Origin of the sequence: Bacillus sp. FSL K6-0994, assembly GCF_038630815.1 — a bacterium.
Lineage (GTDB): Bacteria > Bacillota > Bacilli > Bacillales > Bacillaceae > Bacillus > Bacillus safensis.
Window position 1 is genome coordinate 285,951 of sequence record NZ_CP152043.1, and the last position, 115,343, is coordinate 401,293.

General features: G+C 43.7%; 82 protein-coding genes and 1 riboswitch (2 of these 83 cut by a window edge). Of the genes, 64 read left to right on the top strand and 18 right to left on the bottom strand.

Going from position 1 to position 115,343, the window contains the following annotated elements; translation table 11 throughout:
* On the bottom strand, positions 1-410 hold the start of the coding sequence (locus MHB69_RS01600) for a GHKL domain-containing protein (protein ID WP_098677391.1). 556 nt of this gene lie to the left of the window's left edge; only the first 410 of its 966 coding nucleotides appear in the window; it begins with the start codon at positions 408-410; its stop codon lies off the left edge, out of view.
* 11 nt (positions 411-421) lie between these two features.
* Positions 422-1,123 (bottom strand): LytTR family DNA-binding domain-containing protein, encoded by a 702-nt coding sequence (locus MHB69_RS01605; protein ID WP_095407650.1) that lies wholly within the window; start codon positions 1,121-1,123, stop codon positions 422-424.
* A 161-nt stretch (positions 1,124-1,284) separates the two neighbouring features.
* On the opposite strand from MHB69_RS01605, the gene MHB69_RS01610 reads away from it, so the two are divergent.
* The 3 genes from MHB69_RS01610 to MHB69_RS01620 all read left to right on the top strand — a co-directional run bounded on the left by MHB69_RS01610 (position 1,285) and on the right by MHB69_RS01620 (position 3,669).
* Complete coding sequence (locus tag MHB69_RS01610; protein WP_098677392.1) at positions 1,285-2,025, top strand: ATP-binding cassette domain-containing protein; 741 nt, start codon at positions 1,285-1,287, stop codon at positions 2,023-2,025.
* Entirely contained in the window at positions 2,025-3,200 is a 1,176-nt protein-coding gene (locus MHB69_RS01615; RefSeq protein WP_098677393.1) for an ABC transporter permease, read from the top strand. The genes MHB69_RS01610 and MHB69_RS01615 overlap by 1 nt, the downstream gene beginning before the upstream one ends.
* 157 nt (positions 3,201-3,357) lie before the next feature.
* Complete coding sequence (locus tag MHB69_RS01620) at positions 3,358-3,669, top strand: hypothetical protein (RefSeq protein ID WP_098677394.1); 312 nt, start codon at positions 3,358-3,360, stop codon at positions 3,667-3,669.
* Positions 3,670-3,849: 180 nt separating this feature from the next.
* Here the strand turns inward: MHB69_RS01620 and MHB69_RS01625 are convergent, their stop codons facing one another.
* A complete protein-coding gene (locus MHB69_RS01625) occupies positions 3,850-4,911 on the bottom strand; it encodes a DUF4352 domain-containing protein (RefSeq protein ID WP_034283205.1) in 1,062 nt (353 codons plus the stop codon).
* A 527-nt stretch (positions 4,912-5,438) separates the two neighbouring features.
* On the opposite strand from MHB69_RS01625, the gene MHB69_RS01630 reads away from it, so the two are divergent.
* The gene (locus MHB69_RS01630; protein WP_024424361.1) at positions 5,439-5,867 is read left to right on the top strand and encodes a cell wall hydrolase; all 429 of its coding nucleotides are present in this window, start codon (positions 5,439-5,441) and stop codon (positions 5,865-5,867) included.
* A gap of 119 nt (positions 5,868-5,986) precedes the next feature.
* On the top strand, positions 5,987-6,766 hold the full coding sequence (locus tag MHB69_RS01635) for a glucose 1-dehydrogenase (RefSeq protein WP_342495927.1): 780 nt from the start codon (positions 5,987-5,989) through the stop codon (positions 6,764-6,766).
* 20 nt (positions 6,767-6,786) lie between these two features.
* On the opposite strand, the gene MHB69_RS01640 is transcribed toward MHB69_RS01635, so the two are convergent.
* The gene (locus tag MHB69_RS01640; protein ID WP_034283208.1) at positions 6,787-7,827 is read right to left on the bottom strand and encodes an acyltransferase family protein; all 1,041 of its coding nucleotides are present in this window, start codon (positions 7,825-7,827) and stop codon (positions 6,787-6,789) included.
* 210 nt (positions 7,828-8,037) lie between these two features.
* Positions 8,038-9,030 carry an LLM class flavin-dependent oxidoreductase gene (locus MHB69_RS01645; protein WP_041116544.1) on the bottom strand — a complete coding sequence of 331 codons (993 nt, stop codon included), beginning with the start codon at positions 9,028-9,030 and terminating at the stop codon, positions 8,038-8,040.
* Between the two features lie 414 nt (positions 9,031-9,444).
* Between MHB69_RS01645 and MHB69_RS01650 the strand changes: the two genes are divergently transcribed.
* The 15 genes from MHB69_RS01650 to MHB69_RS01720 all read left to right on the top strand — a co-directional run bounded on the left by MHB69_RS01650 (position 9,445) and on the right by MHB69_RS01720 (position 24,602).
* Positions 9,445-10,047 (top strand): TerD family protein, encoded by a 603-nt coding sequence (locus MHB69_RS01650; protein ID WP_034283211.1) that lies wholly within the window; start codon positions 9,445-9,447, stop codon positions 10,045-10,047.
* A gap of 20 nt (positions 10,048-10,067) precedes the next feature.
* Positions 10,068-10,649: a TerD family protein gene (locus tag MHB69_RS01655; RefSeq protein WP_039176267.1), complete on the top strand. Its 582-nt coding sequence runs from the start codon at positions 10,068-10,070 to the stop codon at positions 10,647-10,649.
* Between the two features lie 39 nt (positions 10,650-10,688).
* Entirely contained in the window at positions 10,689-11,267 is a 579-nt protein-coding gene (locus tag MHB69_RS01660) for a TerD family protein (RefSeq protein WP_007498343.1), read from the top strand.
* A gap of 139 nt (positions 11,268-11,406) precedes the next feature.
* A complete protein-coding gene (locus MHB69_RS01665) occupies positions 11,407-12,186 on the top strand; it encodes a TerC family protein (RefSeq protein ID WP_034283214.1) in 780 nt (259 codons plus the stop codon).
* A gap of 99 nt (positions 12,187-12,285) precedes the next feature.
* The gene (locus tag MHB69_RS01670; RefSeq protein ID WP_342495928.1) at positions 12,286-13,473 is read left to right on the top strand and encodes an HpcH/HpaI aldolase/citrate lyase family protein; all 1,188 of its coding nucleotides are present in this window, start codon (positions 12,286-12,288) and stop codon (positions 13,471-13,473) included.
* Complete coding sequence (locus MHB69_RS01675) at positions 13,463-14,794, top strand: phosphoribosyltransferase family protein (RefSeq protein WP_342496223.1); 1,332 nt, start codon at positions 13,463-13,465, stop codon at positions 14,792-14,794. The genes MHB69_RS01670 and MHB69_RS01675 overlap by 11 nt, the downstream gene beginning before the upstream one ends.
* Positions 14,787-15,896 (top strand): cysteine protease StiP family protein, encoded by a 1,110-nt coding sequence (locus tag MHB69_RS01680; protein ID WP_046313744.1) that lies wholly within the window; start codon positions 14,787-14,789, stop codon positions 15,894-15,896. The genes MHB69_RS01675 and MHB69_RS01680 overlap by 8 nt, the downstream gene beginning before the upstream one ends.
* Positions 15,893-16,708 (top strand): HAD family hydrolase, encoded by an 816-nt coding sequence (locus tag MHB69_RS01685; RefSeq protein WP_120208450.1) that lies wholly within the window; start codon positions 15,893-15,895, stop codon positions 16,706-16,708. Before MHB69_RS01680 ends, MHB69_RS01685 begins: the two co-directional genes overlap by 4 nt.
* Positions 16,709-16,778: 70 nt before the next feature.
* Positions 16,779-18,395 carry a YceG family protein gene (locus MHB69_RS01690; RefSeq protein WP_041116552.1) on the top strand — a complete coding sequence of 539 codons (1,617 nt, stop codon included), beginning with the start codon at positions 16,779-16,781 and terminating at the stop codon, positions 18,393-18,395.
* Positions 18,396-18,409: 14 nt separating this feature from the next.
* Entirely contained in the window at positions 18,410-19,504 is a 1,095-nt protein-coding gene (locus tag MHB69_RS01695) for a toxic anion resistance protein (protein WP_034283225.1), read from the top strand.
* 399 nt (positions 19,505-19,903) lie between these two features.
* Positions 19,904-21,172 carry a glycine/proline betaine ABC transporter ATP-binding protein OpuAA gene (gene opuAA, locus MHB69_RS01700; protein ID WP_034283228.1) on the top strand — a complete coding sequence of 423 codons (1,269 nt, stop codon included), beginning with the start codon at positions 19,904-19,906 and terminating at the stop codon, positions 21,170-21,172.
* Between the two features lie 10 nt (positions 21,173-21,182).
* A complete protein-coding gene (gene opuAB, locus MHB69_RS01705) occupies positions 21,183-22,028 on the top strand; it encodes a glycine/proline betaine ABC transporter permease subunit OpuAB (RefSeq protein ID WP_034283343.1) in 846 nt (281 codons plus the stop codon).
* A complete protein-coding gene (locus MHB69_RS01710) occupies positions 22,028-22,909 on the top strand; it encodes a glycine betaine ABC transporter substrate-binding protein (protein ID WP_034283229.1) in 882 nt (293 codons plus the stop codon). Before opuAB ends, MHB69_RS01710 begins: the two co-directional genes overlap by 1 nt.
* 107 nt (positions 22,910-23,016) lie before the next feature.
* Entirely contained in the window at positions 23,017-23,769 is a 753-nt protein-coding gene (locus MHB69_RS01715; RefSeq protein WP_065215364.1) for an alpha/beta hydrolase, read from the top strand.
* Between the two features lie 110 nt (positions 23,770-23,879).
* The gene (locus MHB69_RS01720; protein WP_251232531.1) at positions 23,880-24,602 is read left to right on the top strand and encodes an SDR family oxidoreductase; all 723 of its coding nucleotides are present in this window, start codon (positions 23,880-23,882) and stop codon (positions 24,600-24,602) included.
* 48 nt (positions 24,603-24,650) lie between these two features.
* Here the strand turns inward: MHB69_RS01720 and MHB69_RS01725 are convergent, their stop codons facing one another.
* Positions 24,651-25,778: a M20 peptidase aminoacylase family protein gene (locus tag MHB69_RS01725; RefSeq protein WP_342495929.1), complete on the bottom strand. Its 1,128-nt coding sequence runs from the start codon at positions 25,776-25,778 to the stop codon at positions 24,651-24,653.
* 153 nt (positions 25,779-25,931) lie between these two features.
* On the opposite strand from MHB69_RS01725, the gene MHB69_RS01730 reads away from it, so the two are divergent.
* From MHB69_RS01730 to MHB69_RS01740, 3 genes are all read left to right on the top strand, one after another.
* A complete protein-coding gene (locus MHB69_RS01730) occupies positions 25,932-27,362 on the top strand; it encodes a YfcC family protein (RefSeq protein ID WP_034283233.1) in 1,431 nt (476 codons plus the stop codon).
* Positions 27,363-27,579: 217 nt separating this feature from the next.
* Positions 27,580-28,527: an L-lactate dehydrogenase gene (locus tag MHB69_RS01735; RefSeq protein WP_065215362.1), complete on the top strand. Its 948-nt coding sequence runs from the start codon at positions 27,580-27,582 to the stop codon at positions 28,525-28,527.
* 43 nt (positions 28,528-28,570) lie between these two features.
* Entirely contained in the window at positions 28,571-30,193 is a 1,623-nt protein-coding gene (locus MHB69_RS01740) for an L-lactate permease (protein ID WP_342495930.1), read from the top strand.
* A 44-nt stretch (positions 30,194-30,237) separates the two neighbouring features.
* Here the strand turns inward: MHB69_RS01740 and MHB69_RS01745 are convergent, their stop codons facing one another.
* A complete protein-coding gene (locus MHB69_RS01745) occupies positions 30,238-31,227 on the bottom strand; it encodes a LacI family DNA-binding transcriptional regulator (protein WP_034283236.1) in 990 nt (329 codons plus the stop codon).
* A 109-nt stretch (positions 31,228-31,336) separates the two neighbouring features.
* Between MHB69_RS01745 and MHB69_RS01750 the strand changes: the two genes are divergently transcribed.
* The 7 genes from MHB69_RS01750 (at position 31,337) to MHB69_RS01780 (ending at position 38,154) form a co-directional block, all read left to right on the top strand.
* Positions 31,337-32,662 carry a DegT/DnrJ/EryC1/StrS family aminotransferase gene (locus MHB69_RS01750; RefSeq protein ID WP_342495931.1) on the top strand — a complete coding sequence of 442 codons (1,326 nt, stop codon included), beginning with the start codon at positions 31,337-31,339 and terminating at the stop codon, positions 32,660-32,662.
* Entirely contained in the window at positions 32,637-33,503 is an 867-nt protein-coding gene (locus MHB69_RS01755) for an HAD-IIB family hydrolase (RefSeq protein WP_342495932.1), read from the top strand. The genes MHB69_RS01750 and MHB69_RS01755 overlap by 26 nt, the downstream gene beginning before the upstream one ends.
* Positions 33,500-34,546, top strand: a complete 1,047-nt coding sequence (locus MHB69_RS01760; protein ID WP_024424339.1) for a Gfo/Idh/MocA family oxidoreductase — start codon at positions 33,500-33,502, stop codon at positions 34,544-34,546. Before MHB69_RS01755 ends, MHB69_RS01760 begins: the two co-directional genes overlap by 4 nt.
* A 54-nt stretch (positions 34,547-34,600) precedes the next feature.
* On the top strand, positions 34,601-35,791 hold the full coding sequence (locus tag MHB69_RS01765; RefSeq protein ID WP_034283239.1) for an MFS transporter: 1,191 nt from the start codon (positions 34,601-34,603) through the stop codon (positions 35,789-35,791).
* Between the two features lie 92 nt (positions 35,792-35,883).
* On the top strand, positions 35,884-36,513 hold the full coding sequence (locus MHB69_RS01770) for a LysE family translocator (protein ID WP_024424337.1): 630 nt from the start codon (positions 35,884-35,886) through the stop codon (positions 36,511-36,513).
* 307 nt (positions 36,514-36,820) lie between these two features.
* A complete protein-coding gene (locus tag MHB69_RS01775) occupies positions 36,821-37,204 on the top strand; it encodes a UPF0715 family protein (RefSeq protein ID WP_252050056.1) in 384 nt (127 codons plus the stop codon).
* Between the two features lie 191 nt (positions 37,205-37,395).
* Positions 37,396-38,154, top strand: a complete 759-nt coding sequence (locus MHB69_RS01780; RefSeq protein WP_342495933.1) for a YqcI/YcgG family protein — start codon at positions 37,396-37,398, stop codon at positions 38,152-38,154.
* On the opposite strand, the gene MHB69_RS01785 is transcribed toward MHB69_RS01780, so the two are convergent.
* Positions 38,149-39,465, bottom strand: coding sequence for an amino acid permease (locus MHB69_RS01785; RefSeq protein ID WP_034283246.1), 1,317 nt, complete (start codon positions 39,463-39,465; stop codon positions 38,149-38,151). The genes MHB69_RS01780 and MHB69_RS01785 overlap by 6 nt on opposite strands.
* 112 nt (positions 39,466-39,577) lie before the next feature.
* Here MHB69_RS01785 and MHB69_RS01790 point away from each other — a divergent pair, with 112 nt between their 5' ends.
* The 9 genes from MHB69_RS01790 (at position 39,578) to MHB69_RS01830 (ending at position 49,472) form a co-directional block, all read left to right on the top strand.
* Positions 39,578-40,174 (top strand): urea carboxylase-associated family protein, encoded by a 597-nt coding sequence (locus MHB69_RS01790; RefSeq protein WP_034283248.1) that lies wholly within the window; start codon positions 39,578-39,580, stop codon positions 40,172-40,174.
* A 198-nt stretch (positions 40,175-40,372) separates the two neighbouring features.
* Positions 40,373-41,194 carry an ammonia-dependent NAD(+) synthetase gene (gene nadE / locus MHB69_RS01795; RefSeq protein ID WP_342489781.1) on the top strand — a complete coding sequence of 274 codons (822 nt, stop codon included), beginning with the start codon at positions 40,373-40,375 and terminating at the stop codon, positions 41,192-41,194.
* Positions 41,195-41,511: 317 nt separating this feature from the next.
* Positions 41,512-42,369 carry a citryl-CoA lyase gene (locus tag MHB69_RS01800; RefSeq protein WP_080769807.1) on the top strand — a complete coding sequence of 286 codons (858 nt, stop codon included), beginning with the start codon at positions 41,512-41,514 and terminating at the stop codon, positions 42,367-42,369.
* The gene (locus MHB69_RS01805) at positions 42,366-43,799 is read left to right on the top strand and encodes an aldehyde dehydrogenase family protein (RefSeq protein WP_342495934.1); all 1,434 of its coding nucleotides are present in this window, start codon (positions 42,366-42,368) and stop codon (positions 43,797-43,799) included. Before MHB69_RS01800 ends, MHB69_RS01805 begins: the two co-directional genes overlap by 4 nt.
* 9 nt (positions 43,800-43,808) lie before the next feature.
* Entirely contained in the window at positions 43,809-44,582 is a 774-nt protein-coding gene (aroD, locus tag MHB69_RS01810) for a type I 3-dehydroquinate dehydratase (protein ID WP_034283254.1), read from the top strand.
* A gap of 38 nt (positions 44,583-44,620) precedes the next feature.
* Entirely contained in the window at positions 44,621-46,381 is a 1,761-nt protein-coding gene (locus MHB69_RS01815; RefSeq protein WP_217008873.1) for a thiamine pyrophosphate-binding protein, read from the top strand.
* 23 nt (positions 46,382-46,404) lie between these two features.
* A complete protein-coding gene (locus MHB69_RS01820; protein ID WP_041116575.1) occupies positions 46,405-46,785 on the top strand; it encodes a cupin domain-containing protein in 381 nt (126 codons plus the stop codon).
* 125 nt (positions 46,786-46,910) lie between these two features.
* On the top strand, positions 46,911-48,113 hold the full coding sequence (locus MHB69_RS01825; protein WP_080701232.1) for a CoA transferase: 1,203 nt from the start codon (positions 46,911-46,913) through the stop codon (positions 48,111-48,113).
* Positions 48,114-48,158: 45 nt separating this feature from the next.
* On the top strand, positions 48,159-49,472 hold the full coding sequence (locus MHB69_RS01830) for an MFS transporter (RefSeq protein WP_342495935.1): 1,314 nt from the start codon (positions 48,159-48,161) through the stop codon (positions 49,470-49,472).
* 39 nt (positions 49,473-49,511) lie between these two features.
* Here the strand turns inward: MHB69_RS01830 and MHB69_RS01835 are convergent, their stop codons facing one another.
* Positions 49,512-50,870 (bottom strand): hypothetical protein, encoded by a 1,359-nt coding sequence (locus tag MHB69_RS01835; RefSeq protein WP_268414309.1) that lies wholly within the window; start codon positions 50,868-50,870, stop codon positions 49,512-49,514.
* Positions 50,871-51,018: 148 nt separating this feature from the next.
* Between MHB69_RS01835 and MHB69_RS01840 the strand changes: the two genes are divergently transcribed.
* The 5 genes from MHB69_RS01840 (at position 51,019) to MHB69_RS01860 (ending at position 56,309) form a co-directional block, all read left to right on the top strand.
* The gene (locus tag MHB69_RS01840; protein WP_034283265.1) at positions 51,019-51,792 is read left to right on the top strand and encodes an IclR family transcriptional regulator; all 774 of its coding nucleotides are present in this window, start codon (positions 51,019-51,021) and stop codon (positions 51,790-51,792) included.
* 85 nt (positions 51,793-51,877) lie between these two features.
* Positions 51,878-52,435: a shikimate kinase gene (locus MHB69_RS01845; RefSeq protein WP_003214270.1), complete on the top strand. Its 558-nt coding sequence runs from the start codon at positions 51,878-51,880 to the stop codon at positions 52,433-52,435.
* Positions 52,436-52,779: 344 nt separating this feature from the next.
* Positions 52,780-53,727 (top strand): dihydrodipicolinate synthase family protein, encoded by a 948-nt coding sequence (locus tag MHB69_RS01850; RefSeq protein WP_176967347.1) that lies wholly within the window; start codon positions 52,780-52,782, stop codon positions 53,725-53,727.
* Between the two features lie 77 nt (positions 53,728-53,804).
* Complete coding sequence (locus MHB69_RS01855; RefSeq protein WP_254001555.1) at positions 53,805-54,812, top strand: LacI family DNA-binding transcriptional regulator; 1,008 nt, start codon at positions 53,805-53,807, stop codon at positions 54,810-54,812.
* Between the two features lie 120 nt (positions 54,813-54,932).
* On the top strand, positions 54,933-56,309 hold the full coding sequence (locus MHB69_RS01860) for an MFS transporter (RefSeq protein ID WP_342495936.1): 1,377 nt from the start codon (positions 54,933-54,935) through the stop codon (positions 56,307-56,309).
* Between the two features lie 222 nt (positions 56,310-56,531).
* On the opposite strand, the gene MHB69_RS01865 is transcribed toward MHB69_RS01860, so the two are convergent.
* The gene (locus MHB69_RS01865) at positions 56,532-57,305 is read right to left on the bottom strand and encodes a class I SAM-dependent methyltransferase (protein ID WP_176967346.1); all 774 of its coding nucleotides are present in this window, start codon (positions 57,303-57,305) and stop codon (positions 56,532-56,534) included.
* Positions 57,306-57,421: 116 nt separating this feature from the next.
* Here MHB69_RS01865 and MHB69_RS01870 point away from each other — a divergent pair, with 116 nt between their 5' ends.
* Positions 57,422-58,339: a LysR substrate-binding domain-containing protein gene (locus tag MHB69_RS01870; RefSeq protein ID WP_176967345.1), complete on the top strand. Its 918-nt coding sequence runs from the start codon at positions 57,422-57,424 to the stop codon at positions 58,337-58,339.
* 243 nt (positions 58,340-58,582) lie between these two features.
* Here the strand turns inward: MHB69_RS01870 and MHB69_RS01875 are convergent, their stop codons facing one another.
* A complete protein-coding gene (locus tag MHB69_RS01875; protein ID WP_327827471.1) occupies positions 58,583-59,368 on the bottom strand; it encodes a carbon-nitrogen family hydrolase in 786 nt (261 codons plus the stop codon).
* Between the two features lie 211 nt (positions 59,369-59,579).
* Here MHB69_RS01875 and MHB69_RS01880 point away from each other — a divergent pair, with 211 nt between their 5' ends.
* A complete protein-coding gene (locus MHB69_RS01880; RefSeq protein WP_342474642.1) occupies positions 59,580-60,536 on the top strand; it encodes an acetylxylan esterase in 957 nt (318 codons plus the stop codon).
* Positions 60,537-60,571: 35 nt separating this feature from the next.
* Here MHB69_RS01880 and MHB69_RS01885 read toward each other — a convergent pair whose 3' ends face one another.
* Complete coding sequence (locus tag MHB69_RS01885) at positions 60,572-60,886, bottom strand: hypothetical protein (RefSeq protein WP_024424319.1); 315 nt, start codon at positions 60,884-60,886, stop codon at positions 60,572-60,574.
* A gap of 92 nt (positions 60,887-60,978) precedes the next feature.
* On the opposite strand from MHB69_RS01885, the gene MHB69_RS01890 reads away from it, so the two are divergent.
* The 5 genes from MHB69_RS01890 (at position 60,979) to MHB69_RS01910 (ending at position 67,189) form a co-directional block, all read left to right on the top strand.
* Positions 60,979-61,749 (top strand): nucleotidyltransferase domain-containing protein, encoded by a 771-nt coding sequence (locus tag MHB69_RS01890; protein ID WP_101677115.1) that lies wholly within the window; start codon positions 60,979-60,981, stop codon positions 61,747-61,749.
* Positions 61,750-61,910: 161 nt separating this feature from the next.
* A complete protein-coding gene (locus tag MHB69_RS01895; RefSeq protein WP_101677031.1) occupies positions 61,911-62,828 on the top strand; it encodes a proline dehydrogenase in 918 nt (305 codons plus the stop codon).
* A 23-nt stretch (positions 62,829-62,851) separates the two neighbouring features.
* The gene (gene pruA / locus MHB69_RS01900; RefSeq protein WP_081123963.1) at positions 62,852-64,399 is read left to right on the top strand and encodes an L-glutamate gamma-semialdehyde dehydrogenase; all 1,548 of its coding nucleotides are present in this window, start codon (positions 62,852-62,854) and stop codon (positions 64,397-64,399) included.
* Between the two features lie 126 nt (positions 64,400-64,525).
* On the top strand, positions 64,526-65,758 hold the full coding sequence (locus MHB69_RS01905; RefSeq protein WP_217008881.1) for a helix-turn-helix domain-containing protein: 1,233 nt from the start codon (positions 64,526-64,528) through the stop codon (positions 65,756-65,758).
* A gap of 132 nt (positions 65,759-65,890) precedes the next feature.
* Positions 65,891-67,189, top strand: coding sequence for an arsenic transporter (locus MHB69_RS01910; protein WP_034283290.1), 1,299 nt, complete (start codon positions 65,891-65,893; stop codon positions 67,187-67,189).
* 41 nt (positions 67,190-67,230) lie between these two features.
* On the opposite strand, the gene MHB69_RS01915 is transcribed toward MHB69_RS01910, so the two are convergent.
* Positions 67,231-67,908: an amino acid ABC transporter permease gene (locus tag MHB69_RS01915; protein ID WP_034283291.1), complete on the bottom strand. Its 678-nt coding sequence runs from the start codon at positions 67,906-67,908 to the stop codon at positions 67,231-67,233.
* A gap of 12 nt (positions 67,909-67,920) precedes the next feature.
* Complete coding sequence (locus MHB69_RS01920) at positions 67,921-68,793, bottom strand: transporter substrate-binding domain-containing protein (RefSeq protein WP_041116601.1); 873 nt, start codon at positions 68,791-68,793, stop codon at positions 67,921-67,923.
* A gap of 181 nt (positions 68,794-68,974) precedes the next feature.
* Here MHB69_RS01920 and MHB69_RS01925 point away from each other — a divergent pair, with 181 nt between their 5' ends.
* The gene (locus MHB69_RS01925; RefSeq protein WP_342496224.1) at positions 68,975-69,304 is read left to right on the top strand and encodes a YckD family protein; all 330 of its coding nucleotides are present in this window, start codon (positions 68,975-68,977) and stop codon (positions 69,302-69,304) included.
* A gap of 43 nt (positions 69,305-69,347) precedes the next feature.
* On the opposite strand, the gene MHB69_RS01930 is transcribed toward MHB69_RS01925, so the two are convergent.
* Positions 69,348-70,112, bottom strand: a complete 765-nt coding sequence (locus MHB69_RS01930) for an MBL fold metallo-hydrolase (RefSeq protein ID WP_034283296.1) — start codon at positions 70,110-70,112, stop codon at positions 69,348-69,350.
* A gap of 115 nt (positions 70,113-70,227) precedes the next feature.
* Between MHB69_RS01930 and MHB69_RS01935 the strand changes: the two genes are divergently transcribed.
* Positions 70,228-70,644 carry an Lrp/AsnC family transcriptional regulator gene (locus MHB69_RS01935; protein WP_342495937.1) on the top strand — a complete coding sequence of 139 codons (417 nt, stop codon included), beginning with the start codon at positions 70,228-70,230 and terminating at the stop codon, positions 70,642-70,644.
* Between the two features lie 28 nt (positions 70,645-70,672).
* Positions 70,673-71,479: an AAC(3) family N-acetyltransferase gene (locus MHB69_RS01940; protein WP_101677032.1), complete on the top strand. Its 807-nt coding sequence runs from the start codon at positions 70,673-70,675 to the stop codon at positions 71,477-71,479.
* Position 71,480: 1 nt separating this feature from the next.
* Here MHB69_RS01940 and MHB69_RS01945 read toward each other — a convergent pair whose 3' ends face one another.
* From MHB69_RS01945 to MHB69_RS01955, 3 genes are all read right to left on the bottom strand, one after another.
* Positions 71,481-71,867, bottom strand: coding sequence for a competence protein ComJ (locus MHB69_RS01945; RefSeq protein WP_342495938.1), 387 nt, complete (start codon positions 71,865-71,867; stop codon positions 71,481-71,483).
* Between the two features lie 120 nt (positions 71,868-71,987).
* Entirely contained in the window at positions 71,988-73,685 is a 1,698-nt protein-coding gene (locus MHB69_RS01950) for a methyl-accepting chemotaxis protein (protein WP_046313811.1), read from the bottom strand.
* Between the two features lie 127 nt (positions 73,686-73,812).
* Positions 73,813-74,241 carry a NucA/NucB deoxyribonuclease domain-containing protein gene (locus tag MHB69_RS01955; RefSeq protein WP_024424305.1) on the bottom strand — a complete coding sequence of 143 codons (429 nt, stop codon included), beginning with the start codon at positions 74,239-74,241 and terminating at the stop codon, positions 73,813-73,815.
* 367 nt (positions 74,242-74,608) lie between these two features.
* On the opposite strand from MHB69_RS01955, the gene MHB69_RS01960 reads away from it, so the two are divergent.
* The 10 genes from MHB69_RS01960 to MHB69_RS02005 all read left to right on the top strand — a co-directional run.
* The gene (locus MHB69_RS01960; protein WP_342495939.1) at positions 74,609-76,678 is read left to right on the top strand and encodes a hydantoinase/oxoprolinase family protein; all 2,070 of its coding nucleotides are present in this window, start codon (positions 74,609-74,611) and stop codon (positions 76,676-76,678) included.
* Positions 76,668-78,656 (top strand): hydantoinase B/oxoprolinase family protein, encoded by a 1,989-nt coding sequence (locus MHB69_RS01965; RefSeq protein WP_342495940.1) that lies wholly within the window; start codon positions 76,668-76,670, stop codon positions 78,654-78,656. The genes MHB69_RS01960 and MHB69_RS01965 overlap by 11 nt, the downstream gene beginning before the upstream one ends.
* Positions 78,653-79,738 carry an extracellular solute-binding protein gene (locus MHB69_RS01970; RefSeq protein ID WP_342495941.1) on the top strand — a complete coding sequence of 362 codons (1,086 nt, stop codon included), beginning with the start codon at positions 78,653-78,655 and terminating at the stop codon, positions 79,736-79,738. Before MHB69_RS01965 ends, MHB69_RS01970 begins: the two co-directional genes overlap by 4 nt.
* A gap of 8 nt (positions 79,739-79,746) precedes the next feature.
* Positions 79,747-80,838 (top strand): ABC transporter ATP-binding protein, encoded by a 1,092-nt coding sequence (locus MHB69_RS01975; RefSeq protein ID WP_326483584.1) that lies wholly within the window; start codon positions 79,747-79,749, stop codon positions 80,836-80,838.
* Complete coding sequence (locus MHB69_RS01980; RefSeq protein WP_046313825.1) at positions 80,838-81,707, top strand: ABC transporter permease; 870 nt, start codon at positions 80,838-80,840, stop codon at positions 81,705-81,707. The genes MHB69_RS01975 and MHB69_RS01980 overlap by 1 nt, the downstream gene beginning before the upstream one ends.
* Positions 81,700-82,503: an ABC transporter permease gene (locus MHB69_RS01985; protein WP_024424298.1), complete on the top strand. Its 804-nt coding sequence runs from the start codon at positions 81,700-81,702 to the stop codon at positions 82,501-82,503. The genes MHB69_RS01980 and MHB69_RS01985 overlap by 8 nt, the downstream gene beginning before the upstream one ends.
* 367 nt (positions 82,504-82,870) lie before the next feature.
* A riboswitch (cyclic di-GMP riboswitch) is annotated at positions 82,871-82,964 on the top strand.
* Positions 82,965-83,109: 145 nt separating this feature from the next.
* Entirely contained in the window at positions 83,110-93,822 is a 10,713-nt protein-coding gene (locus MHB69_RS01990; RefSeq protein ID WP_342495942.1) for an amino acid adenylation domain-containing protein, read from the top strand.
* Positions 93,823-93,844: 22 nt separating this feature from the next.
* Positions 93,845-104,545 carry an amino acid adenylation domain-containing protein gene (locus MHB69_RS01995; RefSeq protein WP_342495943.1) on the top strand — a complete coding sequence of 3,567 codons (10,701 nt, stop codon included), beginning with the start codon at positions 93,845-93,847 and terminating at the stop codon, positions 104,543-104,545.
* Between the two features lie 43 nt (positions 104,546-104,588).
* The gene (locus tag MHB69_RS02000; RefSeq protein WP_342495944.1) at positions 104,589-108,425 is read left to right on the top strand and encodes an amino acid adenylation domain-containing protein; all 3,837 of its coding nucleotides are present in this window, start codon (positions 104,589-104,591) and stop codon (positions 108,423-108,425) included.
* Positions 108,426-108,488: 63 nt separating this feature from the next.
* Positions 108,489-115,343: the 5' portion of an amino acid adenylation domain-containing protein gene (locus MHB69_RS02005; RefSeq protein WP_342495945.1), read on the top strand. The gene runs 3,282 nt beyond the window's last position; 6,855 of the gene's 10,137 nt are visible here — the first part of the coding sequence; its start codon is at positions 108,489-108,491; the stop codon falls past the right edge of the window.

Genomic DNA, 115,343 nt, shown 5'->3' on the forward strand with positions numbered 1-115,343 from the left:
TGATGTTTACTGCGCATCTCAAGAAGTAATTCGTTGGTTCTTGATTCTGCTTTTATGAGCTCTTGAAGCCGTCCATTTAACTGTTTTTCTGTCTGCATCACCTTCAATGAGAGGATATCAACTGTCACCATCATGATGAGCGCCAAAAGATAGGTCAGCCCATTCGGTTGCGTTACAAACAGCAAAAGACCTGCGCAGGTGATGAGTAGAAAAGCGCCTAATATCACATCACCACTCGTATGAGGCAAAAATCTTTTGTACATGAAAAATGTATAAACACACATCGTGCAAAAGGTAAGAAGCCACAACACAATGGATGGTAACGGCAGAAAGGCTTCAGCAGCTGCATGAAACGCAAGACCTAACCATATGAGGGCATAAATGCGAAATCCAAGATAGAAAGCGTTCACGTTCGTTCTCCTTAAAAATAGTATTTCTTAAAGAATTCTAATTGCTGCTTGGTCATCATGGCTTTTTTATCTGTACCTTCAAAAGACACGATATACGAATTTTTAGCATACGCCGAGAAATTCTTAATGTAATGAATATTGATGATAAACGATCGGTGGGAGCGGATAAAATCCTTTTCAGCCAGATCGCCCTTTAACTCGTTTAATGTCTGATAGGTCTGAATATCTCCTGTCGTTGTCACGATAGTTGTTGAGCGGCCCGTTCGTTCAACAAAAATGACATCCTTTTTCTGCAGCACATGAATATCTGACTGCTGTTTAATGAGAAGCCGTCCATGAATGCTTTTCTCCTGCTTGGTGGACATATAACGCTCTAAGCATTTGGCAATTCGATCAGCTTGGTAGGGCTTCATAATATAATCATGTACATTCAAATCAAACGCATGGACCGCATATCCACTGTTTCCTGTCACAAAGACCACATCGACATTCAGTGCGTGAGAGTGAATGAGGTCCGCTAATTCATAGCCGGACATTCCAGGCATTTCAATGTCAGCGAACAATAAATCAATGTCTCCTTGTTTGACCTTCTCATATGCATCCTCTGCTGACTGCGTGACAAAGACAATGTCCACAGCCTCCATCCTGCCTACAATGGCGTGCAGCTTTTCTAAATCTACTCGGTAATCGTCGACGAGACCTACTTTTATCATAAAAATCACCTATGACTATTCTTATTATTTGTCTATTTTACCATTTGTTTTTTTGAAATAGATCATTTCAAGACAGAAAAAGGACGTTTCGCGACATTTTTATATCAGGCAAGCGTTATTTTTTCTATCATAGACTTAGAAAGTTGAAAGGGGCGAACCAAATGATTACTCTCGGCGATTGCAGCTGCTGGTTTAAAGATAAGAAAAAAGTCGTGAAAGCGATGAAACATATGACGTTCTCCGTGAAGGAAGGGGAAGTCGTTGGCATCTTAGGAGAAAATGGTGCAGGAAAAACGACATTATTGCGCGCCGTAGCCACATTATTAGAGCCTACACACGGAACAGTCACTGTTGCAGGCTTTGATACAGTGAAAGAAGCAACAGAAGTGAAAAAACGAATTGGTGTCTTGTTTGGCGGAGAGACGGGGCTTTACGACCGTTTGACGGCAAGAGAAAACCTTGAATACTTTGGCAAATTATATGGCTTAGATCAGCATGAAATCAAAGCAAGAATAGAGGATTTGGCAAAGCGTTTTGGAATGAGACAATATATGGATCGCAAGGTGAAAGGATTCTCAAGAGGGATGAAACAAAAGGTGGCGATTGCCAGAACGTTAATTCATGATCCTGACATTATCTTATTTGATGAGCCGACAACAGGCTTAGATATCACGTCGAGTAATATTTTCAGAGATTTTATCCATCAGCTCAAGCAGCAAAATAAAACGATCCTCTTTTCAAGCCACATCATGGAAGAAGTCAGCCAGCTTTGCGACAGTGTGATGATGATTCATCAAGGAGAGCTTGTGTACAAAGGGACACTTCCAGAATTATATGCACAGGAACAAAGTGAAGACTTGAACTATATCTTTATGTCGAAGCTCGCTAGGGGGATTTCATAATGTGGAAAACCGTCTTTTTGAAAGAAATGACAGATGCGCTAAGGGACAGAAAAACGTTACTCTTAACCGTGCTGATTCCTCTTTTGACGATGCTTGGGCTGGTGTTCTTTTATGAAAGCATGATTGCAGATCCAGGGGATAAAGCCTATACAGTCGCCATCAATGAACAGCTTCCAGCCGAAATGAACCAAATGATCAAAGAGGTCAAAAACCTAAACCTTGAAACATTTGATGATCCGCAGCAAGCCGTCAAGGATGGGGAGGCAAATGCTTACCTGGAAATGCCGAAAGAAGCAGGTGATATGCTCAAGCATCAAAAGCCATTCGCCATTAAAATTCATGGATATACGACAGATGATGATTCAGTGATCACCGTTCAAATGCTGCAATCATTGCTGGAGCAGTATCAAAACCAGGTGGTCGAGAAGCGCTTAGCAGCGGATCAAATCGATACGTCCGTTATACATCCGTTTGAAGTGCAGTCCGTTGATGTAGAAGCAGGTGATGAAGGGGAAAATGGAGTGACCGCTATGCTGTTGTCGATTCTCCTTCCAATGATTTTGGTGACCTCCGTGATCTCAGGAGCTTTGCCGGCAGCGCTTGATATTGTAGCAGGTGAAAAAGACCGAAAATCAATTGAAGCCTTATTCCTGACACCGGCCAGCAGACTCCAGATTCTCATCGGAAAATGGCTCGCTGTCTCTATGTTCGGTATTTTAAGTGGGATTGTGGCGATCGGGATGCTGCTTCTATCCACTTTGCTCTTTACAGAAAAGCTGAAGCAAGCTCTGAACTTTGGTGATCAAATGTGGAGCATTATCGGCGTCATGTTTGCGGCGCTTATCATCTTCTCCTTCATGGTATCCATGATTGAATTGCTGCTCAGTGTGATGTCGGGCTCAGTCAAAGAAGCGCAGTCGTACATGTCCATGATCATTACACTAGGTGTGCTCCCAATGTTCTTTACCATGAGAGCGGGTGCTACGCAGCTAGATACGTATTACTTTGCCATCCCATTCCTCAATATTCATGCGCTGTGTAAGCAATTGATGTTTGGTATCATCGATCCAATGTCCATCGCCCTGACACTCGGCTCCTCAGCCTTGGCAGTCGTCATCCTGTTTGTCATCGTCAGAAGCTTGTTTATGAAAGAGAAATGGATGCTTGCGAAATAAAGAAAAACTTGCAGATATGTTCTGCAAGTTTTTTTATATTCAGAGATTCATATAAAAGAGGCTCGCGATAGCATGATGGAAGAGGAAATGATATAATTATCCTAATTTTGCCAAATAAAGAAGTTCGGGTAGGTCTTATCAAACAGATGACGATGATGTGTTAGGACTATGTAATATATATGCTCAGCAAACACACCATTTTGAAGCCTTTATTTTGGGAAACAGGGTAGGTTTATTAGAATTAAGAAATGCAATAGACAAGGCTTTAGAAACCGGTAGTTCTACTGCAACGTTATTCCCTTCTGATTATGAGGGATATGATGTCTATATTGCTTTAATAGACGATGAGCAAAGGTTTGAAAAATTAACAACTCCTTATGTAGAGGAATACGTACAAGAGGAAGATGCGGTTGATCCAATTGAGATCATTAAAGAATATGAAGCTGAAAAGAGGAATTCATCTTTATAAAATATTCGCGATATGAAAAAAGCCCGATCTCACTATATTAGCAGCCATTACTATATTTATGGTGGATATTCAGTGGGTGTGGCTGGCGATTTTCTTGCTTTCTTCTCTGTATTTCGGAATCAAATATAGGAAACAACCGAAATAAATTAAGAAAAAACCCCCGGGATCGGGGGTTTTCCTTTAGTTCTTGATGAATTTCTCAACTAATGAGCTTGTTTTGTAATCGTTCAAATCAAGTTTCCATTGGTCGATATCATTTTTCTTCATGTTGACTTCTACTGTTTCTTCAGAAGATGATGGTCCTAATTTTTTAAACTCATCTGGGTAAATCGATAGTAAGTATTTTTGCGCTTCATCATAAGAAGCTGAACGGTTTTTGCTGTAGAACTCAGTTGCTTTCTCTTTCAAACGATCGACAAGCGGACTTGCATCGATTGGTGTCAGAGTCACAGTCACGACAGCTTTATCACCACTGATCGCTTTTGTTTTTGTTGATACTTTTGATTTTTCAGCTAATGTTTCTTTCACTGCTTTTAAAAGCTTATCGAGGTTTTCGTCCTTCGCTGAGCTAGAAGAAATACCAGAAGAAGTGATATAGCCTTGCTTGAATGATTTATCAAATTCGTTCACAACAGTTGATTTGTTATCACCTGTTAGTTTTTCAAAATCGTCGTTTTTCTTACCAAAAATCATCACATCAATATAAGAAGAAAGAGCTTTTGCAGATGCTTGAAGTGTATCTGCTTTTTTCATTAAGTCTTTACCTTTAATATCGAACTCTAGTGTTTTGTCATCTTTTTTAGAACCACTGCCTGGCTCTGTGTACACAAGCTGATAGTCTTTTTCTTTATCAACAACAAAGAAAAGACCGCCTTTTGTGACTTTGTCTGCATTTAAAGAGCTTGAAGATAATACTTCGTTGTAGTCATCTGGAGAGATCGTAGATACCTGTGCGTCATCTTGGTAAAGCGTGAAGTTGCTTTTATCAACATTGAGAGGCTCTTTGCTGATATTTTTTACAGATACATTCACTTTTAGTACATACTGATCATCCTGTACAGATGTATCGTATTGAGGTGGTAATGTGTACTCAGCACTTTCTACCTTTACCTCTGCTGCATCAAGAGATTTTTTGGTATCGTTTTCTTTCGCAGCTGTTTTGTCTTTTCCACCACTACAAGCAGCAGCGACAACAGTTACACACAAGATCAGAAGAAACAGGGATAATTTCTTTTTAAACATGGCGTGTTTTCCTCCTCGGGTTTATGGTGAATTTCATTGAAAAGCTGTAGTTCATATCATTCTTTTTGCACAAAAAGAAAAATACTGTATGTTTTTTACTGTAGAATGAAGCGAAAGTACTGTCAATACCTCAGTGCGTTTCTGAGGTTGATTGGCTTCAAGTAGTAAAAATGACACTAAGTTGAGAGGAGAAACTTGTAATTTATTATTTGATATCTCCTGTAGAAACTCAACATTTTATATTTTAAGGTTTTGAGTCGGATTATTGAATAGGTTCAAATGACTGTTTTTGAAGATGATGTCGCAATTAGAAGGATTTTTATGACTTGTAAATGAGTATATAGTAATGAATATTTCTTCCTGTTATGTATATGGTCACTTGGTTTGAGTGTTGTTGGCAGCGAGACACATGTCCAGCAAATTTAGACAGGCTGCCGACACTGAACATGCTTTTTCATGTAAAAATGGCAGTCATCTACACAGAAACACTACATAAAATAAAAGAGAAACGAACTGGAGGTGGATATATGGCAGTGGTAAGAGCGACAAGCTCTGATATTGATTTAATGGCCAGACTGCTGAGAGCAGAGGCAGAAGGTGAAGGGAGGCGAGGGATGCTGCTCGTAGGAAACGTGGGCATCAATCGTTTGCGTGCCAACTGCTCTGACTTTAAAGGGCTGCGTACGATTCCACAAATGATTTATCAGGAGCATGCATTCGAAGCGGTCACGCATGGTTACTTTTATCAACGAGCACGAGAAACGGAAAAAACACTTGCGCGGAGAAATATTAACGGAGAACGTTTTTGGCCGGCAAAATTCAGCCTTTGGTATTTTAAACCGCCTGGCGATTGTCCGGCGACTTGGTACAATCAGCCGTTTGTGGCAAGGTATAAGTCGCATTGCTTTTATCAGCCAACCGCCGAAACGTGTGAAAATGTCTATAACACCTTTTAGCTTGATGAAACGCACAATCCTCTTAGAGTACGAATACAGAGGGTTGTGTTTTTGTTTTTTCCAAAATGGGTAACCATTGTGTATCAACAAGATGAAGCACGTGAATGGAGGAAATAAAGATGTATCAAGATTTAAAAGGGAAAACAGCCATTGTCACAGGCTCTTCAAAAGGAATTGGACAAGCGATCGCATTGCGGTTTGGACAAGAGGAAATGAATGTGGTTGTGAACTATAAAGGCGATGAAGATGGAGCTGAAGAGACCGTACAAGCCATTCAGAAGCACGGAGGTGTGGCGGTGAAAGTACACGCAGATGTCTCCAAAGAGGAAGGCATCCAAGCCATCATGGATACAGCACTGGAGCATTTCGGTACAGTAGATGTATTCGTCAATAATTCAGGCTTCAACGGCGAAGAAGCGCTGCCGCATGAGATGACGCTGGAGCAATGGCAAAACGTCATCGATGTGAATATCACAGGTGCATTTTTAGGCGCAAAGGCTGCGCTCGCCTATATGATGGAGCATGACATCAAAGGGTCCATTTTAAACATTTCCAGTGTCCATCAGGAAATTCCGCGCCCGTTCAATGTTCATTATTCCACTTCAAAGGGCGGAATGAATATGATGACGAAGACGCTGGCTCTTGATTATGCCGAAGCAGGTATTCGAATCAACGCGATTGCGCCGGGTACCATGGCAACCGAATCGAATGATGATTTACAGGATGAATTGAAAAAACAAAAGCAGCTTGAGAAAATTCCGATGAGAACCTTTGGTGAACCGAAGGAGATTGGGTCCGCTGCTGCATTCCTCGTTTCTAAGGAAGCGGCATATATCACAGGCACCACCTTATTTGTGGATGGCGGAATGACACTTTATCCTTCTCAAATTAATGATTAATCTAAAAAACATCCGCCTGTTCATCCGGCGGATGTTTTTTGTTCGTAGCGTTGTGCCGCTTTGGCTGTTTTGCCGAGCAGCATCGGATACTTGCTCAGGAAGGAGATACATGGCACCATGAGCAGCAATGTGCCGATCGTATAAAAAAGTGTCCAAGAGAGCTGCGCTGTATCAGCAATATTGATACCAAGTCCATAAAAAACAAATGCTTTCATGATATCGATGCCGGCAAACTGCAAGACAAGAATGACAATAGAATTTCGCCCTAGATACGTCAAAATAGGGGAAGTTTTCAATTTAAAGCTTAAATAAATCACGGCAGCTGAACCGAGTAGAGCACATGCATAGAAAATAAAGAGATCACCGTAGTCGTTGACGCGCATATCGATCCGTGAATTAAAGCTCTGCATGTACGCCGTCAGCACAAGCAGACCTGTACATAACAGAAGGGTTGGATCTGTTTTTAATTCCACAAACCATTGCTTTGCTAAAAATCCAATTGAATAAAACACAACAGCCGTCAAGGCGACATTGGCGTTCCAAGGAAGACTTTGATCTAAAAGCAAGGTAGAGGCATATCCAGCACCTCCGCAAAGAACAGTCAGCAAGATCACGGCAGCGGGTTTTCCTTTTGTCAGACGATGCATAAAGAAAAATAAAATTTCCACTAAAAAGAGCGTCGTTAAAAACCAAATCGCAGGGTTATGTGTGAGTCTTGCTTCATCTGCATTGGATATGAAAATACCTGTAAACGGAACGAAAGGGTCAATATCCGTTTGTCCCTTGAATGCGAAGAAGCGGGTAACGGAGAACCAAAATACATACGTAATGATGGAGAAATAGAGATAGGGCAAGAGTAAGCTTTTGGCTTTTTTCTGAATAAATGACAGAGCAGGGGATGAGGATGATCGAAACATCATGCCTGATAGTAAAAAGAAAAGCGGCATATGAAAAGAGTAAATGAATTGCTTGAGCGAATCTGGAATGGGCACATGCGCCATGACCACGAGCAGAATGCCAATTCCTTTAGCTGCATCTACCCAATCGAGTCTCTTTTTCATGTCTGTCATCTCCTTCTTTCTCAGCGGCGTAAACCGGTCATTGAATATGTACCTCTACTATATAAAAGGTACACCTCTTATGCGTTTACAGTTCGCTAACGATTAGAAGACACATTTGCGATCAGATGACAGACGGAAGGATTTTGACATCTTGATGTTACATTTCCCATTTTTTATGACAATGTAAAAAAGAAGCCTGGAAAGCTGGCTTCAAAATAATTCTGCTATTCTCTTGAAGGAACGTTGTTTTTCAATCGGATCAAAGGAATTGTTCAGAATCATGATGTCATCCGTTTGATAGCGGTCCATCAAGATCTGTAATTGCTCTTTCACCGTTTCCTTCGAGCCGACAATCATCCGCTGGCGGTTTTGCAGCACTTTTTTCTTTTCCTGTGTGGTGTAGTGATAGGCATTTGCTTCTTCTATAGAAGGAACGCGGCTGTCCAGTCCTTTTTCAACACGCAGCAGCCATAAATCTGTACTGCTGGCGATCCTGTCTGCTTCTTCATCGGTTTCACCGCAGATGACAAAGATGGCAAACATAGATTGTGGCTGGCTGGAAAAGACGGATGGAGAAAATTGTGATCGATACGTCTCAAATGCTTGTGTGCCGCGTGCAGGATGGATAAAGTGGCCAAAAATATAGTTGATTCCAAGCTCCGCCGCCTGCATGGCACTATTTTCTCCCAGCCCAAGCAGCCAAACCGGTGGATGAGCATCAACAAGCGGAGCAGCTTTCACGCCTGCATGCGGATGGCCAGAAGGCAGGCTGTCTGATAAGTAAAAAAGAAGGTCCTTCAGCTGGCGGTCAAACTGAGACAGGTCTTTATGCACGCCGTCCGTCAAAGCGAGTCTCGTCCTTTCAATCCCGCCCGGAGATTTGCCGACTCCGATCTCAATCCGTCCAGGATAAAGGGCTTCAAGCTGCCGCGTGACCTCTGCTACTTTAAAAGGACTGTACTGAGGAAGTAAAATGCCGCCAGATCCGGTACGCAAGGTTGATGTATGAGCCGCAATATGAGCCATTAATATTTCAGGCGCTGTACTAGCGAGCCCTCTTGTGCTGTGGTGTTCAGCAAACCAATAGCGCTCATATCCAAGCGTTTCAGCCAGCTGAGCCAGCTGCGTTGTGTGAATCAATGTCTCCTGCGCTGTCTGACCTTTAGGAATGGCGACTTGATCTAATATATGAAGTGATGGCATCATCAACATCCTTTCATCAACATGCTGAATATAAGTATAAAGAAATCCATAGATGGAAGGAAACGAAAGGGTTTATCCTTTGATCCTTTGCTTTTATCTTTTCTATATCAACATATGAAACCACATCAATACACTCCTTATCAGCAAGAGCTGTTCAACGGGAACTTTCGACAATGTTTCACATGAAACACTTCATTAACGACATGAACCATTTCCAATGTGCATCTTTCGTTAAAAAAATATAAAGTGTTTGAAACCTATCTTGAACATAGATCGTATATACTAGTAAATAGAAAAAAGAGTAAGAGGCTCCAATGTCATTTCATGAATTTTGTCGAATTTTCATGTATGATGATTTTAATAGGGTCCATCGCTTAATAAATAGATTTTTATTATGCTGGAGGAGTGATTGATTTGGCGATTACATTAGAAAAAGGTCAACGTATTGATTTAACAAAAGGGAAAACAGGGCTAACGAATATTCTTGTTGGACTTGGCTGGGACCCTGTATCAAAAGGCGGCGGATTTTTAGGGAAGCTGTTTGGCGGCGGAGGCGGCGCTGATGTTGATTGTGATGCTTCAGTGCTCATGCTGAAAAATGATAAGTTTACGGAAAATAAAGATTTGATTTATTTTGGCAACCTAAAAAGCAAATGCGGCAGTGTGGAGCATACAGGTGACAACCTGACTGGTGAAGGAGACGGAGATGATGAACAAGTCCTCGTCAACTTGAGCAAGGTGCCGGGTAATGTGAATAAATTGGTGTTTGTCGTCAACATTTATGATGCCCTTAGAAGAAACCAACACTTTGGTATGATTCAAAATGCTTACATTCGCATCGTTGATCGTTCAAACAATCAAGAATTAGTGAAATATAATTTAAAAGATGACTATGCAGGAAAAACTTCGTTAATCGTCGGAGAACTTTATCGCCACGAGAATGAGTGGAAGTTTGCGGCGCTTGGAAATGGTACAAATGATGCGAAGCTTGCCGATATTACGAGAAACTATATTTAAACAGAAGGGAGAGGTTCCTAGTGGGAATTTCTTTAGCGAAAGGCCAAAAAATTGATTTAACAAAAACGAATCCGGGTTTAACAAAAGTAGTCGTCGGTCTTGGCTGGGACGTCAATAAGTATGACGGCGGACATGACTTTGATCTAGACGCAAGTGTATTCCTTTTAGATGCGGCAGGTAAAGCAAGCTCTCCATCTGACTTTGTCTTTTACAACCAAACAACTGGCGGAGGCGGAAGTGTCGTACATACAGGCGATAACCGCACTGGCGAAGGGGACGGAGATGACGAGCAGGTCAATGTTGACCTTGCAGCTGTACCAGCAAGTATTGAGAAGATTTCATTTGTCATTACGATTCATGATGCAGAAGCACGCAGTCAAAATTTCGGACAAGTGTCTAACGCATATGTACGTATTTTAAATGCAGCATCGAATGAAGAACTCATTCGCTACGATTTGGCAGAGGATTTCTCAATTGAGACAGCCATTATTGTAGGTGAATTATACCGTCATGGCGGGGAATGGAAATTCTCAGCTGTCGGATCAGGCTATCAAGGCGGTCTTGCCCGCATTGCAACGGACTTTGGCTTAGATATCGGATAACGATAACTTCCTATTTTCAAAGACAGGAGAGATACGAATATGGCGATTCAGCTTTCAAAAGGACAACGTGTCGATTTAACCAAAACCAACCCAGGGCTGACGAAAGTGATGATCGGTCTTGGCTGGGATACGAATAAATATTCTGGCGGAGCCGAATTTGATTTGGACGCTTCGGCTTTCTTGGTGGATGCAAATAATCGTTGTCAGCAAGATACAGATTTTGTGTTCTATAATAACCTTCAGCATCCGAGCGGCAGTGTCACTCATACAGGTGATAACCGTACAGGTGAGGGAGATGGAGACGACGAGCAAATTCTCGTTGATTTCTCGAAAATTCCTGCTAACATTGATCGTATCGGAATTACAGTTACGATCCATGATGCAGAGGCGCGCAGCCAAAATTTTGGACAAGTCTCTAATGCATTTGTTCGTGTTGTAAATGAAGAGGGCGGGGAAGAATTGATTCGCTTCGATTTAGGCGAAGACTTCTCAATTGAAACAGCTGTTGTGGTATGTGAATTGTACCGACACGGAAGTGATTGGAAGTTTAACGCGATCGGAAGCGGATTCTCTGGCGGACTTGCAGCTCTTTGTCAAAATTATGGGTTAGAAGTGTAAATAAGAGAAACAAATCAATTCAAGAGTTGCTGTCAAAAGCTCATATGAGGGCCTTTCCTAAGTGAGAAAGAAACAGCGATCAAGAATAGCAGCAGGCGAAAGCCTGCTGATGCTTCTACACTTATAGGAGGAAAACCAGTTGGACATTTTGAAACATATGTTGGATACATATGCCTCGTTTTTTGATTGGCATATGTGGGCAGAGGTATTAACAGACCCTGTCTCTTGGGGGCTTATTGGGACGCTTGTCGTGCTTGAAGGATTGTTATCTGCAGATAACGCACTTGTATTAGCTGTAATGGTGAAACATTTACCAGAAAAGCAGCGTAAAAAGGCATTAACCTACGGATTAATTGGCGCTTATTTCTTCCGTTTTCTATTCATTGGCGTAGGGATGCTGCTTATTAAGTTCTGGTGGATTAAGGTCCTCGGAGCTGCTTACTTAGCATGGCTTGTTATTAAGCACTTCTGGTTAGGTGACGGCGATGATGAAGCGAAGGAACTGAAAAAAGAAGGCTGGATGGTTCGTGTCTTTGGTGTGTTCTGGGCAACCGTTATTTCTGTTGAAATTATGGACCTTGCCTTCTCGGTTGATAGTATTCTTGCAGCATTCGCTGTATCTGAGGAAGTATGGATTCTACTATTAGGCGGAATGCTTGGAATTCTCATGATGCGTACAGTCGCGCAGTTATTCCTTGTTCTCATTGACCGTATTCCAGAGCTCGAGAATACAGCGTTTATTCTCATCGGGATCATTGCGATCAAAATGGGCTTGAGTGCTGCTCACATTGAAATCCCGCATCTTGTATTCTTTGCGATTATTATCCTAGCATTTATCGGAACGTTTATTGTTCATAAAATCAATAAGAAGAAACATCAAGAAGTGACAAACGAAGCTGCGGCTTCAAAAGAAGAATAGGACGATCAAAAAGGAATGGAGTTGATTAGCGGCTCCATCCTTTTTTGAATCATCAAGTCATTTGTTCGATTTTCTCTCAACAACAGGAGGTGGCACAGCATGCGGTATTTTCAGTTTTTATCAGAGGCGAGGCAGCACGATATTTTTTTCAAACGGCCGGGGGCGATGCATTTGATGACGCCAAGGCACGTACTTGCGCATGCATTAGGTGCTACTTTGTATATGCCTGCGACAAGACAGGATATAGCAGACATGCTGCTGTCGCAGAAATATGAAGCGCTTTGCTCTGTTGTATTTTGTTTAGAGGATGCCATCGGTGATCAAGAAGTGGAAATGGCTGAACAGAATCTAGTGGTACAACTCGCCAAACTGTCGGACAAATTAACACATACACCTGAAATGGCTGAACAAATGCCGCTTTTATTTATTCGGGTTCGTTCGCCGAAGCAGCTGCTCAAAATGGCAGCTTTGCTTGGTTCATCTCTTCGTTTATTGACGGGTTTTGTATTTCCAAAGTGTTCTATTCATAATGCGAAGGATTATTTGGACAGCTTGAAACAGGCGTCCGCACAAACGAAGACAACGCTGTACGGTATGCCCATTTTGGAAACACCCGATTTATTAGAAAAAGAAACAAGATATACGGTGCTGTCTGAGTTAAAGCAGATCATGCTGAATGATGAAGAATATATTTTGAATATTCGTATTGGGGCAACGGATCTTTGCGGCCTATATGGCATTCGCCGTGATCGCGACACCACCATTTATGAAATCAGATTGATTGCTGATTTGATCACAGATATTATCAATTATTTTGGCCGTTCCTTTGTTGTATCAGGTGCTGTATGGGAGCATTTTGGCTCTGCGCGAAAGGAACAAAAACCATTCATCCGTGCGCTTTCTAAGGGCGGTGAGCTGTCATTATCTGAATTCGATGACGTACAAGGTTTACTCAAAGAGACAAGACTCGATGTAGCCAACGGCATACATGGAAAGACAGTGATCCATCCAACACATCTCAAGCCAGTGCAAAGCATGTACGTTGTGACAAAGGAAGAGTACTTGGATGCATTAAGCATTCTGGAACATGCTGACGGTACAGTTGGCGTGATGAAGAGTGCCTTTTCTAATAAGATGAATGAAACGAAGCCCCATTACAGGTGGGCAGAGCACATATTAATTAAGTCAGACATTTACGGGGTGTTTCATGAAAATAGAAGCTATATCGACATACTCACAGAATCAGAAGCGGCATACGCTGAACATCTTGGAACATATGGAGGTTGAGATTGACCTCAAAGAAGGTGCGCTTCAGCTGGAAAAAGAGCATCTTTTTGAGATGGCGGCAAGGGTGAACAAAAAAAGAGCCTTTTTATTCGTTAGTAAGGTGCTTGGAAAGCATATTCCTGTTCATCCAGTAAAACCGCTCCTTGTCTCGGGTCTTTTAGCGATGGCATATGCCAAAGAGCAAACGGGAAAGACGCCCCCGCACCAAGATCTTATCGTCGAGGCACTCAAGACGGATGATCACAAGGTGTTAACGGCAGCCTATGAAACACTCAAAAAAGAAAAGCTTTCAGCTGGCAATGAGCCTGTCGTCATCGGCTTTGCGGAAACGGCAACAGCCCTTGGACATGGTGTGTATGATGTGATAGAAGGCGCATCATACATTCATACGACACGTGAACAGCTGCTGGGTCTTGACCCGTCATTGGTATTTGAAGAAGAACATTCGCATGCAACAGATCAGCTTTGTTATGCAGACGAAGCATTACTTCGCACAGACCGCCCCATCGTGTTAGTAGATGATGAAGTCACGACAGGCCGTACAAATATCAACATCATTCGTGACCTTCATGCAAAGTATCCAAGGCATTCTTATACCATTCTTTCCATTTTGGACTGGCGGACGGAGGAGCATGAGAAAGCCATGAGCCAGCTTGAAGAGGAGCTTGGAATTCACATCACATCATTGTCTTTATTAAAAGGGCAGATGATTTTTCGAGGCAAAACGCTCGATGAGCCAGCTTATTCGTATGAGATTGCGGAGCAAGAGAATCAGCCAAGTCTCTCTTTTCACTCTCTTCAATCTTTCTTTAAGCAAGTGCCGTATTCATTTTCTCATGCAGCGAATTCGGCGGGTCATTCGCCATATATACATGAAACGGGCCGTTTTGGTTTAAAGGCAGCAGATACGGAAGCGCTCGACCAAGCAGCTGCTGAAGCGGGATTGAGGCTGCGGCAGGAACGCAAAGGAAAACAAACACTCTGCTTAGGGACAGGTGAGCTGATGTATGTGCCGATGAGACTGTCTGCACACATGGGGCAAGGTGTTCTCTTTCATTCAACAACGAGAAGTCCTATTCACCCAGTCGAAAAGGATGGATACGCTGTCCAAAATGGGTTTACCTTTATGAATCCAGAGGATGCCCGAATTCAGCACTACGTGTACAACATTCCAAAAGGTGAATATGATGATGTATTTCTCTTTTTTGAGAAAAAGGTCTCTCAGGAGGCATTGCTTCCGCTTGTTCACTTATTTGCTGAGCGGCATGTGAAGCACGTGCATATTGTGACATTATCAGACGAGGTGAAGGTGAATGGCTAATGTGTATACAAAGATGGGGAGCTATCCAGAGCAGGATGTAACCTTCTTACTCAAAGATTTATCCTCTATTGAGATGGAGAAAAGTACAGAAGAGCGGGAGCGTTCGATTCAGAGCGGTGCGCATTATTCAGAAATGCTGCCAATTGAGTACAAACCAACGGCATCTTATATGACTTTATTCTATCAATCTCTTGAAGAAAGTAAGGAAAAGGTAGCAGAAGCAGTAGCTGTTGTAGCAGAACAGATTGTGAAGAAGCGAGGCTTCCAAACCGTGCTTTGCAGTTTGGCGCGTGCGGGGACACCGATCGGGGTGCTGATCAAACGATATATTCGAAAGACGTATGGTGTCGATCTGCCTCATTACAGCATCTCTATTATTCGCGACCGCGGAATAGACGAGAATGCACTGCATTATATGCTGAAAGAACATCCAGGTTTTGAAATTGCTTTTATCGATGGATGGACTGGAAAAGGTGCGATTTCGAAAGAGCTCCAAAAAGCTGTTTTTGATTTTGAAAAAAAGTATGGTGTACGTCTCTCGAGTGAGCTGGCTGTGCTGGCAGACCCCGGCTATTGTACACATGTATACGGAACGAGAGAGGACTTTCTCATTCCAAGTGCCTGCCTGAATTCGACGGTGTCTGGACTTGTCAGTCGTACGGTACTAAACAACCGCTGGATCAATGCCGATGATTTCCATGGGGCAAAGTATTATAAAGAGCTGCTCGATGAGGATGTGTCCAATCTGTATGTGGATACGATTGAAGAAGCATTTTCCAGCCTTGAACCAAATGTACAAGAGAAAGCAGAAACCATCCTTACGCAGGGGACGCCGGCAGATTGGCGGGGAATGGCATCCATTGAAGCAATCGGTCAGGAGTTTCAAATTGAAAATACCCATTTGATTAAGCCGGGTGTTGGTGAGACGACCCGCGTGCTGCTTAGAAGAATCCCGTGGAAAATCTTAATTCAGCCTGGATCTCAGGAGAAGCTGAAGCATATTTTGCTTTTGGCTGAGGACAGAGGTGTTCCTGTCATTGAATATGCCAATATGTCCTACACGTGCTGTGGATTAATTCGTCCGCTGGAGCAAACGTCATGAAGACATATGCATTTGCCAGTGATTTAGACCGGACGCTGATTTACTCACATCGAGTGCTTGAGCAGTATGCGTATGAAGGAGAGTACGATTTAGTTGAGGTGCTGGACGAAAGGCCGCTTTCCTATATGTCTGTTGAAACGAAAAAATCTTTGCATACGATTCATCAATCAGGCTGGTTCATTCCAGTGACGACAAGAACAACTGCACAGTATGAACGAATCACCTTCTTTGAGCAAGAGCTTAAACCTGAGTATGCTGTCACAACAAACGGGGGCTGTATTCTTCATCATGGCAAGCCGCTTGAGGATTGGCAGGCCATTGTTGATGAGAGACTTAGGGAGTGTATGCCAGTCAGAGAGATGCTGAGGGCGATCTCCGAGCTTCCAGTTGCGGCATGGGTGAAGCGTACCCGTACAGCAGAGGGAAGATTCCTTTATTTGATTATGAAAGAGGAGTATCTATCTCACATTCCGCTTGCTGAATTGAAGCTGTGGGGTGAGGAGAGAGGATGGCAGGTTTCTCTTCAGGGACGGAAGCTTTATTTTATTCCCCAGCCGCTTAATAAGTGGGATGCTGTTGCTTTTCTAAAGGACAGGCTGCAGCTAGAATACGTCTATGGTGCGGGTGATTCCCTGTTAGATGCGGGGCTCATTCGTCAGTCAGATATGGGCTTTGCCCCAAGACATGGAGAAGTTCTAGGCTTTGATCCAGAACTTGAGCCGACAGCAGCATCTGGCATGGCCGCAGCAGATGAAATCACCGCTTGTGTCATCGAGCAGATGATGAACGCAAAAAAGCCTTCGATTCGATAGCAGAAGTAGAAGGCTGAATGATATGATAGTAGTAGCTTTCGAGAAAATATAGGAGAAAGGAAGGAGCGGCGTGAGTTATAAAGAAATCAATGTCACCCATACACGGGCGGAGCAGGAAGCCTGGAAAAACGTGCTGAAAAAGCCGCTCCCTGAAAGAGACGGTTATGTAAAGGACGAGCATACGCTGTCCTTGCCGCGTCTCGCCGCCCGGGTCCTTGGAACTCCGCATGATGCAACCGATTATTTTATTTATTTACATGAATTATACGAAACAGACGGCATGCATATTTTAAGTGAAACACTCAATCGCCATATTGAGCCGGAGCATTTTCAAGCACTGCAGCGTATTCATTTGATTAACCAAGAAGAAAAGGGATTGTCCGTAAATCGCTTTGTGGCTTTTTTAGATGGTGAACAGCTGATTGTACGCCATCCAAACCCTGTGATGAACCGGCATATCCGTCTTTCATTGATCAAGGTGTTTGAGCATTTCAAGCAGCTGCACGAGGGTGGATTTCAGCATCCTGATTTCCGCCGGGTCCTGCTGGATGTCGTGAAGTTTTCAAATAATCATCTAGGTCCATGGCTGAAGGAAGTCAATATCGAAGAAAAAATGCCGGCTGTTATTTGGTATGGAGAGGCGAATAAAAGTCAGCTTTATTTTCTTTACTATGTCATGCTGATTGGCTGTGATGTTGTCCTATTTCATCCAGAAGGCAAGGATTCGTTCCGCGAATTAGATCCAGAAGAAAAGCTGACTTTTATTGATCAGTACCCGGGAACTTCAAAGCTTGAGCCGTTCCCTGCTGAAAAGCCTGAGAGGAAATCAACGGTGGCGTACCGCTCGACAAGAGAGCTTGAAGAGGTGCTTCACACGGAAGATTCAATGCTCTATAAGCCGTGGCAATTCAGAGATCATACTCCTCATTCCATTACACTCAAGACAACGTATGATGAGCTGTTTTTAATTGCAAAGGAACGATCCTTTATCCGCCCGAATTTCAAAGCAGACCGAGACACGATACAGATTCCAAACCTCTTTGCGAAAATGATGGGTGTCACACGAGACAAGCGTGAATACTGGGATCGCATTCACACGTTAATGGAAGGGAAAGAGACGAAGACCATTCGCCATTTTCCTTTTACGAAAGAAGTGACATCGAATTATCAATTTCATTATCAGCATGCACTTTCTTCTGCTGGAGAGATTGATCCTGACTTATTAATGAAAAGCAATGTGTGGCAGTTTTCTCATCTATATGAGGGTACGCAGCGTGCGATTGCAGAGGCGATATCTCGAATCTGTCAGCATCCGAAGCTATTAAAAGAAGGCAATGAAACCGAATTAGATGTCCGTATTTATTTATTCAAGCAGGTTCTGCATTTAAGCCAGGATCTCATTGAACTGATTCAAACCTTTGATTACGCACAAACCGTACCGAAAGTGATTTTATACCATACAGAATATAATGGTGAGCTGACTCGCTCTGATGCGGCCGCCCTGATTTTCCTAAATGAAATGGGTGTGGATCTCTTCGTATATCATCCGGCGGGATATCAGTGTATCGAACGGTATATCGATGACCAATTATTTGATACCCATTGGCTTGATGAGATGGTCATGAACCAGGAGTTTAAAGAGCCGTCCATCGTTAGAAAGTTATTTCAATCCATTAAAAACCGATAAGGAGATCAAAGCTTATGACAAATACAAACGGAAATGACATCATTTCAATTGATAAAGAGGAAATCACGATTGAGAAAGCAGACGATATTCGCGTTCAGCTTCGAAATGAACCAGAAGTGCAAAATATTGCGAGACAGATCGATGCGAAAAATCAGCTTGAACTTCTTGAATACGGAAAACAGCCGGCCGTTGAAATCTCTAAGTTCTCTGATCGTATCCTTTCAATGATGCGTTCAACAAGTGTCACTGACTCAGGAACAATGCTGACGCAGCTTGGCAAGATTATGGATCGCTTTGATAAAAATGATTTTGACGAACCGAAGGGTGGTTTGTTGTCAAAAATCTTTAAGCGCGGCGGCAGCATGATTGAAAAGATTTTTAGTAAATATCAAACCCTCGGTGCAGAGATTGAAAAAATTAATGTAGAAATTAGTAAATATAAAGATGAAATGACCAAATCGACTGTGACGCTTGAAGAAATGTATGAGCATAACATTCAATACTATATGGAGCTTGAAAAGTATGTCGTAGCCGGTCAAATGAAAATCGAAGAATTAAAGCAATTGGTTCCTTCATATGAAGAAAAAGCAGCTAGTGGAAACCAGCTGGCGCAGATGGAGCTTGATACGCTTCGTAATGGCATTCAAGCGCTTGAAGAGCGTGTGTATGACCTTGATATGGCAAGAATGGTGGCGCTTCAAACAGCACCGCAAATCCGTTTGCTTCAGCGCGGGAATACGAAATTAATCGGGAAGATCAACTCTGCCTTCATCATCACGATTCCAATTTTCAAAAATGGGATCATTCAAGCTGTTACAGCGAAGAGACAAAAGCTTGTGGCTGATTCTATGAGTGAGCTGGATAGAAGAACAAATGAAATGCTGAAACGAAATGCTGAAAACATTTCAAGTCAAAGTGTGGAGATTGCCAAATTATCTGGCCGTCCAAGCATCGACATTGAAACGATCGAATCTTCCTTTAATACAATTGTACAAGGGATGAAAGAGACGAAACAGATCGAAGAAGAGAACAAGCGATTACGCGAAGATGGAACAAAACGTATGCTTGAGCTTCAAGATAATATTAAGCGGGCTGCCCTGGAGTCCTAAAAAAACAAGCTGTCTGTAACTAAAGTTGCAGGCAGTTTTTTTATGAATTTAAATAAAATTTGAGAAAAAAGGTTTTTATGTGACCATTTTCGGGTAAATCCTGTTCAGGGGAATGGTTCGCCCATGATTCAAAAAAACGCTATAACGAGGATTCGACTTATTTTTTAGTACAATTAGGAATTTCCAGTAAAATATTGTCTGATGAGAGGAAATACCCCGTAAAATATGTAGTTTATGAAGCATTCTATAGGATTTACGAGTAATACGGCGTATAAACTCTAATGACCAGACCTCTATATGGAATTCATACATATTGTGGGGAAATAAGCGAATTCTAAAGATTGTTCGCATCATAACGCTTATGTTACGGTTATAAAGATGCTAATTTGGAGGGAAAATATGAATTCTGAAGAGAGAAATATCAAAATCAAGATAAATAATGTATCTAAAATTTTCGGTAAAAATGCTAAAAAAGCATCTCAAATGCTTGAAAAAGGGAAAACAAAAAGAGAAATCCTAAAAGAGACCGGCGCAACTGTTGGTGTCAATCGAGCAAATTTTGATGTTTATGACGGCGAGATATTTGTCATCATGGGGCTATCAGGGAGCGGAAAGTCCACACTTGTGCGGATGCTAAACAGGTTAATCGAACCAACCTCCGGTGAAATATATATTGATGGGGATATGATAACAAATATGTCAAAGGATCAATTGCGTGAAGTCAGACGGAAAAAGATCAGCATGGTTTTCCAAAACTTCGCATTGTTCCCGCACCGTACAATTCTTGAGAACACAGAGTATGGTCTTGAATTGCAAGGTGTAGATAAAGAAGAGCGCAGATCAAAAGCGCTTGAATCTTTAAAGCTTGTTGGACTTGAAGGTTTTGAAGAGCAATACCCAAATCAATTAAGTGGTGGTATGCAGCAGCGTGTTGGATTGGCACGTGCTTTAGCAAATGACCCTGACATTTTATTAATGGATGAAGCATTCAGCGCACTAGATCCATTAATTCGGAAAGATATGCAGGATGAATTGCTTGAGCTTCATACATCTGTAGGAAAAACGATCATTTTCATTACCCATGATTTAGATGAGGCGCTTCGTATTGGTGACCGCATTGTACTCATGAAGGACGGAAATATCGTTCAAATCGGAACACCAGAAGAAATTCTGATGAACCCATCGAATGAATATGTTGAACGCTTCGTTGAAGATGTTGACCTTTCTAAAGTATTAACCGCTGGTCATATTATGAAACGTGCAGAAACAGTTCAGATCGATAAAGGAGCCCGTGTTGCGCTTACGCTCATGAAAAACCTTGGGATTTCGTCTATCTATGCAGTAGATAAGAAAAAGCATTTATTAGGTGTTATTTCTGCACAAGCAGCGAAAAAAGCAGCAGAAACGGGAGCGTCGCTTGAAACTGTTCTTGATAAAGAATTTACCACAGTATTGGAATCAACGTATTTAACAGAAATCTTTGATGCAGTGTCTGATGCGGCAAACATTCCAATTGCAGTTGTAGATGAGAAAAACAGAATGAAGGGCATTGTGGTCAGAGGTGCATTGATTGGTGCATTATCAGGTAATGATGAATATATCAACATGTCTTCTAACAAGCTAGAGGAAATTAAGACACAAGAGCCTTCTGCACAGGAGGTAGAATAAGATGTTTAGTATGAGTGATTTACCTAGAATTCCGTTCGCGGATTATATCGATCGATTTGTTGACTGGTTAACATTAACGTTTGGTGGTTTCTTTGATGGCATCACAAATGGATTAGCTGGAACAGTAAATGGAATTGTAGCTGCACTTGGCGTCATTCCATCCATTATTTTAACCCTTATCTTTGCCGGCATTGCTTGGTGGATCAGTACAAGAGGAGTTGCTCTTTTCACACTTATTGGATTTTTACTGATCGACTATTTAGGCTACTGGCATCCAATGCTTCAAACACTTGCGCTCGTTCTGACCGCTGTGGTCATTTCTATCGTGATCGGGGTTCCGATCGGTATTTGGGCATCACAGAAGGAAACTGTGCGTAAAATTGTGACACCTATTTTAGATTTAATGCAGACAATGCCTGCATTCGTTTATCTATTACCAGCGATCTTTTTCTTTAACATTGGGGTTGTTCCTGGGGTTGTGGCATCGGTTATTTTCTCCATGCCGCCAACGATTCGTATGACCATTCTCGGTATTAAACAAGTACCAGCGGATTTAATTGAAGCAACTGAAGCTTTTGGTTCAACGACATTCCAGCGTTTATTCAAAGTTCAGCTTCCACTTGCAACAAAAACCATCTTAGCTGGTATTAACCAAAGTATCATGCTGGCTCTATCCATGGTCGTTATTGCCGCAATGGTAGGTGCACCAGGACTTGGTTCAGAAGTATATAGTGCGGTAACGCAGCTGAAAACAGGTATTGGTTTTGAAGCAGGTATTGCCATTGTTATTGTGGCGATTACACTCGACCGTATTACACAAAATATTAAAACGAAAAAAACCAGGGGGAATGCTTAATGTGGAAAAAGTCTCTCTACATTGGGATGACCGCCCTGCTCGTCTTTTTACTAGCCGCTTGCGGTGCACAATCGGATTCAAATGCAAGTGCAGCACAGCAGGTCAATAAAACGATTATTGGGATTGATCCGGGTTCAGGTATTATGGCCCTAACCGATCAGGCCAAAAAGGATTATGGCTTAGAGGATTGGACGGTTGTGTCTGCATCAAGTGCAGCCATGACGGCAACGCTCAAAAAATCATACGACCGTAAAAAACCAATCATTATCACTGGCTGGAATCCACACTGGATGTTTTCCCGCTATGATTTAAAATATTTAGATGATCCAAAAAAATCTTACGGTGAAGCGGAAGAAATTCATACGATTTCACGTAAAGGCTTTGCGAAGGATCAGCCGGAAGCAGCTAAAATGCTTAGTCAGTTTAAATGGTCTCAAGATGACATGGGCGAAGTCATGATTGATATCCAAGATGGTGTGAAACCAAAGGATGCCGCCTTAAAATATGTGAAAAAACATAAAGACCAAGTAGCGAAATGGACAAAAGGCGTGAAAAAGTCGAATGGTGGAAAAGTGAATCTTGCCTACGTTGCATGGGATAGTGAGATTGCAAGTACCAATGTTGCAGCAGAAGTATTGCGTGAACTCGGGTTTAAAGTAACTTTGACTCAGGTTGAAGCAGGTCCGATGTGGACAGCAATTGCAACCGGAAGTGCGGATGCATCATTATCCGCTTGGCTGCCAAATACGCATAAAACGTATGCAGCGAAGTTTAAAGGAAAATATGATGACCTTGGTACAAGTATGAAAGGTCTTCGAATGGGGCTAGTTGTCCCGACATATATGAAGAACGTAAACTCCATTGAGGATTTGAAAAAATAGTCAATGATGTAGTGGTTCCCTTATAATAGAAGGGAGCATGTTGAAAAAGCAGTCTGCTCAAAAAGCGGCTGCTTTTTTCTTATATAGAAGGATGGAGTTGTCGGGCGATGGATAAGTCAATCATGATTTTTCTGCATGGTGGAGGAGTAAGCAGCTGGATGTGGCAGGAGCAGGTTGAAATATTGAAAAACACGTATGAATGCTTTGCCCCTGATCTCATTGGACACGGGACAAGAGCAAAAGAACAGATATTTTCAATGAATGAAAGCACCCGTGAAGTCATCTCATGGATCAAGGAAAACGCGAATGGCCGTCAAGTGATTCTGATTGGATTTTCTTTAGGTGCGCAGATTGCCGTTGATGTGTTATCAAGAGAGCCGGATATCGTAGACATAGCCGTTATCAATAGCGCTCTTGTGATGCCTTTGCCATGGCTCCACTTCATGGTGAGGCCCCTTTTGCCACTGACGTATCCATTATTAAAGAAAGATTGGTTTATTCAGCTCCAAGCCGAAAAGATGGGGCTCCCGCAACATGTACTGCATCATTATGCGGCGGAATCGAAACATCTGCAAAAGAAAACCCTTCTTACGATGTTTCAGGAAAACCTCCATTACAAGCTCCCAGACACGTTTCAGCAAGCGAAGGCACGCATTCTTGTCACAGTGGGAGAAAAAGAAAAAGGCATCATGAAACGGTCAGCAAAAAAAATAACGAATTCACATCCGAAGGCAACAGGCGTCGTTGTTCCCGGTATTGGGCATACATTTACTTTTGAAAAGAAAGAACTTTTTACAGAAATGGTCATAAACTTTATAGAGGCACGTGCATTACCAGTCGAATTAAAGGAAATCCAGTAGCTGCGCCAATCAATAAGTGAAGACGAGCATAAAAGGGGCGCCGGGCTCTTAGAATCTGTATGATATAGGTATAAAACGCTTACAGTTTGTGTGTCCTAGAAGGAGGAGCTATGAGTAAAAACTATATCATATTCGGTGCAAGTCAAGGGTTAGGAGATGCTTTTGTAAAGGGTCTTCCATCAAGTGGAGATACAGTTTGGATTGTGTCGCGAAGTGAACCAAGCAGTTTGAACATAGATGACGGTGTACATAGAATTTGGCTGAAAATCGACTTATCAAGCCAAACACATATCCCTTATATGCTCGAAGCACTTGAGAACAAGACGATTGATGTACTCATCTATAACGTCGGTTTATGGGAAAAACGAGGCTTTGAAGACGATTATTCCTTTGATCACGATCAGCCAGAGGATATTGCATATTTAATCAATGTGAATGTCACCTCAACCATTACGTACATCCAGGCACTGCTTCCTCACGTAAGGAAATCGGAGAATGGAAAAATCATCGTCATTGGCTCAACGGCGGGTCTCGATCATACGAACCTGCCGCAGGTCTCGTTTGTTGCATCTAAATTTGGCCTGCGCGGAATTGTGAATGCACTGAGAGAGCATGTGAGGAAAGATAAAATATCCGTCACCTGTATCAATCCAGGAGAACTGGCGGCGGAGGTTCCGTATGAAGATGGAGCCGAAAAGGCCATCACTCTTTATGATGAAACGAGAATCCCTGTTCAGGATATTGTGGAGCTTGCGAGATGCGTGATTCATTTATCAAGGGTATCTTGCGTGAAAGAAATCAACGTTCCAGCCATGGCAGATCTGAATGCGTAATATAAAGCAGACCACCCGCCCTGAAGAGAAGGCGGGTGGCTTTTTCATTTATGATGAATGCTGCTGGAGTGTTTGATAGACAGCCTCGGTCAAAATCTCAATGCCAGTAAAGATAGCAGAGCGGTCGAAGGTCATATACGGATGATGAAGACCGGGCTTTAAATCACAGCCTAAACCGAGCATCGTGGATTTGATATGCGGAAGCTTTGCTGCATAAAAGTGAAAGTCCTCTCCACCTGTTGTGACGATCGGGGGATCTAGCTGCTCTTTTCCTAGAACCTGTGCAATTGCATGAGACATGATCTGGACAGCTTCTTCATTTAAGGTGGCGGCAGGCAGACGATGGTCTGTTGAAAGTGTAATGGAAGCGCCAAAGGCATCCGCTACAGAATGAACCGCTCTTTCAATTTCTTTTTCTAGTTCATCCATCACTTCGTTTGTTTGTGCCCGTACATCTAATGTAAAAGAGGCTTTGCCTGGGATGATGTTTGAGCTGCCCCCGCCAGCATGTAAATTGGTCATTTTGACAGAATGCGCGACTCTTGGATCGACATGGATATGCGCGAGTCTCTGCACGAGGGTTGAAGCCACTTCTATGACGTTGACGCCAAGGTGTGGACGTGCACCGTGCGCTTCCTCGCCAATAATGGTGCCGACGTAATGATTACTTGATCCGTGCAATATAGCAGGAGCGCAGCGTCCGTTTAATGTTTCTTGGATTGGGCGCACATGTACGCCATATAAGAAATCGACATCTGCGAGCACACCTTTTTCAATCATTTTCAGCGCCCCGCCGCCTCTTTCCTCGGCAGGCTGAAAGATGAAACGGATCGTGCCGTTCGGGCGTTCTTTTTCCTTTAATGCCATGAAGGTGCCGAGAGCCATTGTCATGTGTGCATCGTGGCCGCATGAATGATTGGCTTGAAACTCACCATCTACTTCCTGCCAAAGTGCATCAATATCGGCTCTCACAGCGACCACTGGTGCGCCTTCTCCAATTTCACCGATCACCCCTGTACAGTCGTCAAATGTTTGAGTTTTGCAGCCCAATTTTTTCAATATATCTTCAATATAAGCAGTCGTTTCTGTTTCTTCCCAGCTGATTTCTGGATGGGCATGCAAGTGTTCAAAGATGTCTGTCACGGTTTGTTTCATTTCGTTTGTCAAAGTTGTCATGAGAAGCCTCCTTGCTGACAGATAATCTGTCAAAACATTATTTTAGTGAAATAATATTGATCTTAAATATCAACAGTGTTTATAATATAACACATCATTTGATTATTCTGAAAATTAAGTGAAATTCCGATCGGGACAAAGGGGTTTTGACACATGAAAACAGCGACAGTATCAGCACCAGAGAAACAAAAACGAAAACTTCAAATGCCGGATGCGTATGTTCTCTTATTTATGATTGCACTGATTTGTACAATAGCAACGTATTTTGTACCAGCGGGTGAGTTTGACCGAAAGACATCTGGGGAGATCACAACAGCCGTTCCTGGCAGCTATCACCGTATTGATCAATCACCAGTGAGTCCAGTTGGCTTTTTCACAGCGATACAAGAAGGAATGGTAGGGTCCTCTTCTATTATTTTTCTGATTCTATTTACGGGCGGAACCATTGCCATTTTGGAGAAGACAGGTGCTATTAACGGGATGATTCACCATGTCATCAGCCGGTTTCAAACGAAGCAATTATTGTTTATTTGTATTGTTGGGGGATTATTTTCAGTCCTTGGAACGACCGGAATTGTCGTGAATTCTGTCATTGGGTTTATTCCAATCGGCATCATTGTGGCACGATCCTTGAAATGGGATGCTGTAGCAGGAGCCGCTGTCATATACATCGGCTGTTATGCAGGGTTTAACGCAACGATTTTATCTCCATCTCCATTAGGTTTATCACAAACAATTGCAGAGCTGCCGATCTTTTCCGGCATCGGCCTGCGTGTCATTATTTATCTTTGTTTTCTTATTTCTAGTATTGTGTACATCTATTTATATACAAGACGTCTGAAGAATAAAGAAAAGGGAAGCATCCTTGGCGATCAATGGTTTCCTGCTAAGGGGCTTGGCGGAGCCGATGCGGAATCTGTGGACAAGCCTGCATTTACTGGCAGACATAAGCTGATTTTAGCGGTGTGCGGATTGTCACTTGGAGGTTTCTTATATGGCGCACTTCAGCTTGGCTGGACCGATAAGGAAATGGCGGGTGTGTTCATTTTTATGGCTATCGTCGCTGGACTGCTCGGCGGATTAGCTGCCAATGATATTGCGAAAACGTTTATTATCGGATGCCAAAGCCTTGTATACGGCGCACTTATTGTTGGGATGGCACGCTGTATTTCAGTCATTTTAGAAAACGGGAAGCTGCTTGATACAGTGGTCAATGGCTTGGCGAGTATGCTGACAGGCTTTAGTCCCATCGCTGGTGCGATCGGGATGTACATTGCGAGTGCGCTTCTTCACTTTTTGATTTCATCAGGATCAGGAGAAGCCGTTGTCTTTATCCCAATTCTTGCGCCGCTCGCTGATTTAATGGGCATCACAAGACAGGTCGCTGTAGAAGCGGTAATGCTTGGTGAAGGGGTGGTCAACTGTATCAATCCGACTTCCGGTGTGTTGATGGCTGTGCTTGCTGCAAGTGGTATTCCTTATGTAAAGTGGCTGCGTTTTATGGTGCCGCTTGCCCTCATTTGGTTTGTCATCGGTCTTGTATTTATTTGTATCGGGGTTATGATTAACTGGGGACCTTATTAAATATGTAGGAAGCTGCCGACGAGCGTTTGGCAGCTTTTTTCTTGTGGAAATATGTATGGAGCGGGCGCTTTGAAAGCACAATAAATGTGTTCACAAATTCGCTACATATTTTTTTTGAGCAGCTCCCTTGCAAAAGTTTGTGAAATGTTGCACAATAAGAATGTGAAATACTTCACATAAGAAAAACAGCCTAGTTTTACTCAGGAGGATGAGATAAATGACAAACGAAAAAGTAAACAAAGTAGCCCTTATTGGAGCAGGTTTCGTCGGCAGCAGTTATGCCTTTACATTAATAAATCAAGCAATCACAGATGAATTGGTTGTCATCGATTTGAATCAAGACAAAGCAATGGGTGACGTGATGGATTTAAACCACGGAAAAGCATTTGCGCCGCATCCTGTGAATACATGGTATGGAGATTATGAGGATTGTAAGGATGCAGATATCGTCTGTATCTGTGCTGGTGCAAACCAAAAGCCAGGTGAAACAAGACTTGACCTTGTTGAGAAAAATTTAAATATATTTAAAGGCATTGTAGAAAACGTGATGAAAAGTGGATTCGACGGTATTTTCTTAGTAGCCACAAACCCAGTCGATATTTTGACATATGCGACTTGGAAATTCAGTGGTCTTCCAAAAGAACGAGTGATTGGCAGTGGTACGACGCTTGATACGGCAAGATTTAGATACATGCTCAGTGAGTACTTTGACGCAGCGACACACAACGTGCATGCGTACATCATTGGCGAGCATGGAGATACAGAGCTTGCTGTTTGGAGTCATGCAAATATTGGAAGTGTGCCGATTACAGAATTAATGAAGAGAAATGATCAATACAAACAAGAAGACTTAGATGAAATCATGGAAAATGTCCGTCATGCCGCTTACCAAATCATTGAGAAAAAAGGCGCCACTTATTACGGCGTAGCAATGAGTTTAGCCCGCATTACAAGAGCGATCCTGCACAATGAAAACAGCATTTTAACTGTCAGCACTTACTTAGATGGAGAGTACGGAGCAGAAGATGTCTACATTGGTGTACCTGCCCTTGTGAATCGAAATGGCGCAACAGAAGTAATGGAGCTCACACTGAACGACACGGAGAAAGAAAAATTTGCACACAGTGTGAATGTGTTAAAAGAGATTTTGGCTCCTCATTTTTAATCAATCAAAAGCAACCTATCTGAGCAGAAAAGGATGAATCACTATGTGGCAGCAAATATATGATCCGTTTGGTAATGAATTCGTCAGTGCATTGGTGGCAATGCTCCCAATCTTGTTTTTCCTTCTTGCATTAACCGTTTTTAAGCTAAAAGGTGTTTTAGCCGCTTGTTTTACCTTAATCGTCAGTTTTGTAACAGCTGTTTTCTTCTTTCATATGCCAGTTGAAAAGGCATTATCTGCTGTGCTGCTCGGTATATCTAATGGGCTGTGGCCGATTGGATATATCGTCATCATGGCGGTATGGCTCTATAAAATTGCCGTGAAATCTGGTAAGTTCGATGTCATTCGATCTAGTATTGCAGGAATTTCTCAAGATCAACGTCTTCAGCTCTTATTAATTGGTTTTAGCTTTAACGCATTTTTAGAGGGAGCTGCTGGGTTTGGTGTACCGATTGCGATCAGTGCCGCTCTCTTAACAGAGCTTGGGTTTAAACCGCTGAAAGCTGCGATGCTCTGCTTAATTGCCAATGCTGCGTCTGGTGCATTTGGTGCTGTAGGCATTCCAGTGATTACAGGGGCGCAAATGGGCAATATGACGCCGCTTGCGTTATCTCAAACCCTTGTATATACGATCCCGTTTATTTCATTCTGTATTCCGTTCCTCCTCATTCTGATTGTAGATGGATTCAAAGGAATCAAAGAAACGCTGCCAGCCTTGCTTGTTGTGAGTGGAACCTATGCCATTTTGCAAGCTGTCACAATGGTGACGATGGGACCTGAGCTTGCCAATATTATTTCTGCCTTGGCAAGTATGGGAGTTTTAGCTTTATTCCTTCGGAAATGGCAGCCAAAACACATTTATCGTGAAGAAGGAGCGCCAGATATTGAACAAAAACAAACGTATCGCGGCGTTGAAATACTGAAAGCATGGTCTCCGTTCTATATTTTAACTGCTGTTATTACAGTATGGAGTCTGCCGGCATTTAAAGCATTGTTTGCTGTAGGAGGACCGCTTAACTGGACGACCATTTTAGTGAAAATGCCCTTTTTACATCAGCAAATTGTGAAATTACCACCAATTGCCCAAACGGAAACACCAATTGATGCGATCTTTAAAATTGATGTCATCAGTGCAACGGGTACTGCCATTCTGATTGCGGTCATGCTGACTGGACTGTTTAGCAGACATATTACATTAACAGAAGGCGCTGTCTGCTTAAAAGCAGCGGTGAAAGAGCTTTGGGTTCCTGTTCTTACTATTTGTTTTGTCATGGGCTTTGCCAACCTGGCAAACTTTGCTGGACTAAGTTCAGCCATTGGACTTGCTCTTGCCAAAACAGGCGATTTGTTCCCGCTTGTCAGCCCGGTGCTTGGCTGGATCGGCGTGTTTATTACGGGATCTGTCGTGAGTAACAACGCCTTATTCGGTAACCTTCAAGCGGTCACTGCTTCTCAAATCGGCTCACAAGCAGGTTTGTTAATTGGGGCGAATACGACCGGTGGTGTGATGGCGAAATTAATTTCTCCACAATCTATCGCTATCGCTACAGCAGCTGTTGGAGAAACAGGGAAAGAATCTGAGCTCTTCAAAAAAACCGTGAAGTACAGTTTCATTCTGCTCGGTATTGTATGTATATGGACATTCATGCTTGCTCAATTTGTATAGGTTGATAGACTAAAAAAGACTGAGAGAAATCTCAGTCTTTTTCTTTATGTAGATTCTCTTGTCACGAGCCGGGTAGGCAGCTGGATATGTTCACGCTGCAATGGTTTTTGGTCTTGCAGGAGTGCGATCATTTGCTGTACAGACCGCTGGCCAAGCTCTACGATCGGTATGTCAATCGTGGTGATCGTTGGAGCTGTCACCTCACATATGTCTTGGTTGTCATAGCCGATGACCGCTAGATCCTTGGGGATTTGATAGCCATATGAAATGGCCTGTTTAATGAGCCCAGCTGCGACTTGATCATTGCCGGTGAAAATGGCATCAGGTGCTTCCTTCATGTGATGGATGACCTCCATTAAGCGAAAGCCGTCTTCAATGGTAAAAGCCTCTCCAAACAGCCAATCGTCTTGCAGCGGCAAACCGTGAGCAGAGAGTGCATCAAGATAGCCCTGTTTCCTTTGCTTCTGCGCTTCACTGCTTTCTGTATCAAAACAAAACCCAATCGATTTTCGCCCCGACCGAATCAAATAGTCCACCGCTTTATAGGCGGCTTCCCGTTCATCGTATCCAATAATCGGGATGTTTGCTGTTTGATGATATTCATTTGCCATGACAATGGGGCCGTTTGTTAAAAATGGCTCGATCTTTTCCCACTGATTTTCTAATGCCCCCAATATGACCCCATCTACTTCTTTTCTTTTTAATAATTGAAGCCCTTCAAGCTCCAATGCTTCTTGATAAAACGTCTGAAGCACGATGGCTTTATATCCTTGATCAAGGGCTTCTTTTGAAATGCCTTTAATCAATTGTGCAAAAAAAGGATGATCCACAGCTGGAACAGACACAGCAATGGTCTTTGTCTGATGTGACCTTAGTGTGCGGGCTGCTGAACTTGGTGTATATTCCATTTCTTTCATCACCTGTAAAATGAGCTGCCGCTTTTCTTCTGACACATATGGGTGATGGTTTAGCACTCTGGAAACGGTGGTGGTTGAAACCCCGCAGCGTTTGGCAATTTCATAAATTGTACACATATTAACAAATCCTTTACACAAAGTTATTGTTCTGAAATCGATAACATCATTTACAATGTGAAACAAGTTAAATATTAACAAAAGGAATTGATTAATTGGAGGGAATGGAATGCAAATATTGACGAAGATATCAGGTAAAAGCAAGGATTATCTTCCTTTGCTGGATATGATCAATCAAGGTGTTCAAGTAAAGGCCGATTCAGTTGAAAAGCATCTAGCAAATGAAAAGCTGGTGACGTTCCTTGAGCAAGATATAGAGCGCACAGGTTTGGAAAAAATTCTCTTCCATTATAAACAAAATAAGGAAAAAAAGATACCGTTTCTGCCAGTTGACAAACTGATTTCAGAAGATGAAATCGATGATATTATGCAGGTGCTGAAGGAAGTATTGAGCTCTGGCCGTTTTACTTCAGGGCCATATATTCCGACGTTTGAAAAGGCGATTGCAGAGTACTTAGGGAAAAAATATGTCATTGCCACGTCAAGTGGAACAGATGCATTGATGATCAGTCTCATATCAGCAGGCGTCCATCCAGGAGACGAGGTGATTTTGCCGGCCAATAGCTTTGCTGCAACAGAAAATGCAGTGCTTGCCATTGGGGCTGTTCCGGTATATGCCGATATTGATCCTGAAACCTACTGCCTCTCACCGAGTGAAATAGAGAAGCATATCACAGATAAAACGGTATGCATTCTACCGGTTCATTTATATGGAAAGCAAGCGGATATGAAGGAGATTTCGGCGATTGCGAAACAGCATGGGCTGAAAATCATTGAAGACGGATGTCAAGCGATTGGCAGCAGCGGCCTTGGCGCTTATGGAGATGGACTTGTTCTCAGCTTTAATCCATACAAAAACCTTGGGGTCTGCGGAAAGGCAGGAGCCATCGCTACAAATGATGAGTCCCTAGCGGAAAAATGCATGGAGATCAGCTATCACGGCTTTGAAGCTGGAAAGAAAAATGTCAAACGCAGTGACTACGGCTTTAATTCGAAAATTGATAATTTGCAGGCAGCGATCGGACTTGAACGAATGAAGTATTTAGGATTGCAAAACTTTAAACGTTTTTATTTAGCCAAGCGGTACATTGACCAGCTGCAACCGCTTGAGGATGAAGGATACATGAAGCTTCCGAAGCTGACGGATGATCATGTCTGGCATCTATTCCCGATCAGAGTGCTGAAGGGAGACCGCGATGAACTGGCAGCGAAATTGCTGGAAATGGGCATAGAGACAGATGTCTATTACCCGGTTCTATCGCATCAGCATCAAACAAATCTTGTTTCTCAAAAATATAGACAAACGACACTTCCACACACGGAAAAAGCAGCACAGCAATTACTTCACTTGCCGCTTTATCCAGGAATGCCGCTGCAAGATCAGGAGAAGGTCATCGAGGGGGTTCAACATGTTATCAAGTCTTCCATTCAATAAAAAACTGCTGAATCAGCCGAAGAATCCGCAGTGGATCGTCTTCTGTGATTTTGATGAAACGTATTATTCTCACGGAATGACAGAGGAGCAGAGAAAGGATATCAAGCGGCTGGAAGCCTTTGTAGCAGAAAAGAGTGAAACAGGAATGCTCTTGCTGGGCTGGGTGACGGGAAGCAGTCTCGATTCTGTCACGAGCAAAATGGAAAAGGGCGGTTTTCATCAATTCCCGCATTTCATTGCGTCGAACTTAGGGACTGAGATTGTATATACGTCGGATGCTCATTTTGGACAGCCAGATGCAGAGTGGATGAAGAGGCTGGATGCGCAGGGCTTTTCAGATGAAAAAATCGAAGACATCCTGAAAACTATCCGAGAAAAGGGAATTTCCCTTAGGCCGCAAACGCAGCTGGGCAGCTCAGGGTATAAGAAGAATTTCTATTATCAGGAGCAGGATGAGCGAACGGATCTTCATCATCTATCATTTATCCAAACACTGGCTAAAGAGCGAGGCGTGGCGGTCAACATCAACAAATGCAACCCGCTTGCAGGAGATCCTGCGGATTGCTATGATGTCGATTTTTTACCAGTCGGAACAGGGAAGGATGAAATTGTCCGCTTTATGCTAAACCAATATGATTTATCGAAAGATCAAGGATTTGCCTTTGGTGATAGCGGGAACGATTTGCGGATGCTTCAATCCGTCACACACGGTTTCCTTGTCCAAAATGCGACAGCCGAAGCCAAACGGCACCATCACCAAATTTGTCATCATGGGTATGCAAAAGGAATCTATGAAACACTGAAAACAGTGATGTATAAACATGAGGAGGCACATTCATGAAGAAAATTGGAATTGTTGGAGCAGGGAATATTGCAAAAGCACATGCAAGAGCATTATCAACGATCAAAGGTGCAGAATTATCCGGTGTCTATGATTTGCATGAGTCGGTCGCACAGGGATTCATTAAACAGTACGGCGGACGTGTGTATTCAAGTATCGAGACACTGGCAGATGCATCTGATGGGTTGATCATTGCTTCTCCTAATTTTTGTCACAAGGACCATGCCCTTCAGTCGCTAAGAGCAGGACAGCCGATTTTATGTGAAAAACCGATGGCTGTGTCGCTGAAGGAAGCGAAGGAAATGGTGGAGACAGCCAAACAGTTCCAAGTTCAAGCCAGTATGGGCTTTAACTATCGTTATTTATCCTTTGTGAATATATTGAAAAACTTGATTGCTAACGGTGAATTAGGCCGCATTTTAACTGTTAGAACTCATTTTAAGAAAAACAGTGCCCTTAGAAGAAAGACATTTTCATGGAGAGACAGCGGCGAAAGTCTGCGTACGAGCGGTGCACTAGGGGATCTTGGCATTCATTTGATTGATATGCTGTGGTACTTATTTGGCAGTGAAATGAAGAAAGAATCACTTAACACCAAGATGCTGACACATGTAAAGGAAAAAGAAGAGAAAAAGGTTCAGGTGGATGATCATACCGAAATTTTCGGGCAGATGGAGAATCAAGTGTTCTTTCATTTGGTGACATCCAAAAGCACGCAGCCTGAGGAATGTGGATTTAGTGTAGAAGTCGTTGGACATGACAAGGTATTCAAATACCATACGAACATGAAAAACGAATATGAGATCAGTGATGGATTGTGTGTGGAGCGTCATCAAATGCCGCAAACTTTGCTGACAGATCCGCCAAATGAATTTTACGGATGGTCCGATACATTCCGCGATCAGCTGATGCATTGGGTGAATACTGATCCATACCCATCTCATATGAAGGTCGCTGATTTTGAAGATGGTTATCGCGCGCAGGCTGCGCTCAATACATGCTTTGAGAGGGAAGAGGCAGTCGTCTCTGCCCAGGCATATTAAAGAGGTGGAGCGGAGGATGTGATGACTCCGCTCCTTTTTAGAGGAAGTGAAAAGATGAAAAAGGTATTTTATTTTGGCTGTGTCTTTTATTTTTTTATTGGGACCATTCATGTGTTTTTTGGCAGCTTAACGCCTTATTTGCTGTCGAGTTACGATAAAGGCCCCGGGGAATTATCATCTTTAATTTTTTTTCAGTTTATTGGTTTTTTGACAGGCGTTCTGTTATCCCCCATTCTAGTGAGAAAAAAAGGCTATGGCGCTGTGCTGACCATGGGTCTTTTGCTGATGATCGGCTCACTTCTGCTGGGGCTATTGGTGCCGGGCTGGACAACGCTTGTGCTGGCAGGTTTTTTTCTTGGGAGCGGCGCAGGCAGTCTTGAGACAACAGCTGGTGCATATGTCATTTCGATGGCAAATAGTGCAAAGCGAATCAGTATCATGGAGGTCTTTTTTGGATTAGGTGCGCTGTTATTCCCGCTAGTGATTCTGCTGACTGTCACAGAACAGACATGGCAGTATGTGTTTTTATTTCAGGTGGGTGCGCTGACATTTTTCCTTATGCTTTGGCTTGTTTTTATGAACAAACTGCCTCACGGACAGATGGATGCTCCTTCCACAGAAGGGACGAGGAAACCGTCCTTGCTTGTTGATCGAAATAATCGAATGATTGTGGTGATCATGATTTGCTTTGCCTTTTTCTACGCAGGGATTGAAACGAACTTTGCGAATTTTTTGCCGTCGATCATGCTGGAAAAAGGGGGAGAAAATTGGGGCCTCTTTGCGGTCTCTACTTTCTGGACAGCGATCGTCATTGGCAGAACCGTAATTGCGAGAAAAGCCGATCAGCTGCATCCGCTGCGTTTTTTAAAGCTAAGCGCATCTCTGATGATTCTGCTGCTTGTGATATTCGCTCTGACAACCCACATCACCGCGCAGTTGATTCTCATCTTTTTCATCGGCCTTTGCGCAGCGGGCATGTTCCCAATCGCACTGACAGCATCTGCCTTAATGATTGAAAATGCCATCGATGAGGCGACGAGTTATTTTATTGCAGCCGCAAGCTTAGGCGGAGCCTGCTTGTCCTTTTTGATTGGATTTAGTCTGGAATGGGCAGGAGCGGCAAGTGCCGTCTTTGTATTTGCCTTCTTAGCTGTTCTTCTGTTTGCAGCTGCGATTCAAATGAATCGTTCTAAGAAAAAAGAAACAATACACGCGCAGCAGTCGGCACTGAAAGCAGACCGCTAAGCATCCGCCTGAAATGATGACAAAGGACTTGTACTAAAACGCAGAAAGTTTGAATAACATGTACAAGTCAGCATCAAAAGGAGGACGTCTATGTGGCGGTGTTTTTTGGTTATATCTTTTTAGGGTTGTCACTTTCAGCGCCTGTTGGGCCAGTCAATGCAGCCCAAATCGACAGAGGGATTAAAAGTGGATTTTGGCATGCGTGGATTTTTGGTGTAGGGGCTATGGCTGCGGATATTGTCTATATGCTTCTCATCTATTTTGGTGTCGCCCAGCTTTTGACTGCACCTCTTGTAAAAACCTTTTTGTGGCTGTTCGGCTTTTTCGTTTTGACCTATACCGGCATTGAAAGTCTGCGTAAAATCAATTTGCAGGAGAGTCCGAAAAAAGACAGCGAAAACACATCAATTGGCAAATCGTTTATGACCGGATTTTTCATTTCTCTATCTAATCCGCTCAGTATTTTGTTTTGGCTTGGCATCTATGGCAGCATCTTAGCCAATACGATCGAAAAGTATGGAGCTTCCCAAATGCTCATGTACAGTATGGCTATTTTTATCGGCATGCTGATCTGGGATTTCAGTATGGCGCTGCTTGCTAGTTCGTTTAGGCGTTATTTAAGTGAACGTGTTTTACATGGCTTATCTGTTCTTGCAGGTCTATCTTTACTTGGTTTCGGCGCCTATTTTGGGTATCAGGGGATCATGGCGTTGATTGGGTAGAAAAACAGACTGACACATTCAGTCTGTTTCAGCGTGTAGACAAACCCTCGCATTCTTTGTCAGGTCTGCGCTCAGGTGCTCACGAATGTCAAATTCGCTCTGCTCCGATGCTCGCCCTTCCTAGACTGCAAAGGTTTTCTATCACGCTGAATAGAAGACAAAGGGCTAAAATAAAGATCATTTTAGCCCTTTGTCAATAATCTGAAGCAGACTGACACATTCAGTCTGTTTTTTTTGTAAGGATTGACAGACATAACACATTCTTGAATAATGGTGGAATATTAAATGGTTTGAAGGAGCTTCTGCTATGCGTATATTTTTGCCAGTATTCAACTATGTGTGTATGTTGATTTTATCAGTCATCACAGCAACATTCGTTTATACGTTTTTATTCATGCCGCCTGAAGTGGGCTTTAGTTATGTGGAGATGACCAGTCTGTTCATTTTGTCCGCTTATGTCATTTTTGCTGCACCGATTCAGTTTGTTTTACACCGGCATCCTAAGAGGTTTCGAAGCCGTGACTTACTGATTTATTTTATTGCGGCATGGCTGGTTTGTTCGGCTTTGGCTTTATGGATTGATTATGGGCTTGTTGTGTTCATGAGCTATAAAGTCTATCTGTTTAGCTTCTGCGCAGCCCTTATTTATTGGGTGCTGGATTCCGTTTTTTTGATGAATAATCGATCGTAGGTATGACGAAAGGCTCTCTATTAACTTACACTAGTCTGATCATACATAATAGAATAAAAGAAACAAATACCTGCTCAATTTGAATGGAAACCCCATTTTGTCATGCGATAGGAAAGTCGTGGAAGGACAGTCACCACAGCCATTTGCACCTCATAGGCTATGGAGAAGACGCTAAAACGAGGTGTAAAGAAATGGCCCAGCTGTATGCAAAAAGTTGCCTTGATCAAAATCTACGATCACTAGAAGAATGGAAGCAGGATGCTTTCACACAATTTGGCAAGATGGTAGGAGATGAAGCCGATACATTCCCATGTGTACCCGGAAGACAGGGATTTTTTCTCGATCATTTACGCTATGGGTTTGTCGGCGACCCTAGGAAAGAGGAAGCGGTTGATGAATTAGCCCAGCTGCTGAGAGAATATCAAGGCTGTGCGAAAGAAACCGGTCAATATGCTTCATTTATCTGTTTTTTTGAAACACCGCAGGACTTAAAGGAAAGTTCGCTTGAAGAGTTTGAGCAGCAGTTTTGGTCGCTGCTTCAGCGGCTGCATCATAAAGATGAAGAACCGTGGCCTGAGGAGATCCCATTAGATACTCATCATCATGAGTGGGAGTATTGCTTCCATGGTGAGGCGTATTTTATTTTGTGTTCCACACCTGCTCATAAGCTCAGAAAAAGCCGCCACTACCCTTATCTCTTGATGGCATTTCAGCCTAGGTGGGTGTTTGAGAAAATGAATGGATCGACCAAGTTTGGACAAAAAATGAGCCAGCTCGTTCGCAAGCGGCTCAAAGCATATGATGAGGTCAGTGTTCATCCATCATTAAAATGGTACGGTGATCCGGCCAATCATGAATGGAAGCAATACTTTCTCCCAGATGAAGAGGCGGAGAAACCAGCCTCCGCCAAATGTCCATTTACTGCATTAAAAAACATGATGAAATTATGATGCGGTCTGATCCTGCTTCCACTTTTTCCTCATAAATAGCACCATGATGGCAATCACTGCAATGATCCCAAGGCTGATAAAAAAGCCAGGTCGTCCGCTTGCCTCTGTTAATGTGCCTGATACAGCGGCTCCAATTAAGAGTAGCGCAAGAATCATTTCGCACGTTTGGCGGGTGGATGGCTTGGATAGCTTTTTACTTGAGAACAGAATAAAGATCCATGTGTACAGCAGGGTAAGACCGGCTGCTGTTGTGAGATGCTCGTAGATGTGTTTGGACAAAAAGAGTGCAAGCAAAATTGAGACAATTAAGCCAGCAGCAGTTAAGATAATCGAAGACCACCTCACATGAGATGGGTCTTTTTGTTTAAAGCAAGCAGGTGCATCTTGATGCTCTGACATTGTGCCAAGCAGCGTTGTGACCGCATAGAGAGAGGCAACCAATGTCGAAAAACCAGCAATGATGAAAATGCCATTAAAGATATGAAGAAAGATCGATAAATGAAACGGCTCTAATGATGTAATAAATGGACTGCTGTTCTCATTAAAGGCTGTCACTGGGACAAGCAAGAGAGCAAGTCCGATCGAGACGATATAGATGACCGCTAGAATGATCAGCATGACACGTCCAGCTTTTGCCGCATCCTTCGGGTCCTTTAAATGAACCGCCATCAGCCCCATGACTTCAATCCCCCCAAATGCATAAAACGCATAAATCAATCCATTCCAAAGACCAAGCGGACCAAGCGGCATCCATTCGTGATCCTTATTAGGCAGATGCAGGGTCGGTTTATGTTCTGTCAAAATGCCGAATAACACAAGCACCGCAAGAATCATAAACAGAAAAATCGCCGCTGTTTTCAGTACCGCAAGAACGTTTTCTGTCTTTTGAAAAGAAGAAAGCCCAATGATAATCACAAGAAGGGCAAGAGCGGAATAAATCGCAGAAAACACCCAAAGCGGAACAGAAGGAAACCAGTGGCGGGTAAACAGAGAAATGGCGGTTAACTGACTTCCTGTAATCAGCATTTCTGCAAACCAATACACCCAGCCATTGCTAAACCCTGCCCAGCGTCCGTATGCTTTACGAGCATAGGAACAAAATGACCCTTTATCAGGATTATCAGCTGTCATCGCAGCTAAATGTTTAAAGACGAGATATGTTCCGACTGCAGCAAGCAAAAAAGAGATGCAGACGGAATAACCGGATTTTGTAATGGCGATGCTGGAACCAAGGAAGAACCCAGTGCCAATTGTACAGCCGACTCCGATGAGAGAAAGCTGCCACCAAGATAAAGATTGTTCTTCTTTCAATGCAAGTGCAACACCTTTCTATTTCAATGACATTAGCTTGTGACCGCCTCTTTTTTTTATACATGATCAAGGGGACATTTTGGGCATACTGTCATGGAAAGGAGTGCATGTGATGAACGGAGAACACGTCATTTTACCAAAGGGTAGACTCGGCTTTCGTTTAGGAAAAGGCCAATGTATGCGAGTGGTTGATGTCGAAGGCCAGCAAGTAGCAGATGTGATGGCCTATCATGAAAAAGATTTTTATGAAAAATTTGACCAAGGTGCGACGATGGACAGTTTGTTCTCGTCTAAAGTGAAAAAAGGCGATAAGCTTTATTCTAATTTATATAAACCGATGTTTACGATCATTGAAGATACAGTAGAATGCCATGATTTATACATGCCCGCCTGCCGGCAAGAGATGTATCAGCTTTTATACGGCCGGACGCACTTAGAGGTCATGCATACATGCTACGACAATTTGCGGACTGCCTTTGAGCCCTTTGGGATTCCAAAGGAGGATATGTACTATCCTTTTAATGCCTTTATGAATACAGTCATTGATGAAAAAGGAAAGCTGTCTGTCGAGCTGCCAAAATCGCTGCCCGGTGACTACATTCGCCTGCGGGCTGAAATGGACCTCATTGTGGCCGTGTCTGCATGTCCTGCTGATATTGGGAAGTGTAATGGATCAAGCTGTACATCCATACGGGTAGAAATCGATTAAAAAAGAAAAGGACCAGTCAAAAAAGACATGGTCTTTTTCACTTGTGAATGTTTGATTATCTAAGAAATAGGGGAACGTCTAACAAAATGTTCTTGATGAAAACATGGTATAATGAAGATTCAAAAAACGTTATTAAATCAATGAATTGTGAGTAAAACCTGTTCTCTTCATGTAGAGGATGCTTAGGAGGAAAAGTGTATGAGTTTGCAGAAAAAGATCAGCCAAGAGTTGCATGTGCAGCCCTCAATTGACCCAAAGCAGGAGATCGAAAAACGGGTTGGATTTCTAAAAGAGTACTTGAAAAAAACCGGGGCAAAAGGATTTGTTCTCGGTATTAGCGGCGGGCAGGATTCAACTCTTGCCGGACGTCTTGCACAGCTTGCTGTCAGTGAGCTTCGTCAAGAAGGAAAAGAGGATGCGGTCTTTATTGCGGTACGCCTTCCGCATGGTGTCCAGCAGGATGAAGATGATGCACAGCTCGCCCTATCATTTATTCAGCCAGACAAGTCGTGGAAATATGATATTGCACCTGCCGTGTCAGCATTCAGTGATCAATATCAAAAGGAAACGGGCGGCCCATTGTCTGACTTTAATAAAGGAAATGTCAAAGCTCGCATGAGAATGATCGCGCAATATGCTGTTGGTGGTGAGGAAGGATTGCTTGTCATCGGTACAGATCATGCAGCTGAAGCAGTAACCGGCTTCTTCACGAAGTATGGTGATGGCGGTGCAGATGTTCTCCCGCTCACAGGTTTGACAAAACGCCAAGGACGGGCGCTTTTAGAAGCGCTAGAAGCACCGGAACGCCTGTATTTAAAGAAACCAACAGCCGATCTGCTGGATGATAAACCTCAGCAAACGGATGAAACAGAGCTCGGCATTACGTACAATGAAATTGATGATTACTTAGAAGGAAAACCAGTCTCAGGTCAAGCAGCAGAAGCGATTGAAAAGCGTTATGTTCAATCAGAGCATAAACGCCAAGTACCCGCTTCCATGTTTGATGACTGGTGGAAATAAAAAGAAACCTCTCCGATGATGGAGAGGTTTTTTTATGTCGAATTTCAAGTGGATTTGACAAAATAACCAAAAATTCATTAAATTAGTAGAACGATATACTTAAGTCCATTTAACTAAATATCGATTTTTTTGATCAAAAAAAGCAGACATAATTAGTTCGATTCACTTAATTTCACTTCTATTGACAGTATTTTCAGAAAAAATAATTGACGAACAAAAAGAATGCGCTTACAATGAAACCACATTCCGAAAAGTGAAATTAGATTCCACTGAATGGAATAAAGGGGTGATTCACCTCCAAATAAGAAGCTAAAGGAATGATTCACACAATGAAAAATCGAAGTGCACTGGAAATTTACAAAGAGGGAGGCGCATGGTGGGAGACTGAGATTAGTCATATTCAAAAAAATTCAATTGAACTACGAGGGTATCCGATTGAAGAACTGATTGGTGAATTGTCGTATCCACAAATGCTCTATTTACTGCTTGTTGGTGAATTATTGGATGATTCAAAAGCAGCTCTTTTTGAAAGTGTTCTTGTCGCAGGTGCGGACCATGGACCAAGAGCGCCATCTATTGCAGCAGCTAGAATGGCGGTGACTTGCGGCATTTCGTTTAATTCCTCTGTTGCAACAGGGGTGAATCTATTAGGTGACATTCATGGCGGAGCCGGAGAGAAGGCCATGCGTATGTTATACGAGGCCAAAGCGGTCTACGATGATCAAAAGGATATACAGGCTGCGGCAAAGCAAGTGTGTCAAACATGGTTAAATCGCAAGGAAAAAATTCCGGGAATCGGCCATCAGCTTCATGATGATGATCCGAGGGTGAGACGTCTATATGAGCTGAGTCACACACATGTCCAGCAAGGTCTTATCAGCGGCACATATTTAAGGTTAGCCGAAGCGATTAGACATGAGCTTGAACAACTGAAAGGGAAGAAAATCACGATGAATATAGATGGTGTATCTGCTGCCATTCAATGTGAATTAAACATTCCAGCAGAAGCAGCAAAAGGCATTTTTTCCTTATCCAGAGGAATGGGCATCGTGGCGCATGCATATGAGGAGCTCACAAAGGGAGCCCTCGTGAAAGGACCTTGTCCGAATGAAGAAAGATTGGTTCGTTATGCAGGACATGGAACGCGGCACTTGAAGGAGGGAGAAAAAATTTGAGTGGTTTAAAAGCGTTGTCATATATAAACGGCGAGTGGCTGGATACCGGTCGTGTGAAAACAGATATCATCAATCCTTACTCAGGAGAAAGGATCGGAACATCTTATCTCGCCTCATCAGAAGACATAGAACAGGCACTTTCTAGTGCGCAGCAGGCTAAAAAACAAATAGCGGAAATATCGGCAATCGAACGCTCAAAGCTTCTAACAAAAGCAGCCACCTTGCTTGAAGAACAAAAAGACCATTTTGCAAAACTGATTTCGCTAGAATTAGGCAAACCGCTTAAAAATACAAGAGATGAAGTATCGCGATCAATTGAGACGCTGGCGCAGTCTGCGGAAGAAGCGAATCGATTAATAGGTGAGACCATTCCTGGCAATGTATCATCACGCGGACAGGGAGCAATGGCCATGACATTTAAAGTACCAGTCGGAGTTGTGCTGGCGATTACCCCTTTTAATGCACCGCTCAACTTAATTTGTCACAAAGTCGGTCCGGCCTTTGCGGGAGGGAATGTCATCATTTTGAAGCCCGCACCGCAAACATCAGCTGTTGCCACAGCATTTGTCAAACTCCTTCTCGAAGCAGGATTTCCTGAGGCTGGTTTGCAGCTTGTGATTGGCGGGGTCGAGGCCGGGAAACAGTTAGTCACTGATGAAAGAACGAATCTCATCTCTTTTACCGGCGGGGCTGCCGGAGGCGAACACATTACAACCTCTGCGGGATTGAAAAAGGTACTGCTCGAACTCGGAGGGAATGGCGCGACGATTGTTCATCACGATGCAGATATTGAACAAGCCGCATCCATGTGTGCCAAAACAGGCTTTAGTAATTCCGGTCAAAGCTGTATTTCTGTTCAAAGAATTTATGTCCATCAGCAAATGATGCCGTCGTTTACTGAGGTATTAAAACAAAAAGTAGAGCAGCTTGTCGTTGGAGATCCGCTGTCCAGTGAGAGTGATATCGGCTGTATGGTTGATGTCCAGGCGGCAAAGCGTGTTGAGGCATGGATACAAGAGGCAGAGAGCATGGGTGCCCACCTTTTATGCGGGGGGAAAAGAAATGGAGCGAGCATCACACCGGCTATTTTGCTAAACCCTCCGAAACAGGCCAAGGTCGTCTGTGAGGAAGTGTTCGGGCCAGTTGTCAGCATTCTCCCTTATGAGGAGCTGGAGCAGGCCATTAAAGAAGCAAATGATAGTCGATATGGTTTGCAGGCAGGGATCTTTACGAATCAGCTGGATGTGGCGTTACACGCAGCAAAAGAGCTTGAAACTGGCGGGGTTGTCATCAATGGGACATCGAATTTTAGACTGGATCATTGGCCTTATGGCGGGATTAAGCGAAGTGGCCTTGGAAGAGAAGGTCCGCGTTTCGCCATTGAGGAGATGACCGAAACCAAAATGGTCGTGCTTCCACAGGGTTTGTGAAAGGGGCGTATGGATGTGAATGCATTTCAGCAAAAGGTAAAAAGTGTGCAGGCAGGCGGTCAGCCAATGATTTGTACGCCGCTCATCGGACAAACAAAGGAAGAATTATTTCATGAGGTCGAGGTGTTAACTGAGAAAAATCCTGATGTGATAGAGTGGCGGGCGGATTTTTTTCATCACCTTCATGACAAGGAACAAGTGATAGAAACTCTTAAGGGAATGGTAGAAAAGGCAAAGGGTATCCCATTTTTATTCACGATTCGCTCTGAAAAGGAGGGCGGCGAAAGTATATCACTCTCAGAATCTGAGAAGGTTTCTCTGCTTGCCGAGCTTTGTTCCACTCAGCTTGTGGACGCCGTTGATTATGAATTGATGCATGATGTGACACACATACAGCAAGTCAGTCAGGCGGCTAAAAGAAATGGGATCACCTTGATTGTGTCGTATCACGATTTCCAGCGTACCCCTGAGGTAGATCGTCTCGTGCAGCTATTCGTCAATGCAGAATCAGTCGGCGCCGACATTGCAAAGATCGCAGTGATGCCGTATTCCTATGACGATGCATTAACACTGCTCTCGGCGACCAGCCATGCGAAAAAGCAGCTGTCAATTCCCGTTATTTCAATGGCAATGGGGGAATACGGGGCTTTTACAAGAATGATTGGCGGACTTTTTGGATCTGTCATGACCTTTGCTGTAGGGAAAGAAAGCTCAGCTCCCGGGCAAGTGGCGATACAGGATTTGAACAATGTTCTATCTATTGTGTTTTCAAAGAATAAGTGAGTAGCAGATTCATAGCTGCACGGTGAGAGGAGAGAAACATGAAGAAGAATATTTCTACACAGGTTATTCAGTACTTAGAAAATCGGGGAGTCGAGCATATTTTCGGTCTCTGCGGTCATACGAATATTGCTTTTTTATCAGCGCTTGAAAAAAGCTCGATTCAATTTGTAAACGTCAGGCATGAACAGATAGCGGCACATGCAGCTGATGGTTATGCGCGGGCAAAGAAACAGACGGCTGTTGTTCTCAGTCATCTAGGACCCGGACTCACCAATGCGGCAACAGGGGTAGCGAATGCAGCACTTGATTCCATTCCAATGGTTGTCATTGCAGGAGATGTCCCAAGTCATTATTACGGAAAGCACCCACATCAAGAGATCAATCTTCATTCCGATGCCTCTCAATACGAAATTTACCGACCGTTTGTGAAAAGAGCATGGCGAGTCGATATTCCAGAATTATTTCCAGAGATTTTATCAAAAGCATTTCAGTTAGCTGAAAGCGGCCGTCCTGGCCCGGTGCTTATTTCTGTTCCAATGGATGTTTTCTCAAAGGACCTAGATGTGTCCTTGTTTGAACAAATCAACCATCATACACACACCATTGAAAAACCTTCTATTGATGATCAAACGGCCAATCGGATATTGGATCGATTGCTGCAGGCAGAAAGACCGCTCTTATATGTAGGGGGAGGCATTATATTAGCTGATGCAGCTGAAGAATTAAAGGCATTTTCTGACCATCTGAGTATCCCTGTCGCCCATTCTTTGATGGGGAAAGGAGCCATGCCGGATGATCATCCAATGACTCTTGGAATGACAGGGTTTTGGGGGACAAAATTTATCAATGATCAGTGCAAAGAAGCAGATTATATATTGGCTTTAGGCACCCGTTTTGCTGAAGCTGATGCGAGCTCGTGGGAATCAGATTATACGTTCCGCTTCCCATCAACCAAGCTCATTCATATTGACATTGACCCGAATGAAATTGGACGTAACTATCCTGTTGAAATTGGAGCAGTAGCCGATCTTAAGCAAGCCTTGACTGTACTCAATCGAGTGGCGAGAGAAAGACTCCCAAAAGGGCTGGATCGACCTGAATTGAAAAAGGAAATTGCGGCATATCGTAAGGAGTTTCAGGCGGGCAATCTGACGAATGTTCAAGATGAATCCTTCCCAATGAAGCCGCAGCGTATTTTGCAGGAAGTACGGGAAGTATTGCCGCCAGATGCCTTTATTACAACGGATGTTGGCTGGAACAAAAATGGGGTCGGACAGCAATTTCCTGTGCTCACGCCAGGTACTATTTTAACGCCAGGCGGCTTTGCAACGATGGGATTTGGAGCCCCTGCCGCACTTGGGGCAAAGATTGCCCAGCCTGACCGTGTTGTTGTGTCACTCGTTGGAGACGGCGGCTTCGGTCAAAATCCATCCGTTCTTGCAACAGCAGTTGAAGAGAACATTCCTGTTGTGTGGATTGTGATGAATAATAGTGCATTTGGAACAATAGCCGGTTTGCAAATGGCGCACTATGAAACGACGTACGGCACTGTTTTCAGAAAAGGTGGAGAAAGCTATTCACCGGATTTTGCTGCCATTGCGAGAGGTTATGGAATGAAGGGGATTAAAATCACCTCTGCTTCTGAATTCAAAGAAGCTTTAGCTGAAGCCATTGCTTCTCAGGAGCCTTGCGTTATTGATGTAGCGATGAAAAATGATCCTGTTCCTACGGATGGACATTGGAATATTAATGACATTTATTCACCAAATTCAAAGCGCTCACATGTCAGCGTGAATTAATCAGAACGAGGGAGGAATTAACAATGAAAATTAAAGTATTGAATCCGTTTCAAGATGGGAACCCATTATGGTTAGGCTTAGATCGTCCAGAGGAGCAAATGATTCGAAAGGTATTTCAAACCATTACACCTGATACTGTTGGATCAGAGCATATGATGGCGGGTCTCACCATTTTTGAACCGGGGGAAGCAAGTTCAGTGCACAATCACCCGGGTTCAGAGGAATTTGATTATGTGATTAAAGGATCTGGCGAAGTCATTTGTGATGGAGAAAGGCAGTCCTTTAAACAAAATGATTTCATGTTCATTCCAGACGGTGTTCCGCACCAGCATGTCAATACAGGAGATGAACCTTTATGGCTCATTTGGCTCTACACACCGCAAGGGCAGCTTCCAAAGGATTAAAAACCTGCACCGGTAAGTCCTCCTTTTGGATCATCAGGGCTTTCCGGGTCAATCAGAAAGATGAAAAGGGCTAAAATTAGGAATGATTTTAGCCGTTCATCACTTGAATGAAAGGGAGTCAAGCAATGAATATGAATACACCGCTCGAAGGAATAAAAATATTAGACGTCTCTACGATGATTGCTGCACCCTATGGCGCGGTGCTTCTAGGGGATTTTGGTGCAGAGGTCATCAAAGTCGAAATTCCTGGTAAAGGCGATACGCTGCGGCATGTCGGCCCTTTTGCAGATGGAGAACCACTTAGATGGTCAGGTCTCTCGCGGAATAAGAAATCCCTTACACTGGATCTGCACAAAGACGAAGCAAAGGACATTTTTAAAAAACTTGCTGGTCAGGTCGATGTGCTGATTGAAAATTTCCGCCCTGGAACACTGGAAAAATGGGGCGTTGGGTACGATGTGTTAAAAGAAATCAACCCTCGTTTAATTATGATTCGTGTATCGGGTTATGGTCAAACGGGCCCGTTTAAGGACAAAGCCGGATTTGGAACACCAGCGACGGCGTTTAGCGGCTTTACATATATTCAAGGGTTTCCAGACCGGCATCCAGTCAGCCCTTCCTTTTCTCTCACTGATTATATTGCTGGCATCTATGTGGCGTTTGCTACTGTGACAGCGATGTATTACAGGGATACACATCCAGAAGGAACTGGGCAAATGGTGGATTTGGCCCTCTATGAATCTGTGTTTCGTATGTTAGAGTTTTTGGTTGCAGAATATGACAAGCTTGGGAAGGTGCGTGAGCGTTCACCGGGGCTGAGCGGACATTCAAGCCCTGCCGGTACCTATGAGACAAAGGATGGTCATTATTTGGTTCTTGTGACGAGTACAGATTCGACCTTCAATCGATTGGCAGAGGCGATGAATCGATTAGATTTACTAGAGAATGAAAAATTCGCGGTCAATGCATCCAGGCTGAAGCATAACAAAGAAATGGATGCGATCGTTTCGCAATGGATCGCGTCGAAAACAAGGGATGACGTATTAGAAATTTTAGATACACATGGCGTACCTGTGAGCCCAATCTTAAGTATTCGAGATATTTTTGAGCATCCACAATTTAAAGCACGAGAGAATATCGTCGAGGTGCATCACCCTCGTCTTGGAAAAGTGAAGGTGCCTGGGATCATTCCGAAGTTTGAAAAAACACCTGGAAGTATCCGTCACATTGCACCTGATTTAGGCGAACATAATTATGAGATTTTAACAAATATGCTTGGCTTAACAGAAGAAGAGTGTAAGCAGTTAGAAGAAAAAGGGGTAATTTAATACGCTCAACCGAACCGCACGCTGCGGAAACAAAGGAGGATGGTTATGAAAGTGCATTCAGAACTGAAGGGGAATGAATTGCTGCCCGCATATGTGAAACCAACGAAAGCCCGTTTTGGCATATTGATTCTGTTGTTTTTTATTACCGCTATTAATTATATTGATCGAGCCAGTGTATCCATTGTTGCTCCTGCGATTCAATCTTCATTGCAATTAAATCCTGCCTTATTAGGCTTGATTTTTTCGGCATTTAGCTGGACATATACAGCGATGCAAATACCAGGCGGTTTTATTCTCGATAAATTTGGCTCAAAGGTAACGTATGGGATATCACTCGTTACTTGGTCTATTTTCACAGGCTTACAGGCGTTTGCGAACAGCTTTGCCTTTTTATTCGGCTGCCGTTTGTTTATTGGGATTACAGAATCTCCCGCTTTTCCTGCAAATAACCGTATTGTTACCACATGGTTTCCAAGGCGGGAACGGGCTTTTGCAACAGGTGTTTATACTGCTGGAGAGTATGTGGGTCTTGCCTTTGCGACACCTCTTCTATTTTGGATCATGACGACTTTCGATTGGAGAACCGTCTTTATTACGGCAGGTGCGCTCGGTATTATATTTGCTTTCTTTTGGTACAAGTATTATCACGAACCGAAAGAGCATCCGAAGATAAATGAAGATGAGTTAGAATTAATCCGGCAAGGCGATGGGCTGACAGTCGCATCACAGGAGAAGCTGAAATGGGCGGACTTTGCCGCCCTTCTAAAATATCGTAAATTGATCGGGCTTTATATTGGGCAATTCTCTGTTGCGTCTACCCTTTTTTTCTTTTTAACGTGGTTTCCGACCTATTTGGCAGAGGCGAAAAATATGGCGTTTCTCAAGGTAGGTTTTGCTGCTTCTCTTCCTTACATTGCTGCATTCTTTGGCGTCTTGTTTGGAGGTTATGTGTCTGATTGGCTGCTTAAAAAAGGCGTATCGGTGAATGTAGCGAGAAAGCTGCCAGTAGTGGTTGGCTTGCTGATGACGAGTACCATTGTTTTAGCAAACTTTACAACAAATATCCCGCTTGTGCTGACCATTTTATCCATCGCTTCATTTGCGCAAGGACTGTCTAATATCTCTTGGACGATGCTGTCTGAGGTGGCACCGCGGGAAATGGTTGGGCTGGCTGGCGGCGTATTTAACTTTTTTGCTAATTTAGCTGGGATCATCACTCCGCTGATTATCGGATTCATCGTGTCGGCGACAGGCTCTTACAATGGAGGAATTTTATTCGTCAGTTTAGTCGCTTTAGGCGGGGCATTGTCGTACATCTTTATCGTAGGTAAAATTGAACGTATTCAATTAAAACCATAGTGAGAAAGCAAAAGAGAACTCAAGGGTGAGTTCTCTTTTTTATGTATAAAAGATAACGGTGATGATCGCTGCACATGCGATGCCCATGCTGATATAAAGGCTGGCAAACCATATATTCCAGCGAGTGATACGGTAAGGGTTGACCTTCATCAAATCAGCCAATAAGGAGACAGAAACATTAAAAGGGCTAAACATAACAGTTGATGTGCCAGCAACGATCAGCATGATTGCGATCGGAAGAGCAGGCAGTTCATGGATGACTGGTGCCATCATGCTGACTAACAATGCAAGCGAGACAAGCGGGTGAAAACCGCAAAGGGCGGTGATCAGAAAATACAACCCAATGACACAATAAACCCAAATGGCATGGTCTGATATACTGACAATAAATGCTTGAATCGGCTGCATACTGTTTGTCGCAAGGAGCATATCGACAAAGAAGCCTGCACTTAAAAATAGACACATATAGTTGGAGAGCTGACGGGTTCTTTCTTTCCAATGAGGCACAGAGACAGCGATATATTGTTTTCTTTTTTTGATAATAGAAGAGAATAATAGAGCAAATGGAATAATCGTCAGTACTACAGCGAATAAATAGCCTTTCCCAATCCATGCATCGACAAGTGAGACGACTGTCATAAAACCTAGCAGCATGAAAGCGAGCTGAAGGGTTTTTCGCTTAATTCGATGAGGATTGGCGTTTGTTTCTGAAGACTGAATGATGTTTGGTAATCGTTTGCTTTGACGAGAAAAAAGCAACCAATCTATCGCCAGCACGACGACCATTAAACCAAAAGTAATAGGTGCAATTTGATAATATTTTAGTTTGGTTGCATCAATGGTGACGCTTACCAGCACTTCAACAGGACTCCAGCTTAAACATAATGCATATGACCTCAAGAGGTTGCGTGTATAAAGATGTTGTTTCACTTGTTCTTTTAGAGATTCGAGCGACGGTTTGAGCGATGTATATAGTAAAGGAATCGTCGCGATATTTAAAAACATGCCGAGAATATGAGTGACAAATGAACTCTTGCGATAAAGCTGGTTTGAGCTCGTTGTATGCAGTGTGAGCAGTTTATTTAATTGTGTATCGAAATGTCCAACATGTATGAGAGAATGAATAAAAGGCAGCATGAAAAAGAGAGAAAACAAGCCCAGCATGGAATGAAAGTGAAGAAAAAACGTATGTAATGGCTGGCCGGATAAGAAGAATAAGAACAACCCAATGATGAGAAATACAGCACCTGTTTTCAAATAAAGCCCATTTGCTTTCTTAAAAGAAATGGTGAGCGAGGCAGCGGCCAGCAGACCAACAAAATAGGAGAGTATAGGAGCAGGAAATAGTTGATGAACAATATATAGACTGATAAGAAGTGTAAAAACGAGCAGGTACATTCAAATATCTCCTCCATCAAATATCTTCAAGTGATTTTATTCCGACTAGTGGAATTTGTTTTCTTTTAGTGGAACGTTTAAAATGGATTATAGCAAAATCGATCGTTGATGTCGATAAGAAATCAAAGGGGAAAAGGAGAAAATGAACATGGCTGATAAAAAGTCAAAAGAAGAATCAGGACTGCGTACAGTTCAGCGTGCTTTGGATATTCTTTATTGTTTTAGTGAAGAACGTCAAGAGCTGACGCTAACGGATATTTCAAAAGAGATGAATTTAGCAATGTCTACGACAACGAGACTGCTCAAGGCGCTTGAAATGAATCATTTTGTGGAGAAGAATCAAGAAACAATGAAATACCGATTGGGTCAAAGGCTTTATCTCCTTGGATACATTGCAGGAAAGTCCATTAAATTGAGGGAACTGGCTAAGCCACTCATGTACTCACTTCGTGATGAAACAAAGGAAACCGTCAACCTGTATGTACTGGATTCAACAAGCAGGGTTTGTATCGAACAAGCGGAAGGGCTGCAATCGATTCGCCATCTTGTCAAGATTGGTGAGAAGCTGCCATTGTACGCAGGTGCAGGCGGAAAGGTATTATTGGCTTTTCAAAGTGAAGAATTTCAACAAAAAGTATTAGCGTCTGAGGCTGATCATGTGAAGAGAGATGACTGGCAAGAGGAACGTAAACATATTCTTGACACGTATACTTCTTGCAGTATCGATGAACGAGAGGTAGGATCTGCGGCAGTAGCGGCACCAGTCTTTAACATTCATGGGGAAGTGAAGGCTTGTTTATCCATATCTGGTCCAACCCATCGGTTTACTGAAGAAGTCATTCCTAAGCTGCAGCAAAAAGTGAAAGAACAGGCACAGAGGCTTTCTGAACAGCTCGGCTACGTCGTCAAACACAATTTTTAAGATTGCCTATCTTTTCGCGCTCCATTTATCATATAATAGAAACATTATGTAGCATTCCTTGTCGTAGGGAGGACGTGTCACGACCATGAAAATCAATAGAGAAATTCCTGTAAGACAGCGGAATATTGTCCTCATTGGCTTTATGGGTGTTGGGAAAACAACCATTGGGCAGCTGGTTGCCAAAAAGCTATATAGAGATTTTATTGATGTCGATCAGGAGATTGAGAAAAAGTACAACATGACGATTCCAGAGATGTTTCAGCAAAAAGGAGAAGCATTCTTCAGGCAGGCTGAAAAGGATTATATCGTCGATTTATGTGAACATACACAGCTCAAGATCGTTTCCCTTGGAGGGGGTGCATTCAAACAGGAAGAAATCAAACGCGCCTGCTTGAAGCATTGTACCGTTCTTTTCCTTGATCTATCGTGGGAGAATTGGAAGCAGCGGCTTGATATTTTAATCGAAAACCGCCCTGTTCTTCACAACCGGACGCTTGATGAGATGAAAGAGCTGTTTGAAGAGCGCCGGGAGATTTATTCTCTTCATAACTCAAGAGTGGAAACAGATCATTTAGAGGCTGAGGAAGTCGCCAATTATATTGTGGACACACTCAAGCTTGGCTGGGATTTATATTCGAAATAAAAAAAGTCTACCGTTGAGGGTAGACTTTTTTTCTATTGAATTCTTTTCCTTCGTACATAGGATGATGCTTTGACAACCAAAATGTATTTATCCTTTTTTTGGTGTGCGGCCGTTTGGAAAAAGCGGTGATCCTCCTTCAATCAGTTCATGATGATGAGGTTTTTGATATAGATCATTTTCTTTTTCGGAAAAATAAAATAGTATATAAATTTCAATAAGAGTTTTTTGAATTATTATAATCTTTAAAAAATAATGTTGACAACTTCCGTGAGGACATTCTATGATTGTTTACGTAAACGCTTACGGTAAACGTTTACTATAATCGAATGGGGAGGAATTTGTTGATGAAAAATAAAGAAAAATGGAGCGGTGTATTCCCGGCTGTCTTAATTCCTTTTAAAGATGACTATTCAATTGATGAACCTGCTTTTCGTAAGTTTGTTCGCTGGGTGGCGGAGCACGAAGGAATTAACGGGATTGTTGTCAATGGACATACGGGCGAGATTATGACCCTGCTGCCACATGAACGAGCTGAGGCTGTGCGTATTGCAGCCGACGAATTAAAAGGGGAAGTACCTGTCATTTCAGGGGTTTCAGCTGAAGGGACAATTGAAGCAATCCAGCATGCAAAAGCAGTTCAAGAAGCTGGCGGAGAAGGTATCCTTCTCATGCCGCCGCATTCATGGCTGAGATTCGGTATGCAGCCTGAATCACCTGTCCAATTCTTTAAAGATGTTGCAGAAGCGATTGACATTTCAATCATCGTCCATCAATATCCAACGTGGACAAAAACCTCATATACAACGAATCAATTACTAGAAATGTCGGAAATTGAAAATGTTGTCTCATTCAAAATTGGTCAAAGAGACATGGCACAATATGAAGTCGATGTGCGCGCACTGAAAAAGCATGCACCAGATGTATCGCTGCTCACATGTCACGATGAATATTTATTGCCAACATTAGTTCAAGGGATTGATGGGGCGCTTGTCGGTTTCGGCTGTTTTGTGCCGGATTTGATCGCTGAACTTGTGAAATGTGTGGAAGAACAAGACCTTGCAGCAGCTAATAAAGTGTACGATAGAATCTTTGAACTAAAGCATGCTGTATATAAAATGGATGAACCTTCATCTACCTCTCATCTGCGAATGAAGGAAGCGATGTTCCAGAGAGGCTTGATCAGCAGTTCGCTTGCTAGGAAGCCGGTATTACCTTTAACTCAAAAGGAAAAAGAAGAGATTCGCCAGGGCCTTCAAAGTGTTGGTTTGCTTAAGGAAAACGTCAGTAGATAACAGACCATTGATTTCATGATGAAGGTGAGTCAGGTTATAATAAGGTATAAAACAACAGACTCCCGGAGGTATGAAATGTGTCAGTAAGTATTAAAGATGTAGCATTGAAAGCAGGAGTGTCTATAGCCTCTGTTTCCCGAGTATTAAGTGGTAAACCAGGAGTAGGTGCTCAAACGGCTGAAAGAATCAAACAAGTGATTGATGAGTTAGGCTACCGCCCTAATTTAGGAGCGAGAGGGCTCGTGAAAAGAAAGACTGGGAATATTGCTGTAGTGGTTCCCCGCGGTTCATATATTTTGAATAATCCATTTTTTTCAACGATTTTAGATGGAATAGCGAAGGAATTAGATGAGACCGAATTCAATATGCTGATGTCATTTACATCTGTTCAGCAGCAGCGGTTACTTGAGACGCAGGCTGTAGATGGTGCCATTTTATTTTCTCCAAGAAATGAAGAATTGAGCATGGATTGGTTAAAAAGTTTGGCTATTCCCATTATTGTTGTCGGAAGTTACTTAGAGGATTCACCATTTCCATGTGTCAGGCCAGATGATGAAGAAGGTGTTTGTCAATCTGTAACGGCCTTATTTGAAAAAGGTCATCGAACCATTGGGCTGGTCAATGGTCCAATGAGTTCGATGCATAGTGTGAGGTATTACAAGGGGTATGAGCGCACACTGAAACGTTTAGGATTAACAATGAACAAAGAGCTTGTGTTTGAGTTAGATGAATTTGATGGGGGAAAAGTAGTAGAAGTGGTTTCTCGATTTCTCCAAGGAAACCAGCACATGACTGGAGTGGTTTGCTCTTCAGATTTTTTGGCGATAGGGGTCATGAAAGCGGCAGAAAACGCAAATGTGTCAATACCTCATGATTTGTCTGTCGTTGGTGCCGATGATGTGCCCATTGCAAGTTTTCTAACCCCTTCTTTATCTTCTGTTCATGTTGATTTAGTTGGAATGGGAAGAAAAGCTGTTTCTTTACTAACACAGTTGTTGGAAGGAGAACAGTTAGAGGCGATGGAGCATATTTTCCCTATGTATTATATAGATCGGGGCACCACGGGAACGCCAAAAAAGATGTGATAGATGCTGAAAACTCGTAAGATCGCTTGAGAATTTCTCTTGATTTAAAATGTAAGCGATTTCTTCAGCGCTCTTCGGCATGTACTTTTGCATCATTTCCTCCAATAAGGAGGAGATACCATGACGTTAGAACTCAGCGGAAATCCAAATTCTCAAGGTGGGCAATTTGTTGATAGAGCTTCACAACTATTGACCAGGATGGAAAGTGTACCTTTTTCGAAGTGGCATTTAAAACCTCGGATCATTATGGGATCTGCTACCTTTTTTGATGCTTTTGATGCACTATCTTTAGCGTTTGTTCTCCCGGTTCTCATCGGCATGTGGAATTTATCACCTGCACAGATTGGTCTTCTTATTGGGTCTGGTTATATAGGACAAGCGATTGGTGCTATTTTCTTTGGATGGTTAGCAGAAAGGCGCGGCCGTGTATTTAGTGCAAAGTGGACGGTGTTCCTCATGTCTATTATGAGTATCGCATGTGTATTTTCAGGTAATTTTATGGCCCTTTTTATTTTCCGTTTTATACAAGGGATTGGAGTCGGAGGAGAGGTGCCGGTAGCAGCCTCATATATTAATGAGTTGTCCCGAGCCCAAGGAAGAGGGAGATTTTTTATGCTTTATGAGATGATTTTTCCATTAGGATTAATGATCTCAGCTCAAATTGGCGCATTCGTTGTACCTAGCTTTGGGTGGAAATGGATGTTCTTGATTGGAGGCATTGGAGGTTTAATCGTCTTTGTATTCTTTTTCATGCTGCGTGAATCGCCAAGGTGGCTTATTTCGAAAGGCAGGTTAGATGAAGCCGAAAGAATTATTGAAGAAATTGAAGCTAGTACTGACAAACGAATGCTTGTCGCAAATCAAGTATCCAGCAGTACTGAAAAAGGCGACTGGAAAGAGCTATTTTCAACTTTTTACCGTAAAAGAACATTGGTCGTATGGGGACTATGGTTTTCTGCCTACTTTGTATCGAATGGTTTAAATAACTGGTTACCAAGTCTTTATAATACGGTTTACCATTTGCCAGTCGGAGATTCATTAAGGGCAGCATCTCTCACAAATATTTTACAGACCATAGGGGTATTCGCTTGTGCGTTTTTAATTGATAAAGTAGGACGAAAGCGCTGGGCAACCATTGCATTTGTATTAACAGGTGTTTTATTAACGGCTTTATGGATCAGCGGAGCGACTTCACCAGAAAGCGTCATCTATTTAGGGTCTGCTGCTTACGGAATGATGGGGACAATTACAGTTCTCCTCTATCTATATACACCTGAAATTTATCCGACACGTATGAGGGTGATTGGAACAGCATTTGCTACAGCGTGGCTTAGGCTGGCCTCAGCGATCGCTCCTATTATGATAGGTTTTATTTTAGAGGTAAGCGGTGTTTCAACTATTTTTATTCTTTTTGCAAGTGTGACGGTAGTGGGAGCAATTCTTGCTTTTAAAATGATAGAAACGCGCGAGAAAGTATTAGAGGATATTGCGCCGTAAGTTACGCGTGCAGTGAAGAACTTATTCCAAAGAGGGTAGGTTCTTTTTTTATTCAGAGGATCTAAAATGCCTCACCTATCTTCGTTCATTTATCATATAATACAAACATGATCTAGCACTCCTTGTCGTAAGGAGAGACGTGTCACGAACATGAAAAGCAATACCTGTGAGACAGTGAAGATTAAAAAAGTCTACCGACAATGGTAGACTTTTTCTATAAGGTCAATTCTTGATTCCCTGAATCATTGCAGCTTTTAAACAGAAGGAAATGGGCTGATGCTGTGCATCGAATTGAAGCTGAAACAGCTGCTTTGTGTCAGGGTCTGCGGCTTGAAGGTGGGAAACGATCTCCTTTTGAATATTCTCTGGCGTGCGTCCACGTATAATCCAGTCCTTATAATCAATATGCAGGTCCCAGTAACGAATCTCTTTCTGAGTCAATTGGTTGTCATCGAAAAGCTCTTTCCATTCTGATAACGAGCTTTCCCGCACATGAGAAGGGTCTCTCAGTCTATTTAAGTGATTAATAAATGAATCCTGTGCAGGGTTTTCAGGTGCATAATGATCGACGAGCAGAAATTGGCCGCCTTTTTTTAAGACTCGGCTGATTTCAGACATGGCTGCCTGAAGGTTTGGAAAGTGGTGAGCAGCAAATCGGCACGTCACTAAATCAAATGATTCATCAGAGAAGGGCAATGCTTCTGCGGCTGCCTGCTCAAAAGTAATGTGGTTCAGGCGGCGTTCTTCCGCAAGTGCTGCTGCAATCTCGATCATTTTTTGCGTGACATCAATGCCGACCCCTTTAGAGATAACGTCTGAAAAGGAAAAAACGGTATGTCCTGCCGCGCAGCCAATATCAAGTAAATGCTCATGTCCCTTCGCATTTGCAGTTGTTTTCATCCATTCCAGCTCTTCTCCGGCCGCAAATATAGGTGAATCTCGATAGTTCTCGGCATTTTGTGAAAATTGGTTCTCGGCTTTAGCATATGGATTCATTTCTTTTCCCCCTTTGTGGTCTCTTTATCGTAGAATTCCTTCTGTTATTTGTCTAAGACATAAAAGATATGACATGGATAGTTAAAACCTATGAGGTGATGAAAGTGGATATACGAATGATGGAATATGTCATGGAAGTGTACCGGCAGCAAAGTTTTACAAAAGCAGCGGATCAACTTCATATTGCACAGCCTTCTTTAAGCCAGCAAATGAAGAAGCTGGAAGAGGAATTAGACACACCGCTATTTATTCGAAAGTATGGACAAGTAACGCCCACACCTCAAGGGAGACGATTCATTAAAAGGGCTGAGAATATTTTGAAGGAAAGAGATGATTTGCTGCGTGAAATAGGAGAGGCAGCTTATGAAATCGGGAAAGAGCTGAACATTGGAGCGCCAGCAGTGACTGGGGGCTATGTCTTGCCCGGTTTATTAAAAACTTTTTGTCAAACGTATCCTCATGTTCACGTTCAACTGATAGAAGAGTCTCCTCGTGAGCTCGAAAAACGTCTATTGGCTGGAAAACTGGATTTGGCTATTTTATCTATGCCTGTCGAGCATGAATCATTGAAAACGAAACAAATGCTGACAGAGCCGCTCCTTCTTGCAGTTCCGCAAGCTGCTCAGCCATGGTTATCAGAGGAATTGAACGAGATTATCAAGCAAGCAGGGCAAAAAGAGTCCGGTCACGAAATCGTTCCCTTTCAGCTTCTTGAAGGTACCCCATTTATTATGCTGAAAGAGGGATACGGTTTTCGGCAAGTGGTCATGGAGCTGTGCCGTCATCACGGTTTCCAGCCAAAAGCGGCTTTTGAAACAAGTCATATTCAAACAGCACAGGCATTGGTCAAAAACGAACTAGGTGTGACCGTTGTGCCGAAAATGGTGGCGCAAGAGGATAGGAACGGGGTCATTTATTTACACATTGATTCATGCCCAACCCGCACACTTGTGTTTGCATATGTGGAAGAAAGGTATTTAACGAAAGCCGCTCAAGCCTTCATGGACCTTTATCAGAATGAAGGGAAGGCTTAAACAAACGTTTAATTAAACGCAAAAAGCAGGGGAGCACCCTGCTTTAAGATTGGTGACAAAGGGCTAAAATGATCTTGATTTTAGCCCTTTATCTTCTTTTCAGCGTGATAGAAAACCTTTGAAGTCTAGGAAGGGCGAGCACCGGAGCGGAGCGAATTTGACATTCGTGAGCACCGGAGCGCAGACCTGACACCGAATGCGAGGGTTTGTCTACACGCTGAAAGCAGGGGAGCACCCTGCTTTTTAATATAAGTCGAGACGCTGATCCGTCATAACCGGAATTTGCTGTCTGACTTCATCCACTAGCTGAAGATCAATTTCCGCATAATAAATATCTTCGTCATCGCTTGTTTCAAGCAGGATGCGGCCGAGTGGATCAATCACCATAGAGTGTCCAGGGAATTCCGTGTCTCTGCTTGTGCCTGTTCTGTTAACAGCAATCATAAATGACTGGTTTTCAATCGCTCTTGCGATGAGCAGGCTGCGCCAATGGTCCACTCTTGCTGACGGCCATTGCGCCGTATTGACGAGCACCTTCGCTCCTTTGTTCACAAGTGTTCTGGAAAGCTGCGGGAAGCGGAGATCATAGCAAATCATCGCACCAATCGTTACATCTTCACCATAGTCAAATAAACCAAGCTGATCACCAGCGGTTAAATAGTTGTGCTCATCCATTAAGCGGAATAAATGAATTTTATCATAATCTAACAAAAGCTCACCTTGGCGGTTAAAAACATACATTGTGTTGGTAATGTGTTCATCTTCTGTCCGTTTATTTAATACACTGCCTGCGATGAGATACACTTGGTGCTTCCGTGCAAAGGAGGAAAAGAGCTGTTTTGTGCGTTCACCGTTTACATCCGCAAGCTGCTCGGCTTGCTCAAGGGCGTAGCCGGTATTCCACATTTCGGGTAAAATGATCAAATCAGGCTGCTCGCGGACCGCTTCTTCTAAAAACGCTGCTGCTTTTTTAAAATTCACTTCTGGTTCTCCAATTTGTACGTCCATTTGGACAAGGGCGATTTTCATACGAGTTCCTCCTTTATTTGCTATATGTCATGTGAAAATCATGAATGTATGTAATGGTTTATTTTAGTCTTCAAGGCCAGTTTCTTTATCATAAAGGTTTCCATCATCTTTGCCAATAGAAATGTCAGAAGGTTTTGTTAAATGGCTTTCTCACTCAAGAAATCGGTGTTATGATACATATAATGAATAAAACAAAGGGGGATACTCGGATATGCAATTGTACGATTTACCACTTGAAGAGCTAAAAAAATATAAACCAAAGAAAACAGCACGCCCTGATTTCTCAGATTTTTGGAAGAAATCACTCGAAGAACTGCGCCAAGTGGAGGCAAAGCCAATACTTGAACCTTATGACTATCCAGTGAAAGGCGTCAAGGTGTACCGCCTGACGTATCAAAGCTTTGGACATTCTAAAATTGAAGGCTTTTATGCTGTACCTGATCAAACTGGCCCGCATCCAGCGCTCGTTCGTTTTCATGGCTATAATGCCAGCTATGACGGCGGCATTCACGACATCGTCAACTGGGCGCTCCACGGCTATGCCACATTTGGTATGCTCGTCCGCGGTCAAGGCGGCAGCGAAGATCAGACAGTGACACCAGGCGGTCACGCTTTGGGGTGGATGACAAAAGGCATTTTATCAAAAGAGACCTACTATTATCGCGGTGTTTATTTAGATGCGGTTCGTGCACTCGAAGTCATTCAGTCCTTCCCTGAAGTGGATAAACACCGGATCGGCGTAATTGGTGGAAGCCAGGGAGGCGCATTAGCGGTAGCAGCTGCAGCCCTTTCAAACATTCCGAAGGTCGTCGTGGCAGATTATCCTTACTTATCAAACTTCGAGCGTGCAGTGGACGTTGCATTGGAGCAGCCTTATTTAGAAATCAATTCATACTTTCGAAGAAACACTGATCCGAAAGTGGAAGAAAAGGCATTTGAGACATTAAGCTATTTTGACTTAATCAATTTAGCTGGATGGGTCAAACAGCCAACATTGATGGCGATCGGTCTGATTGACAAAATTACCCCGCCATCTACTGTGTTTGCGGCATACAACCATTTAGAAACAGATAAAGACCTTAAGGTATACCGCTATTTTGGACACGAGTTTATCCCGGCTTTTCAAACAGAGAAGCTCTCCTTCTTACAAAAGCACTTGCTCAAATAAAAGAACAAAGAGGCCGCTCTATGAGGGCCTCTTTTTTAATAACTCGTATTTTGTCTCGTTTTTTCATCAGGTACTAACGCGGTGATAATAAGGGCAAGAGCTGTGATGATATGCAGGATGAATCCAAGTATCGGAATCCAGGCGAGGCAGGATGTGATAATCCCAATGATGCTGCCAATCATTGGTCCTTGGTCTCGCTTCGATAAGACGAGTGTGATAATATGCAGAATAAGCATGACCATGAGCGGTGAATAACCATTGCTAATAATAAATAGTCCTCCGATGACAGGGATGGCAAGACAGGCTTCAAAAATTCCGGTGATCCATTTCATGATGCGAGATATAGACATGAGATCCAACTCCTTTTTCATATATGTCTTATTCGTATTTTACCAAAACGTGAAGAAGTCATGCAGATTTCTATAGAAAGAGTTGATGGATGATGAGAGAGAGAATCAAGGAAGAGCTGAAAATCATCGAAGAAACGTATGACGTGAAAATTTGCCTCGCGGTCGAATCAGGCAGCAGAGCATGGGGATTCCCCTCGACTGATAGTGATTACGATGTTCGTTTTTTATATGTTCCTCGAAAAGAATGGTATTGGGCAATGGAAGAACATCGTGATGTCATTGAACGGCCGATTGATGATGTGCTTGATATCAGCGGCTGGGAGCTTAGAAAGGCACTTCGCTTATTCAATAAATCGAATCCGTCCATCATGGAATGGCTGTCGTCTGACATCATCTATGCTGAATCGTTCTCTTTGGCAAAGCAGCTAAGAGAATTAAAGGATCGAGCGTTTTATCCTGCCGCATTGATGTATCATTACCTCAATATGGCGAAGCGGAATGAAAGCCGGCATTTACGAGGAGAGCAGGTGCGAATCAAGAAGTATTTCTATGTGCTTCGTCCGCTGCTTGCCTGTCAGTGGATTGAACGATACAGGACGGTTCCGCCGATGGACTTTCATGAACTGCTCGAGGAACTAGTGGAGGAAGGTCCGCTTTTAGCGGAAATCCATGAGCTGCTCAAACGTAAAATGGACGGCGAAGAAATGGATGTAGAGAACCGCCTCGCTTATGTCCATCCATTTATCGACAAAGAGCTCGCGCGATTTGATGAATTGGTGAAAAGCTACAATCAGCCGAAAGACAACCTGTTGCAAGAATTAAATGAGCTGCTGCAGTCTACCCTTGATGAGGTGTGGGCGTAAGCAAGGAAGAGCCAGCCGGATCGCGGCAGGCTCTTTTTTATCTCTTATTGTGATAAAACCACAAAAAAAGTCAGAATTTTTGTCATCTTCAAATATTGTAGCGGACAGCTTATGAGCTTTACAATAAAGACATAGCTTACAAAGAGTGGGAGGTGCCCTTTATGGAGTCGGTCACAAGAAATTTCTTCTTGTTTTTGTCAAAGAGCAGTCTCTTGAACCATATTGCTCGTAATTGGGGAAGTGCTGTTGCATCTAAGAAAATCATCGGAGGGAAGGACTTTGAGAGTGCCATCCCTGTTATCAAGCGATTAAATGACCAAGGAATGGCTGTGACAGTTGATCACCTTGGTGAGTTTGTCACAAAGGCAGAGATTGCCAATGAACGGACGACTGAGTGTATTCAAACCATTCAGCGGATTGCAGAGGCGGGACTCAATTCCCACGTGTCACTCAAAATGACATCACTTGGTCTGGATATTGACGATGACCTTGTGTATCGCAATATGAAACGTATTTTAGATACGGCAGAGAAGCACCGTATCATGGTGACAATCGATATGGAGGATGAACAGCGCTGTCAAAAAACGCTGGACATTTTTAAAGAGATGAAATCTCAATATGAGTATGTCAGTACGGTCTTGCAGGCGTATTTGTACAGAACAGAAAAGGATCTTGATGACCTAAATAAGCTGAAGCCATTTTTAAGACTTGTAAAGGGTGCCTATAAGGAATCTGCCGAAGTGGCGTATCCAAACAAAAAAGACGTCGATCAGAATTATCAAAAGCTGATCGAAAAGCAATTGCTCTCAGGAAACTATACAGCCATTGCGACACATGACGATCGAATGATTGAGTTCACAAAAAATATTGTGAAAAAACACAATATACAGACAAGTCAGTTCGAATTTCAAATGCTGTATGGCATGAGATCAGAAACGCAGCAGGCACTTGTGAAAGAAGGCTATCAAATGAGGGTCTATACTCCGTATGGACGAGAGTGGTATGGCTACTACATGAGACGTCTTGCAGAACGGCCGGCAAACATTGCCTTTGCTCTAAAAGGGATGACGAGAAAATAATTTGAAACGGGAGCGTGACAAAAATGACAACACCTTACAAGCATGAACCATTCACGGATTTTAGCCAGGAAGAAAACCGCAAAGCGTTTGAACAAGCATTAGCTAAAGTAACAGAATCACTTGGTCAAACCTATCCGCTCGTGATTAATGGAGAAAGAATTGAAACGAAAGACAAGATTGTTTCGATCAATCCAGCGAAAAAGGATGAAGTGGTTGGAACCGTATCGAAGGCGGGCAAGGAAGAGGCAGAACAAGCAGTTCAAGCAGCAGCGAAAGCATTCGAAACATGGCGCTACACGTCTCCAGAAGAAAGAGCTGGCGTATTATTCAGAGCTGCGGCAAGCATTCGCCGTAAAAAGCATGAGTATTCAGCCCTTCTTGTCAAAGAAGCAGGTAAGCCTTGGAATGAAGCGGATGCAGATACAGCAGAAGCGATTGACTTCCTAGAATATTATGCCCGTCAAATGCTGGAGCTGGCGAAAGGCAAACCAGTGAACAGCCGCGAAGGCGAACGCAATCAATATGTATACACACCAACTGGCGTGACGCTCGTGATTCCGCCGTGGAACTTCTTGTTTGCGATCATGGCAGGAACAACAGTAGCCCCAATCGTCACTGGGAATACAGTTGTTTTAAAACCAGCGAGTGCGACGCCTGTCATTGCAGCCCGTTTTGTGGAGGAGCTTGAGCAAGCCGGTCTTCCAAAGGGTGTTGTCAACTTTGTACCAGGAAGCGGAGCAGAGGTCGGGGATTACTTAGTAGATCATCCGAAAACAAGCCTGATTACATTCACTGGATCAAGAGAAGTAGGGACACGTATCTTTGAACGCGCGGCAAAAGTGCAGCCAGGCCAGCAGCATTTAAAACGTGTCATTGCTGAAATGGGCGGTAAGGATACAGTGGTTGTTGATGAGGATGCAGATGTTGAATTAGCAGCTAATGCCATTTTCACATCAGCCTTCGGGTTTTCAGGCCAGAAATGTTCAGCTGGATCTCGGGCTGTTGTCCACGAGAAGGTGTATGACCAAGTGGTTGAGCGAGTGAAGGAAATCACAGAAACGAAAACAACAGCCAATCCACTTTCTGCGGATGTCTACATGGGACCTGTCATTGATCAAGCGTCCTTTGACAAGATTACGGATTATATAGAGGTTGGCAAACAGGAAGGCCGCTTAGTCACTGGCGGAACGAGTGATGATTCGGAAGGATACTTCATCCACCCGACCATTTTTGCAGATCTTGAGCCAACTTCCCGCTTAATGCAAGAAGAAATCTTTGGACCAGTCTTGGCTTTCTCGAAAGTCTCTAGCTTTGATGAGGCACTTGAGGTAGCCAACAACACAGAATACGGTTTAACAGGTGCTGTCATTACGAATAATCGTGATCACATCAACCGTGCGAAGCAGGAGTTCCATGTAGGGAACCTTTACTTTAACCGTAACTGCACAGGTGCCATCGTTGGTTACCACCCATTCGGCGGCTTCAAAATGTCAGGAACGGATTCAAAAGCAGGCGGTCCAGATTACCTGGCTCTGCACATGCAGGCAAAAACGATTAGTGAAATGTTTTAATATGGAAAAAGCATGAACCTGCACTGACGGGTTCATGCTTTTTTTGCCTGCTTGCGACTTGTTTCTATACAAATCTGACTGGAAAGAAGTATGATAAATGTATCACTTAATCAGGGAGCAATCGGGATGGAAGAGATATTAGAAAAGCTTCATACATTTTTTGATGTCGATAAATTAATTGCATTTATTAGCGGATATTTAAAAAAACCAGTCATTTTAGAAAGCACAGAGTGTCAGCTCCTTGCTTATAATTCTTACAGCATTCAGCAGTTTGACCCAGTCAATCAGCAAACGATTTTCTCCAAGGAATGTCCGGGGTCTGTGGTCGATTGGTTAAAGAAAACAGGGGTAATTGAGCGGCTTCACAAGGAGTCAAAGCCTTTTTATGTGAGCGGCCATGACGAGCTCGGATTTAATCGGCGGGTGGCTGTGAGCGCCAAGCATAAACAAGAGGTAGTAGGCTTTATTTGGGTGCAGGACATTGAGGACTCCCTCTCTCAGGAGGAGCTGCAATTTTTACACGAAGCTTCCTTTCAGGTTGGAAAAGTGATTTATAAGAATAAGAAACAGCTTGAGAAAAAGGAAGGCAAGATTGAAGAGTTTTTCAAAAAGGTCATGGATGATCATTTTTATACAGAAGAAGAGCTGAAATGGGAGGCTGAGAACTTAAGCATTCCACTGCCAGCCGTATTTACCGTCATGGTCGTGCACGCTGCCGATAACAAAAGTGAGACGGCAGAAGATGTGAAGGATGTCATTCGAACGTATTTGCAGCTAGAGGATAAGGTGAATCACGTCTATTCTGTTCAAGCAGATATTGTCGTTATATTAGGCAGCCTGTCAGACCGGCACTCACCGAAAGCGACTGCGGCTGATGTCATCGCACATCTGCAATCAAAAACGCATGTACATCCTTCCCCTTTGTATATCGGGATGGGAAGAGAGTATCGTGATGTCATGAAAATGAGTACAAGCCGATTTGAAGCGATAGAGGTCGTCAAGGCAGTAAAAATTGTCGGAGGACAAGAACTGATTCCATATGATTATGAGAATTTAGGGGTCTTCCGGTTTTTAGATTCCATTTACAGCCATCAAAAAAAGAAAAACGACTTCAATCCAGATTTGTTACGCTTGAAGGAAAAAGACCGCGAGAGTCAAACCTCGTTTTTAAAAACGCTGGAAGTCTACTTATTGAATAACTGCAAGCTAAAGCCAGCAGCGGAGCAGTTGTTTATTCATCAAAATACATTAAACTATCGAATGAAACAAATTTTTGACATGACCTCGATCGACTTAAGTCATTTTAGCCAGAGATGTGAGTTATTTATTGAATTGATGCTGATGAAAAAAGATCAATAATGATGATGGAATCCGCAGGTGCACAGGATCACCTGCGGATTTTCATGTGACATGCGAAAATGGCATACAACGGGTGCATTTCGTTGTATGATAGATAAAGATTTTATGAGAAAAGTGAAAGGGGGGCCACCTTTGGGTTCAGTCACCTTAGCCATTTTGATTTTCATCATGACCCTCGTCCTTGTCATTTGGCAGCCAGGACGTGTCACCATAGGATGGTCAGCGTGTGGAGGCGCCATTCTTGCACTTGCCTTTGGCGTCGTTCATCTGGGCGATGTGTGGGAAGTCACGCAAATTGTATGGAACGCCACATTTGCCTTTATTGGCATTATTATCATATCGTTAATTTTAGATGAGATCGGCTTTTTTGAATGGGCTGCACTGCATATGGCAAAAGCCGCAAGAGGCAACGGTGTCCGCATGTTTATTTATTTAACATTGCTAGGCGCTGTTGTGGCTGCTTTTTTTGCCAACGATGGAGCGGCACTGATCTTGACCCCAATCGTTTTATCTGTGGTGAGAGCGTTGAAGCTGGATGAGCGCATGGTGCTGCCTTTTGTGATGGCAAGCGGTTTTATTGCAGACACAACCTCCTTGCCATTTGTCATTAGTAACCTGGTCAATATCGTATCAGCCGACTATTTTCATATTGGTTTTCTAGAATATACAGCGAATATGTTCGTGCCAAACCTTGTGTCGCTTGGAGCGAGCATGCTGGTTCTGTATGTATTTTACCGAAAGCTTATCCCAAAAACCTACGATCTGTCACAGGCAAAGGAACCGGCATCAGCTATTCGAGATATCCGTATGTTCCGTTTGTCTTGGTATGTGCTCGGCTGTCTGCTTGTGGGTTATTTTGCGGGGGAGCTGATCGGTATTCCAGTGTCCATCATCGTAGGCGGGATTGCCCTTGCTTTCTTGTGGCTGGCGAGAAGAAGTCCGCAAGTGGCGACAAAGCGGGTGATCAAAGAAGCGCCGTGGTCCATTGTGTTTTTCTCGATCGGTATGTATGTCGTCGTATATGGACTGAAAAATGTCGGTCTTACAGAAATATTGGCGGCATGGATCCAGCAAGGGGCATCACATGGCTTGCTTGCAGGAACGATGTTTATGGGCGTGCTTGCCGCAGTGCTGTCCTCTGTGATGAACAATCTGCCGACCGTTTTAATTGATGCGATTGCGATTGGACATACAGATACAGCAGGTGTCATGAGAGACGGACTGATTTATGCCAATGTCATCGGCTCCAACCTTGGACCGAAAATGACCCCAATCGGCTCATTGGCTACATTGCTGTGGCTTCATGTCTTAAAGAAAAAAGGCGTCCATATCTCTTGGGGAGCGTACATGAAAGCCGGAATCATCCTGACCATCCCAACCTTGATTCTCACTTTACTCGGGTTATATGTATGGTTATGGCTCATTCATTAAAAAGAAAAAAGAGCAGATCTCATGGATCTGCTCTTTTTTTGCTACAGATATTTCGCATAGCGTTTTTCTAAAAAGTCCTGAAGCAATGAGACGACACTGCAAATGCCCCAGTAAATGAGTGCGACCAAAATATACATGGTCATATAATCGAATTCTCGTCCGCCTACAATTTTTGCTTGCTGGAAGAGCTCTGGTACAGTAATCATCGCTGCCAGTGAGGAAGCTTTGATCAAATCGAGCATGACATTGGTCAATGGCGGCAGGGCGATGCGGACGGATTGAGGCAAAATGACACCACGCATCGTTTGCCAATAGCTGAGACCTAATGATTTAGCGGCTTCCACCTGTCCACTTGGAACAGAGGAGAGGGCTGCCCGGTTAATTTCTGCAATATAGGCAGCACTATTAAAGCTGAACCCAATAATGGCGGCAGTGACCGCTGTGAACTCTATGCCGATATAGGGGAACCCAAAATAGAGAATAAACAAAATCACAAGAATGGGCACGCCTCGCATGAATGAGATATACAGCCGTGCAGGCAGCCGAAGAATCCAAGAATTCGCCATTCTGGCAAGAGCGATAAAAAAGCCAAGAATGGTACCAAAAAACATGCTCACAAAGGAAATGAGCAGCGTCAGCCAGATGCCTTTCATAACAAATGGAAATGACGCCTTTGCCAGTGCAGGATTAAATATATATTCTAAATGAATATCTCCCACGATTGCGGCTCCTTATTTGGAAATGTCGACATCTTCGACATCAGCATCAATTTTCTTAGAGACGTCTGCATGATTAAAGAATTTCTCAGAAATCTTTTTCATTGTTCCGTCTTTTTTCATGTCGCCTAATACACGATTCAATTCTTTTTGAAGCTCTTTGTTGTCCTTCTTCATAACAAAACCTTGTTCATTCGGCATGTACTTCAAGTCAGGGTGAATCGTAATATTTAATTTAGGAAATGCAGCAAGAGCCAGTGTCTGCAAGTAATAATCATTTAGAATGACATCAGTACGGCCGTTTGCAACATCCTTTAAGTATTGCTCGTTTGTCGCATTATCATAAATGACTTCCTTTGCACCGTACTTACGAGCAACATCCATATAAATCGTTGTGGCAGCCCCTGCTGCTTTCTTTCCTTTTAAATCTTTTAAAGTTTTAATGCCAGATAAATCATCTTTCCGTACGATAGCCGTTCCGTAGGAATATTTATAAGGGGTAGAAAAGGCAAACTTGTCTTTTCTGTCATCTGTGATGTCGATATCATTTGCAGCAGCATCCACTTGACCAGAATTAATGGCGCTCAGCATCCCATCATAGCCCATTTCTTTAAATTCCACTTTCACATCAAGACGTTTAAACGCTTCTTTGACGACTTCTACTTCATAGCCAGTTAATTGATCCTTGCCATTAGAAGTATCATGATAAGAAGTTGGATAAAGGGTGCCTGAAGTTGCAACCACGATTTTCCCTTTCTTTTTAATCTCATCCCACTTTGTGTCCCCGGATTGAGATGAGCCTGATTGACTGCAAGCAGACATGATAAGGATGAAAGCAGAAACAACAAGCATGATCCATATAGGTTTTTTATGATAAAAACGACTCATTTAAGAATCCTCCTCTATTTTTTATACAAAACAAAACATAGCACGCTTTTTCTGTAAGGACAACGTTTTCAGAAGAAAAGTGAAAAAGTAAGAATATTATAAGCAATTTGCGTGTTGATATAATGTATAAAAAAGGAAAGTGAGCGCAAAATAAAGGCGAATAAAGGAGGGAAAAACAATGATGAAAAAAATAAGTAGTTTGATCATCTTGTCGATGATGCTGTTATTTGGTTTTCATATAGAAACGGCTCATGGAGAAACACCTCAAATGGAAAAGCGCCCGGTGACACATCAAGTGAAATTAACAGCAGAACAACAAAAACAAATTGAAATCCTTGAGCAGCAAATTCTTTCTAAGCGAAAAGAAGTCATTGAGAAATATGTACAGTACGGCGTGTTAACAAAGGAACAAGGCACACACATCACGAAACGAATGGATGAGCATTACACTCATTTGAAAAAGAACGGATTTGTTCCATTGCTGAAAAAACCAAAGCACCATCGCCCATGATAATGATGAAACCGGCAGCGAAGTGCCGGTTTTTTATTGTTGATCAGAAGGTGAGACTTTCCCCATCTTGAGGGACAGAAATGGCTTGATCTGCATGATGCTCTTGAATGTAAGCCTCTAAAGCAGCTCTTGTCAACAAGCAATGATTCACAGCTTCAAGATGACAGACGACAATTTGAGCTTTTGGCTGAGAACGGTGAACGTCTAGAATCTCTTCCTTGGTCATTGTAATCGGATCGCCTTCTAAAAATTGAGCAGCCCCGCTATTGACCACAATGACGTCTGGCTTGCATGTATTCACAACCTCTTTCGGTTCATCACACCAAACGGTATCACCTGCAATATAAAGGGTAGGTTCATCAGGGTGAGAGAAAACAAAACCGCTCACCTGACCCATCCGCTTCGCCGTTTCTCCCGTCCCATGCTGTCCGCCTGTACGTTTAATATGAACGCCGCAAATGTCCATTTCATCTTCAATGCATGTGACATGCTGAAATCCAGCTTCTTCAACTTCTTTTCGATCCTTCTCCGATTGAGTATAAATTGGCCCATCTTGAGCTAATTTTCTTTTGGCCTCGTCGTCAAAGTGGTCCACATGTAAATGAGTGAGTAAGACAGCATCTGGGTGTAACAGACTGTCTAAATCTATATTTACAGGAAGCTCCACAATAGGATTGTTCAAATGTTGATTGGCTGTATGAGGGAACGGTGGATATGTTCCTTTTGCTGCTAAAAAGGGATCGATTAAAAAAGTTGAATGACCATAGTGAAGGTATAAAGTAGCATTGCGAATGAGTGTAATTTTCATAGAAAGGCCTCCTTTTTTTCTCATTAAGTTTACAGTATATTAAAAGAGTTCTATGTGACAGAGGATCATGAAAGTCTTTCATCGGAAGGGCTTGATTTTTGAAAGAGGTGAGCCAATGCTAGACCAAACAGATATGAATATTTTAAAAGAACTATCAAAGAACAGCCGATTAACGATGAAAGCTCTAGGTGAAAAAGTTCATTTAACCGGCCAAGCTGTTGCAAATCGGGTGTTAAAGCTAGAAGAAGAAGGCGTGATTGAAGCATATACCATTTCAATTGATTGGCAGACACAAAAGACGATTCAAACCTTTTTGCAGCTCTATACCCGTAGTCATCATCATGAACCACTTCTGTCGTTTCTTTATAAAAGGGAAGAAATCAAGAATTTGTTCAAAATAAGTGGTGAGAGCTGTTATATGGCTGAAGGACATTTCTCCAGTCATGATGAACTTGATCAATTTTTAACGGAGCTGACAAATTACGCAAATTACAAACTGTCTATTGCGGTTAAACGTCTCATTCATCAGTAATAGAAGAGACGCAGGAGGAAAAGGAACGATGCAAAAATTAATTGAAAATCAAGCTGAACCGATGACGAAGGAAAGAATCAAAGCAGACTTGGTTCAACTTGGTGTGAAAAAGGGCATGATTTTATGTGTTCACTCATCTTTATCATCAATCGGCTGGGTAAACGGGGGCGCTGTAGCCGTCATACAAGCATTGATGGAAACCTTAACAGAAGAGGGGACACTGATTATGCCGGCACAAACGTTAGAGCTTTCTGATCCCGCCGATTGGATCGATCCGCCTGTTCCTTACTCATGGTGGAAATCGATCAAAGAAACAATGCCTGCATTTGATCCAGCTTACACGACGCCATCAGCAATGGGAAAGGTGGCAGAAACATTTTGGAAATACCCAGGTGTGGCGAGAAGCAATCATCCCAATTTTTCATTCACAGCCTGGGGGAAAAGAAAACATGAAATTCTGAAACACCATGCGCTTTCCTTTGGATTAGGAGAGCAGTCGCCTCTTGGCCGCATGTATGAACTTCATGCTCAAGTGCTGCTGCTTGGTGCATCATTTGAGAGCATGACAGCTTTTCATCTAGCTGAATACCGAATCCCTCAGCAGGACCTCATGACAAGAGGAGCCCCTATTTTAGAGAATGGGTGGAGGGTATGGAAAGAGTACCAAGATATCATCACAAGAGAAGAACTATTTGAACAGATTGGCCGTGATTTTCTGCAATCAGGAGGCATCCATCAGCACAATCAAGTTGGACTTGCCAGTTCATATTTACTGCCCATGAGAGAATCGGTAGACTATGCGGAAAAGTGGCTTGATCTATACGATCAGTCGTAATCTACACTGTTTGGAAATTTACATAATAAACGTCTTGATCAGGCTGCTGTGAGGTGTAGCAGGTAAGCTGATAGTTTCCTTTTGGAATGGAGAAAGACAGCACATGGGCCATGACGCTTGTGATATAAACTTGATCATTTGTAAGCGTAAAGGGAACTGTTATAGCTCTCTCAACCGAGACTTGGGGCTCATCGCTATTTAATGTCACAATAATAGACGCCTTTCCATTATTGATTCCTTCAAAGGAAACTCCTTGATCTCCTGTTGCAAATCCTTGAAGAATGTCCTCATCTGTCCAATCAATAACAGGTGGTGTTTCGCTTCCGGTGTATACCGTGATTTGGTGGTAGGAGATAGATAGGGAATAGGCTTGATTTAAGTGATTCATATAAAAAACTCCTTTATTTAAGAATTTTTGTTGGAACGTGAATGGTTGAAAGAGTGATTCTTGAGGAGAAAGTTAGGCAGCAAGACGATTGTCGCCGTCTTGCGCTATTTGGTGTGGGATCTAGATGTGAAATTGCGAGACCATTGCTTTTAAATCTCCTGCTAAATGGGCAAGCGCTTCTGATGAAGCTGTTACTTCTTCCATTGCAGCAAATTGCTCTTCTGTTAAACCGGCTACTTGCTGTGAATGTTCACTCGTTCGTTTCACGCCTTCTGTAATAGACGCAAAAGACTGTTTCGCATCGTTTGTATAAGCTGCGATTTTTTGTGATGCACTTGATAAATGTTTAATGCCATTCGCCATTTCTCTCATCGACTGCTGGATATCATGAAATGATTCCTCTGTATGAGAGATAAGTACAGCCCCTTGAGCCGCTTCCTCTCTTACTCGTTTGATGGCATTCGTCGAATGAGTCATCTCTTTTTGTATTTCAGAAATGAGATGGGAAATCATGTTTGATGATGCTTGAGATTCTTCTGCGAGCTTTCTCACTTCGTCTGCGACAACAGCAAATCCTTTTCCGTGCTCACCTGCCCGTGCTGCTTCAATTGCTGCATTAAGAGCTAGCAGGTTTGTCTGGCTGGCGATATCTGTAATGACTTTGGAAATATGATCGATTTCAGCTGAACGTGTTTCCAATGCTTGAATCGCTGTACCATTTTCTTCAATTGATTTGGCAATAGACGTCATTTGTGAATGAACTTCACCGATATTGTGTACACCTTTTTGGGCCACTTCTTGTGCGGAGTGACTTCTTGAAGCCATTTGTCCTGCATTTTCAGTGATGTTTGCCAGCTCGTTTGATACTTGAATCATTTTGTGCTCACTAGCTGTCATTTGAGCGGACTGTTCTTCTGAAGATTGTGCCACTTCTTGAATCGTGTAGGTGATTTTTTCTGATGCTGCACTCGTTTCTTCTGCGCTAGCTGACAGCTGCTCAGAGGATGTGGCCACTAATTCAGACGTGTTCATGACATTTAGAATGGTTTGATTTAGTTTTTCACGCATCTTATTGAAATGGCCAGCCAGATCAGACAATTCATCACCAGCAGTATCCGTCACATTGATGGTTAAATCACCTTCGCCTGCACTCTTAATGGCAGAAGCCATATGCTTGAGACGTGCCTGAATCCGCTTAGTGAAAATAGAAATAATGATGACCGAAACGATCAGACTTAACAAAAGGACGATGACAAATTGTATATAGAATGACTGAAGCATTTGTGAAATCATGCTTTGATTGGCGCCAGTATAAAAAATACCAATTGTTTCGCCTGCTTCATTTTTGATCGGCATATAAGCCGTTTGATAGTCTTTCCCGGCAACATTTGCTGTGCCGTAATAGTTTTCTCCTTTATCTAAAACAGTGGTCTTCACTTCAGGAGAGACTTCTGTACCTACTGCTCGTTTCCCGTTTAACATGACATTCGTAGCAACGCGGGTATTTCCTTGAAAAATCGTGATGGTATCACCGGTATATTCGGCTAATTGGTCAACTAATGTGTCATGATCATTGATTTGCGTATTTCCTTTGAATAGCTTATCCTCTTTAATCTGCCACGAGCCTTCTACTTTTTCATTCAGGTAGGCGTAGCCTAGTTTTAAATCACCTTTTGCTTTTTCAGTTGCCATTTGCTTGATGTTTTCTGTCATCTCGCGATTCACCACATAACCAACAACTGCGGAAAAGATGATGAGGACACTTAAAAAGATCAGCAAAATTTTGGCACCGAGCCTCAGTTTTCCCTTTTTCTTCATGCTTTTTAACTCCTTTAGGTATAAGGTAGGGTATCCCTCCTTAAGGATTATCGGCATGAAAAAAGTGTTTAAAATACCTGCATGCAGTCATGTGAAAATTTTTTTAATATAGAAAAGGGAAAGGCTGCTAATCGATGATAAATTGGATTCTTGTGCCGTCTGGATCATCCGATAATTGATGACTTACCCACGAGCCTGCGCCTCTATTATCAGAAGGGCGTACATATTTGACAGAAGCTCCTGTGCCTCCTTCTTTGCACATCGCCATTGGCCATTCGTCACGATCATACCCGCGCTTTGTTGGAACGCCATGTAATGATCGATCCCTCTGCTCATCACTATGTTTACGGTCAATTGTACAAATGGACGAATGACCTTCATCAATGGCTTCTTCTATGTGCTTGGCTGTTTCGGGATAGCGGTCTGATGGAAAATGAATCGTTTTGTCATAAGATGAATTCGCTGTCTCTTGTTTCCCTTGCTCCAGCTGGATATAGCCTGTTGCTACACCAATAACAATCAATAAAAGCAAGAGAATCATTTTAAGAAGTTTCATAGGTGCTGGCTCTCTTTCTTGTTTGCGTATTTTGTAAACAGAAGTATAGCAGAATTACTTACCAATTTCCCCTGGTTTTGAAAAAACGCCTTTTAAAATTCAAAAAACAGATTTTACAAGATTTCATGCTTTTCATTTTTGTAGAAATTCATAAAAATTTTAATTTTGTAGATCATAAAACGAATATGCTCATTCAAAATGGCTTTATCACTGCTTTTTGAGCTAATTTCAAGAATTTAACACACAGAAATTTCAAAAAAATAAAATTGACTAGACCGATCTGCTTTAATAATATGGAGTCAAATATCAAAAAATGTCGTAATTTATCAAAATATGATTCTAATTACATTGTAGGAGGGAAGTACAAATGACGGATGTCTCATACCGGCTCGGAATAGACATAGGCGGAACATTTACTGATTTATCGTTGATAAATGAAGCAACAGGTGAGCTGACTGAACTCAAGACACCCACAGTGACTGATGACCCAGCCCAAGGAATTATCAATGGGTTAAATCTTCTAAAAAAAAGAGGTGTTGATCTATCCAACATTCAATACCTCGTTCACGGAATGACAATTGGTCTTAATACATTATTGCAGCGAAAAGGAGCAGATTTAGCCCTTTTTGTGACAGAAGGATTTCAAGATATATTGTCACTTCAACGTTTACGACTACCCATTCCTTATGACTTCAATTCTCGTTTGCCAGAACCATTGATACCACGGAAGCATGTATATCCAATCTCTGAAAGGTTGATACACGATGGTACGATCAAAAAACCTCTCCATCTGCAGCAGTTAGATGATGCAGTCCAGCATGCTATATCTAAAAAGCTAGCAGGTATCGTCATTTCTTTTTTACATAGTTATCAAAATCCAGTTCATGAATTACAGGCAAAAGCCTATATCAATCATCATTATCCACAGTTAGAAGTCCTTACCTCATCTGAATTATGGCCTCAAATGAGGGAATACGAGCGTACAGTGATGTCTGTTGTTAATTTGTACATTCAACCAAAGGTGAAACAGTATTTGCAAACACTGAAAAGTCGTTTGAAGGAAGAAGGTGTACCAATTTCTCCATACATTACACAATCAAATGGTGGTTTAATGGATGCAGAAAGTGCGGCAACCTCGCCTGTGAAGACTCTCTTTTCTGGTCCGGCAGCCGGTGTCATCGGTGCGGCGAGAATTGCAGCATCATCTATTGAACCCAACCTGATCACTTTTGATGTTGGGGGGACGAGTGCAGATATCTCGATTATTCAAAATGGACAGCCTACAATGGCGCAATCGAATCAGCTTTCAGGCTTCCCAATTATTCTTCCATCTGTTGCGATGTATTCAATAGGAGCAGGAGGAGGTTCGGTAGCATGGATTGATCAGGGCGGACTTCTAAAAGCGGGGCCAGAATCAGTTGGCTCAAACCCGGGACCAGCTTCGTATGGAAAGGGAGAAAAAGCAGCTTTAACTGATGCGTTTCTCATATGCGGTTACCTCAATCAAGAACGTTTTGCCGGAGGACATTTACAATTACAGTTGTCTGCGGCGAAAAAGGCTTTTCAGCCAATTGCTGATCAGCTCAACAAAACGGTTGAAGAAGCGGCTGACCAGCTCATTCAAGTAGCCGTAGCCAATATGTACACAGAATTAAGCAATGTGATGGAGCAGCAAGGGTTTGACCCTAGAGATTTTAGTTTGCTGGCGTTTGGCGGAGCAGGGCCGGTTGTGGCGAATTTCCTTGCGAGAGAAATTCATGCGAAAAATGTGGTTGTTCCTCCAAGTCCGGGTACATTATGTGCGTTAGGTGCTCTGACTGCTGACTTTATTCATGATGCGGTGCTGTCGAAGAAAATATGCTTACAAGACTATTCGATCAACCAACTAAAACAAGATTATGAGAAGCTGTCGCGAAAAGCGACTGATTGGGTCAGCCAGCAAAACATTCAGCATATCAATCAGACATCCATTCTATTATTAGCAGACGCACGTTATCAGGGACAGGCATTTGAGATTGAACTGCCATTATCGATTGATTGGCTAAAGCAGGAACAAAATATACACCAACTCATTGAAGCCTTTCACAAATTGCATCAGCGTCAATATGGTCATAGGGATGATCAGGCAAAAATCGAATTTACTCATTTACGCGTTCGAGTCATAGGCGAGACGCCTCCGCTGCCTTTTTCACCTGTTGATGAAAGCAGCGGACAGTCTTTGAAACCATATGAATATAGACGAATTTTTATTGAAGAAAAAGAATACGAAGCATCGGTTTATAACCGGGATACTCTGTCAGTAGGTTCTATTGTAAATGGGCCTGCCGTTATTGAGCAGGATGATACAACAACATTAATTTTGCCAAACTGGGCAGGCAGCATTGATCCATCAGGTAACTTAGTGATTTCAAAGGAGGCGGCTTTACATGAGAACTGATCCAGCAAAGCTTGAGATGATGCGCAGTTATTTTAATGCGATTGCATCAGGTATGGGGCATGTCATTGAACGGACGTCATTTACGACCTTCGTTAAAGAATCTGCTGACTTTGCGACAGCATTAGCCACGCCATCTGGAGATTTCTTTGTTTATCCGAAGACAGTAGGTGTGACGATCTTTTTAGGGCTGAGTCTAAAAAAAGCGATTGAAGAAAGCGGGCCGATGCAGCCAGGAGACATTATCATCACTAATGATCCTTATACGACAGACGGTTTGGCGACTCACCTTCCAGATGTCCATATCATTAAGCCGATTTTTGTAGATGGTGAAATCGTAAGCTATGCTTGGTCTTTTGTTCATGTCAGTGATGTGGCTGGGCTTGTGCCTTCGAGTATTTCACCGACAGCAACGGATGTTCATCAAGAAGGATTAAGAATTCCGCCAGTGAAAATTTATGAAGGCGGGGAAGAGAATCAGGTCGTACGTACCTTTTTAAGAGCGAACAGCCGCGCTAGTCATCTAAATGATGGTGATATTAATGCGATGATTGCAGCAGTTAATACAGCAGATATTCGGTTAAAAGAAATGATTGAGAAATTTGGAAAATACGAAGTGAAACAAGGAATGATAGACTTGCTGAAGCAAGCTGAGGATCGTGCTGGAAAGGTCATTGAAGCTATACCGGATGGAACGAGTGAATTTGCTGATTATTTAGATGATGATATGATCTCAGACGTCCCTATTCGGTTGAAAATCAAGCTAACGATTAAAGGGAAACGGCTGACGCTCGATTTTTCTGAGTGTGATCCGCAAGTGAAAACAGCCTTTAACCTCGTTACCAATGGTCAGAAGCATTCCTTTCTTTATCAAGGATTGATTAATTACATCATTAGTAAGGATCCTTTTATACCGATTAATGGTGGAATAACGTATCCAATTGACGTGATCTCTCCTAAAGGAACGCTGGTGCATCCAGAATACCCGGCTTCTGTCGGGATTCGTCATTCGATTACGATGAGGCTGTACAATGTCGTGCTAGGCGCCATTGGTAAGCTGTTACCTGAAGCGGTGCCGGCAGCAGGTGCAGGTCAATCTGCCATTGTGGTTCTCTCAGTACCTGATGATCAAACGGGTGGCAGGAAAATGTCCGTTGTCGAACCATTAGGCGGAGGCGGCGGTGCTCAAAATGGTACTGATGGAGTGGACGGTATTGATCATTCGTCAGGCTTTTTGAAGAATACCCCAATTGAGAGTTTGGAACAGCATATTGATATTCATGTTCACCGATATGAACTTCTGCCGAATACAGGTGGAGCTGGTGAAAATCGAGGCGGACATGCGATTGGTTTGGAATTTGAAATGATGAAGCCTGAATCAATGGTGACAGCACGAGGAATGGAACGGATGAAGTTTCAGCCTTGGGGATTAATGGGCGGCCGAGCAGGATCGGTTGGTGAGGTCAAGCTGACCACGGCTAATGGTGAGAAACAAGACCAGCCCAAAATAGATGTTCTGCGACTTGAAAAAGGCGATATCGTTCAATTGATTTCACCAAGTGGAGGCGGCTGGGGGAATCCATTTGCCCGAAAGAAAGAAAAAGTCCTTCAGGAAGTGGAAGCAGGTCTATTAAGTGAAGAGAGAGCGCTGCAGCAATATGGTGTGAAAGTATATTTAGACCAAAATAAATGGAAGATTGATGAGGAGCAGACGAGCAGGGTGCGAGAAAAGGTTGATGTTTCTGCATCTACTGACGTGTGGGATTTCGGAGAACAAAGAGCAGCTTATGAGAAAGTATGGACGGACGAAGCCAGCAGTGAGCTGGCCGTTCAGCTTCGTTCCTATCCGGCTAATGAACGTACGCACTATAAACATGCAGTTCATCAACATTTCAGTCATAGAAATGAGCCGTTAACAAAGGAAGATATTACTCAAGCACTTTGTCAATTGAATGGACAAAAAGGGGGAAATGAATCATGAAAAGAAGATTAATTGCTATTTTTGCAGGCATCCTGTCAATCGTTGTACTGCTGGCCGCTTGTGGTGGAAATGGAAAGGATCAAGGCAAACAGCAGCAGACTGTGATTGTTGGCGTATATGGAGGCGATTGGGAAAAGAATATCAAACCAATCCTCGAAAAGTTTGAAAAAGATACAGGAATTAAAGTGCAAACCGTCTCTGGGGCGGATTCTGAATGGTTTACAAAATTAAAAGCGTCAAATGGGAAAAATCCACCATATGACTTACTAATCTTACAGCCTGATACGATTCAAAGAGGTATTGCAGCAAACGTTCTTGCGCCTATCGATGAAGATCAAGCGCCGAACGTCAAAAAACTTTACCGTTCTGTCCAAAAGAAGCTTACTGTTAATGGAAAACAATATGCAGCAGGTTTTAGTATGGGGCAGCTTGGAATTGCTTATAGAAAAGACCTCGTCAAGCAGGAACCAAACAGCTGGACTGACCTATGGAGCAGTCAGCTGAAAGGGAAGGTAGCCATTTCATCTCCGACTTATTCAGCCGGTTTGCAATTTTTCTCTGCACTTGTTCATGCGCAAGGGGGGACAGATTCAAATCCTAAGGATATTGATAAAGCATTTAAAAGTCTCGCGCAGTTAAAAGGTCATGTAGCTGCTTTTCCAGATAACCCAGGATCGATTCAAACTTTGTTAGAACGTGGGGATGTCGCGGCTGTTCCATATTGGGACGGGCGAGTATTTGCACTTGAAGAAGAAGGAATGGATATTGGTTTCTCATATCCGAAAGAAGGCGCTGTTGCAGCTGTTGCGAGCTGGGCTTTAACGAAGGGAAATCAGCACGAAGAAGCGGCGTACAAACTATTAAACTACTTGAGCGGAAAAGAAGCTCAGGAGGCATTCTCGGAAAAATCTTATTATGGCATGTCGAATTCTGATGTGAAATACAATGACAAGATTAAGGGGAAAGTGAAAGTTGGAGAAAATTATTACAGCAAGCTGACTTGGGTAGATTATGAAACAGCGACCTCTGAGCTTGGCAATTGGACAAATCGATGGAACGAAGTATTAGGCGGAGGAAAATAGGTGATCGCATGAGTGGAATTCATTTAGAACACATCAGTCAGCACTTCGGTGAGCAAATTGCTCTCAACGATGTCAGTCTTACGGTGAATGAGGGAGAGTTTTTCTCCCTTCTTGGTCCTAGCGGCTGCGGAAAATCAACGTTATTAAACATCATTGGCGGTTTTTTAGAACCAACAAAAGGTGTCGTCTATATTGGTGATCAGGATGTGACAGCTTTGCCGCCTTACCAAAGAAAAACAGGTATGGTCTTTCAAAGCTATGCACTTTTTCCGCATCTGACTGTATTTGATAATGTGGCGTACGGGCTAAAGGTTCAAAAGAAAAAGAAGGCGGAAATCAAAGAGAAGGTGATGGAAAGCTTGTCTCTTGTTCAATTAGAGGCATTTGCGAAACGGATGCCCCACCAATTAAGCGGTGGTCAACAGCAGCGGGTAGCGATTGCAAGAGCGCTGGCGATTCAGCCATCTGTTCTCCTTCTTGATGAACCGCTCAGCAACCTAGATGCCAAACTAAGAAAAAACATGCAGACAGAGCTGCGAAATATTCAAAGGAATGTCGGGATTACAACCATTCTTGTGACACATGATCAAGAGGAGGCCTTAAGCCTTTCTGATCGGGTTGGAATTTTAGGAGAGGGAAGAATTCAGCAGATTGGGACGCCTTTAGAGGTGTACCGCCAGCCAAACAATCGATTTGTAGCTGAATTCATCGGACAGGTGAACATCTTTGAGGCCGTGTACAATGCAGCTGATGCGGCATTTACAGTTCCGCATGTAACCCATTCAAACGGTCAGCACCTTCAGCTGCAGGCTGCGGCACATCAAGAGAAGAGGGAAAAGCAACTGCTTATGCTGCGTCCTGAAAGAATCAGCATCTCTTCTGAGCGGGAGGAAGTAAAGCCGAACCATGTATCAGGCGTGCTGTCAGATGTGAGTTATATTGGGCATTCATTACGTTTGGTTGTGGGGCTTGATCATGGTGAAATTATTGTCCATGCTTCTGATGCGGCATTTCCCGAGCTGCCTGAAGTTGGAGAAACCGTCCATATCCATTGGCAGCCTGAAGATATCGTTTTCTTAGATTCGAAGGTGCATACGTGATGCGAATCAAGAAAAAGAATCAACGATTTCATTGGTTTATGCTGCTGCCAGCCTGTTTGTTTCTTGTAGTATTTTTACTAGCTCCTCTGGTGATGATGCTCGTTCTCAGTTTTCGCGATGTCGATTCGATGATGAATACATTACAAACGTATAGCTTTTCTCAATATATTCATGTGTTCACGACAGATGCATATGTAAAGGCGATTGGAAGTACTGTGTGGGTGGCTTTGCAGACAACGGTGATTTGTTTATTGATGGCATACCCCGCAGCATACGTGCTCGTCAAAGCACCTAATCCGCGTCTGCGGGCATTTTTCTATATCCTACTTGTGTCGCCGCTTTTGACAAGTGTTGTGATTCGGACATTTGCATGGATTGTTCTTCTTTCGCAAAATGGTCTGATCAATGGCATGTTACTAGATTTACATGTAATTGAGAAGCCGCTCTCGATGCTGTGGAATATGAATGCGGTCATTATTGCCTATGTCCAAGTCATGCTGCCATTTGCAGTACTGCCGATCGCAACAAGCTTAACCGATATGGATCGTCACTTAAGACCGGCTTCTATGAGTCTTGGAGCTGGCCGGATTCGAACCTTTTTTCATGTCACCTTACCACTGACCATTCCAGGCATGGTGACTGGCGCAATCATCGTCTTCTCACTGGCAGCAGGAAGTTATATCACCCCGCTGTTAGTCGGCGGACGGATGCAGCCGCTGCTGCCGCTGTCAATTTATCAGCAGGTCATGCAGGTGTATAATCTGCCTCTTGCTGCAGCTATGTCCTTTACATTATTGGTTTGTGTGCTTGTGGTAGTCAGTCTATTAAGCTATTTATTGAAGCGTTGGGAGGCGAGGATGCATGCGTAAAAAGTCAATAGGTGACCGCTTGCTTTCCATCCTGATTTGGACTGCTGGGTCATTGGTTTATCTTTTTTTAACCATACCTGTTCTTGTGATCGTCCTATCTGCTTTTAGTCCAAATGCCTTTCCTGAATTTCCACCGACTTCGTTCTCTGTTCGCTGGTTTCATGAGGTCGTGTCAAATCCAGAATGGATGGAATCTCTTCGGATCAGTGTGATTCTGCTGTTCATCGTGACGCCTCTCACGGTTCTTTTAGGGACAATGGCTTCGTATGCTTTAGCAAGGCTTTCCTTTAAGGGAAAGGAGGCTGTCCAAGCTTTCATTCTGTCACCTCTCATGATTCCTCAGGTGGTGTTAGGGATTGCGATGCTTTACTTGTTTACGGCTATGGGCTTTACAGGGTCTTTGTGGGCGCTCGTCATTGGTCACGTCATCATTGGTTTTCCCTATGTGGTTCGAACGGTAGGCGTGAGTGTTTCGAATTTAGATCCGCGGCTTGAGCTGGCTTCAATGAATCTTGGCGCAGGACCCATTCGCACGTTTTTTCGAGTCACATTGCCTTTGATTAAGCCGGGAATCATTGCAGGAGGGGTGTTTTCAGCTGTGACGTCATTTGGGGAAATATCGATCAGTTTGTTCGTTTCCTCTCCTCAAACCATTACAATCCCCGTCAGGACCTTTAATTACATTGAGCAGACCTTTGATCCGAGTGTCAATGCGATATCTGTCATATTTATTATCATTTCTATCATTGCGCTGCTCATTATTGAGAAAACGATTGGTCTGTCTAAGGTGATGTAAATATAATGAAGAAACAAGGAGTTGTCATTCAAATGACAGCTCTTTTTTTGTTGTTTTTACAGTAAAAAAAATTCATTTTTTTAGGGAATATAGTTCTTAAGATTTAAGAATTTGCGGGGAACGCAAGGAGACCTCTATCCTACATTTTCGGTCATATTTTCAAAATTTAAGGGAAAATATGAAATTTTTGCGGTATTTAGTCGATTATTTTCGGTTGAACGCAACTATTATTAGTTATTTTCGGTAAATATCGTCAATTCTCACAGGATCCCTTCGGTATGACGCATGAATCTTTACACCCATTTTTCGGTGAAAAAAACAATATTTTCATATAAAGTGGACGTAAATAGAAAATATCTAAAAGAAAAGAAGAAAAAGGCAAATCTATGGAAACATAGAGACGCAAAGCCATGTCCTAAGGTAAATGATTCTTTTTTTGCTAAGGTCGGCAGGCTACCGAATGGAAATGGGAGTCCCTCCGTTTTATTCGGGGTGGGCTCCTTTTCTGTTAAACCGTCTATTTTAATGAAATAGACTTGGTTCTTTTGATATAGAGGGTGCAGGGTGAAATTGGTGGAGAAAACATAGAAGAGGCGGAGGATGAGAATGAATACAGTTTATTACCCCTTAACACATGCGCAAAAGCGAGTATTCTACACGGAAAGATTTTATCCAGGTACAAGTATTTCTAATTTGGGTGGATTCGCCAGGTTGAGATCAGCATCTGGTCTCGATCCTTCTTTGGTCGTCGATGTGCTTCAAGCGTACATTCGACAAACTGACTCTCTTCGTCTGAGGCTCGTGTATCGAGATGAAGAGGAGGAGCCTGTTCAATATATCAAACCTTATGAAAAACAGCTGATTCGCATGGAAAAGGGCTGGAGTGAAGAGGAGGTAAGGGCTTGGGCAAACGAGCAGATTCGTGAGCCAATGCCATTGATTGACAGCCCCTTGATTGAATTTACGGTGTTTCAAATCAGTGATCAAGAGTGCTGGCTGTTCTGTAAAGCACATCATATTGTCGCGGATGGTATTTCCATCATTTTAATGGGAAATCGCATTATTGACTTATATCATGACATGCTGCAAGGAGTAGACATCTCGCCAGTTGAGGAGATTTCCTTCGTTGATCACATCATGAGTGAGCAGACCTATGAATCTTCTAAACGTTTTCAAAAAGACCAAGCTTTTTGGAATGAGCAATTTGCTCATATTCCAGACTTCGCATCGTTAAAACCGCATAAGGGATACGAGATGAGTTTACATGCGGAGCGATTTTCAGGGGATGTTCCAGATTCTTTAAAAGAGAAGCTTCGTGTCTTTTGTGAAGAGCAGAAAGTCAGCATGCTTTCAATGTTTATGTCCACTGTCTATATTTACTTACATCGTTTTAGCGGTATGGAAGATGTCGTTCTTGGAACCTTTATGGGCAACCGGACGAATGCCAAAGAAAAAAAGATGATTGGGATGTTTGTATCCACGATTCCAATGCGTGCATCTGTTCAAGGGTCGCAATCGTTTCTTGATTTCGTAAAGCAGGTTATGGCGGATCAAATGAAGATATTACGTCACCAAAAGTACCCTTACAATCTGCTCATGAATGATTTGCGGGAAAGAGAAGGGTTTACAGGACGCCTTTTTGATATTTCTTTAGAGTATCAGGTGATGCAGTGGCAGAAAAAAGAGAATCTGTCGTTCATTACTGAACCGATTTTTAGCGGGAGCGGAATGAATGATATTTCAATACATGTGAAAGACCGCTGGGATACTGATACATTGACCATTGATTTGGATTACCGTACAGATGTATTCACAGAAGAAGAAATGAGTAAGATGTTTGATCGATTCTTGATATTACTAGAAGCGGCCGTCTCTCAGCCTGATCAGCTGATCGGGACACTGCCTTTACTTTCAGCAGGTGAACAAAAGGAGCTGCTGCAATTATCTGAAGGAGAATCGTTTGAAAGGCCAGCAGCAAAACCGGTTCATCACATGTTTGATGAGACAGCCCACAAATATGCAGACCGGACAGCCGTTGTAGCAGAAAATGGAACAATTACTTATGGAGAGCTGCAACAACAGGCAGAAAAGCTGGCACGTTTTTTACAAATGAAAGGTATCTCACGTGATGTGCCTGTTGCTGTTTTGATGGAGCGGAAGACAGATGCCATGGCAGCAGTCTTCGGCATACTAAAGGCTGGCGGGGCATATGTACCAATTGATCCGGCATTACCTGAGGAGCGCATTCAATTTATTGTGGAGGATTCAGGTGCTTCTATTGTGTTAACAGATGAATCTTTCATTCAAGAGTACCCAGCCCTCTCGGAAAAATTAATCGTGCAGCAGCAAATATTATTAGATGGTGGACAGCTGCCTGAGCTCGTAGAACAGACGGCGCCGGATGATTTAGCCTACATGATTTATACATCGGGTACGACTGGAAAGCCGAAGGGCGTCATGATTGAGCATCTTCAGCTTCATCATTTGGTCCATGCTTTGCATCATGAGATGTATCAAGGGGCGAATGAGCTACAAATGGCGCTTCTAGCCCCATTCCATTTCGATGCATCAGTCAAACAAATCTTTGCTGCCCTTTTATTTGGACATACGCTTCATATCATCCCGCGAGAAACGACGAGAAATGGCATGCAGCTAGCGGCTTATTACAGAAAAAATCAAATTGAAGCGGCAGATGGAACACCGGCGCATGTGCAGCTTTTACTTGCTGCGGATTTGGACGGGCTGTCATTGATGCACATGCTGATTGGGGGAGAAGCGCTGCCTGCGAAAGCAGCACGTTCACTCATCGAAGCAGTTCGTATGAGTCAGCCTGATTTTACTCTGTGGAATGTGTATGGTCCAACTGAGACGTGTGTGGATGCGGCGGTGCATCGTCTAGCTCTCAGTGAGCTGAGCGAATCAACTGAACAGCGCTATGTGTCGATTGGAAAACCGCTTGGTCATCATCGTATTTATATTTTAAATGAACATGATCAATTACAGCTGCATGGGGCAGCTGGAGAACTGTGCATTGCCGGTATAGGTGTTGGGCGAGGCTATGTGAATCAGCCTGAATTGACGGAGAAGGTATTCACAGCAGATCCGTTTTCTCCGCATGAGCGGATGTATCGAACGGGGGATCTAGTCAGATGGCTTCCGGATGGCACGATTGATTATCTTGGCAGAATGGACGATCAAGTGAAAATAAGGGGTTACCGGATAGAAACAGGCGAGATTGAAGCTGTGATGGAGCAGGTAGATGGAGTTGATAAGGCTGTCGTGCTAGTGGTTGACGAAGCGGATGGAGAAAAGGCGTTAAGTGCTTACTATCAAGCTCGTCATGAAGGTGTGTCTGTTGACATGCTGCAAGCGGCTATCAAACATCAGCTTCCAGCTTACATGATGCCGCTTTATTTCAAAGAACTCGATGCTTTTCCACTCACAGTCAGCGGCAAAGTCGACCGTCGTGCACTTGCTGCGTTAAAAGGTGATAGAGCGGTACATGCTGTTTATACGGCACCTAGAAACGATATAGAAACGAAGCTTGTTCATTTGTGGGAAGACATTCTAGATCAAGAGAAGATCGGTGTGTATGATTCTTTCTTCGATCGAGGCGGGCATTCGCTCAAAGCGATGACCGTACTTACCAAGGTTCAGCGAGACTTTGAAGTGGAGGTGCCGCTCTCCGTTTTATTTGAACAGCAGACAATTGCTGCTCTAGCTGCTTATATTGAGCAAGCAGAAAGGTCTTCTGAAACGGTGATACCAAAAGCGCCGGCTGCTGATCATTATCCATTGTCGCCTCCACAGCAGCGCGTCTATATGGTGAGTCAATTGGAGCAAAGCACTGCATATCATATGCCTGCTGTTGTGAGGTTAAAAGGAACTCTGCAGCTTGAGAAGCTGACTGAAGCCTTTGACAGGCTGATCTCACGTCACGATATGCTGCGTACTTCTTTTCATACGATAAAAGGTGTTCCTCGTCAGCGGATTGTTTCATCAGTGTCCTTTCAAATAGAACAGCTGACAGGCGGTACGGTGGAAGAAAACATGCAGCAATTTGTCAGACCTTTTGATCTTGAGTGTGCACCGCTTCTTCGAATTGGTTTGCAGTCATTGCATGATCAGGAGCATTTGCTCTTTTTCGATATGCATCATTTGATTTCAGATGGTCTTTCGATCGATTTGATGCTGCGTGAGCTGTCAGATGCTTACGAGGGATCGGTTAAAGCACCATTGAAGCTTCAATATCAAGATTATGCTGTTTGGCAACAGCACCAAGGCTTTCAAAAAGAAGAGGCATTTTGGCTGCAAGAATTTTCGGGTGATATTCCGGCTTTACAGCTGCTGACTGATTATCAGCGTCCAGCTGTCCAGTCTTTCGCAGGTGATCGTGTCATCAAAGAAATAGATGAAGCGTTAAAGAATCAATTACAGGAGCTTGCAGCAAACCATCACACGACACTGTATACGGTCTTGCTTTCTGCTTACTATACACTGCTTGCGAAATATACGGGTCAAAAGGAATTCGTGGTCGGAACACCGGCGGCAGGGCGTGTGCATACAGATTTGAATGACATGATCGGTATGTTTGTCCAGACACTTGCTTTGCGGTCGGAGGTAGATCCGAATGGAACCATGTCTCAGCTGATTGAGCAAGTAAAGGAAAAGACGATGCAGGCATTTGAGCATCAGCAATATCCATTTGAACGGCTGCTTGAAAAGCTGAATGTGCCAAGAGATTTTAGCCGTCATCCATTGTTTGACACCGTCTTTACACTCGCGCCGGATCATGGAGCAGCTCAGCATATTGGAGACATGCTGGTCGAGGTTGAAGAAACCAATTTCCATATTGCGAAATTTGATTTAACACTGCAAGCGATGGGGTCAGATCAAGGTTTATCCTTTGTACTTGATTACAGTACGGCGCTATTTAAACGAAGTACGGCAGAGCAGATGATGAAACATTATGTTTATCTGCTGGAGCAGATGGTTCAAGCGCCGCAGGAAGCTATTCGATCCTATCGATTACTGTCTGAACAAGAAGCAGAAGCTCAGTTAAATAGGTGGAATCCGTTACCTTCGCCTTATCCAGCGGAAGAGACCATTGTGACGCAGTTTGAAAAACAGGTGCAGCAGCATGGTCATCAGCCTGCATTGCAATGTGAAGATGTGGTTCTTTCTTATCAAGAGCTGAATGACCGAGTGAATCAGCTGGCTCATTATTTGCGTGAAAATGGTTTTGAAAAAGGAATGAAAGCGGCCTTATTCTTTGAACGTTCCAATGAAATGGTGCTCTCTGTTTTGGCTGTGCTTAAGGCTGGCGGTGTCTATGTACCAATTGACCCCGATTTCCCTGATGAGCGCGTGAAGCACTTTTTAACAGACAGCGGTGCACAATTCTTACTGACACATCAAGTGCTGCGCCATCGCTCGGTGCTCACTGCATTTGAGGGAACCATCATAGAAACAGAAGATCAAGCGATTGCTCAGCAGTCAGACAGCCCTATAGATGTTCATATTTCACCTGAGGACTTAGCGAATTTGACCTATACATCTGGTACAACCGGTAAGCCTAAAGGAAATATGGTGACACACCGGAACATATTGAGAACGGTGAAGCAATCGAATTATCTCACCATTCATCCTGAAGACACAGTGATGAGCCTCTCAAACTATGTATTTGATGCCTTTATGTTTGATGTGTTTGGTGCTCTATTAAACGGAGCGAAACTCATTGTTCTGCCAAAGGATCATATTTTAAACATGAATGAGCTTTCTGGAGCGATTGAGAAGGAAAAAGTCAGTATTTTAATGATCACGACAGCTCTTTTTCACTTACTCATCGATATGAAAAAAGACAGCCTGAAAAACGTAAGAAAAGTGCTGTTTGGCGGAGAACGTGCTTCTGTGCCTCATGTAGTGACTGCACTTGAGACAGTTGGGAAAGACAAGCTTGTTCATATGTACGGACCTTCTGAGAGCACAATTTTCACCACATATTATCCTGTGAATCACATTGAGAAGCAGGCGTTATCCATCCCAATCGGAAAGCCAGTGAGTCAAACGGCTGTTTATATTGTAGATGAGTTTGGACATGTTCAGCCGCCGGGTGTGGCGGGAGAGCTATGTGTCGCTGGTGATGGACTGGTGAAAGGATATTATAAGCAGCCAGAACTAACAAGCGAAAAGTTTGTCAACAATCCTTTCCGCCCTGAAGAAACCATTTATAAAACGGGCGATCTTGCACGCTGGCTGTCAAATGGAGATATTGAATTCATTGGACGGATCGATCATCAAGTGAAGATTCGCGGACAGCGTATCGAGCTTGGGGAAATTGAACACCAGCTGCTGCGGCATCCTCAGGTGAAGGAAGCTGTCGTCATTGCTGCTCCGAATGACACGTTATGTGCGTATTTCACAGCAGAAGGATCTGTCTCATTAACTGATTTGCGCGAGCAAGCAGGACGTGAACTGCCTGTATATATGATGCCGGCATTTTTCATGCAATTAGACGAGCTTCCTTTGACGAATAATGGCAAGGTCGATAGGCGGGCGCTGCCGGCACCTGATCTCAGTGAGCAGGGGGCAAATGAATACACCTCTCCTCAAACAGAAACAGAGCGTCTGCTGGCGAACATTTGGGAGGAAGTTCTTGAAGTGCCGCGAATCGGCAGGCATGATCATTTCTTTGAATGCGGAGGCCATTCGCTGCGCGGCATGAAAATGCTGAACAGGCTGTATGAAGAGATGCAGGTGGAGCTCACTTTGAAGTCTTTATTTGAATCCCCAACATTAGAAGCGTTCGCCCTTGCGGTTGATCAAGCGGATCAAACGGAGATCAAGCGAGTAGAAGTTGCCAAAGAGGCGGCCTATTATCCAGTGACATCTGCTCAGAAAAGACTGTTTGTTTTGGAGAAAATGACTGATGCGGAGCAAAGCTATCATATGCCGGCTGCCTTAAAGCTAGAAGGCGCCTTTGATGAAAAACGATTTGAAAAGGCAATTGATCAGCTAGTCCAACGTCATGAAGCTTTCCGAACGAGCTTTGATTTTGTTGAGAATGAACCTGTTCAACGGATTGAAACAAATGTCTCTATAGACATTGAAAAAATTGAACAGAACGGCCGAGACATACAGGAATTAATGAATGACTTTATCAGGCCATTTGATGTAGAAAAAGCGCCTTTACTCAGAATAGGGCTAGTTTCCGTTTCCGTAAATGTCCATTATTTACTGATTGATATGCATCATATCATTTCAGATGGTGCGTCTGTTGGCATTTTAATTGAGGAGCTATCAGCCTTGTATCGGGGAGACAAACTAGAGGAATTACCTGTTCAATATAAGGATTATGCAGTTTGGTCAAAAAGTGAGGCATCTGCTGCGCAAAAAGCAGCTGAAGAGGCATTCTGGCTGGATCAATTAGAAGGGGAACTGCCTGTACTGGCACTGCCGGAAGACCTGCCAAGGCCAAAAGTGCAAACATTCGCAGGAGATCGTGTCTCATTTACAATCGAAGGTTCGCTTAAAGCGAAATTGGACGAACTCGTTAGAGCGCTCAACAGTACGACCTATACAGTCCTGCTTGCTGGCTACAGTATTCTTTTAAGCAAGCTTTCAAGACAAGAGGATATCATCATTGGTTCTCCGGTTGTTGGCAGAACCCATCCTGATATTCAATCTGTGATCGGCATGTTTGTGAACACGCTGGCACTTAGAACAAGACCAGCAGGACATCAGACAGCTGCTGAATTTGCGTCAAATGTGCATCAGCTTGTGTTAGAGGCAAACGAGCATCAGCTGTACCCATTTGAAGAATTGGTAGATCAGGTGCAAACGGTTCGAGATACAAGCCGCCATCCAATTTTTGACGTGGTATTCTCAATGGAAAATGCGGATATTCGCGATTTATCAATGGATGGGCTTCACATTGTTCCACAGCCATTCGAAGAGAAGAATGCCAAATTTGATTTGACCTTAACTGGAAACGAATCCGCAGATCAAATTGAGCTCGTGTTTGATTTTAATTGTTCTATCTTTCAAAAGACGTCAATTGAAAAGTGGAAAGAATATTTCCTTCATTTGCTGGAACAAATGGTGTCAGCACCAGATCAATCGTTAGATCAAATGCGATTATTGTCACCACAGCAGCAGCAAAAACAGCTGAACGAATGGTCAGGACCTATCCTAGACGTCCCATCAAATCAAACCGTTCATGCCCTGATTAAGGCTAAGGCGCTTGAAGCACCGCACCAAAAAGCAGCGGTCTTCTGCGGAACGAGCTGGACGTATGATGAGCTGAACCATCGGGCGAATGTAGTCGCTTCAAGACTCATCACAAACGGCACAAAACCAGGCGACCGCGTCGGCATTCTCACTCGTCCGTCCCTTGATATGACAGCCGCTGTCCTTGGTGTCCTCAAGGCAGGTGCGGCATTCGTCCCGATTGATGCAGACTATCCAGCGCAGCGTATTGCATACATGTTGGAAGACTGCGGGGCAGAGGTACTTCTAATGCAAAAAGGACTTACTGCACCATCTTCATTTACAGGTCATGTGCTGTTCATAGAAGATGCCGTAGAAGGAGAAGCTCACGAAATTCAGGTTCATATCAAACCAACGGATCTCGCTTATATGATTTACACGTCCGGGACGACAGGACAGCCGAAGGGTGTCATGGTCGAGCACCAGTCCCTTGTGAATCTTGCATTTTGGCACAATGATGCGTTCCAAGTGACGAAAGACGATCGAACTGCGAAATATGCTGGCTTTGGCTTTGACGCCTCCATTTGGGAGATGTTCCCGACGTGGATCGCCGGCGCAGAGCTGCACATTATCGACGAAGCGATTCGCCTCGATATGATCAAGCTCAATGCTTATTTCAATGAAAAAGGCATCACCATTTCCTTCCTGCCAACGCAGTTATGCGAGCAGTTTATGTCAATGGACAACCATTCTCTGCGTTATTTACTAACAGGCGGAGACAAGCTGAAACAGGTAAAGCCGGTTCCATACAAACTAGTGAATAACTACGGTCCAACTGAAAATACAGTCGTAGCGACAAGCGGAATGATCGATCCAGAAAAAGGCACGCTTCCGATAGGAACAGCCATTGCCAATACACGTTTTTACATCATGGGTTCTTTATACGACCTGTCGCCGCCAGGCGTACCCGGTGAGCTCGTCATTGCAGGAAAAGGGCTAGCTAGAGGCTACTGGAATCTTCCAGAAGAAACAGACAAACGATTTGTCCCAGATCCATTTTATCCAGGCGAGCGCATGTACCGCACAGGCGATTTAGTGAAATGGACAGAGGATGGCGAGCTGATCTATCTCGGCAGAATAGACCATCAGGTCAATATCCGCGGCTTCCGGATTGAACTGTCAGAAATTGAAGCGCAGCTCCTGACGCTGGATTCGGTCAAAGAAGCCGTCGTGACAACGGTCAAAGATGCGGGTGATCAAGACGCCCTTGCCGCTTACGTAATCACGAAGAACGATACAGATACAGAGAACTTAAAAGAAAGCCTAAAACGCACGTTACCAGAATACATGGTGCCATCATGGATCATAAAACTAGATCAATTTCCAATGACGGCCAATGGAAAAGTCGATCTCAAAGCATTGCCAGCACCTGATATCGAAGCGAATCAAACGGTATACGAAGCACCAAGAGACGAAGTGGAAACACTGCTTTGCGGCATTTGGGAAGATGTCCTTGGCGTCAGCCAAGTCGGCATTCACGATCACTTCTTCTTCCTTGGCGGAGATTCCATTAAAGGCATCCAAATGGCAAGCAGACTCACGCAAGCGGGCTGGAAGCTCGATATGAAACTTTTATTCCAGTACCCAACGATTGCGGAGCTGCGCCCATATATCGAGGAAGCTGATCAAATGACAGCTGACCAATCACCTGTCGAAGGAGAAGTCATTTTAACACCGATTCAACGCTGGTTCTTTGAACGAAACTTTACGAATCAGCACCATTGGAACCAATCGATGATGCTTCATGCGCCAAATGGTTTAAATGAGAAAAACGTTCAGCAAGTACTGGAACAGCTCATGATTCATCATGATGCCTTGCGAATGGTGTATCCGCTCGAAGAAGGGCGCGTCATCCAGCGTCATCGAGGAATCGAGGAAAATAATGTGGCAATTGATGTGGTGGAAGTAACAGGAGAGCTGTCGCAGCAAATCCAGCAGGTAGAAAAGCTGGCAAATGAAGTGCAGGCGAGTATATCGCTAGCAGACGGGCCTTTAGTGAGACCTGCCATTTTCCGAACGGATCAAGGGGATCATTTATTGCTGGCTGTACACCATCTTGTCATTGATGGTGTGTCATGGCGCATTTTCCTTGAAGATTTCATGGCTCTTTATGAACAGTCGAAGCGCGGGGAAACTCTTACCCTTCCTGAAAAAACACACTCCTTCCAAGAATATGCCCAGAAGCTGACTGAATACGCTGTGTCAGATGAGCTGCTATCGGAAAGAGATTATTGGAAAAAGGTGCTTGCGCATTCCGTTCCTCCACTTCAAAAGGATCATGTCACGGAGGATCAACGAATGCTTCATACACAGACCATTCGTTTTACATTGTCTGAAGAGGAAACACGCAGTCTGCTGACGGATGTACATGAAGCCTACCAAACAGAAATCAATGATATTTTGCTGACGGCATTAGGGTTGTCCATGAAAGAGTGGACAGGTGAAGACAGGCACTTTATTCATCTTGAAGGACACGGGAGAGAGGACATCCTTCCTGCAGTCAATGTATCACGGACCATCGGCTGGTTTACTAGTATGTATCCTGTGTTATTGGATATGTCGCATGCAGACGATCTTTCTTATCAGATCAAGTATTTAAAAGAGGAACTCAGACACATTCCGAACAAGGGCATCGGCTATGGCGTTTTAAAATACTTAACACCTGACAAGATGAAGGACGATATCGATTTTCAAGTCACACCAGATATCAGCTTTAACTATCTTGGTCAGTTTGATGAACAGATCGGCGGCGGTGAATTGAGGCGTTCTCCATGGCATGCAGGACAATCGCTGAGCCCTGAATCTGAGAAACCTCATGCGCTGGATATTGTTGGTTTCGTAGAACAAGCAATGCTCCATGTGACGATTTCCTATCATCACCTTGAATTCGAAGAACGTACGATCGAACAGTTCAAGGAACTCTTAGAAAAGAATGTGAAGGCACTGATCTCACATTGTCTATCACAGGATGAGAGTCAGATCACACCTAGTGATGTGGGGGATGAGGATCTCACCATGGACGAACTTGAAAAGCTAATGGATCTATTTTAAGCAAAAATGAAGAGGTGGACTTATGAGCAAGCAGAAAATTCAAAAGGTATATCCTTTAACACCAATGCAAGAGGGCATGCTGTATCATGCCATGCTAGACCCTAATTCCTCCTCTTATTTCACACAGCTTGAGCTTGGAATAAGCGGAGATTTTGATCTCGATCTTTTTGAAAAGAGTCTCAATGAACTCGTACGGACATATGACATTCTGCGTACAGCCTTTGTTTATCAGCAATTACAAAAGCCTCGTCAGGTTGTACTGGCTGAACGTCATATAGATGTGTATAGAGAAGATCTATCTCATCTGAATCATCAAGAGCAGAAAAAGGTATTGGATCAATATAAAAAGCAAGTGAGAAAGCAAGGATTTCACTTAACGAATGATCTGTTGTTGAAAGTCGCTGTTTTTCAATTAAATGAAACAAACTGGCACCTGATTTGGAGCAACCATCACATTATTATGGATGGTTGGTCCATGGGTGTGTTGATGAAAAAACTGTTTCATTACTATGAATCTTATCGGAACGGCCGAACACCGGATCGCTCACAAGGTAAGCCTTATGCGGACTATATCCAGTGGCTTGGAAAGCAAAACAAACAAGAAGCGGAAGACTATTGGAAGGAGCGGCTGGATGGTGCTGTTCAGCACCAAGGGCTGCTGCAGCAAAAAGAAGCGAACGGACAATATGATCATCGGGAATGGACGTTTACATGGGACGCTCAAACCGTACAAGCCATTCAAGATGCGGCAAGACAATGCCAAGTGACAGCACCGAACCTTTTTCAGGCTGTCTGGTCCGTTCTTTTAGGCACCTATCATGCAGCAGATGATGTCACATTCGGAACAGTCGTATCAGGCAGACCTCCAAGTGTGTCTGGGATTGAGCGGATGGCAGGGCTGTTTATCAATACGATACCTGTTCGAGTGACATTAGATCAGGAGCAGACCTTCAAACAGCTGTTTCAAACGGTTCAGCAGCATGCACTGGAAGCGGAAAACTATGATTTTATGCCGCTTTATGACATTCAGCAGAAAACAGTTGCTGGAGGAAAGCTCTTTGATCATTTGGTTGGATTTGAAAACTATCCTTTAGATCAAGAGCTGTCTGGTGACACCATGTCTGCACGTCTCGGTTTTGCCATTGATGTAAAGGACGGATTTGAACAAACGAATTTCGATCTCAATATTCTTGTCTATCCTGGTGAAACGTGGACATTGACATTCAAATACAATGCGATGGCTTTTGAAGAAAAGGTCATTGAAAACATATCAAAACATCTGACCAACCTCATGAAGCAAATCATTCACAATCCTGACGTACGTCTTCATGAAGTGACATGTATTACAGAAGAAGAAAAGCAGCAAATTGAAGCATGGAACCAGACGGAGCGAGATTATCCGAAGCATCTGTCCATTCCTGAGCTGCTCGAGGAACGTATCAAGGCGCAGCCTGACCATCCGGCATTAGTCGAAGGCGAGCGAACATTCACATACGAGAAGCTTGGACAAGAAATCCGTCGTTTAGCCAGCAGTCTTGTTAAAAACGGCGTTCAGCCGGGGGATGCTGTCGCGGTATATATGAACCGATCAGCAGATGCGGTGATCTCTATTTTGGCCATTTTACATGCAGGGGCTGCTTATGTACCGATTGATCCAGCTCAGCCTGAGGAGAGAATCCGTTGGATGCTTGAAGACAGCGGCGTATCCGTTTTGCTCTATGCTGACAGCCAGCCGCCAGTTGATGAAAGCATCAAAGCTGTTTGTGTGACCGGCTTGTCTCATCACTCACAAGCGGAGTTATCAGTCGAGACGTCTCCATCTCAATTGGCATATATCATGTTCACATCGGGATCAACTGGACGGCCAAAAGGAGTTCAAATTGAGCATCAGCATATTGTGAGGTTAGCATGCTCTCAGGAAAAAATAGGCTTGAACACGTCGGATCGTATGGCGCATACAGGAGCTGTCAGCTTTGATGCGATTACCCTTGAAATCTTCACTACGCTTCTGAATGGGGCGACGCTTTATCCTATTGACCGTGATACTTTATTGGATATTCACCGATTCGAACAATTTATCCAAACACATCAGATCACAGCGCTCTTTTTAACGACTGGTTTATTTAATCAGCTCGCTCAGCAGCGGCCGCAAATGTTCAAAGGGTTAAAAACATTATTCACCGGCGGTGATGTGATCAATGTGAAAAGTGCGGAGCTTGTGAAAAAGCAGCATCCGTCAATTACCTTGCTGAATGTCTATGGCCCAACTGAAAATACAACCATCTCGACCATTTACGAAGTAAGAGGAGATGAAACGGGTCCGATCCCAATTGGTCAGCCGATCAATCATACGTCAGCTTATATTTTAGATGACTATCAAAGACTGCAGCCGATTGGAGCGCCAGGAGAGCTGTATGTGGGCGGAGATGGTGTTTCAAGAGGGTACATCAAACGTCCAGATTTGACTGATCAAGTATTCATGGCAGATCCTTTTAAGCCGTCAGGACGGATGTATCGAACGGGGGACTTGGCTAGATATGGTGCAGATGGTCAGATTGAATTCCTCGGCCGTGCCGATGATCAGGTGAAAATTCGTGGCTTCCGTATAGAGCTTGGTGAAATTGAATCAGTGCTTCACCAAGAAGCGGGGATAGATGAAGCAGTTGTACTTGTTCAGCAGCTTTCTTCAGATGAAAAGGAAATCATCGCTTACTTCACAGGGTCACTGACAGAAGAAGAGGTACGAGATGTATTCAATCAAAAACTGCCAGCTTATATGGTGCCGCACCATGTGATGAAGCTGGATACCTTTGCACTGACATCGAACGGGAAGGTAGATCGAAAAGCTTTACCTAAGCCTGACGAAGTGCATCGCGAGGAAATCAAAATCATTCTGCCTGAGACTGAGACAGAAAAGGCACTCGCTGACATTTGGGAGGAGCTTCTTGGGAAAACGGTTGGGGTAGACGAGCATTTCTTTATGGCTGGCGGGCACTCGCTTAAAGCGATGATGATGTCTGCAAAGGTTCAAGAAGTGCTTCAAAAGGAAGTGCCGATTCAAGTGATTTTCGAGAAGCCGACGATTCGTTCATTAGCGGCTTACATCGATCAGGATGGTCAAGAAGAAGCCGGACATCCTATTTTGCCAGCAGAGCAGGCGGACGAATATCCGGTATCACCAGCTCAGCGCCGTTTATATATTTTGCAGACACTTGAACCTGACAGCACGAATTATCATATTCCGATCGTCTTAACGCTTGAAGGAACACTCGAATATCAGCGGCTCAAATCAGCATTTAATCAGTTAATCCAAACACATGAAATCTTAAGAACGAGCTTTCATATGAACGGGGAAGACATTGTCCAAAGGGTGCATGAATGGACTGAATTTGACCTTCCTGTTCATCACATCAAGGAAGAAGAGGCGGAGGCATTTCTTACTGAACGTCAATCGCCATTTGATTTAACAGCAGCACCCCTTTTGCGAGCTCAGCTGCTGAAAGTCAGTGAGCATCGTCATCTTCTCGTCTTGGAAGCACATCATCTCATTACAGATGGCAGCTCCATGAAGACATTCATTCAAGATTTGGCGAAGGCCTACGATGGAGAAGCTCTTGCTGAACGAGCCCTTCATTATAAAGATTACGCTGTCTGGCAGCTAAGTGAAGAAGAAACGGAGAAACAGAAGGAGCATGAAGCGTATTGGCTGAAGCAATTTGAAGGAGATTTACCGGTTTTAGAGCTGCCAACTGATTATCCGCGTCCAGCGGAACGTGATTTTACTGGAGAACGATTCATGTTTGGCTGTGATCAAGCAACGACTCAGCGCATTCATGAACTGCTTCAGAAAACCGATACGACCATGTATATGTTCTTGTTATCTGCCTTTCAAGTGCTTCTTGCCTCCTATAGCGGGCAGGAAGATATCATTGTGGGTTCGCCTGTTGCTGGACGGACACACCCTGATATCCAGGACATGCCGGGGATGTTTATCAACACCATTGCGATGCGCGGAAAACCAGAACAAACCAAAACATTTTTACAGCTGCTTGAAGAAATAAAAGAAACAAGTGTTGACGCTTTTGCACATCAAAGCTATCCGCTCGAAGAGTTAATTGCACATCTTCCATTAGACCGTGATACAACTCGGAGCCCGCTTTTTAGCGTGTCATTTAACATGCAGAACATGGAGGTACCGGCGCTAAAGCTCGGCGATCTGCACATTTCGCCTTATGCCATTCAGCATCACTCGGTCAAATTTGATCTATCTTTAGAAGCATTTGAACGCGAGGGAGCATTAAAGCTGAGCTTTGACTATGCAGCGGCGTTATTTAAAGAAGAGACCGTCCGCCGGTTCGGAACTCACTTCCTGGCGATTATTCGTGAGGCGGTTCGTCATCCAGAGGAACAGATCGGCTTGCTCCATATACTGGATCAGCATGAACAAATAGAACGTTTGGAGAAAAAAGGCGAAGAGCAAACGAATCGTCATGAGCCATTCCATGTCCAATTTTCGCGTCAGGCGAAGGAAACACCGGATGCTATCGCCGTCATGGATGATCAAAGAAAACTCACCTACCGCGAGCTTGAGGATATGTCATATGCACTTAGCTGTGAGCTTAAAAAACGAGGCGTAGAGAAAGAACAAACTGTGGCACTGATTCTTGACCGCTCTGTCTATGTCATCGTCTCTATGCTCGGTGTGATGAAAGCAGGAGGAGCGTTTGTTCCGATTGATCCAGCCTTTCCGGCTGAACGAATCCGCTACACATTAGAGGATTCAGGTGCACAAGTCATCGTGACAAATGAGTCTCTATCAGATTCCTATCAAAATCATAAGTCGATTCAAGTGGTGCAGGTTGAACAAGCAGTGCATCAAAGCCATCCACTAGAATTGCCGGAAGTGTCGGTTGATCAGCTCGCTTATGTCATTTACACATCTGGGACAACGGGGAAGCCGAAGGGTGTACAGCTCACGCATCGTAATCTATCACACTATGTCAACTGGTTGATAAATGAGGTGACATTGCAGGAATGTGATCGGACGGCACTGCTTTCTTCTTATGCATATGATCTTGGTTACACAAGCATTTTCCCTGTTTTAAAAGCAGGGGGGACACTCTATGTTCCTCGTGAAGACGTGTATACAGACCCTGTACGTCTGATGCGGTTGATTGATGAACAAGAGCTGACTTATATCAAAATGACACCATCCTTATTTCATATGATGGCAGATTCTAAGGAACATTCATTTAATGCTTTACGCCTGGTGGTACTTGGAGGAGAACCGGTGATCCCTGAGGATGTTGAAACATTTATGATGCAGCATCCATGCGTGGCAGTCATGAACCATTACGGTCCGACTGAGACAACCATTGGTACAGTGACCAAGCTGATCACACCGCAAGAGCTGGACGCTTTGAAGGAACGATCTTTGATCGGACAGCCAATTGCTCACACAAGAGCGCTCGTATGCAATCAGCAGCAGCGGCTTGTCCCTTATGGCGCGCCGGGAGAGCTTTATATATCTGGAGAAGGCGTGTCGAGAGGATATTTGAATCAGCCTGAATTAACAGCGGAACGTTTTCTTGAAAATCCATATGATCCTCAAGAGAGAATGTATCGCACAGGGGATTTGGTCAGACAGCATGCAAATGGAGATATTGAGTTTCTTGGACGAGTCGACGATCAAGTGAAAATCCGCGGCTATCGCATTGAGAAACAGGAAATTGAGCATGCCGCACGTGCACTGGCATCTATTCAAGAAGTCTATGTAAAAGTCCTGCACCTGTCCGGGTTGCCGGAGCTTGCACTCTATTACACAGCGCCTGAACACATTGGAACACTGACGTTTAGAGAAAATCTTGCGGAGACACTGCCGGATTATATGATTCCAACGTATTTTGTGAAAGTCGATCACATTCCACTCACCCAAAACGGAAAGGTGGATGCGAAGTCTCTGCCGCTTCCGCATGAGGTGCATATGAACCGTACGGCGCATGTGGCACCAGAAACGGAACTTGAGCGGGCGCTGTGTGACATTTGGTCAGAAGTTCTTGGAGTTGAACAAATGGGCGTTCTTGACCATTTCTTTGAATTGGGAGGTCATTCCCTCAAGGGCATGGTGCTCATTTCGAAGGTGCAAGCGAAGCTGAACAAGCATGTGCCGCTCAAAGTCCTTTTTGAAAAGCCAACCATACGGGCGATGGCAGCCTACTTGGAAGAAACGGATTCTTCAGTGGTGACATCCATTCAGCCGGCGGAAAAGCAAGATTTCTATCCTGTCTCTTCTGCTCAAAAGCGTATGTATGTCCTGCAGCAGCTGCATCCAGAAGCAGTCACTTATCATATGCCAGCCGTTTTAATGATGGAAGGCAGTCTTGATGTAAAGCAGCTGGAAGCAGCGCTTCAAGCCTTGATCGACAGACATGAATCACTTCGGACAGCCTTTGTAGAAATTGACGGCGTACCCGTTCAAAAAGTCTATCGCCAAGTACCGTTTACATTAGAGGTTGATGAAATAGAGGGCGATCAGGAGCAGTCTGTCGTCGAGTCATTCATTACACCATTCTCATTACATCAAGCACCATTAATGAGGGCAAAAGTGGCGAAGCTTTCTGATGAGAAATATGTATTCATGATGGATATGCACCATATCATTGCAGATGGTGTCACACGCAGTCTGCTCATTCAAGAACTCGCAGAGCTGTATGAGAAAAAGACGTTACCGCCAGTTCAGCTGCATTACAAGGATTTTGCGGTATGGCAGCAGGAAGAAAAGCAGCAGTCACTGCTTGAGAAACAGCGGCAGTATTGGCTGGAGCAATATACACAGCCGCCGGAAGACTTAGCACTGCCCCTTGATTTTCCGCGTCCTCAAGTTCAGTCATTTGAAGGAGGGCGAGTCGATAGATGGTTGTCTGCTGAAAAGGTGCAGTCCATCAAAACGCTCATGGCGGAAAAAGGTGTGAGCTTGAACATGGTGATGCAAACGGCATTTGCCATTTTCCTTTCCAAGTTAACTGGGCAGACAGATATCGTCATAGGCGCTGTGACCGCAGGACGTACGCATGCTTCGATCGAACGGGTTCCAGGCATGTTTGTCAATACACTGGCTCTTCGAAACGAAGTGCAGCCAGAAGAAACGACAGCGCAGCTGCTTGAAAAAATGAAAGATCGCAGCCTATCAGCCTATGAACATCAAGAATTCCCGTTTGAGGAATTGGTGGCTCAGTTAGATCTTCCGAAAGACACGAGCCGCAATCCATTGTTTAGTGTCATGCTGACAACAGATGACCGTGACCTGACGTTACCGGATTTGAATGGACTCAAGCTGTCGCAAAAGCAGCAAGATACCGTTCATGCAAAATTTGATATAACGCTCGGTGTATTTGAAGAAAATGACCAAGTGGGCTTGCGCTTTGAGTATGCGGCGGCCCTGTTTAAAAAGAGCACCATTCAGCGCTGGAGCATGTATATTGAAAAAATCATAGACGATATGCTGGCTAAGCTGAATCAGCCAATTTCAGCGCTATCTCTCATAACTGAAGAGGAAAAACGAGAGCTGATCAATGAATGGTCAGGACCAGACCTAGACGTCCCGTTAGATAAAACCGTTCATGCCCTGATTGAGGCTAAGGCGCTTGAAGCACCGCACCAAAAAGCAGTGGTCTTCTGCGGAACGAGCTGGACGTATGATGAGCTGAACCATCGGGCGAATACAGTCGCTTCAAGACTTATCGCAAACGGCACAAAACCAGGAGACCGCGTCGGTATTCTCACCCGCCCATCTCTTGATATGACAGCCGCTGTCCTTGGTGTCCTCAAGGCAGGTGCGGCATTTGTTCCGATTGATGCAGATTATCCAGCGCAGCGCATTGCGTACATGCTGGAAGACTGCGGGGCAGAGGTACTTCTGATGCAAAAAGGGCTCACTGCACCATCTTCATTTACAGGTCATGTCCTGTTCATAGAAGATGCGGTAGAAGGAGAAGCTCACGAGATTCAGCTTCATGTGAAGCCAACAGATCTCGCTTATATGATTTACACGTCCGGGACGACAGGACAGCCGAAGGGTGTCATGGTTGAGCACCAGTCCCTTGTGAATCTTGCATTTTGGCACAATGATGCGTTCCAAGTGACGGAAAACGATCGAACTGCGAAATATGCCGGCTTTGGCTTTGACGCTTCCATTTGGGAGATGTTCCCGACGTGGATCGCCGGTGCAGAGCTGCACATTATCGACGAAGCGATTCGCCTCGATATGATCAAGCTCAATGCTTATTTCAATGAAAAAGGCATCACCATTGCCTTCCTGCCAACGCAGTTATGCGAGCAGTTTATGTCAATGGACAACCATTCTCTGCGTTATTTACTAACAGGCGGAGACAAGCTGAAACAGGTAAAGCCGGTTCCATACAAACTCGTGAATAACTACGGTCCGACTGAAAATACAGTCGTAGCGACAAGTGGAATGATCGATCCAGAAAAAGGCACGCTTCCGATAGGAACAGCCATTGCCAATACACGTTTTTACATCATGGGTTCTTTATACGACCTGTCGCCGCCAGGCGTACCCGGTGAGCTCGTCATTGCAGGAAAAGGGCTAGCTAGAGGCTACTGGAATCTTCCAGAGGAAACAGACAAACGATTTGTCCCAGATCCATTTTATCCAGGCGAGCGCATGTACCGCACAGGGGATTTAGTGAAATGGACAGAGGATGGCGAGCTGATCTATCTCGGCAGAATAGACCATCAGGTCAACATTCGGGGCTTCCGGATTGAACTGTCAGAAATTGAAGCGCAGCTCCTGACGCTGGATTCGGTCAAAGAAGCCGTCGTGACAACGGTCAAAGATGCGGGTGATCAGGATGCCCTTGCCGCTTACGTGATCACGAAGAACGATACAGATACAGAGAACTTAAAAGAAAGCCTAAAACGCACGTTACCAGAATACATGGTGCCATCATGGATCATAAAACTAGATCAATTTCCAATGACGGCCAATGGAAAAATCGATCTCAAAGCATTGCCAGCACCTGATATCGAAGCGAACCAAACGGTATACGAAGCACCAAGAGATGAAGTGGAAACGCTGCTTTGCGGCATTTGGGAAGATGTCCTTGGCGTCAGCCAAGTCGGCATCCACGATCACTTCTTCTTCCTTGGCGGAGATTCCATTAAAGGCATCCAAATGGCAAGCAGACTCACGCAAGCAGGCTGGAAGCTCGATATGAAACTTCTATTCCAGTACCCAACGATTGCGGAGCTTCGTCCATATATCGAGGAAGCCGATCTTCTCACAGCCGACCAATCACCTGTCGAAGGGGAAGTCATTTTAACACCGATTCAACGCTGGTTCTTTGAACGAGCATTCAGCGATCAGCACCATTGGAATCTCTCGATGATGCTTCATGCACCAAATGGATTTGACCTTTCCATTACAGAACAAGTCATGGAAAAACTGCTTTCACATCATGATGCACTGCGTATGGTATACAAGCAGGAACATGGCGGCATCCTGCAATACAACCAGCGAGAGCTCATGGAACCGCTGGCGATTATTTCTCATGATGTCTCAAAAGAGCACGACGTGAAAAAGGCTGTTTCCACATATGCCAATGAGTATCAGCGTCAGCTGAACCTCGAAACAGGTCCGTTAATGAAAGTGATTTGTTTCCATGCAGAAGATGGCGATCATTTACTCATCGTGACACACCATTTAGTCATTGACGGTGTCTCATGCCGGATTTTACTAGAGGACTTTATGTCTCTATATCAGCAGGCAGTTCAGGGACAAAAGCTTGTCCTGCCGCTGAAAACTCATTCCTTTAAAGAATGGGCAGAGGCCATTGAACGTTATGCACAGTCACAGCCTTTAAAAAGTCAGCAGGAGTATTGGGCAGAAATTGAAAGCAAACCATTAACCGCATTACCTGTGGATCATGAAGTGACGAAAAGAAAAGTTGCCGAAACCAAATCGGTTCAAATGCAGCTGACAGAAACAGAAACTGAACATCTTTTGACCGATATTCATCTGCCGTACACTACGGAAATGAACGATATTCTTTTATGTGCTCTCGGTCTTGCTGTTCAAGAGTGGACAGGTGAGTCCCATGTACATGTGCAGCTTGAAGGTCATGGTAGAGAGGATATTTTATCAGGGCTGGATGTCTCTCGCACAATTGGCTGGTTTACGAGTATGTATCCAGTTGTTCTTGAAGCGAAGCCGGATCAGACCATAGCTGATGCTATTAAAGGAACGAAAGAAATGCTGCGGCGTGTGCCAAATAAAGGAATCGGCTACGGGATCTTAAAATACATGACAGCCGCTGAACCGTCAGGACAGCACGTACATCCTGAAATCAGCTTGAACTATCTTGGACAGATTGATCAGGAAGTGACGACAGAACTCTTTGGGCCGTCGACTTATGATATGGGACGACAAGCAAGCCCTGATTCGGAAGCTGTTTATAAGCTGAACCTTAGTGGTCTTGTTCAACAAAATCGATTCATTTTATCTTGTTCCTATTGTGCACGTGAATATGAAGAACAGACGATACAGCAGTTCATGGCATTGTTGAAGGGGAAAATTCAATCTATCATCACTCATTGCTTAGCGCAGCAAGAACGGGAATTTACGCCAAGTGACTTCTCTGCGGCTGACCTTGAAATGGATGAAATGGACGACATTTTTGACATGCTTGAGGAGAAATTGACTTAACAACACGAGATGAATCATAAAAAAGGAAGGGAGGATGAAATAGATGAGTCAATTTAAAAGGGATCAAGTTCAAGACATGTATTATCTGTCACCGATGCAAGAAGGAATGCTGTTTCATACCCTCCATCATCAAGAAAAGGGCTTTTATGTAGAGCAAATGGATATGAACGTTAAGGGCACACTGCGTTATGACTTACTTGAGAAAAGCATGAATATCATCGTGGAGCGGTACGATATTTTTCGTACCGTGTTTCTCCACGAAAAAGTAAAGCGCCCTGTCCAAGTTGTACTAAAAGAACGTCCTTTTACACTTGATGTTGTGGACTTGCAAGATCTTTCTGAAGACGAACAGCTTGAACGTATAGAGAAATTCAAACAACAGGATCAGCTGAGAGGATTTGACCTCTCGAAGGATTCTCTCATGCGGGCATCTGTTTTCCAAACGGGCCCTGCCAGCTATCGCTGGATATGGAGCTATCATCATATCCTTCTGGATGGCTGGTGCTTTGGACTTGTGGTGCAGGAGTTATTTGCGATTTATCATGCACTTTTACATGACGTCCCTTACAAGTTAGCGCCGGTCAAACCATATAAAGAATATATAAAGTGGCTGGAAAAACAAGATAAGCAAGCATCACTTCAATATTGGCAGCAATCATTAGCGGGGTTTGATGGACAATCGACCTTTAAAGAGCAGCGGAAACAGACGAATGAACATGAATTAGGCGAAATTGAATGGTCCATGAGCAAAGAAGAAACGGCCGCTTTATCAGAGTTAGCGCTGCAGCAAAATGCGACGTTAAGCAGTGCGCTTCAATCAGTCTGGTCGGTTCTGCTGAGCAGGTATCAGCGGTCAAATGATGTGCTGTTTGGAACAGTTGTGTCAGGACGTCCGGCAGATTTGGCTGGCGTTGACAGGATGGTTGGGTTGTTCATCAATGTCATCCCAAGAAGAATTCAGCTGACAGATCACATGACATTTCGTGCGCTCCTGTCAGAAACACAGCAGCAGTCTCTTGCAGCCGAGCCGCACCAATATATTCCGATTTATGATATTCAAGCAAAGACAGGTCAGCAGCAGCTCATTGATCATATTGTCGTGTTTGAAAATGTCCCAGCTGCAAAGAAGGACGAGCAAGAGGCACGGTTAGGGTTCACGGTGGAGGACATGAATGTCTATGAAAAATCAAACTATGATCTCAATCTGCTCGCATCGCCTGGAGAAGAATTACTATTGAAGCTTGCCTTTAACCAAAGAGCGTTTGATCCTCAATTTGTTCACACGTTAAAGGAACAGCTCAGCCTATTGATCAATGAGGCGGTCAAGCATCCCGATCAATCGGTTCATACACTCCCATTCGTCACAAAACAGGAAAAACAGCTGATTCTTGAGGAATGGAATGCACCTGAGCTTGAGCATGACCAGCTGTATTTATCGAAATGGTTTGAGCATAATGTCCGCAAACAGCCAAATGCAGTGGCGCTATCAGCAGAAGAGCAGACGATGACATATGCCGAGCTGAATGAACAGGCCAATCGATTGGCAAGGCATTTGCAGAAAAATGGAGCCGAACATCAAACGGTCATCGCCATTTTAGCCGATCGAACGCCTGAACTCATTGTCAGTCTGCTTGCTGTTTTAAAAGCAGGCGCAGCCTATGTGCCAATTGATCCTGATTATCCAGAAAGCCGCATTCAATACATGCTTAAAGACAGCGGAGCAACGCATCTTCTGACTCACTCATCCTTTATTGGTCAGGCGAAGGGACTCGCGTTTGATGGCACGTATCTGTTTGCAGATGATCAGGAGATTTCACTAATGAGCTCAGAGAATCTGCCGCTGGAAGCAGGTTTACACGATACGGCATATATCATGTATACATCAGGCACAACAGGTCAGCCAAAAGGCATCATGACCACCCATTCCAATATTGCCCGGGTGGTCAAAAATACGAACTACTTAACCATTTCAGAAACAGATACACTGCTGTCGCTATCCAACAGCGTATTTGATGGCTTTACCTTTGATGTATATGGTGCGCTTTTAAACGGAGCAAAGCTTGTCCTGCCGAAAAAAGACACCATTTTAGATATGCACGAACTGACGGAGCTGATTAAAAGAGAAAGCATTTCTGTCATGTTTGTTCCAACTGCTTTATTTAATCTTCTCGTTGATGAAGAAACTGATTGGATGCGCAGTGTGCGCAAGGTGCTGTTCGGAGGGGAACGTGCATCTGTACAGCATGTGAGAAAAGCCTTTGATGTCATGGGGAAAGGCAGATTAATCAATGTCTACGGCCCAACTGAATCAACGGTTTTCGCCACCTATTATCCTGTAGATGGAGCTCCGCCGATCGAAGCTTATTCTATTCCAATCGGAAAGCCGATTAACCAAACGGGTGCTTATATATTGAGCCAGCAAGGACAGCTTCAGCCGATTGGAATGGTCGGAGAACTTTGTCTCAGCGGCAAAGGACTTGCGAAGGGATATTTGAACCGTCCTGATCTGACAAAAGAAGCCTTTATCACACATCCATTTGCTGCGGGAGAAAGGCTGTATCGTACGGGTGATTTGGCTTATTTTCGAGCAGACGGTCTGATTGAGTATGTAGGCAGAGTGGACGATCAGGTGAAAATTCGCGGACACCGAATTGAGCTGACAGAAATTGAAGCCCACCTTCTCATGCATCCAGGCGTAAAGCAAGCTGCCCTTATAACGGATCAGCATGGCTCGTCGCAGCATACAAGACTGCTCGCCTATATGACGTGTGAGGATGAGTGGAAGGACAAAGTGGATGTGATCAAGTCAGGGCTGAAGGAGAAACTTCCGGCATACATGCAGCCTCATGAGCTGATCAGACTTGAGAAAATGCCGCTGACACCAAATGGAAAAGTTGATAAACGTCAGCTGCCAAAGCCAGAGGCGCCTCAAGGAAACAGCCATGTGAAGCTTCCGGCCAATGAGGTAGAACAAAAGCTGCTTGTCATGTGGCGTGAAGTGCTTGAACGAGATGATATCAGTACAGATGACCATTTCTTTGAGATTGGCGGACATTCTTTAAAAGCGATGTCGCTTTTATCAAAGGTGTCGAAGGAATTCGATGTTCAGGTGCCTATTCACTTGCTGTTTGAGACGCCGACAATTGAAGCCATCAGCCGTTATATTCAACAGCAGGTTCATGAAGCTGCCGGTTATCTTGTATTCAATGAATCTCAAACTTCAACAGTCTTTGCTCTTCCGCCATTACCTGGCTACGGCTTTATCTATCAGGAAGCCGCCAAAACGCTTGATAGCGTTCGTTTGATCGCCTTTGACTTTATTGAAGCTGATCACCGCATGACGCAATACGTTCATCATATCCAGCACCTTCAGCCTGAAGGACCGCTGACTTTGATGGGCTACTCTGGCGGCTGCTATCTGGCCTTTGAGCTCGTTCAATCGCTTGAACAAGCAGGTCGGACGGTGGAAAAGGTCATTATGATCGATTCCTATAAGAAAATTGGAGAAAGTGATTTAGAAGGACGATCCATCGATGACGATATCGCAGCGATTGTCCATCAATCAAAGCAAAGTGAACTTGCCCAAGAAGCGCTCGTTCAAGAAGCGCTTGCTCAAAAAACGAGGGCCTATTATGAAACATTTGTTAAGGGGGTGAATCAAGGAAAGATACAAGCAGATATTGATTTCATCCAATCAGAAGAGCAAATTGAGATTCCAGATTGGATGGATCATTGGGAAGAAGCGACGACCGGTGCTTATCGCTATTATCAAGGCTACGGTGAGCACACTGACATGTTCAAAAACAAAGAATGTGCAGCTCAAAATGCCCAGCTGATCCAAAAGATAATTAATCAAAAAAATAGAGAAGCCGTTTTGTAAACTTTAGTTCAGGCAGGGGTGCATATTGGCAGTCCTGCCTGTCAAAAAAGGAAAGGAACTCATATGAAACCATCAATTATGAACGAACCAAATGTACATGAAACAATGGATACGATTTTACAAGATGTACAGAGAACCATTTTACAAACCAACGAAATCGAACGCTTCGCTGTTTTTTCTCGTGAAAAAACCATTCGACCGCGGCCATATCACCTCTCTCATTTATTTCTCGACAATCACATGGAGCAGGAGGCCGCAGCTGAATCGATACAGACGCAAACGGCTTCCCCTGCTTTAGCGGACATGCCGCCCGCCCTTTCCTATGGAGGGGATCTAGATGTTAACGCAGGAGCCCAAACCTTACAGGACGCCTTAACAGAGGCGGCAAAAACGACAAATGGTCTGACTTATATCGTCAATAGTGAGAATGAACTCACGCAATCCTACACGCAGTTAAAGGAGGACGCTGAGCGGGTTCTGACAGGTTTGAGGGCATTAGGACTTGAACCGGGTGATCCTGTGTTCTTTCAGTTTTCATCCAATCACGCGATGGTAACAGCCTTTTGGGCGTGTGTGTTAGGCGGATTTGTTCCAACACTAGTGTCCGCTGCACCGACCTATCGGGAAATGAATGCCTCCGTGAAGAAACTTCATCATGCGTGGCACCTGCTGGAGCATCCGCTCATTTTAACAGATGACTCGCTGATTGATGAGGTGCAAGGCTTAGCTTTATTGTGGCATACAGACAAGTTACGTGTTGCAGCCGTTGAGCCGATGCTTTCTTTAGAAAGAGATATAGAAGCTTATCCCGCGTCACCGGATGATTCAGTCTTTTTTATCTTAACGTCTGGAAGTACAGGGATGCCCAAATGCGTAGAACATTCTCATCGAAGCGTGCTGGCGAATGTCAAAGGAACAGTGGCAGCCAATGGGTTTACACAAGAGGATGTGTCGTTAGACTGGATGCCTTTAGATCATATTGGCGGTATTGTGATGTTTCACCTAGTCAATGTGTACACGGGCTGTGAGCAGGTTCGGGCAAGAACAGATGATTTTATCGCTCAGCCGCTGCGCTGGCTTGACTGGATGGACCGCTACCGTGCAACGAAAACATGGGCGCCTAACTTCGCATTTGCGATGATCAATGATTATGAGAAAGACATTTCGTCAGGATCTTGGGATCTTTCTGCTATGACTTGTATGATCAATGGGGCAGAAGCGGTCGTACCGAAGACGATTCACCGATTTTTACACTTGCTGGCTCCACACGGCTTAAAGGGAGACGTCATTAGACCGGCATTCGGCATGTCTGAAATCTCTTCAGCCGTTGTCTTCTCTTTTGCGATAGAGCGGGGAGATGAAAGCAGCGGGGTTCTAACCTTTGAGGAAACATCACTCACAGAGCAGCTAAGACCAGCGGAGGCACGTGAGACAGGAACCGTCAGCTTTACAGAGCTGGGAAGACCGATTCCGGGTATCACGATTCGTATCGTGAATCATCAGCATGAGCTTCTTCCCGAAGATCATATTGGCAGTGTGCAAATTAAAGGGCCGACGACAATGAAGGGCTATTACAAGAATGACGAAGCGAATCAAGAAGTCTTTCAAACAGACGGCTGGTTTCACACGGGGGATTTAGGTTTTCTGCACGAAGGAAGGCTGACATTAACCGGAAGAGAAAAAGACATGATCATCATCAACGGGAAAAATTATCACAACTATGAAATAGAAGTCATTGCAGAGGAAGTACCCGGCGTCGAAACGAGCTTTGTAGCGGCCTGTTCCGCCCGGATGGAAGCATCTGCATCCGACGAGCTGATTCTCTTTTTTACACCGAAGCTGTATGAACCTTCTTATATCATGAGGGCAAGTCAGGATATTAAATCCCATATTGCGACAAAAATGGGGCTGTCTGCATCCCGCGTGATTCCTGTCCAGAAGCATGCCTTTCCGAAAACAAGCTCTGGAAAAATAGAAAGGGCACAGCTTAAGAAGCGATGGCAGGAAGGCGAATTTGATGAAATCATCAAGGAGCTGGACATTAGACTTGAAAATGAACACACCTTGCCTGATTGGAGTTTACAAAAGGAGTGGACACCTGCTCCGCTTCATGAAGCTGAAAAACAAACAGCAGGGAACATGGTGATCTTTGCAGACACATTAGGGCTGGCAGATCAATTAAAATCCCTTTCAAGCAATGAACAAACGTATATTACGGTTGAACCGGGTCAAGCATTCACACAACTCACACATACACACTTCATCATCCACCCGAATCGGCCGTCTGATTACGAACAACTCTTTGAGACACTCCGTTCGTATGGCGTTTCGGTGAAACAAATCATTCACCTTTGGAACTACACAACTCAAGAAGACACACTTCATGCAGCATTGGCAAAAAAAGCACAGAAAACTGGCAGCATGAGTGCCTTATATGTAACAAAAGCGATCGCTGCCTATGAGGAGCCGGTAGAGATCACCTTTGTCTCTGCTCATGCGATGAACTTGCCGGAAGATCAAACACATGATGTGGAGAAAGCAACGACAGCAGGACTGATGACAGCTGTTCAGCATGAATGGCCATTTATCAAGGTGCGGTGTCTTGATTTTTCTCTGACAGAACCCGATGCTGGCCGTTCTCATGCATCATCGATCATGACAGAGCTCACACATGACACAAGCCATCATATCGCTGCTTATCGCGAAGGTGTTCGTTATACTCCTCTTTTAACACCGCTTCATCTAGAAAAAGAACAAAGGGTGAAGAAACCGCCATTTGAATCTTCCGGGCTTTATGTGATGACAGGCGGGCTTGGCGGCATTGGACGAATGCTGAGTGAGCACCTGCTGACATCCTATCAAGCGCATCTTGTGCTGGTTGGAAGAAAGGCGCGAGAGGCTTTATCTGCGGAGCAGCATGACGTATTGATTTCACTTGAGAATCTAGCGGAAAAGCGCGGCGGCACAGTTCTTTATGAAAAAGTAGACATTACTGACGCAAAAGCCATTGAAACCCTGATCTCAAGACAGGAGACGGCTTTAGGCAAAAGGCTGCATGGCGTTATTCATTTCGCTGGCATCATTCAAGAAGAGCTGCTTCGTGACATGACGTCTGTTTCATTACATGCGATGTACGAAGCGAAGGTATATGGCACGATTTCGCTTCATGAAGCAGCCTCTAAACGGCACAATGTCTTATTCCTTTCCAGCTCGTCAGCTCGAACGTTAAAGGGCGGGATGACCGTTGGCGCTTATTGCGCAGCCAATGAGTTCGTTGAACAATTTGCTCATTATCAGAGGCTGACATCTACTGTAAAGCCGTATTGCTTTAGCTTTAGCATGTGGGATGAGACCGGAATGAGTGAAGGCTCAATGATCAAAGGCATGCTAAAAGAAAGAGGTTATCTCCCGATTCCAAAACGGGCGGGCATTCAAACAATGCTGGCATGCTTGATGACAGATGCTCCTCTCATTTATATCGGGCTGGATCGGTCGAAGCAGGAAATTCAAGAGATGATACAAGGGGAAATACAAACAGAGCAGGCCGTATATGTCTTTTTCAAAACCGATCAAACAAAGGCTTTTGAAGAAAGGCTGTATCAATCCATTTATACGTGTATACAGTCTCGTCTCTCTGGTGAATGTTCCGTCCATCTATATCCTGAAGAATACTGGAAAGAAACAGAGGATGGGATGCCGGACGAAGTGTATTTCAATAAATTAATAGAGGAAAGTGGACATGATTCAGAGGACAGAGCACCTCAAACTAAGACGGAGAAACTTTTGGCACATATTTGGTCCGAACTGCTTGATGTCTCAAACATCAGCTGTGGTGATCATTTCTTTTTACTCGGAGGTCATTCGCTCAAGGCAACGCAAATGCTGTCTGCTGTTAGACAGAAAACGGGATTTGACGTGCCGCTCGCTGTTCTTTTTGAGCATACAAGACTTGGAGAGTTAGCCGACTGGATTGATTCACATGCCAAAGCCGATGAAGCGATTCCGATACGGAAAATAGAAAAGGGTCAGGAGCTTCCGATGTCCTATGCTCAGCAAAGACAGTGGTTTCTCTATCAATTACAGCCTGATCTGCCATTATACAATAATACGATTTCCTTTCGGATGAATGGACCTTTAGATGTGAAGGTGCTTCAGCGCAGCCTGCAGCAAATGGTGCAAAGGCATGAATCACTCAGAACATCCTTTGCAATGAACGGCGATGAACCGGTACAGATCATACATGAGCATATGACTCTTCCAGCGCTTGAGGTTGTCGATATATCAGATCTTTCATCACAGGAAGAAAAAGAACAAAAAGCGGCTGAGTGGGCGAAAAAAGAAGCGGGCACACCTTTCCGCTTAGAGCATGATGCACTTTTTCGCGCGAAACTAATTCGGCTGTCAGACACAGATCATTTGCTGCTGATGTCCATTCACCACATCGTATCAGATGGCTGGTCGATTGGCATTGCCGCAAAGGAGCTGTCCGAGTGGTATACAGCGATGATCGAAGGGAGGGAGCCTGATCTCTCACCGCTGCCGATTCAATATGCAGATTACGCACTTTGGCAGAAGGAGTATTTGACGGGAGAAACGCTTCAGAAGCAGCTTTCCTATTGGAAGGAGCAATTTGCGGTACCTGTGGAAGAGTTGATGTTGCCGTATGACTACACGCGTCCGGCCGTTCAATCCTATAGGGGAAAAACGAAAAAATACCGCTTGTCGAAGCCGCTGTCTGACCAGTTGGCTGCTCTTTCTCAGAAAACAGACAGCACCCTTTATATGACATTACTTTCGGCTTTCTCTACTTTGCTGCATCGATTGTCTTCACAGGATGAGTTTGTCATTGGATCCGTCATTGCCGGGAGAAATCGGACGGAGATGGAGCAGCTCATCGGATTTTTCGTGAATACACTGGCACTTCGGATTGATCATAGCGGCAATCCAGCTTTCACAGAGCTATTAGAGCGAGTGAAGGAAACAACAATGGGCGCCTATGCGCATCAGGATGTGCCGTTTGAGATGGTGGTAGATGAGCTGAATATTGTACGTGAGGCTGGCAAGCAGCCGCTGTTTCAGGTCATGTTTGTTCTGCAAAACCTGCCCCTTGAAGCTTCTCCGATGGGTGAGGCGACATCCGTTTTAGCCATTGAAGATAATGATACGGCCAAATTCGATCTATCCCTGTTTGTTTTTGAAGGAGCGGAGGGTCTTCAAGTAAAACTGGAGTATGATGCAGACTTATTTTCTGACGACACGATGGAACGGTTCCTTCGTTACTACGAGCAGCTGCTTGCGTGTATTTGTGAAAATCCAGCACAGCCAATCAGACAAATGAATTACCTGCCAGAGAAAGAGAGGGATCAGCTGCTCTATGAATGGAGCGGCAGCACAGAACAACCAGCAGGCCCGCTTCTCATCACAGAACGGTTTGAAGCGCAGGTGAAAAAGACACCTCATGCGATCGCCCTCGAATCTGGGGAAAAACAGTGGACGTATCAGGAGTTACAAGAGAAAGTCGATCGGCTTGCTGCTTATCTGCAGCAGCGAGGAGTGAAGCCGCATGAACCAGTAGGGCTTCTAATTGACAGGTCGCCTGAAATGATTTTTGGGGTGCTGGCGATTGTGAAAGCAGGCGGGGCCTACGTCCCAATTGATCCTGAATATCCAGATGCACGCATTGATTATATGCTGAGGGATACAGGTATTCAGCTGTTACTGACAAAAAATGAATGGCTGAAACAAGTCTCGATCAGTCAAACCGAGCTCATTTGTCTTGATCAGGGGTATGAAGAGTTTTTATCAGAGGCAGAACTCAAGTCTGCTGCTTTAAAACCTGATGGACTCGCTTATATCAATTACACATCAGGATCAACCGGTCAGCCAAAAGGAGTTTTAATTCCGCATCAAGCGGTCATCCGGCTTGTATGTGAAACAGATTATGTCACCCTTAATGAACAAACGCGTATTTTGCAAATCGCGAGCTTTTCCTTTGATGCCTTTACGTATGAAATATGGGGAGCCCTGCTCAACGGCGGAAGGCTGATACTGACCGATCGAAATACGATCTTATCAATGGATACACTGGCTGACACGCTGACATCTTACAAGATCACAACAGGATTTCTGACAGTACCGCTGTTTAACCGATTAACAGAGGAACATCCAGAAGCTTTATCTGGATTTGATGCATTATTGGTCGGTGGTGATGCTTTGTCAGCTGCTCATATCCGTAAAGCGCTGCCGTATCTGCCTGAAGGCCTATTAAACGGCTATGGACCAACTGAGAATACGACGTTCTCCTGTGTGCATCACATTCGGGCAGTGGATGAGGGGCAGACGACTTCGGTTCCTATCGGTCAGCCAATTGCGTATTCACAGGCCTATGTACTAGACGACCAGCTGCAGCCGGTTCCGCAAGGTGTCATTGGAGAGATCTACGTAGGCGGTACAGGGCTTGCACTCGGATACCTTGGAGATGAAGAAAAAACATCGCAATCATTTATCCCGCATCCTTTCCAAGAAGGAGCGCGTTTATATAAAACAGGCGATATGGGCCGCTGGCTGCCAAACGGCATCATCGACTGCCTTGGAAGAATTGATCATCAAGTAAAAATTCGCGGACACCGCGTCGAATGCGGAGAAATTGAAGCCGCCATGCTGCGCTTTGAAGACATCATAGAATGTGCGGTCATTCCGCATCAGCATGAGAGTGGTCACAAGCGATTGATCGGTTATTTTGTCCAAAAGGGCAGCATGACCACGCAAGACATTCGTTATCAATTAAAAGAAATACTGCCAGATTATATGGTGCCAAGCCTATTAATAGAGCTGGAGGAACTCCCGCTAACGGCAAATGGCAAGGTAGACCAAAAACGTCTCCCGCCGCCAGAGTGGAGACAGGAAGAAGTGGACATA

Excerpts from the sequence above, each read along its gene's own strand:
- MHB69_RS01675 (WP_342496223.1), top strand. The coding sequence starts at position 13,463 with ATGGAGGTTGAGATTGACCTCAAAGAAGGTGCGCTTCAGCTGGAAAAA.
- MHB69_RS01780 (WP_342495933.1), top strand. The coding sequence starts at position 37,396 with ATGGCCCAGCTGTATGCAAAAAGTTGCCTTGATCAAAATCTACGATCA.
- MHB69_RS01970 (WP_342495941.1), top strand. The coding sequence starts at position 78,653 with ATGAAAAGAAGATTAATTGCTATTTTTGCAGGCATCCTGTCAATCGTT.
- MHB69_RS01985 (WP_024424298.1), top strand. The coding sequence starts at position 81,700 with ATGCGTAAAAAGTCAATAGGTGACCGCTTGCTTTCCATCCTGATTTGG.
- MHB69_RS01905 (WP_217008881.1), top strand. The coding sequence starts at position 64,526 with ATGGAAGAGATATTAGAAAAGCTTCATACATTTTTTGATGTCGATAAA.
- MHB69_RS01755 (WP_342495932.1), top strand. The coding sequence starts at position 32,637 with ATGTTATCAAGTCTTCCATTCAATAAAAAACTGCTGAATCAGCCGAAG.
- MHB69_RS01895 (WP_101677031.1), top strand. The coding sequence starts at position 61,911 with ATGGAGTCGGTCACAAGAAATTTCTTCTTGTTTTTGTCAAAGAGCAGT.
- MHB69_RS01630 (WP_024424361.1), top strand. The coding sequence starts at position 5,439 with ATGGCAGTGGTAAGAGCGACAAGCTCTGATATTGATTTAATGGCCAGA.
- MHB69_RS01980 (WP_046313825.1), top strand. The coding sequence starts at position 80,838 with ATGCGAATCAAGAAAAAGAATCAACGATTTCATTGGTTTATGCTGCTG.
- MHB69_RS01765 (WP_034283239.1), top strand. The coding sequence starts at position 34,601 with ATGAAAAAGGTATTTTATTTTGGCTGTGTCTTTTATTTTTTTATTGGG.
- MHB69_RS01745 (WP_034283236.1), bottom strand. The coding sequence starts at position 31,227 with ATGTGTACAATTTATGAAATTGCCAAACGCTGCGGGGTTTCAACCACC.
- MHB69_RS01975 (WP_326483584.1), top strand. The coding sequence starts at position 79,747 with ATGAGTGGAATTCATTTAGAACACATCAGTCAGCACTTCGGTGAGCAA.
- MHB69_RS02000 (WP_342495944.1), top strand. The coding sequence starts at position 104,589 with ATGAGTCAATTTAAAAGGGATCAAGTTCAAGACATGTATTATCTGTCA.
- MHB69_RS01645 (WP_041116544.1), bottom strand. The coding sequence starts at position 9,030 with ATGCCATCACTTCATATATTAGATCAAGTCGCCATTCCTAAAGGTCAG.
- MHB69_RS01820 (WP_041116575.1), top strand. The coding sequence starts at position 46,405 with ATGAAAATTAAAGTATTGAATCCGTTTCAAGATGGGAACCCATTATGG.
- MHB69_RS01610 (WP_098677392.1), top strand. The coding sequence starts at position 1,285 with ATGATTACTCTCGGCGATTGCAGCTGCTGGTTTAAAGATAAGAAAAAA.
- MHB69_RS01930 (WP_034283296.1), bottom strand. The coding sequence starts at position 70,112 with ATGAAAATTACACTCATTCGCAATGCTACTTTATACCTTCACTATGGT.
- MHB69_RS01865 (WP_176967346.1), bottom strand. The coding sequence starts at position 57,305 with ATGAATCCATATGCTAAAGCCGAGAACCAATTTTCACAAAATGCCGAG.
- MHB69_RS01850 (WP_176967347.1), top strand. The coding sequence starts at position 52,780 with ATGAAAAATAAAGAAAAATGGAGCGGTGTATTCCCGGCTGTCTTAATT.
- MHB69_RS01720 (WP_251232531.1), top strand. The coding sequence starts at position 23,880 with ATGAGTAAAAACTATATCATATTCGGTGCAAGTCAAGGGTTAGGAGAT.
- MHB69_RS01870 (WP_176967345.1), top strand. The coding sequence starts at position 57,422 with ATGATGGAATATGTCATGGAAGTGTACCGGCAGCAAAGTTTTACAAAA.
- opuAA (WP_034283228.1), top strand. The coding sequence starts at position 19,904 with ATGAATTCTGAAGAGAGAAATATCAAAATCAAGATAAATAATGTATCT.
- aroD (WP_034283254.1), top strand. The coding sequence starts at position 43,809 with ATGGATGTGAATGCATTTCAGCAAAAGGTAAAAAGTGTGCAGGCAGGC.
- MHB69_RS01715 (WP_065215364.1), top strand. The coding sequence starts at position 23,017 with ATGGATAAGTCAATCATGATTTTTCTGCATGGTGGAGGAGTAAGCAGC.
- nadE (WP_342489781.1), top strand. The coding sequence starts at position 40,373 with ATGAGTTTGCAGAAAAAGATCAGCCAAGAGTTGCATGTGCAGCCCTCA.
- MHB69_RS01925 (WP_342496224.1), top strand. The coding sequence starts at position 68,975 with ATGAAAAAAATAAGTAGTTTGATCATCTTGTCGATGATGCTGTTATTT.
- pruA (WP_081123963.1), top strand. The coding sequence starts at position 62,852 with ATGACAACACCTTACAAGCATGAACCATTCACGGATTTTAGCCAGGAA.
- MHB69_RS01875 (WP_327827471.1), bottom strand. The coding sequence starts at position 59,368 with ATGAAAATCGCCCTTGTCCAAATGGACGTACAAATTGGAGAACCAGAA.
- MHB69_RS01880 (WP_342474642.1), top strand. The coding sequence starts at position 59,580 with ATGCAATTGTACGATTTACCACTTGAAGAGCTAAAAAAATATAAACCA.
- MHB69_RS01935 (WP_342495937.1), top strand. The coding sequence starts at position 70,228 with ATGCTAGACCAAACAGATATGAATATTTTAAAAGAACTATCAAAGAAC.
- MHB69_RS01725 (WP_342495929.1), bottom strand. The coding sequence starts at position 25,778 with ATGACAACTTTGACAAACGAAATGAAACAAACCGTGACAGACATCTTT.
- MHB69_RS01835 (WP_268414309.1), bottom strand. The coding sequence starts at position 50,870 with ATGTACCTGCTCGTTTTTACACTTCTTATCAGTCTATATATTGTTCAT.
- MHB69_RS01740 (WP_342495930.1), top strand. The coding sequence starts at position 28,571 with ATGTGGCAGCAAATATATGATCCGTTTGGTAATGAATTCGTCAGTGCA.
- MHB69_RS01710 (WP_034283229.1), top strand. The coding sequence starts at position 22,028 with ATGTGGAAAAAGTCTCTCTACATTGGGATGACCGCCCTGCTCGTCTTT.
- MHB69_RS01695 (WP_034283225.1), top strand. The coding sequence starts at position 18,410 with ATGACAAATACAAACGGAAATGACATCATTTCAATTGATAAAGAGGAA.
- MHB69_RS01800 (WP_080769807.1), top strand. The coding sequence starts at position 41,512 with ATGATTCACACAATGAAAAATCGAAGTGCACTGGAAATTTACAAAGAG.
- MHB69_RS01950 (WP_046313811.1), bottom strand. The coding sequence starts at position 73,685 with ATGAAGAAAAAGGGAAAACTGAGGCTCGGTGCCAAAATTTTGCTGATC.
- MHB69_RS01940 (WP_101677032.1), top strand. The coding sequence starts at position 70,673 with ATGCAAAAATTAATTGAAAATCAAGCTGAACCGATGACGAAGGAAAGA.
- MHB69_RS01605 (WP_095407650.1), bottom strand. The coding sequence starts at position 1,123 with ATGATAAAAGTAGGTCTCGTCGACGATTACCGAGTAGATTTAGAAAAG.
- MHB69_RS01990 (WP_342495942.1), top strand. The coding sequence starts at position 83,110 with ATGAATACAGTTTATTACCCCTTAACACATGCGCAAAAGCGAGTATTC.
- MHB69_RS01625 (WP_034283205.1), bottom strand. The coding sequence starts at position 4,911 with ATGTTTAAAAAGAAATTATCCCTGTTTCTTCTGATCTTGTGTGTAACT.
- MHB69_RS01730 (WP_034283233.1), top strand. The coding sequence starts at position 25,932 with ATGAAAACAGCGACAGTATCAGCACCAGAGAAACAAAAACGAAAACTT.
- MHB69_RS01920 (WP_041116601.1), bottom strand. The coding sequence starts at position 68,793 with ATGAGTCGTTTTTATCATAAAAAACCTATATGGATCATGCTTGTTGTT.
- MHB69_RS01735 (WP_065215362.1), top strand. The coding sequence starts at position 27,580 with ATGACAAACGAAAAAGTAAACAAAGTAGCCCTTATTGGAGCAGGTTTC.
- MHB69_RS01660 (WP_007498343.1), top strand. The coding sequence starts at position 10,689 with ATGGCGATTCAGCTTTCAAAAGGACAACGTGTCGATTTAACCAAAACC.
- MHB69_RS01775 (WP_252050056.1), top strand. The coding sequence starts at position 36,821 with ATGCGTATATTTTTGCCAGTATTCAACTATGTGTGTATGTTGATTTTA.
- opuAB (WP_034283343.1), top strand. The coding sequence starts at position 21,183 with ATGAGTGATTTACCTAGAATTCCGTTCGCGGATTATATCGATCGATTT.
- MHB69_RS01960 (WP_342495939.1), top strand. The coding sequence starts at position 74,609 with ATGACGGATGTCTCATACCGGCTCGGAATAGACATAGGCGGAACATTT.
- MHB69_RS01955 (WP_024424305.1), bottom strand. The coding sequence starts at position 74,241 with ATGAAACTTCTTAAAATGATTCTCTTGCTTTTATTGATTGTTATTGGT.
- MHB69_RS01750 (WP_342495931.1), top strand. The coding sequence starts at position 31,337 with ATGCAAATATTGACGAAGATATCAGGTAAAAGCAAGGATTATCTTCCT.
- MHB69_RS01615 (WP_098677393.1), top strand. The coding sequence starts at position 2,025 with ATGTGGAAAACCGTCTTTTTGAAAGAAATGACAGATGCGCTAAGGGAC.
- MHB69_RS01890 (WP_101677115.1), top strand. The coding sequence starts at position 60,979 with ATGAGAGAGAGAATCAAGGAAGAGCTGAAAATCATCGAAGAAACGTAT.
- MHB69_RS01825 (WP_080701232.1), top strand. The coding sequence starts at position 46,911 with ATGAATATGAATACACCGCTCGAAGGAATAAAAATATTAGACGTCTCT.
- MHB69_RS01945 (WP_342495938.1), bottom strand. The coding sequence starts at position 71,867 with ATGAATCACTTAAATCAAGCCTATTCCCTATCTATCTCCTACCACCAA.
- MHB69_RS01815 (WP_217008873.1), top strand. The coding sequence starts at position 44,621 with ATGAAGAAGAATATTTCTACACAGGTTATTCAGTACTTAGAAAATCGG.
- MHB69_RS01965 (WP_342495940.1), top strand. The coding sequence starts at position 76,668 with ATGAGAACTGATCCAGCAAAGCTTGAGATGATGCGCAGTTATTTTAAT.
- MHB69_RS01840 (WP_034283265.1), top strand. The coding sequence starts at position 51,019 with ATGGCTGATAAAAAGTCAAAAGAAGAATCAGGACTGCGTACAGTTCAG.
- MHB69_RS01635 (WP_342495927.1), top strand. The coding sequence starts at position 5,987 with ATGTATCAAGATTTAAAAGGGAAAACAGCCATTGTCACAGGCTCTTCA.
- MHB69_RS01670 (WP_342495928.1), top strand. The coding sequence starts at position 12,286 with ATGCGGTATTTTCAGTTTTTATCAGAGGCGAGGCAGCACGATATTTTT.
- MHB69_RS01640 (WP_034283208.1), bottom strand. The coding sequence starts at position 7,827 with ATGAAAAAGAGACTCGATTGGGTAGATGCAGCTAAAGGAATTGGCATT.
- MHB69_RS01845 (WP_003214270.1), top strand. The coding sequence starts at position 51,878 with ATGAAAATCAATAGAGAAATTCCTGTAAGACAGCGGAATATTGTCCTC.
- MHB69_RS01830 (WP_342495935.1), top strand. The coding sequence starts at position 48,159 with ATGAAAGTGCATTCAGAACTGAAGGGGAATGAATTGCTGCCCGCATAT.
- MHB69_RS01685 (WP_120208450.1), top strand. The coding sequence starts at position 15,893 with ATGAAGACATATGCATTTGCCAGTGATTTAGACCGGACGCTGATTTAC.
- MHB69_RS01680 (WP_046313744.1), top strand. The coding sequence starts at position 14,787 with ATGGCTAATGTGTATACAAAGATGGGGAGCTATCCAGAGCAGGATGTA.
- MHB69_RS01760 (WP_024424339.1), top strand. The coding sequence starts at position 33,500 with ATGAAGAAAATTGGAATTGTTGGAGCAGGGAATATTGCAAAAGCACAT.
- MHB69_RS01860 (WP_342495936.1), top strand. The coding sequence starts at position 54,933 with ATGACGTTAGAACTCAGCGGAAATCCAAATTCTCAAGGTGGGCAATTT.
- MHB69_RS01885 (WP_024424319.1), bottom strand. The coding sequence starts at position 60,886 with ATGTCTATATCTCGCATCATGAAATGGATCACCGGAATTTTTGAAGCC.
- MHB69_RS01995 (WP_342495943.1), top strand. The coding sequence starts at position 93,845 with ATGAGCAAGCAGAAAATTCAAAAGGTATATCCTTTAACACCAATGCAA.
- MHB69_RS01790 (WP_034283248.1), top strand. The coding sequence starts at position 39,578 with ATGAACGGAGAACACGTCATTTTACCAAAGGGTAGACTCGGCTTTCGT.